This is a genomic window from Pseudalkalibacillus salsuginis (genome assembly GCF_021646685.1).
GTDB lineage: Bacteria > Bacillota > Bacilli > Bacillales > Fictibacillaceae > Pseudalkalibacillus > Pseudalkalibacillus salsuginis.
In genome coordinates this window covers 346,029-461,371 of sequence record NZ_JAKJHW010000003.1, presented here as the reverse complement: position 1 = coordinate 461,371, position 115,343 = coordinate 346,029, and the positions used below count along the sequence as shown (strand labels likewise).

At 42.1% G+C, this 115,343-nt stretch carries 92 protein-coding genes, 1 tRNA gene, 1 other RNA gene, 2 pseudogenes and 3 riboswitches (1 of these 99 only partly in view); of the genes and pseudogenes, 26 read left to right on the top strand and 70 right to left on the bottom strand.

All coding sequences use genetic code 11. From position 1 onward, the window contains the following. Positions 1-836: the 3' portion of a SulP family inorganic anion transporter gene (locus tag L1611_RS11450; protein WP_236313209.1), read on the top strand. Its footprint begins 637 nt before the window's first position; the window shows 836 of its 1,473 coding nt (coding positions 638-1,473); its start codon lies beyond the left edge, outside the window; its stop codon occupies positions 834-836. 44 nt (positions 837-880) lie between these two features. Here L1611_RS11450 and L1611_RS11445 read toward each other — a convergent pair whose 3' ends face one another. Continuing rightward, positions 881-1,555, bottom strand: a complete 675-nt coding sequence (locus L1611_RS11445; protein WP_236313208.1) for a class I SAM-dependent methyltransferase — start codon at positions 1,553-1,555, stop codon at positions 881-883. 204 nt (positions 1,556-1,759) lie between these two features. Here L1611_RS11445 and L1611_RS11440 point away from each other — a divergent pair, with 204 nt between their 5' ends. After that, entirely contained in the window at positions 1,760-2,065 is a 306-nt protein-coding gene (locus tag L1611_RS11440) for a PadR family transcriptional regulator (RefSeq protein ID WP_236313207.1), read from the top strand. A gap of 19 nt (positions 2,066-2,084) precedes the next feature. After that, positions 2,085-3,251, top strand: coding sequence for a chromate transporter (locus tag L1611_RS11435; RefSeq protein ID WP_236313206.1), 1,167 nt, complete (start codon positions 2,085-2,087; stop codon positions 3,249-3,251). 166 nt (positions 3,252-3,417) lie between these two features. On the opposite strand, the gene L1611_RS11430 is transcribed toward L1611_RS11435, so the two are convergent. From L1611_RS11430 to L1611_RS11360, 15 genes and pseudogenes are all read right to left on the bottom strand, one after another. Beyond that, entirely contained in the window at positions 3,418-4,191 is a 774-nt protein-coding gene (locus L1611_RS11430; RefSeq protein WP_236313205.1) for a CAP domain-containing protein, read from the bottom strand. A gap of 176 nt (positions 4,192-4,367) precedes the next feature. Beyond that, positions 4,368-7,420 (bottom strand): annotated as a pseudogene (locus L1611_RS11425) (efflux RND transporter permease subunit). A 179-nt stretch (positions 7,421-7,599) separates the two neighbouring features. Next, positions 7,600-8,586 carry a nuclease-related domain-containing protein gene (locus L1611_RS11420; RefSeq protein WP_236313204.1) on the bottom strand — a complete coding sequence of 329 codons (987 nt, stop codon included), beginning with the start codon at positions 8,584-8,586 and terminating at the stop codon, positions 7,600-7,602. Positions 8,587-9,106: 520 nt separating this feature from the next. Beyond that, positions 9,107-10,003 (bottom strand): N-acetylmuramic acid 6-phosphate etherase, encoded by an 897-nt coding sequence (gene murQ, locus L1611_RS11415; protein WP_236313300.1) that lies wholly within the window; start codon positions 10,001-10,003, stop codon positions 9,107-9,109. 106 nt (positions 10,004-10,109) lie between these two features. Beyond that, entirely contained in the window at positions 10,110-10,934 is an 825-nt protein-coding gene (locus L1611_RS11410) for a carbohydrate ABC transporter permease (protein WP_236313203.1), read from the bottom strand. Between the two features lie 89 nt (positions 10,935-11,023). Next, positions 11,024-11,914, bottom strand: a complete 891-nt coding sequence (locus tag L1611_RS11405; RefSeq protein WP_236313299.1) for a carbohydrate ABC transporter permease — start codon at positions 11,912-11,914, stop codon at positions 11,024-11,026. 95 nt (positions 11,915-12,009) lie between these two features. After that, the gene (locus L1611_RS11400; protein ID WP_236313202.1) at positions 12,010-13,281 is read right to left on the bottom strand and encodes an ABC transporter substrate-binding protein; all 1,272 of its coding nucleotides are present in this window, start codon (positions 13,279-13,281) and stop codon (positions 12,010-12,012) included. A 64-nt stretch (positions 13,282-13,345) separates the two neighbouring features. After that, a complete protein-coding gene (locus tag L1611_RS11395; RefSeq protein ID WP_407681725.1) occupies positions 13,346-14,203 on the bottom strand; it encodes a MurR/RpiR family transcriptional regulator in 858 nt (285 codons plus the stop codon). 178 nt (positions 14,204-14,381) lie between these two features. Continuing rightward, positions 14,382-15,632, bottom strand: a complete 1,251-nt coding sequence (locus L1611_RS11390; RefSeq protein ID WP_236313200.1) for an exo-beta-N-acetylmuramidase NamZ family protein — start codon at positions 15,630-15,632, stop codon at positions 14,382-14,384. 265 nt (positions 15,633-15,897) lie between these two features. Next, positions 15,898-17,604 carry a serine hydrolase domain-containing protein gene (locus L1611_RS11385; RefSeq protein ID WP_236313199.1) on the bottom strand — a complete coding sequence of 569 codons (1,707 nt, stop codon included), beginning with the start codon at positions 17,602-17,604 and terminating at the stop codon, positions 15,898-15,900. Positions 17,605-18,160: 556 nt separating this feature from the next. Beyond that, positions 18,161-20,062 (bottom strand): N-acetylglucosamine-specific PTS transporter subunit IIBC, encoded by a 1,902-nt coding sequence (gene nagE, locus L1611_RS11380; RefSeq protein WP_236313198.1) that lies wholly within the window; start codon positions 20,060-20,062, stop codon positions 18,161-18,163. A 437-nt stretch (positions 20,063-20,499) separates the two neighbouring features. Further along, the gene (locus tag L1611_RS11375; protein WP_236313197.1) at positions 20,500-21,612 is read right to left on the bottom strand and encodes a DEAD/DEAH box helicase; all 1,113 of its coding nucleotides are present in this window, start codon (positions 21,610-21,612) and stop codon (positions 20,500-20,502) included. Between the two features lie 327 nt (positions 21,613-21,939). Continuing rightward, positions 21,940-22,878, bottom strand: a complete 939-nt coding sequence (locus L1611_RS11370; RefSeq protein WP_236313196.1) for a DNA-3-methyladenine glycosylase family protein — start codon at positions 22,876-22,878, stop codon at positions 21,940-21,942. Continuing rightward, positions 22,838-23,386, bottom strand: coding sequence for a methylated-DNA--[protein]-cysteine S-methyltransferase (locus tag L1611_RS11365; protein WP_322972544.1), 549 nt, complete (start codon positions 23,384-23,386; stop codon positions 22,838-22,840). The genes L1611_RS11370 and L1611_RS11365 overlap by 41 nt, the downstream gene beginning before the upstream one ends. Beyond that, on the bottom strand, positions 23,386-23,967 hold the full coding sequence (locus tag L1611_RS11360) for a bifunctional transcriptional activator/DNA repair enzyme AdaA (RefSeq protein WP_236313194.1): 582 nt from the start codon (positions 23,965-23,967) through the stop codon (positions 23,386-23,388). The genes L1611_RS11365 and L1611_RS11360 overlap by 1 nt, the downstream gene beginning before the upstream one ends. A 161-nt stretch (positions 23,968-24,128) precedes the next feature. On the opposite strand from L1611_RS11360, the gene L1611_RS11355 reads away from it, so the two are divergent. The 4 genes from L1611_RS11355 (at position 24,129) to metH (ending at position 31,605) form a co-directional block, all read left to right on the top strand. Next, positions 24,129-24,638, top strand: coding sequence for a GNAT family N-acetyltransferase (locus tag L1611_RS11355; protein ID WP_236313193.1), 510 nt, complete (start codon positions 24,129-24,131; stop codon positions 24,636-24,638). A gap of 556 nt (positions 24,639-25,194) precedes the next feature. Then, complete coding sequence (locus L1611_RS11350) at positions 25,195-25,941, top strand: MerR family transcriptional regulator (RefSeq protein ID WP_236313192.1); 747 nt, start codon at positions 25,195-25,197, stop codon at positions 25,939-25,941. A 140-nt stretch (positions 25,942-26,081) separates the two neighbouring features. Beyond that, positions 26,082-26,196: riboswitch (SAM riboswitch) on the top strand. 101 nt (positions 26,197-26,297) lie between these two features. After that, positions 26,298-28,154 carry a bifunctional homocysteine S-methyltransferase/methylenetetrahydrofolate reductase gene (locus tag L1611_RS11345; protein WP_236313191.1) on the top strand — a complete coding sequence of 619 codons (1,857 nt, stop codon included), beginning with the start codon at positions 26,298-26,300 and terminating at the stop codon, positions 28,152-28,154. Continuing rightward, positions 28,147-31,605, top strand: a complete 3,459-nt coding sequence (gene metH / locus L1611_RS11340; RefSeq protein WP_236313190.1) for a methionine synthase — start codon at positions 28,147-28,149, stop codon at positions 31,603-31,605. The genes L1611_RS11345 and metH overlap by 8 nt, the downstream gene beginning before the upstream one ends. A gap of 129 nt (positions 31,606-31,734) precedes the next feature. Here metH and L1611_RS11335 read toward each other — a convergent pair whose 3' ends face one another. The 5 genes from L1611_RS11335 to L1611_RS11315 form a co-directional block, all read right to left on the bottom strand. Beyond that, entirely contained in the window at positions 31,735-32,484 is a 750-nt protein-coding gene (locus tag L1611_RS11335; protein WP_236313189.1) for an SDR family NAD(P)-dependent oxidoreductase, read from the bottom strand. Between the two features lie 244 nt (positions 32,485-32,728). Further along, positions 32,729-33,652 (bottom strand): thermonuclease family protein, encoded by a 924-nt coding sequence (locus L1611_RS11330; protein WP_236313188.1) that lies wholly within the window; start codon positions 33,650-33,652, stop codon positions 32,729-32,731. A gap of 191 nt (positions 33,653-33,843) precedes the next feature. Continuing rightward, positions 33,844-34,944: a GerAB/ArcD/ProY family transporter gene (locus L1611_RS11325; protein WP_236313187.1), complete on the bottom strand. Its 1,101-nt coding sequence runs from the start codon at positions 34,942-34,944 to the stop codon at positions 33,844-33,846. Positions 34,945-34,963: 19 nt separating this feature from the next. Next, entirely contained in the window at positions 34,964-36,175 is a 1,212-nt protein-coding gene (locus L1611_RS11320; protein ID WP_236313186.1) for a Ger(x)C family spore germination protein, read from the bottom strand. Positions 36,176-36,190: 15 nt separating this feature from the next. After that, the gene (locus L1611_RS11315) at positions 36,191-37,798 is read right to left on the bottom strand and encodes a spore germination protein (RefSeq protein WP_236313185.1); all 1,608 of its coding nucleotides are present in this window, start codon (positions 37,796-37,798) and stop codon (positions 36,191-36,193) included. Between the two features lie 113 nt (positions 37,799-37,911). On the opposite strand from L1611_RS11315, the gene L1611_RS11310 reads away from it, so the two are divergent. Next, a complete protein-coding gene (locus tag L1611_RS11310) occupies positions 37,912-38,148 on the top strand; it encodes a YczF family membrane protein (protein ID WP_236313184.1) in 237 nt (78 codons plus the stop codon). A 111-nt stretch (positions 38,149-38,259) separates the two neighbouring features. Here the strand turns inward: L1611_RS11310 and L1611_RS11305 are convergent, their stop codons facing one another. The 6 genes from L1611_RS11305 to L1611_RS11280 all read right to left on the bottom strand — a co-directional run bounded on the left by L1611_RS11305 (position 38,260) and on the right by L1611_RS11280 (position 44,643). Beyond that, a complete protein-coding gene (locus L1611_RS11305) occupies positions 38,260-38,436 on the bottom strand; it encodes a hypothetical protein (protein WP_225067788.1) in 177 nt (58 codons plus the stop codon). Between the two features lie 32 nt (positions 38,437-38,468). Next, positions 38,469-40,415, bottom strand: coding sequence for an aconitate hydratase (locus tag L1611_RS11300; protein ID WP_236313183.1), 1,947 nt, complete (start codon positions 40,413-40,415; stop codon positions 38,469-38,471). Between the two features lie 208 nt (positions 40,416-40,623). Then, the gene (locus tag L1611_RS11295; RefSeq protein ID WP_236313182.1) at positions 40,624-41,418 is read right to left on the bottom strand and encodes a DUF2935 domain-containing protein; all 795 of its coding nucleotides are present in this window, start codon (positions 41,416-41,418) and stop codon (positions 40,624-40,626) included. A gap of 378 nt (positions 41,419-41,796) precedes the next feature. Beyond that, entirely contained in the window at positions 41,797-42,021 is a 225-nt protein-coding gene (locus tag L1611_RS11290) for a group-specific protein (RefSeq protein ID WP_236313181.1), read from the bottom strand. 299 nt (positions 42,022-42,320) lie between these two features. Beyond that, positions 42,321-43,742, bottom strand: coding sequence for a peptide MFS transporter (locus L1611_RS11285; protein WP_236313180.1), 1,422 nt, complete (start codon positions 43,740-43,742; stop codon positions 42,321-42,323). Between the two features lie 166 nt (positions 43,743-43,908). Continuing rightward, entirely contained in the window at positions 43,909-44,643 is a 735-nt protein-coding gene (locus L1611_RS11280) for an endonuclease/exonuclease/phosphatase family protein (protein WP_236313179.1), read from the bottom strand. A gap of 81 nt (positions 44,644-44,724) precedes the next feature. Between L1611_RS11280 and L1611_RS11275 the strand changes: the two genes are divergently transcribed. The 3 genes from L1611_RS11275 to L1611_RS11265 all read left to right on the top strand — a co-directional run bounded on the left by L1611_RS11275 (position 44,725) and on the right by L1611_RS11265 (position 47,401). Further along, positions 44,725-46,221: an alkaline phosphatase family protein gene (locus tag L1611_RS11275; RefSeq protein WP_265738428.1), complete on the top strand. Its 1,497-nt coding sequence runs from the start codon at positions 44,725-44,727 to the stop codon at positions 46,219-46,221. A 68-nt stretch (positions 46,222-46,289) separates the two neighbouring features. Next, positions 46,290-46,469, top strand: a complete 180-nt coding sequence (locus L1611_RS11270; protein ID WP_236313177.1) for an H-type small acid-soluble spore protein — start codon at positions 46,290-46,292, stop codon at positions 46,467-46,469. A 470-nt stretch (positions 46,470-46,939) separates the two neighbouring features. Continuing rightward, on the top strand, positions 46,940-47,401 hold the full coding sequence (locus L1611_RS11265; RefSeq protein ID WP_236313176.1) for a universal stress protein: 462 nt from the start codon (positions 46,940-46,942) through the stop codon (positions 47,399-47,401). 148 nt (positions 47,402-47,549) lie between these two features. Here the strand turns inward: L1611_RS11265 and L1611_RS11260 are convergent, their stop codons facing one another. From L1611_RS11260 to L1611_RS11245, 3 genes are all read right to left on the bottom strand, one after another. Then, complete coding sequence (locus L1611_RS11260; RefSeq protein ID WP_236313175.1) at positions 47,550-48,833, bottom strand: SGNH/GDSL hydrolase family protein; 1,284 nt, start codon at positions 48,831-48,833, stop codon at positions 47,550-47,552. A gap of 886 nt (positions 48,834-49,719) precedes the next feature. Continuing rightward, positions 49,720-50,886, bottom strand: coding sequence for an MFS transporter (locus L1611_RS11250; RefSeq protein ID WP_236313174.1), 1,167 nt, complete (start codon positions 50,884-50,886; stop codon positions 49,720-49,722). Positions 50,887-50,995: 109 nt separating this feature from the next. Next, positions 50,996-52,117 (bottom strand): NADH-dependent flavin oxidoreductase, encoded by a 1,122-nt coding sequence (locus tag L1611_RS11245; protein WP_236313298.1) that lies wholly within the window; start codon positions 52,115-52,117, stop codon positions 50,996-50,998. A gap of 129 nt (positions 52,118-52,246) precedes the next feature. Between L1611_RS11245 and L1611_RS11240 the strand changes: the two genes are divergently transcribed. Both L1611_RS11240 and L1611_RS11235 read left to right on the top strand, forming a co-directional pair. Further along, entirely contained in the window at positions 52,247-53,125 is an 879-nt protein-coding gene (locus L1611_RS11240) for a LysR family transcriptional regulator (protein WP_236313173.1), read from the top strand. A 290-nt stretch (positions 53,126-53,415) separates the two neighbouring features. Continuing rightward, entirely contained in the window at positions 53,416-54,081 is a 666-nt protein-coding gene (locus L1611_RS11235; RefSeq protein ID WP_236313172.1) for a cyclase family protein, read from the top strand. Positions 54,082-54,488: 407 nt separating this feature from the next. Here L1611_RS11235 and L1611_RS11230 read toward each other — a convergent pair whose 3' ends face one another. Then, the gene (locus L1611_RS11230) at positions 54,489-55,079 is read right to left on the bottom strand and encodes an NAD(P)H oxidoreductase (protein WP_236313171.1); all 591 of its coding nucleotides are present in this window, start codon (positions 55,077-55,079) and stop codon (positions 54,489-54,491) included. Between the two features lie 139 nt (positions 55,080-55,218). Between L1611_RS11230 and L1611_RS11225 the strand changes: the two genes are divergently transcribed. Next, positions 55,219-56,079 (top strand): LysR family transcriptional regulator, encoded by an 861-nt coding sequence (locus L1611_RS11225; RefSeq protein WP_236313170.1) that lies wholly within the window; start codon positions 55,219-55,221, stop codon positions 56,077-56,079. Between the two features lie 146 nt (positions 56,080-56,225). Here L1611_RS11225 and L1611_RS11220 read toward each other — a convergent pair whose 3' ends face one another. After that, on the bottom strand, positions 56,226-56,603 hold the full coding sequence (locus L1611_RS11220; RefSeq protein WP_236313169.1) for a hypothetical protein: 378 nt from the start codon (positions 56,601-56,603) through the stop codon (positions 56,226-56,228). Between the two features lie 21 nt (positions 56,604-56,624). After that, positions 56,625-56,888 carry a DUF1292 domain-containing protein gene (locus L1611_RS11215; RefSeq protein ID WP_236313168.1) on the bottom strand — a complete coding sequence of 88 codons (264 nt, stop codon included), beginning with the start codon at positions 56,886-56,888 and terminating at the stop codon, positions 56,625-56,627. Positions 56,889-57,019: 131 nt separating this feature from the next. Between L1611_RS11215 and L1611_RS11210 the strand changes: the two genes are divergently transcribed. Continuing rightward, positions 57,020-57,472, top strand: coding sequence for a hypothetical protein (locus L1611_RS11210; protein WP_236313167.1), 453 nt, complete (start codon positions 57,020-57,022; stop codon positions 57,470-57,472). A 21-nt stretch (positions 57,473-57,493) separates the two neighbouring features. Here L1611_RS11210 and L1611_RS11205 read toward each other — a convergent pair whose 3' ends face one another. From L1611_RS11205 to L1611_RS11195, 3 genes are all read right to left on the bottom strand, one after another. After that, positions 57,494-57,658: a hypothetical protein gene (locus L1611_RS11205; RefSeq protein ID WP_236313166.1), complete on the bottom strand. Its 165-nt coding sequence runs from the start codon at positions 57,656-57,658 to the stop codon at positions 57,494-57,496. A gap of 139 nt (positions 57,659-57,797) precedes the next feature. Beyond that, a complete protein-coding gene (locus L1611_RS11200) occupies positions 57,798-60,110 on the bottom strand; it encodes a thiamine pyrophosphate-dependent enzyme (RefSeq protein ID WP_236313165.1) in 2,313 nt (770 codons plus the stop codon). Between the two features lie 17 nt (positions 60,111-60,127). Further along, on the bottom strand, positions 60,128-61,138 hold the full coding sequence (locus L1611_RS11195; protein ID WP_236313164.1) for a 2-oxoacid:acceptor oxidoreductase family protein: 1,011 nt from the start codon (positions 61,136-61,138) through the stop codon (positions 60,128-60,130). A gap of 551 nt (positions 61,139-61,689) precedes the next feature. Between L1611_RS11195 and L1611_RS11190 the strand changes: the two genes are divergently transcribed. The 4 genes from L1611_RS11190 to L1611_RS11175 all read left to right on the top strand — a co-directional run bounded on the left by L1611_RS11190 (position 61,690) and on the right by L1611_RS11175 (position 65,874). Continuing rightward, positions 61,690-63,186, top strand: coding sequence for a spore germination protein (locus L1611_RS11190; protein ID WP_236313163.1), 1,497 nt, complete (start codon positions 61,690-61,692; stop codon positions 63,184-63,186). 32 nt (positions 63,187-63,218) lie between these two features. After that, complete coding sequence (locus L1611_RS11185) at positions 63,219-64,283, top strand: Ger(x)C family spore germination protein (RefSeq protein ID WP_236313162.1); 1,065 nt, start codon at positions 63,219-63,221, stop codon at positions 64,281-64,283. Beyond that, the gene (locus tag L1611_RS11180; RefSeq protein ID WP_236313161.1) at positions 64,283-65,380 is read left to right on the top strand and encodes a GerAB/ArcD/ProY family transporter; all 1,098 of its coding nucleotides are present in this window, start codon (positions 64,283-64,285) and stop codon (positions 65,378-65,380) included. Before L1611_RS11185 ends, L1611_RS11180 begins: the two co-directional genes overlap by 1 nt. Positions 65,381-65,631: 251 nt before the next feature. Further along, complete coding sequence (locus L1611_RS11175; protein ID WP_236313297.1) at positions 65,632-65,874, top strand: 2-hydroxymuconate tautomerase family protein; 243 nt, start codon at positions 65,632-65,634, stop codon at positions 65,872-65,874. Positions 65,875-65,879: 5 nt separating this feature from the next. On the opposite strand, the pseudogene L1611_RS11170 reads toward L1611_RS11175, so the two are convergent. From L1611_RS11170 to L1611_RS11135, 8 genes and pseudogenes are all read right to left on the bottom strand, one after another. Then, positions 65,880-66,367, bottom strand: a pseudogene (locus L1611_RS11170) (GrpB family protein). 298 nt (positions 66,368-66,665) lie between these two features. Further along, entirely contained in the window at positions 66,666-69,281 is a 2,616-nt protein-coding gene (gene ppsA, locus L1611_RS11165; RefSeq protein WP_236313160.1) for a phosphoenolpyruvate synthase, read from the bottom strand. A 247-nt stretch (positions 69,282-69,528) separates the two neighbouring features. Continuing rightward, positions 69,529-71,853 (bottom strand): RNA polymerase recycling motor HelD, encoded by a 2,325-nt coding sequence (gene helD, locus L1611_RS11160; protein WP_236313159.1) that lies wholly within the window; start codon positions 71,851-71,853, stop codon positions 69,529-69,531. A gap of 497 nt (positions 71,854-72,350) precedes the next feature. Then, positions 72,351-72,950, bottom strand: coding sequence for a DMT family transporter (locus L1611_RS11155; protein ID WP_236313158.1), 600 nt, complete (start codon positions 72,948-72,950; stop codon positions 72,351-72,353). Positions 72,951-73,072: 122 nt separating this feature from the next. Next, complete coding sequence (locus L1611_RS20810; protein ID WP_322972549.1) at positions 73,073-74,050, bottom strand: DUF3231 family protein; 978 nt, start codon at positions 74,048-74,050, stop codon at positions 73,073-73,075. Positions 74,051-74,584: 534 nt separating this feature from the next. After that, complete coding sequence (locus tag L1611_RS11145; RefSeq protein ID WP_236313156.1) at positions 74,585-75,046, bottom strand: DUF2269 family protein; 462 nt, start codon at positions 75,044-75,046, stop codon at positions 74,585-74,587. Further along, positions 75,030-75,788, bottom strand: a complete 759-nt coding sequence (locus L1611_RS11140; RefSeq protein ID WP_236313155.1) for an NAD(P)-dependent oxidoreductase — start codon at positions 75,786-75,788, stop codon at positions 75,030-75,032. Before L1611_RS11140 ends, L1611_RS11145 begins: the two co-directional genes overlap by 17 nt. A gap of 269 nt (positions 75,789-76,057) precedes the next feature. After that, positions 76,058-76,390: a winged helix-turn-helix transcriptional regulator gene (locus tag L1611_RS11135; RefSeq protein WP_236313154.1), complete on the bottom strand. Its 333-nt coding sequence runs from the start codon at positions 76,388-76,390 to the stop codon at positions 76,058-76,060. Positions 76,391-76,767: 377 nt separating this feature from the next. Between L1611_RS11135 and L1611_RS11130 the strand changes: the two genes are divergently transcribed. Next, the gene (locus L1611_RS11130) at positions 76,768-76,941 is read left to right on the top strand and encodes a hypothetical protein (RefSeq protein ID WP_236313153.1); all 174 of its coding nucleotides are present in this window, start codon (positions 76,768-76,770) and stop codon (positions 76,939-76,941) included. Between the two features lie 204 nt (positions 76,942-77,145). Here the strand turns inward: L1611_RS11130 and ssrA are convergent. The 7 genes from ssrA to uvsE form a co-directional block, all read right to left on the bottom strand. Next, positions 77,146-77,505: a transfer-messenger RNA gene (gene ssrA, locus L1611_RS11125) on the bottom strand. Positions 77,506-77,646: 141 nt separating this feature from the next. Continuing rightward, complete coding sequence (gene smpB / locus L1611_RS11120; protein WP_236313152.1) at positions 77,647-78,114, bottom strand: SsrA-binding protein SmpB; 468 nt, start codon at positions 78,112-78,114, stop codon at positions 77,647-77,649. Positions 78,115-78,235: 121 nt separating this feature from the next. Further along, positions 78,236-80,545: a ribonuclease R gene (gene rnr, locus L1611_RS11115; protein WP_236313151.1), complete on the bottom strand. Its 2,310-nt coding sequence runs from the start codon at positions 80,543-80,545 to the stop codon at positions 78,236-78,238. Between the two features lie 104 nt (positions 80,546-80,649). After that, positions 80,650-81,393 carry an alpha/beta hydrolase gene (locus L1611_RS11110; protein WP_236313150.1) on the bottom strand — a complete coding sequence of 248 codons (744 nt, stop codon included), beginning with the start codon at positions 81,391-81,393 and terminating at the stop codon, positions 80,650-80,652. Then, positions 81,390-82,115, bottom strand: coding sequence for an alpha/beta hydrolase (locus L1611_RS11105; RefSeq protein ID WP_236313149.1), 726 nt, complete (start codon positions 82,113-82,115; stop codon positions 81,390-81,392). The genes L1611_RS11110 and L1611_RS11105 overlap by 4 nt, the downstream gene beginning before the upstream one ends. 347 nt (positions 82,116-82,462) lie before the next feature. Continuing rightward, the gene (secG, locus tag L1611_RS11100) at positions 82,463-82,693 is read right to left on the bottom strand and encodes a preprotein translocase subunit SecG (protein WP_225067752.1); all 231 of its coding nucleotides are present in this window, start codon (positions 82,691-82,693) and stop codon (positions 82,463-82,465) included. 211 nt (positions 82,694-82,904) lie between these two features. Continuing rightward, positions 82,905-83,870: a UV DNA damage repair endonuclease UvsE gene (gene uvsE / locus L1611_RS11095; protein ID WP_236313148.1), complete on the bottom strand. Its 966-nt coding sequence runs from the start codon at positions 83,868-83,870 to the stop codon at positions 82,905-82,907. 115 nt (positions 83,871-83,985) lie between these two features. Between uvsE and L1611_RS11090 the strand changes: the two genes are divergently transcribed. After that, positions 83,986-84,159 carry a hypothetical protein gene (locus L1611_RS11090; RefSeq protein ID WP_236313147.1) on the top strand — a complete coding sequence of 58 codons (174 nt, stop codon included), beginning with the start codon at positions 83,986-83,988 and terminating at the stop codon, positions 84,157-84,159. Between the two features lie 423 nt (positions 84,160-84,582). On the opposite strand, the gene eno is transcribed toward L1611_RS11090, so the two are convergent. The 12 genes from eno to dcuS all read right to left on the bottom strand — a co-directional run bounded on the left by eno (position 84,583) and on the right by dcuS (position 99,340). Next, complete coding sequence (gene eno, locus L1611_RS11085; protein ID WP_236313146.1) at positions 84,583-85,872, bottom strand: phosphopyruvate hydratase; 1,290 nt, start codon at positions 85,870-85,872, stop codon at positions 84,583-84,585. A 157-nt stretch (positions 85,873-86,029) separates the two neighbouring features. Further along, positions 86,030-87,568, bottom strand: coding sequence for a 2,3-bisphosphoglycerate-independent phosphoglycerate mutase (gene gpmI / locus L1611_RS11080; protein ID WP_236313145.1), 1,539 nt, complete (start codon positions 87,566-87,568; stop codon positions 86,030-86,032). Further along, positions 87,561-88,322, bottom strand: a complete 762-nt coding sequence (gene tpiA, locus L1611_RS11075; protein WP_236313144.1) for a triose-phosphate isomerase — start codon at positions 88,320-88,322, stop codon at positions 87,561-87,563. The genes gpmI and tpiA overlap by 8 nt, the downstream gene beginning before the upstream one ends. A 322-nt stretch (positions 88,323-88,644) precedes the next feature. Continuing rightward, on the bottom strand, positions 88,645-89,829 hold the full coding sequence (locus L1611_RS11070; protein ID WP_236313143.1) for a phosphoglycerate kinase: 1,185 nt from the start codon (positions 89,827-89,829) through the stop codon (positions 88,645-88,647). A gap of 573 nt (positions 89,830-90,402) precedes the next feature. Further along, positions 90,403-91,410 carry a type I glyceraldehyde-3-phosphate dehydrogenase gene (gap, locus tag L1611_RS11065; protein WP_236313142.1) on the bottom strand — a complete coding sequence of 336 codons (1,008 nt, stop codon included), beginning with the start codon at positions 91,408-91,410 and terminating at the stop codon, positions 90,403-90,405. Between the two features lie 119 nt (positions 91,411-91,529). Continuing rightward, positions 91,530-92,546, bottom strand: a complete 1,017-nt coding sequence (locus L1611_RS11060) for a sugar-binding transcriptional regulator (protein WP_236313141.1) — start codon at positions 92,544-92,546, stop codon at positions 91,530-91,532. A 140-nt stretch (positions 92,547-92,686) separates the two neighbouring features. Beyond that, positions 92,687-92,932 carry a glutaredoxin family protein gene (locus L1611_RS11055; protein WP_407681724.1) on the bottom strand — a complete coding sequence of 82 codons (246 nt, stop codon included), beginning with the start codon at positions 92,930-92,932 and terminating at the stop codon, positions 92,687-92,689. A 116-nt stretch (positions 92,933-93,048) separates the two neighbouring features. Further along, entirely contained in the window at positions 93,049-94,383 is a 1,335-nt protein-coding gene (gene rpoN, locus L1611_RS11050) for an RNA polymerase factor sigma-54 (RefSeq protein ID WP_236313140.1), read from the bottom strand. 77 nt (positions 94,384-94,460) lie between these two features. Then, positions 94,461-95,366, bottom strand: a complete 906-nt coding sequence (locus L1611_RS11045) for an AEC family transporter (protein ID WP_236313139.1) — start codon at positions 95,364-95,366, stop codon at positions 94,461-94,463. 76 nt (positions 95,367-95,442) lie between these two features. Continuing rightward, positions 95,443-96,765, bottom strand: a complete 1,323-nt coding sequence (locus L1611_RS11040; protein WP_236313138.1) for a 2-hydroxycarboxylate transporter family protein — start codon at positions 96,763-96,765, stop codon at positions 95,443-95,445. A gap of 252 nt (positions 96,766-97,017) precedes the next feature. Further along, positions 97,018-97,728 carry a response regulator gene (locus L1611_RS11035; protein WP_236313137.1) on the bottom strand — a complete coding sequence of 237 codons (711 nt, stop codon included), beginning with the start codon at positions 97,726-97,728 and terminating at the stop codon, positions 97,018-97,020. Then, positions 97,721-99,340, bottom strand: coding sequence for a DcuS/MalK family sensor histidine kinase (gene dcuS, locus L1611_RS11030; protein WP_407681723.1), 1,620 nt, complete (start codon positions 99,338-99,340; stop codon positions 97,721-97,723). Before dcuS ends, L1611_RS11035 begins: the two co-directional genes overlap by 8 nt. A gap of 123 nt (positions 99,341-99,463) precedes the next feature. Between dcuS and L1611_RS11025 the strand changes: the two genes are divergently transcribed. Next, a tRNA-Arg gene (locus L1611_RS11025) sits at positions 99,464-99,537 on the top strand. A 914-nt stretch (positions 99,538-100,451) separates the two neighbouring features. On the opposite strand, the gene L1611_RS11020 is transcribed toward L1611_RS11025, so the two are convergent. Further along, positions 100,452-100,817 carry a winged helix-turn-helix transcriptional regulator gene (locus tag L1611_RS11020; RefSeq protein ID WP_225067765.1) on the bottom strand — a complete coding sequence of 122 codons (366 nt, stop codon included), beginning with the start codon at positions 100,815-100,817 and terminating at the stop codon, positions 100,452-100,454. 253 nt (positions 100,818-101,070) lie between these two features. On the opposite strand from L1611_RS11020, the gene L1611_RS11015 reads away from it, so the two are divergent. Next, positions 101,071-101,610 carry an NAD(P)H-dependent oxidoreductase gene (locus L1611_RS11015; protein ID WP_236313136.1) on the top strand — a complete coding sequence of 180 codons (540 nt, stop codon included), beginning with the start codon at positions 101,071-101,073 and terminating at the stop codon, positions 101,608-101,610. A 273-nt stretch (positions 101,611-101,883) separates the two neighbouring features. Here L1611_RS11015 and L1611_RS11010 read toward each other — a convergent pair whose 3' ends face one another. Both L1611_RS11010 and L1611_RS11005 read right to left on the bottom strand, forming a co-directional pair. Next, positions 101,884-103,026 (bottom strand): M14 family zinc carboxypeptidase, encoded by a 1,143-nt coding sequence (locus L1611_RS11010; protein WP_236313135.1) that lies wholly within the window; start codon positions 103,024-103,026, stop codon positions 101,884-101,886. Between the two features lie 54 nt (positions 103,027-103,080). After that, a complete protein-coding gene (locus tag L1611_RS11005; protein ID WP_236313294.1) occupies positions 103,081-104,121 on the bottom strand; it encodes a M14 family metallopeptidase in 1,041 nt (346 codons plus the stop codon). Between the two features lie 393 nt (positions 104,122-104,514). On the opposite strand from L1611_RS11005, the gene L1611_RS11000 reads away from it, so the two are divergent. Beyond that, on the top strand, positions 104,515-105,507 hold the full coding sequence (locus L1611_RS11000; protein ID WP_236313134.1) for an LCP family protein: 993 nt from the start codon (positions 104,515-104,517) through the stop codon (positions 105,505-105,507). Positions 105,508-105,745: 238 nt separating this feature from the next. On the opposite strand, the gene L1611_RS10995 is transcribed toward L1611_RS11000, so the two are convergent. Together L1611_RS10995 and fdhF are read right to left on the bottom strand one after the other, a co-directional pair. After that, positions 105,746-106,219: a helical membrane plugin domain-containing protein gene (locus L1611_RS10995; RefSeq protein WP_236313133.1), complete on the bottom strand. Its 474-nt coding sequence runs from the start codon at positions 106,217-106,219 to the stop codon at positions 105,746-105,748. Then, complete coding sequence (fdhF, locus tag L1611_RS10990; protein WP_407681722.1) at positions 106,219-109,176, bottom strand: formate dehydrogenase subunit alpha; 2,958 nt, start codon at positions 109,174-109,176, stop codon at positions 106,219-106,221. The genes L1611_RS10995 and fdhF overlap by 1 nt, the downstream gene beginning before the upstream one ends. Positions 109,177-109,721: 545 nt before the next feature. Between fdhF and clpP the strand changes: the two genes are divergently transcribed. Further along, the gene (gene clpP, locus L1611_RS10985; RefSeq protein ID WP_236313132.1) at positions 109,722-110,321 is read left to right on the top strand and encodes an ATP-dependent Clp endopeptidase proteolytic subunit ClpP; all 600 of its coding nucleotides are present in this window, start codon (positions 109,722-109,724) and stop codon (positions 110,319-110,321) included. 680 nt (positions 110,322-111,001) lie between these two features. Beyond that, positions 111,002-111,108, top strand: a riboswitch (SAM riboswitch). A gap of 53 nt (positions 111,109-111,161) precedes the next feature. Continuing rightward, positions 111,162-111,351: riboswitch (cobalamin riboswitch) on the top strand. 146 nt (positions 111,352-111,497) lie between these two features. Beyond that, positions 111,498-113,801: a 5-methyltetrahydropteroyltriglutamate--homocysteine S-methyltransferase gene (gene metE, locus L1611_RS10980; protein WP_322972543.1), complete on the top strand. Its 2,304-nt coding sequence runs from the start codon at positions 111,498-111,500 to the stop codon at positions 113,799-113,801. Positions 113,802-113,901: 100 nt separating this feature from the next. Here the strand turns inward: metE and L1611_RS10975 are convergent, their stop codons facing one another. Beyond that, the gene (locus L1611_RS10975) at positions 113,902-114,069 is read right to left on the bottom strand and encodes a hypothetical protein (RefSeq protein ID WP_236313131.1); all 168 of its coding nucleotides are present in this window, start codon (positions 114,067-114,069) and stop codon (positions 113,902-113,904) included. 111 nt (positions 114,070-114,180) lie between these two features. After that, positions 114,181-115,047: a VOC family protein gene (locus tag L1611_RS10970; RefSeq protein ID WP_236313130.1), complete on the bottom strand. Its 867-nt coding sequence runs from the start codon at positions 115,045-115,047 to the stop codon at positions 114,181-114,183. Positions 115,048-115,343 lie beyond the last annotated feature (296 nt).

Below are 115,343 nucleotides of genomic sequence, written 5' to 3'. Positions count from 1 at the left end.
ACTTGGAAACGCTGAAAATCATTTTCCCATACTCATTCGCATTAGCGATCGTAGGGTTGCTTGAATCTCTTTTAACCGCTCAAATCGTAGATGATATGACTGATACGGAAAGTGATAAGAATAAAGAAGCGAAGGGTCAAGGAGCGGCAAACATTGTAGCCGGATTTTTCGGTGGTATGGCAGGATGTGCAATGATTGGACAATCCGTCATCAATGTTAAATCGGGTGGTAGAGGAAGATTATCGACACTTGTGGCAGGTATTGTCCTCATGTTATTGATCCTCGTATTCAATAACGTATTGATACAAATCCCTATGGCTGCATTGGTTGGTGTCATGATCATGGTTTCGATCGGAACATTTAATTGGTCATCACTTACAAAACTGCATGTTATGCCGAAAACAGATGCAGCAGTCATGATCGTGACCGTTGTGACAGTCGTAGTGACTCACGATCTATCCAAAGGAGTCCTTGCCGGGGTCGTCCTGAGCTCAATCTTTTTTGCTGCTAAAATTTCGAAGGTGCATGTAGATACGAAGATCGAACAACAATCGAATACGAAAACGTACGAAGTAAGAGGACAACTATTCTTTGCCTCCGTTACAGATTTCGTGTCCAAGTTTAACTTTAAAGAAGAAGTGGACACTGTAATCGTCGACTTTTCACATGCTCACTGCTGGGATGATTCAGCTGTCGGAGCTGTCGATAAAATCGTATTGAAATATAAGCAAAACGGTACAAATGTGAAAATCATCGGACTGAATGCAGACAGCCATAAATTGGTCGATAAATTAGCTGTCTACAATAAATCAGGTGCAAAAATCGCAAACCACTAAGAAAAAGGTGCTGGGCTAAATGTCCAATACCTTTTTTATATGTATTATGTAGTAACCGCAGCGAAAGCCCATAAGAACGACAACGCTGACTTGGCTATCCAATTATCATCCAACAAATCAATGATATTCGAATTCGGCATGTGCTTTCCAGCATACGCTCCACGCATTTCATTTACGGAGAATCCATGCTCCTCTAACAAGTGGCGTAATTCCCAGGGCATCATCATGTTATGGATCACTTTTTCACCGTATAACCTTCCATATGCGCTTTGGCGAGGTCGAGCATATGGGCCAAGCGTAACAGCAACAAAAGTTCCGCCAGGTTTGAGGATCCTTTCTATCTCTTTTATAAGCTGATGAGGCTCATCTGTCCATTCCAGCGAAGTACATGCGAAGACACCATCGAAATGATTGTCTTTAAAAGGAATCACATTATCAGTCATCACATATGCCTCAACATCACGTTCTTTTGCATACCGTACCATACCTTCCGACTGGTCAATTCCTAGTGCCTGATATCCTTGCAAGTTCATCAAACTAGTACTGACCCCTGGCCCACATCCCATATCGAGTACCTTTGGATGTAAAGTTCCATCTATTGTTTCAAAGAAAAAATCCAACATTTCCGCTCTTGGTCCTTTTTCCCAAATATGTTCTTGCTTATTCCAACGATCTGCTTGATCGCCCCATAATTCTGTACTCTTGCTATTCCAATCCAATTTTTTCATTCTCCTTTCAAGAAACTACAACCACCACTTTTCTTGGGGAAACAAACGAGTATGAACCTTAAAGTATAGCATAACTATCCTGGACAGAAATGAAGTTACATGGTTTACAAATGGAAATAAGATTGTTATTATGATATCGGTTTACGATTTCGAATTTCGATATTGATATTCGATTTTTGGAGGTGTTCATCCGAAATGACCGATAAAGTGTTACGGAAACTGTTCTTGGGTTTCATTCAGATCCATATTTTATACCATGCGAAAGAGCATCCGGTATATGGAGCCTGGATGGTCGAAGAGTTGCGGGAGCATGGATACGATATCAGCGCAGGGACCCTGTATCCTATACTCCACTCGATGGATAAAGATGGCTTGTTAGTCAAGGAAGATCGCAATGTGGAGGGTAAAATCAGAAAGTACTATACCACAACTGATAAGGGTAAAACTGTCCTGAATGAAGCAAGAAATCGTGCTTATGAATTGTTCAAAGAAATCAATTGAGTAGAAAGGAGCCAGAAATATGAAAACATCATTAGAGATTTTCCTCATATCTTTGCGATTAGGTATTTCCTCATTCGGCGGCCCTATCGCGCACTTAGGCTATTTTCACGAAGAATATGTACGCAGGCGAAAATGGATTGACGAACGCACTTATGCTGACCTTGTTGCCTTGTGTCAATTCCTTCCTGGCCCTGCCAGCAGCCAGGTCGGGATCGGAATCGGTGTCGCCCGTGGAGGCTCTCTAGGTGGATTTATTGCATTTTTAGGATTCACCATGCCTTCTGTCATTGCCCTGATTTTGTTCGCACTCCTTTTAAAAGAACTGGATATGGCAGACGCAGGGTGGATTCATGGATTGAAGTTAGTGGCTGTTGCAGTAGTTGCTCATGCGATTATCGGAATGGCATCGAAACTTACACCTGATATCAGCCGAAAAACCCTTGCCTTGTTTGCAGTCATCATCACACTCATTTGGCAAACCGCCTTTACGCAAGTCGGCATTATTATAGTTGCTGCTGTCATCGGTTTGTTCTTATTCAATAAAAAAGCAGAAGAGGACACCGAACATTTTGGACTGCCGCTATCAAAACGATTTGGGACTATATGTATCACCCTCTTCTTTGGACTCTTAGCGCTGCTTCCATTTTTAAGGGAAATCACCGGAGCTCATTGGATTGCGATGTTTGACAGTTTTTATCGGTCAGGTGCTCTCGTGTTTGGAGGCGGGCATGTCGTTTTGCCGTTATTGGAACGCGAATTCGTACCGACTGGATGGTTAAGTGAACAAGAATTCCTTGCGGGTTATGGTGCAGCCCAGGCAGTTCCTGGTCCACTCTTTACTTTCGCAGCCTATTTAGGAGCTGTGATCAATGGTTGGAAAGGCGGTTTACTTGCCACTGTCGCAATCTTCCTGCCAGCATTCCTGTTGATTTTCGGAGCACTTCCATTCTGGGATAGCCTAAGGAAAAATCGGAAAATGAAAGGTGCATTGCTCGGTGTTAATGCTGCAGTGGTGGGGATTCTGATTGCTGCCTTTTATCAACCGATCTGGACGAGTTCAGTAACCTCATCAATCGATTTTGCCTTTGCAGCTGTTTTGTTCAGCATGCTTGTTTACTACAAACTCCCTCCTTGGGTAGTGGTAATCACAGGCGCATTAGGCGGTATACTATTAGGATATATGTAGATTGGAGGGTTGACGCAAATGGTCAGCCTTTTTGAATATAAAGAAAACTTGGCAAAGTCAAGCCTTGGCGAAGGCTAGTGCACTTATACTTCGTTCGTAAACTTTTCTGCTCTGAAAAGTAAAAAAGTGCCAAGCACTCCTTTAAGAGATACTTGACACTACAACTTTATTCTTGGGTGAACATTTGAGTCCAATACTCACCCTGTTGTCCGCCTTCTGTATGTCCCACTCCGATGTTTGTCAGCTTGGGATCCATAATGTTTTGTCGGTGACTAGGACTGTTCATCCATTGTCGGACAACTTCTTCAGGTGATTGTTGCCCTGCTGCAATGTTTTCAGCTGCAGCTTGATAATCGACTCCATTTTGTTGCATCATCTGGAAAGGTGATCCATAGGTCGGTGAGTTGTGGGAAAAATAGCCTTTGTTGGTCATATCATTAGACTTTTTCTGAGCGACTTGGGCAAGTTCCCTATCGCCTTTTAATGCGGGTAGACCATTCTTCGCCCTTTCTTGATTGGTCAATTCAATGACTTTCCTTTCTTCTGCACTAATTCGGCCAGCACCAGTCTGTTGGCCTGTATCGCCAGGTTGTTGAGCAGTATCACCAGGCTGCTGTGTACCTGGTTGCTGAGTACCTGGTTGCTGGGCACCTGGTTGCTGAGTACCTGGTCGAGCACTTTGGAATCCGCCACCGTATTGCTGACCATAAGGACCTTGAGCATTTGGTGTATAGTATTGGAAACCTCGATCGTTCCCCCAAATCGGTGTGAATCGATTATTTTGACGGACTCCCGCCCTGTCATTTGTACGATCATACCTTACTGTATTGTATTGCATACCTTCTTCGTTTTCTCGGCCTGTATCGGCCATGTTACATCCAGCTAGCATACCAGCTGAAAGAAATGCTGTCAGACTCAGGGTTAGGATACGTTTTTTCATGCATCTATCTCCTTTAATGAAGGTTTTATGCCTTCTTAATGTTTGCCTATACGCATCATTTAACCCTGAGTAACACTTGGTGCAGAGGGAAAATTCCGGAAAAATGATTTTCCTTTTAGAAAGTATTTATACTTTTTTATAGTGTAAAATAAGATTGTTCAGAAATTAATCCAGTTTTAAACTGAAAGCCCGCGCGTTTCTGTCCGTTCTTTTTTACTTTGTCTGAAAAAGAACACCTCATATAGCACTGGGATTAAAATCAATGTCAGAAGAGTAGATGAAGTCAGACCCCCAATAACTGTCAATGCCAACCCTTTCGAAATGAACGTGCCGGTTGATGTTGTAAAAGCTAGCGGAGTCAAAGCTGCAATCGTTGCCAAAGCGGTCATCATTATCGGCCTTAGACGGGTTTTTCCAGCTTCGATCAACGCTTCACGGACATGCATGCCTTTTTCATCACGATTTCTTGTTATTCTGTCCGTCAAAACAATTGCATTGGTTACGACGATTCCAATCAACATCAAGAATCCGATCATGACACTGATCGATAAGGGTTCTTGCGCTAAATACAAGGCAGTGAATGAACCGATCGGTACAAAAACTAAAGAGGATAAAATGATAAGTGGAATGCGTGCTTTTCCGAATGTGATGAGCATCGTCAAATAAACAAGACCCATTGCTGCTATCATTGCAATCCCCATTTGCTGGAACTCACCTGTGGTCTCTTCACTTCCGCCACCGCTTTCAAATGAAACGCCTTCCGGAAGTTCAATCTCCATTTTGACGCCATTGACGACTTCATTCGTTACTGCCTGGATGTCGTTCCCTATTACATGTCCAGTCACACGTGCAAAAACTTTTCCGTCCAGCTTTTGAATCGCTGTGTAACTGTCCGTTTCCTTAATGTCGGCAATCTCTTTCAATTGCAGCGGACCTTGAGGACTGTATATTTCCAATTTCTCGAGGGCTTCAGCAGTCAAGGTATCCTCATATGTCAATTGAACTGTTTTGTTTTCATCATTCAGGTTCAATTCCCCAACCTGGACTGGTCTGGTCTGATCTGTAATCATTTCTAGTATCTGCATGCCTGCAATTCCTTTTTCGCTAGCTTGTTCGGAATCGATCTCGACAAGGTATTGCTTTTGTTTTTCAGAGAAATTGTTGGTGATGTCTTTCAAGTCGTCGTTCTTGTTCATGTAGGACTCAACTTCTTGCGCTGCCATTTGTAATTGATCTAGATCTGTGGAATAGAGATCGATCGACACAGAATTGTTTGTTGGCGGTCCGCTTGCTGTGAATTCCATTACATTGAATTCACCTTCTTCCGCTTCAGCATCCATGATCCCTTGCATATCTGTGCGAACCTCTTCAAGGAATTCAGTAACATCAGTATTTTCATTCAATGTCAAATAGTAGGTTGCTTTGTTTTCCTTTTTCACCCCTGTGAAGAAATCTTTGCTTCCAACAGCTGCGGTCACATTTTCAATTTCTTTTTTATCGACGAACATCTCTTCCATTTGAAGCGACACTTCATTCGTCCGTTCCATTGATGTGGTTGCCGGCAGTTCGATCGTCGCATTCAAGATCTTCTGTTCTTCATTCGGGATGAACGTAAATCCAAGAGATGGCACAAGAGCAAATGACCCGCCCAAAAATAGAATTGAAACCAGGATTGCGGTCACCTTATGGTTAAGGGAATGTTCGATCATCCTTCCATATATCCTCTGCAACATTCCTTCCTTTTCTTCCTTCGGTGCTTTTTTAAACGAATACTTCGCCAGTATGGGCACAAGCGTGATCGAGATCAAAAGCGATGCGATGAGCGCAAATGTTATTGCCAGGGCAAACGGCAAGAAAAATCCTCCTGTATCCCCTTCAACCAATCCTAGCGGTAAAAACACGACGATGGTCGTAAGTGTCGACGAGACGATCGCCTTAAAAATTTCTTTCGTCGAATCCGTGATGATTTCATCGGTTATTTTTTTGTCAGGGGATTTTCGAACACGCCTGAAGATGTTTTCGATGACGACAATACTATCATCGACAACCCTTCCGACTGCTACAGCCATACCTCCTAACGTCATCATGTTCAACGATATTCCAAGTTGCAATAAGAAGATAGATGAAAACAGCAACGAAAACGGGATCGATATGATGGCGATGATCGTCGCCCTGATGTTCCTTAAGAAAAGTAATACGGCTAGCGACGCAAATAATGCACCCAGTAAGCCTTCCCGTACAAGGGTGTGTACAGAATCTTTTACGCCTTTGGCAGTATCAAAACCTACATAATAATCGATTTTCTTTTCATGTTCTTTTAACACTTCGGTCACTTGATCCGCTACTTCTACAGTGTTCGCGTCCTGTTTTTTCGTAATCATTATAGATAGCGAATCCTTCAGATTATACCTCGTCATCTCAGCCTGATCTGTCACTTCCTCGATTGTGGCGATATCTTTTAACAAAATCGGGTTGGCGTTGGCTTGTTGCTGATCGAGTTGATTGGACAGCTGCATATTTTCAAGTGCTTCAATCGTTCCAATATCCTGCTCGACACGTACTGGGATTTGGAATTCATCGGCCTTTACCTGACCAGCAGGATAGGAAAAGTATTTTTCATTAATTTGCTTTTTGATACTTACAAGCGTTAATCCGTTTTGTATCGCTTTTTCCTGATCAACTGTAATCTGGACAAGCTGATCCTTTTGCCCAGAAACTTGTACGTCATTGACACCTGAAATCTTTTTGATATCAGGAATGACTTCATTTGCGAGATAAGCATCCAGGTCTGTTTCACCTTTTGCAAAACAGAGATATCATAAATCGGAATCATATCCATCGTAAAGCGTTTGACATCCGTTTGGACGGAGTCTTCCAGGTTCGCTTCCTCAATCAATTTGTTCACTTGCTGTTCTTTTTTATCAAGATCTGTCTTGTGCGGAAAATCCAATGACAGCAAGGCGAAACTTTCATAAGATGAACTTTCCACCTTCCTCAGGCCATCGAGTGAATTGAACTTTTCCTCCAATTTTGTGGTGACATTTTTGTTCACATCGTCGGGTGATGCTCCTGGATAAACGGCTTCTACCGTCAACGTCGGATCTTCGATGTCCGGGAACATTTCGATCCGAAGGTTGGTAATGGCATAAAGACCTCCGACAATGATTAAAAAAGTAATGATGAAAATTGCTGCAACGTTTTTCAGACTGAATCGAATTAACGAATTCATGTCCTCTCCCCTTTCTTATTACATTTAGCTCCACCGTTTATTGTAACGACACGAAACGGAAACAGTAACTGGCTCAAGAAGGGGATTTCAATACGGCCAGAGGCTTAGTCGATGGGAAGGCTGGGGGCTTATTGGAGATTTGGTGTTTAAATGTAAATCAGATATATTTAACGTACTATTCATTTATAGTTCTTAGGCCAAAGGGAATTGAGGTGGTAGATCCGATTTTTAGTGGTTCCTTCATGGTTAAGGTTTAAAGAAGATAACAACCGTTGGGATGTCGTCCTGGATTTTAAATGTAAGTAATCTTTCAATTCCATGGTTGTAATAGAAGGATTGATCAGGAGGAAGTAATCACGAAGAGCAGTAAGATAAGCATCTTTTGAAGTGGAATAACAGTCCGGACAAACCCATTTTCCGTGCTTTCTTTTTATTGGAAGTTTCAAACATCGTGGGCACTGAACACCAGTATATAATTCTTCCTTTTTGATTTGAAGTTTGTTTAAAAGGTCGGGGTTGCTAGGGGTATGCTGTTTAATCAGCAATTTTCTTATTTTTTGCAGGTCTTTACTTGAGAGGATTTCATTTTTGTGTCTAGTGAAGAGATTATTTACAGTTTCTCTTATTTTTGTAGCACGGATAACATCCTTTGCAAGGAATCCATTATTATTTTTGCGTATAATCTTGGCTTTATCATTAGCGATGACAACATAAGAGTAGATGGGGATATCCTTTAACAGTCTATTTTCTTCCAGCCATTGCTTGAACTTGTAATGTTGTAGGTTGACCTGCTGGATTGGGTCTCTATGTATGACTTCTCTGTCTTCAAATTGTTGGATAAGCTGGTTATGATCCGTATCAAAAATCAAGGTACCTGCCAAATTTTTCACTTCTAAAATGAGGATAAAATTTGAATGGACTACCAAAGCATCAATTTGAAAGTAATACTTACCGCTTGATAAGCGGGTACCTTCAAATAGAAGATGCTTTTCGTTGACAAGGAAGTCCATATGAAAATCCAAAGAACGCTCTCCCCTCTCACCCGCTTTACTAGTATCAAACCAACTTTCCGCTTTTGCCCTTAAAGGATGGTTTTGGTTCAATCTTCTTAATATCGCCTCCAGTTTTTCAATCTTAAGTGATGTAAATTGGATTTTTTTGTTCAAAAAATCTCTCCTTTCTATCTATACAGTATTAGTTCATTCTATAGTAGTGTAAATAACTCCTCTCTAATTGGTGAAAGTTAGTTTATACTGTTCACTTTTCCAATTATTTTGTTTACTTCCACGAGTAATCTGTTCACTTCCGCAAATAATCTGTTCACTTCCACGAGTAATCTGTTCACTTCTGTGAAATCTGTTCACTTCTGCGATTAATCTGTTCACTTCCGCGAATAATCTGTTCACTTCGAAAAAACCTATCGCCTACTGGCGATAGGTTTCATTTCTCTAGCGTCTGCAGGTCATTCTGCGCGATCAGTATTTTCGTCGACAGATAGCCGCTCTCCCTGGTGAATTTTCAAGAGACTTTCCATTTTGGTAAATACGGCAGACCATGCTGGCTCCCTCATATACACGGAATCTCAGTGAATTATCATACGAAACTGACGGTTTGTTTTGCAAGACTGTACGATCATCTTGCAAAATCGTGAACATGTTTACAAAAATCACCTTTCTTCTTACATTCTTACTTTTTCAAACTTTCCATCGCTTTTGGAAAATGCTCCTTATGGGTTTGCAGTGTTTCTTTAGCTTTCTCATACGTAATTTGAAACATGATCATTAAAATTGCCGCACGTGCATCTCCATTAGCGGAATCACTATATTTCAATGCTGTTGTTTCGTCAACTCCAGTCACTTCTTGGATGATATGGACGACGCGGTGCCTCAGTTTTTCATTCGTCGATTGTACATTCACCATCAGATTGCCATACACTTTTCCAAGCTTGATCATGACGGTTGTAGAAATCATATTCAAAACCATCTTCTGAGCAGTTCCAGCCTTCAATCTTGTCGAGCCTGTCACCACTTCAGGACCGACAAGGATCTCAATCGGAAACTGGACATACTCGCTCAAATCTGCACTTGGATTACAAGATACACCTACGGTCAAAGCTCCGACCTTAGATGCCTTCCTGATTCCCCCGATAACATAAGGTGTCCTGCCGCTGGACGTAATTCCGACTACGGCATCTTGGTCGGTAACAACAGACATGACATCTTTCTCCCCAGCCTCTATGTCATCTTCAGCATTTTCGATTGCCGTCCTTATCGCCTGGTCTCCGCCCGCAATGATCCCGTTCACCAAGTCATAATCAACACCGAATGTAGGCGGGCATTCAGATGCATCGAGTATACCTAGACGGCCGCTCGTACCAGCCCCGATATAAAATAATCTACCTCCTCTTTCCAGCACTTTTACGATCGCTTCAATCGCTCTTGTTATTTGAGGTATACTTTTCTCAACAGAATAAGCAACCGTTTTATCCTCCCCATTCATGACCTGGATGATTTGTTGGACTGAGAATGTATCCAACTTTTCTGATTCCTTATTCCGTTGTTCTGTCACCATGTTTTTGTTGATCATAAATACCCTCCTGGTCATCCTATCCAATTTTTTCATTCCAGGATTCTGTCTCTACACCTGGATAGAAAAACGGCTGAAGTAATCCCCTCTCCCCTACTGACCTTTATTTGACCGCCCCGGCCGTCAAGCCCTCCATGAACTGTTTCGATGCAATGAAAAACAAGACGATCATTGGTAATGAAGATAACGTCAAGCCAGCAAAGAGCGCTCCCCAATCCGCCGAATATTCTCCGAACAAAGAAAGCATACCCACTGGAATCGTCTTCTTCATTTCATTTGTGATGAATACTAACGGGAAAAAGAAATCATTCCAGGATTGTATGAAATTAATGATCATGACAGTCCCTAAAGCGGGTCTCATGATCGGCAGCAGCACATGCCAGAATACCTTGATATCCGTCGCCCCATCAATTCTAGCTGCTTCTTCGAGTTCTTTTGGCATCGTCCTGAAAAATCCAGTCAAAATCAGGATGGATAACGGAATCCCAGTGGCAGTATAGATGAACACAAGAGACCAAAGGGAATTGATGAGACTCAAATCTTTCATCAGCATGAACAATGGGACGATTCCTAATTTGATCGGAATCATCATCCCGATCAAAAAGAAGAAGAACAAATAGTTGTTCCACCAGAACGTATATCTGGCGATGTAAAATGCGGCGAGCGAACCGAATAATAAAATGAAAATGACTGATACCGCGCTGACAAACACACTGTTCCAGAAAAAAGTGAAGAACGGTATTTGATCCAGAAGTTTTTGATAAGGCTCAAGACTGAAGGATTTAGGGATTGATAATGGATCTTTGAAAATTTCCGCATTGGTCTTGAAGGAAGAATAGATCATCAAAAGGATCGGGTATATGCTGATGACAGCAAATATGAAGGCGATTAAATAATAGATGGACCTGGATGTGATATGATTTATCATATTCTTCCCTCCCTACATAATAAATTGGTAAATGACATTGAGGGTGAACACAGCTGACAACGAAGCTCGACGGTTATCCCAAATCTGCCTTATAGCTGGACCTCACGCCTACGCAACACAAATAAGAAAAGCGCTGATATGGTTGCAATGATCATGAACAGGACGACTGCCAAGGCTGACCCTAAACCGATGGCTGCTGAGTTTGCGCCGCCGGAACCGAATGCGAGCCTGTAAAAATAGACCGCCAATGTATCGGTAGAATAATAAGGTTCCCCCATTGATCCCTGCATGGCGTAAATAAGTTCAAAAGCCTCAAATGCATGAATGAAGGTCAGTACAGTCATGATGGTGATCGACGGAATCATCAAGGGGAGGATGATTTTCCAAATCAGCTTGAATCCGTTTGCCCCATCCAAACGCGCTGCTTCTATCAGATCATGGGGAATCCCTTGTAAGCCAGCCAGGAAAATCAATACCGCAAAACCGAGACCGAACCAGGAATTGACGAGGATGATCGCGATTAAAGCAGTATCCGGGTCACCAAGCCATGCCTTCGCCCAGCTTCCGAGCCCCACCTTTTCGAGAAGAACATTCAAGGCACCGAAATTAGGATTGAGAATCAGCTTCCATAAAAACCCGACGATAATAACAGAAAGTAACCGGGGCAAAAAATAAGCCGCCTTGAAAAATTCTGCAAATCTGATTTTTTTATAGATGATATAGGCAAGCATGAATGCAATCCCGTTTTGAACGACCATTTCCAACAGGAAGTAGACAATATTGTTTTCAAATGCATTCCAGAACATGCTGTTAAAGGGTTCTCTCGTAAAAAGTGCTATGAAGTTTTCGATTCCGATGAAAGCCCCTCTTCGGATGCCTTGCCAATCAAAGAGACTGTAAGAAAAAGCGGCAAAAAGCGGATAGATGATGAACGTGACATATATGACGAGGGCAGGAATCGGAAAAAGATGGATCGCCATCTTCCTCCAATTCCTCTTGTTCTTCTGCTTTACGGGTGTATGGGTTTTTGTTTCTAGCTCCATCTTTTCCTCGCCACCTTATATACAATCAATGATTATTGAAACGGTTCAAAGTATGTTTCCGCATTCCCTTGCAGTTTTTCAGCAACTTCTTCCGGTGTTTGCTTACCGAGATACATCCCTTGGAGTTCTGTTTCAAGCGTCGCCTTCGTTGTCGGGTTCCCTTTATTGAAATGGACGAGCATCATATAAGAGGTTGAATATTCGTTGGTGGCCTCAGCTATCGCTGTGACGAGTTCATCGTCTGTCGTGACCCCTGGTACTGCTGGAATCCGAGCCAGTTCATCCGAAAACAATTTCGCGAATTTTTCAGTCGTCATGAATTCAAGAAATTTCTTTGCATCCTCTTTATTTTTCGAATTGGCGTTTATCCCATATGAACCATCCACCCATGTCGTCATCGTCGGATCCTTTCCTTCAGCAGACGGCATTGGAAAGAATCCGATTTCTAAGTCAGGGTTCATTTCACGGAGTACTTCGATCTCCCAGCTTCCTAATGGGAACATAGCAGCCTCCCCAGTGAAGAAGAGGGTACGGATATCTTCCATTCCGAGTCCTTCATAATTTTTTGGGAAGTATTGTTTCAGTTCATCCATTGCTTGAAGGGAAGAAACGAATTCGGCGTCCTTGAATGTTTTATCCCCTGAAGTAATCTGATCCACGAATTCATTCGCGCCATAATGCGCGGGACCGAAAATCGAATGTGCCAACGATAGCAACCAGCCTTCTTTCGTTCCGAGCGCGATTGGGGTGACACCTTCTTCTTTCAGTTTCTCGTTCAACTCGATGAATTCATCCCACGTCTCAGGCTCTTCCAGGCCATGGTCCTTGAACATTTTCTTGTTATAGAACATCTGTGCAGAGTTCAGTGATAGAGGGACACCGTAGACTTTTCCATCCTCAGAAGTTGCGGCAGACCGTGTTTCCTCTGTAAATACATCGATTCCGTCCAGATCATCAAGGGGCTCGAGATAACCCGCCTTCGCAAGCTCCATTCCAGGAGCATAAGGCCGGAGCTGGATGATGTCAGGGCCTTCACCACTTTGTAAGGCGGTGTTGAGGATCGTATCGTATTCTGTATTCTTTGAAGGCTTGAACTCGACTTTGATATCTGGGTGCTCTTCATTGAAAGCTTCGATGATTTTATCGTAAGCAGCTTTATCCTCAGTTCTCCAGCTTCCGATCGTCAATACTTCACCATTGCCTTCTCCATTATCCTCAGTATCATTGCCTGAACTGCTGCATCCTGCAAGAGCCATCGACAGGACCATCAATACCCCTAGAAACAAACTCAACATCCGTTTCATAACATTGGACCCCTCCTGTTTTTCATATGTTTTATATCTCCTCATTGACGAGGGACACCCCATATCAGTCTTTTTCTTTTGACACCTGCACGGCTTTTCTTGTCCGTTCAAGAGCATCAATACTTTCATCATAATGTCGGCTTGTTATCCCGATATACAAAATATCGATCACATTCAACTGGGAGATTCGCGAGCTCATCGCCCCGCTCCGGATGCTCTTTTCTAAAGAGCTTGTGAAAAGATTGACATCAGCCAGATCTGCAACTGGATTACTTCCGAATTTAGTTAGTGAAATGGTCTCAGCTCCATTTTCCTTGGCAATCTTCAGTGACTCGATGATATCCTTTGTCCGCCCCGAATAAGAAATGCCGAAAGCAACATCTTTTCTTGTCAGATTCGCACTGATCGTCCCTTGTGTATCAAAGTCATAAGCTGCCTCACACCACCGATTGACCCTTGTCAGTTTTTGTTTGAAATCTTGAGCGATGACTGCTGAAGCTCCGATTCCGAAGACGGCGATTTTCCTTGCATTACTTATGACCGAGACAGCCTTCTCCAATTGTTCTGGTGAAAGGACGGACAGGGTATCGTTGATCGATTGAATATTGTTATGGGATATCGATGTAATGATGGACGATATCGAACCATCTGTCGGTATTTCTTGATACGAATGATTGTTGTAATTGAACTGCGCCAGATCACCAGCAATCCGAAGCTTCAACTCCTGAAATCCTTTGTAGCTGAGTGTCCTCGAAAGCCTGATGATCGTCGCTTCACTTACTTTCGTCTTTTTTGCCAGCCTCTGGACCGACAGATCGATGACCTCGGCAGGATTCATCAAGATGTACTCCGCCACTTTACGTTCTGAAGGCTTGAGTGAAGGCATAGACTCCTGGATCCTGATCAAACCACCATTTAACATAGTCATATCTCCTAATCTATCCTTACTATTGATATTAAGTGTAAAAAATAATATTCCGTAAATCAACTCAATTTATGAAATATTATTACTAAACTGAATTTTCGGAACAAAGGAGTCGATCCCTTGCTGATATAATGCATAACAGATAAAAAGTCGAGGGCGTCCCACAATATGGATTCTAGTAGATCAAGTATTGTTCACGTGTTTCTTTGAATTGATCGAGTTCATCCTCCCACTGGGCTTCTATCTCTTCAACAGATTGGCCATTTTCAATTGCATCCCGGACCCATCCATTCCCGATCAACAGATCAAAGAAAGAAACACCTGAACTGTTTTCGGCACGGAATGCGAAGTCATCAGGATACAAATCATGGATCGTTTTCACAAGGTGCAGCCCCGTTTCTACAGGTGAGAACGCCTTTTTATCTGTGACATGGATTTGGACGCCATGACTTAATTTACCGCTATGTTTAGAGAAGGTTGGCGTAAATGACGCTGCCCTGAAGGTAACCCCGCGTAGGTTTAACTCATTCAGTTCCGCAGCCAGCTCTGTACTGTTGATAAACGGGGCTCCAACCAATTCGAACGGTTTCGTCGTCCCTCTTCCTTCCGACACATTCGTTCCTTCAATCAAGGCTGCCCCCGGATAGACGAGTGCTGTTTCCAGTGTCGGCATGTTCGGTGAAGGAAGGACGAATTCGAGTGGTGTTTCATCGTAATACATGTTACGCTTCCACCCTTCCATCTCAACGACGGTCAAATCTGCACCGATTTCGAATTCTTCATTGAACAATTTGGCCAGTTCACCTACGGTCATACCATGACGGAGAGGAATAGGATACATGCCGACAAATGAACTGTAATCCGTGTCAAGAACTGGTCCTTCCACTTTCGTCCCACTGATTGGATTTGGACGGTCCAATACGATGAAAGGAATATCATTTTCAGCGGCGGCTTCCATAGCGTAAGCCATCGTATAGATATACGTGTAGAAACGGGTTCCGACATCCTGTATATCAAACAGAAGCACCTCAATGTTTTCAAGCATCTCTGGCGTCGGTTTCCTAGTAGGCCCATAAAGGCTATAAACCGGAAGCCCTGTTTCTTCGTCTATATAAAACTCGACATATTCACCTGCCTGCGCACTTCCACGAACACCGTGCTCAGGTCCATAAAGGGCAGTAAGATTCACATCCGGGTCATTATGGAGCAAATCTACGACACTGCTAAGCTCCTGATCGACCCCCGTTGGATTCGTAATCAGCCCTACTTTCTTTCCTTCGATCAGGTTTTTCTGATCGTCCATCAACCTTTCTACACCAAGTTTGAACTTATCCTTCCCTTTACTTTTGCCACCATTAGCAAGTGCGCCTGTGAGTGAAGATAGGGCAAGAACGGCAGTAAGCACCATGACCAACCATTTTTTCACGTCAATCCCTCCAATTTTTCAGATTCCAAGGCAAACTTTCTTTGTACTTTTAATGTTTGGGCTCTGTTAAGTTCATTGGTGTCATATCCAAAATTCATACCCGTTCCCAGGTCCGCAAGCCTCACTTGCACAGGATGTGCTGGCTTCGACGTTCACCCCAGAGGTGGTTTGATCCTAAATTGTAAGTCGCTGCGGGGCCACGCTGGCTTGCTTATTTCTGCTGGAGTGTAACGAATTCGCTTTACGGAATTCCCAAAGCCGATGGTTAGAAACGACGTTGGCTCCATCCTTCGCCTGACCACTCGGGAGTTAATACCGTTTCATCTTGAAGTGTCAACCTTAAGTTATCCAGATACCAACCTCGCCCATTCGTATAAGAATCCGTTTTATAGGTGAACCTGATATGTTTTGCTCCCGCAGGAATCCGGACTGCTATCTCGCTCCAATCTTTGCTCCCGGTCAACGGTTCATGGATTTGGGTCCAATTTTCACCATCTTCTGAAACTTCGATATTGCCAAAATCATAATCCGGTTCAATCCTGTACCAAGAGTCAAAGGTCAATGTGGCAGGTTCCTCCAAATCCACTTGTGCAGAAAGTGACCGTCCAAGGCGGTCTCCATAATCAGAAAACCATGCAGGGCTTTTGTCATTCATCGAAACCGGTATGGAATCAGCAAATTTTCTAGCGAACGCGCGCCTCGCTATATTGGTAGAAACCGTATTCCTTGTTGGATGCACACGGTTTGTGAGCAGGATCGCGATCGTAGCATTATTCAGGTCCACGACAACAGAGGTCCCTGTATACCCAGTGTGGCCGACAGTCGATTCCGACGATAGGGCGTCCATAAACCATCCTTGCTGGATCTCCCAGCCTAACCCATGATCATTTCCAGGAAACGATGGGATCTGATTTTCAACGAGTAATTTTACAGTCTCCGGCTGGAGAATCTGTTCATCTCCATACCGGCCTTCATTCACATACATATGGGCAAGTTTAGCGAGGTCTTGCGCGGTCGAGAATACACCGGCATGACCTGCTACTCCATCCAATGACCAGGCATTTTCATCATGGACTTTCCCCCATACAAGTCCTCGGTCTGTCCATGGCTGATATTCCGTTGCAGCAATCCTCCCTTTTAAAGAGGAAGGCGGGTCATACATCGTATCCTCCATTCCTAATGGATCAGTGATATTCTCTTTTACATATTGATCCAATCTTTTCCCTGAAAGACGTTCAACGAGTGCACCGAGCGTTATCATGTTCAGGTCGCTGTATGTATAAGTCGTGCCCGGCTCATTCTTTAGTGGATGGGCGAATACGATCTGTAATCGATCCTCCCTGTCATTCCCTTGTGTATAGAGTGGAATCCATGCCGTGAATCCTGAGGTGTGGGTCATCAGTTGCCTGATCGTCACTTCATCTTTTCCTTTTTGGGCGAATTCCGGAATATAGTTTGCAACCGGGTCGTCCAGTTCAAACGCACCTTCTTCATATAGCTTCATTGCAGCTGTAGTCGTGAAGATCTTACTGATAGAGGCAAGGTCGAAAATGGTATCTTCCTGCATCGTGACCGGGGCTTCCATTTCATTTTTGTTGTCATCGGTATAACGGGCCGCATAACCATAAGCTTCTTCTTTAACGATATGGCCTCTTCGGGCAACGAAAGCGACAGCCCCAGGCATGACTTCCTCTTCAATCATTGTCTCTATGATTGCATCAATCTCATGTAAAGGGGCTTCTCTCATTCCTGCTCCTTTCGCTGAACCTGGATGGAGGACTGGCGAGATCGGCCCAGGTTCTCCCCACGAAAAAACAGGGTGTGCTTGATTCGTCGATGTTTTGTTTTCGTGATTTTCAATCGACTGGTTGATGGGGTGTTGTCCCTCTGCATTTGAAACATGACCACTCACAAATAGGCTTGTCCCTCCTAACAATACGGCCAAAGCAAACGGTAAGGATTTCTTTTCCATAGCTCCTCCTTGTCAAGATTGTGATCGAACAGTCCGTCACCATCCCTCCTTGAATTTGTAAAATGTAGTTTAAGCGTACCTAAGCTCGAAACTGGTTGTCTATACCACTTAAGTCCCTGACAAGCAATAATTGACCGTTAATCGTGACCTTGGAATTAGGTAAATGTCATTATTTTTGAAATATTATGACATATCTTAATCCAGAGGCAGAAGTATTGTTTCATAATGTCCCTTAGAATGGATGAAGCATGGTTACATTAGAAGAATGGAGAATAACGAATCATTTTAGGTTAAAAGCGACCCTTATGGATTTCCTTCAAGATTGGGCTGAAAATACTTGAGAGTAGACTTAAAGAAAGGCCGTTATAACTGTATTGCACCGCTTTTGAAAAGTATTGCACCGTTTTACAGAGTAATTGCATCACTTTTAAAATGAATTGCCCAGTATTATGAATTTATAGATTATTACAAGTTTTATTGCATCGATAACTAGTTAATTGTACCGACAATAGACAGAGGAGACTGACTTTACATGTCAGCCTCCTACTCTTCTATGCTACGAATCAATGTTGATGACGCCGCCTTCTCCTTGATGGACTTTGCCCGTCTTCTTCAAGACGACCTTTTCGTTTTCTTCTAAGTTGGTGAATACGATCGGTGTTACTACCGAGCGAGCATGCTTAACCAGATAATCGAGATCAAGCTCGATCAGATTCTGCCCTTGTTTCACTTCATCGCCAGCTTTCACATACGTTTCGAAGCCTTGACCATCCAGTTCGACTGTATCAAGTCCGATATGGATGAGAATCTCATAACCTTGTTTAGATTCGATTCCGATTGCATGTTTGGTAGGGAATATATTGACGACCTTCCCATCAACAGGAGAAATGATCATATTGCCAGTTGGCTCAATTGCGAAGCCATCTCCCATCATTTTTTCCGAAAAGGCAGGGTCATCCACCTCGGTTATCGGGATTATGTTTCCGTCGATCGGAATCGTAAAATCATCATCTCCTACACCTGTCTTCTCATTTGGATACTTCTCGCCGCGTGATGGACTGGCAGCTTCATCGTATGCTCCCCCGGCCATTTGCCTCTGCATCGATGTGGCGACGAATTCGACATTCGTACCGACGATAACCTGGAGATTGTTCCGATCGATTTTCATGACACCCCTTGCCCCATGTTTTTTCAATCCTTTTTCATCGACCGAATCCATATCTGCAACCTTCAAACGCAAGCGTGTCGCACAACTGTCAAGTGCTTGTATGTTTTGTCCACCCCCAAGTGCCTGAAGGAAATGGTGAGCCATCACGTCATGTTTATTGCCAGTCAGAGTTCCGGTTTCTAGTTCTTCATCTTCCTCTTCTGTATCATCTTCACGCCCAGGTGTCTTTAAATCCAACGCTTTGATAAGAAAATAGAAGACGACAAAATAGATTACAGCATATACCAGGCCGACACCGAACAGCAGCCACTCCCCTTTGGCGATGCCCAGGTTCAGGAAAAAGTCGATTGCGCCAGCTGAGAAACCGAACCCATGATGGATATCGAGGACATAGGCTACCACCATCGCGCTTCCAGTCAAAAATGCATGTACACCATATAAAATAGGTGATAAGAACATGAATGAGAACTCGATCGGCTCTGTGATCCCTGTCAAGAATGAAGTGAAAGCCAATCCGATCAACATCCCTGTAACAGCTTTCTTCTTCTCCTTCTTAGCTGCCGCAATCATCGCAAAACATGCAGCAGGAAGACCGAACATCATGATCGGGAAGAACCCAGCCATAAAGATACCGGCTTCAGGGTCACCTGCGAAGAAACGATGGAGATCTCCTGTAGCGCCGTTATATTCACCGAAAACGAACCAGACGAGACTATTGAGCACATGATGCAGACCGATTGGGATGAGGAGACGGTTCATGAAACCATAGATTCCTACTCCAGCTGCACCCGCATCGATGATCCATTGACCGACTGCATTGATACCGTCTTGGATCGGCGGCCAAACAAAACCGAAAATCGCCGCAAGTAAAACCATAGCCCCAGCTGTTACGATCGGAACGAAACGTCTACCGCCAAAAAAACCAAGATAATCAGGGAGCTCAATGTCATAGAAACGGTTATAAAGCAATCCTGCCACCACTCCAGACAATATCCCGCCAAGGAAGGCCATATTGATGTCTTCATTTATCGCCTGTGTCCCCTGAGTCAAAATGAAAAAACCTACCGCTCCAGCTAACCCTGCCGCTCCATTCGAATCTTTTGCCAAACCGATGGCCACCCCGATTGCAAAAAGCAATGGAAGATGGTCAAAGATAGCCGCGCCTGCAGCTGCAATGAATGGAATCCCCAACAAATCATCTTGTCCTAGCCTTAAGAGCAATGCGGCTGCAGGCATGATCGCTATTGGCAGCATCAATGCCCTCCCAATACGTTGCAAAAATCCTAACATAATCAATCCTCCTTTTACTATTAGAAATATTCAGAAAACAACACCTAACATACACATATATATCAAAAAAATCTGTAAAATAGTTCTAAAATTTCATAAATAGGCTAAAAGTATGAAATAAAATTCCCTGATTTTTATTCCAGGTAAAAATGTGCGCTCCTTCGAGAAAGGTAATCCAGGCGAAATCCTGAATCGGAAAATAAGCGAGTTGACACGAGGATCGCCCTCGGAAAGAGTGAATTCGCTGAACAATGAAGAATATCAGAGCCATACTTAAAAAAATGAAAAAAAGGTTGACCCATTCACTTCCATTGCTAGAAGCATTGCATCAACCACTTTGTCTTAATGAGTTTATTGAGATAGTTGCTTTTTCAAAGTTACATCGACAGACTTGACTTCATTTGTGGCCTCTCTTATCTTGACTATCTATTTCTGGATTAAATGTCTATTTCCATCCTGTCTATCCTTATATCAATAGCCGCTTCAATCATCTTCAAGGTATTGTGATCCTTGGAAGCAATGAAGGTGATTGCCATTCCCTTTTCCCCGGCTCGCCCAGTCCTGCCGATCCTGTGGATATAACTCTCTGCCTCCTGTGGTACATCATAATTGAAAATGTGAGAAACGCCTGCGATGTCAAGGCCTCTGGAAGCTACGTCGGTTGCAACCAACATATGGATCTCACCATTGCGGAAACGATTCATAACCTCTTCACGCTTCGCCTGGGACAACCCGCCATGCAGTTCATCTGTCAAATAACCTTTCGCTGATAATGCGTTGTGGAGTTTACTCACCCTTCGTTGCGTCCGGCAAAAAATAATCGCTAGAAACGGCTGCGTCTTCTTGACCACTTTCAAAAATGCATTCTGCTTTTGGCGGTCTGTCGTTTCCACTACATACTGTTTGATCTCTGGAAGAGTTGTTGTTGTCGGTATCACGTTTATTTGTTTAGGAGATTGCATATAACGGTTTGCGAGCTGGCGGATGTCATCCGGCATCGTGGCAGAAAAAAGCGCAGTCTGTCTTGATTCATGCGTCTGATTGATGATTGCTTCGACATCCTGTAAAAATCCGATATGAAGCATCTGATCTGCTTCATCCAGAACAAGCACCGACACATTCGAAAAGTCGATTGTCCTTCTTCGGATATGATCCAAAATCCGGCCTGGTGTCCCGATTACGATATGTACACAACTTTCAAGCTTTCGGACTTGTTGAAGCACATCCTGACCTCCATAAACCGCTAAAACATTGATATTCTCATCCTCTGTCAACTTGTGCAGTTCATTTGTTACCTGTAACGCCAGTTCTCTTGTCGGCATAATGATCAGTCCTTGGATAAACCCTTGATCGGGACGGATCTTTTCAAGCATGGGCAGAAGAAAAGCGAATGTCTTACCCGAACCTGTCTGAGCCTGCGCGACGGTATCTTCCCCCTTTATGATAAGAGGAATCGTTTGTTCTTGTATTTTAGTAGGATGGTCGATACCCAGATCTTCCAGCTTTTGTATGTACTTTTGTGAGATTCCTAATGCTTTGAATCCTGTCAAGTTTACCACCGTGCTTTCTATCAGAACGAAGCCTTCTTCTGCCTCTTCTTTTCTTTTTTAGGAAATATAAAATAAGACAGTGTAATGATGATATCGATCATGACAACCAGTGTCCAGATTCCTGTCAATTGGCCTGTAACAGGATGTTCGAACAATCCATTGCTTACCAGGCTTTCGATCGTACCACTTTATCGTCAGTTTCTAGTATCATACTTATATCCCTGAACTCTATATCAAAAAAATCCACAAATACCCCTCTTTTTTCCTTTTCTTTACTCATATCTATGCTACTTCGGTTAGAAAGTTTTGGCAACATTCGATCCAATTTCATTCGGATAAACTTCTCCATAGGTAAAATACAGCGTAAGCTTCCCAATTCTCCCAACGTGAAAAAAGCTTCCGGATTTCTTCAGGAGCTGGTTTCTTTTCCCTTCCAAGGAGTTTTTTCAACGCGTTCTGCAATCCTGCATCCCCGATCGGAAAAGCAGAATGATCCCTTAAGCACCGCATCATTACATAATGTGCGGACCAGGGACCTATTCCACGTATGGATAGAAGCAGTTGTTCTGCATATTGTTGATCTTCTAAAAGCGATTCCTTCGTTAACGATCCATTGGCCATCATCTCTGCAAGGCCGAGGATATATTCCGCTTTCCTGCTTGTAAACTTGAGCTGTTTCAAATCTTCAACCTTTAAAGAGATGATGTCTTGAGGTTTCGGAAAAAGCCAAAATGTATGTCCATCCCACTCAACACTTCTTCCATATGCTTCAACAAACCTTCTCTTAACCGTATAAGCAAATGGCAAATTCACCTGTTGGCCGATTACGGACCAGCAAAGGGCTTCGAACAAATCGGGTACACCAATCACCCGGAGTCCATGGAAGGACTTTGTTAAACCGTCCAAGAACTTATCCTTTTCAGCCATTTCATAGAATGGCCGCAAGTCTGTCTCAAGATCGAACCATTCTACGATGTATTTTGCAACTTTCCTATAGGCGGATTCCGTACCGGGGGAATCCATCTCAAAATCCACCTGGATCATGCCTTCTTCATTTTCATGGATTTTTACGATTGTCTGACGTCCTTCGATCATCAGAAGTTTATAGACCCTCTCCTCCTCCACCACATGCATGCATTCCAAAGGTGATCTTTTCAGGTAATGAAGTGTTTCAGCAAAACTGAATGCTTGTGGCGTTCTGATTTTTATCTGTTTCAAACCTTGATCAGAATTGAAAGCGAGCGTGGCCTTGTTTTGTGTAATCATGATACCCCTCCAGTTGAAGCAATTTTTCTTTTATACGCAATCCCCCTGCGAATCCCGTCAGTGCTGCGTTTTTTCCGATTACACGGTGGCAAGGAGCGATGATCGGGACCGGATTTGCCCCGTTAGCTGTCCCGACTGCCCTGACTGCTTTCGGATTCCCTAAGGATTCAGCAATTTGTGAATAGCTGCGGGTCTCACCGTAAGGTATTTTGGTCAATTGCTCCCATACAGACGTTTGAAAGGTTGTGCCTCTGAAATCGAGTGGAATATCGAATTCCTTCCGTTCCCCATCCAAGTATTCCTTAAGCTGAAGAATATAAGGTGAAACGAATTCCTCGTCTTCTGTAAGGGGCGTCTCTGGAATCTGTTTCTCCACCCATATTTTCAATATTTCGAACGTTTCAGACGGCCAGGTGATCCGGCATAAGCCTTCCTTAGTCGCTGCAATAAAGAGTAAATCATTTCGGAAAGTCGGATGTGTAAACGTGCTCCAATAGACCGTTGTCATCATTTTTCCCTCCTGATACAGGATTGATTATTCATTCGATATTCGACCGGGGTATAACCCGTCGTCTTTTTAAAGGCTGATGAGAAGTGGGAAACGCTTCTGAATCCTATAAGTGCTGAAATTTCCGCAATCGGCATCTCCTCTTTTAAAAGGAGTCCTTCTGCTGTTTCCATTCGTTTCTGCAAAAGCTTTTTCGAAGGTGTTGTGCCTGTCGTACGCTTGAAAACACGCTGCAGGTGGTATAGACTCATGTTCAGCTCTTTAGCCATGTAGGCGAGCGTCAGATTGTCCGGGTATTTATGTTGAATCATCTTATTTACTGTCTCTACAATTTCAGCATCGGGTCCATGTTTACTCGGATTTTCCGGACGGCATCGCTTGCATGGACGGAAACCTGCCTCCTGCGCTTCTTCAATACTTTTGAAAACCTTGACATTTTCTGGTTTCGGGGTCCTGGAACGACAGGACGGTCTGCAAAAAATCCCTGTAGTGACAATTCCAACATAATACTGTCCATCATAACGGGTATCACGAGATAGAATCGTTTCGTACACCGATTTGAAAACTTGTTCTGAATCCATACCCTTCCCCTCCTTATTTACCCTATTATAAACCACCAACCCGGCCGTGATAACAATTCACCAATAGGACAGCAAAATATCGACAGTAGAGCAACTTATCGTCTTTTCAAAGAGATTGATATATAATTTTAACGAAGTAAATTAACGAGAGGAATGATGGGATGATTGTACAGAAAGCAACTTTGGAGCATGTTGAAGGAATTTCGAGAGTTTGCTCAGAGGGCTATCGGAATACATATAAAGAAACACACTCAGCGAAATACATTGAAAGAATCATAAAAGAGTTTTATAACCATGAGCGGGTTGCTGGCGATGTCAATTATGAAGGTGACGGCTGGGATGGTTATTTCGTCGCTTTAGATGATGCCGAAGTGGTCGGAGCGATCGGCGGTGGCATGATCGAAAAGGGTAAGAGTGAAGTGTTTGTTCTATATTTGGATCCGAGTCGCCGTGGAGAAGGAATCGGCACCCTTCTTTTAAAAGCGTTGTCCGATATACAAGTCGGAAAGGGAGCTACTGAACAATGGGTATCTGTCGCGAAGGGAAATCAAAAAGGAATCCCTTTTTATGAGGCTCGCGGATTTGAATTTGTTGAGGAAACAGTAAGTTATGCAAATGAGGCCACTGAAGAATATGTTTCTTATCGATACCGTCGGAAACTGGATGTTTAGGCTACTGGAGAAAACGGTATGAGTACCTTTACCTTCTTTTTTTATGCTGAAAGGTATCATATCGCCTTTTTGGGTACCTTCTCCTCTCTTTATTAAGGTGAAACGACCTCATACCACCTTTATAGGTACCTTTCTCTCCTTTTTTACTGCGAAATGGCCTCTATGCTTCAGCTTCTTTCCTTTGATTCTCCCTCTATACTACCATTCTCCTGAAATACCTTTAATCATCGATGAACCCTTAGCTGATTCGACACAATTCCTTCATTCAACGATTCTACAAACAGATTTATTTCCCCCGCAATACCCAATTAACTACAAATTGTTCAGTGTTTTGGTGTGATTATCGCGGTGAACCGCGCGATCATGGAAATTTTGGCGCGATGATATCCAAAAACATCGTGACTTTCTAAATCCTCCTTTGTCACTCCTCCAACATTAAATTCACTTTTCGCATAGGTTTTTGACCTTTTTAAAAAATAAATAAAGTTACATATTCTTGTTGACTCTAACGCAACGTGATACCTTAAAGTAATTATTAAGGGGAGGTTATAAAGCCATGAAAGTGAAAGAAGTAGCAGACCTGGTCGGTATCAGTGTGCGCACACTGCATCATTATGATGAAATCGGATTATTGACTCCGGATGAGACGACAGAAGCCGGGTATCGCCTCTATTCGGATGATAATCTTGAAACCTTGCAACAGATTCTATTTTTTAAAGAGCTTGGCTTCCCTTTAAAGAAGATAAAGGAAATCATCAACAGTCCATCCTTCGATCGGAGGGAGGCATTGAAACTCCACCGGAAGATGCTAGTAGAAAAACGTACCCGGCTCGACAAGATGATATCCACCATCGATAAAACGATTGAACACAAGAAAGGAGCAATTCAAATGACGAATAAAGAGAAATTTGAAGGATTCGATTTCAGTCAAAATCCTTATGAAAAAGAAGCCCGCGAACGCTGGGGTGATGAAGCTGTTGATCGATCAAACGCAAAGCTGAAAAGTATGACGGAAGAGGAACGGAAAGCATTGGGTGATAGGATGAATGAAATCTATCGCAACCTCGCTGATCTTCGGGACACCTCACCCGAATCTGAGGAAGCACAAGCTGCCATCAAAGAATGGTACGACTTCTTGAACAGCGACTCCGGCAATCATTACTCACTTGAAGCATTCAAAGGGTTAGGGCAAATGTATGTAGATGACGAACGGTTCACCAAGAACATCGATCAATTTGGTGAAGGGCTCTCGAGATTCATGCGGGATGCAATGGCCGTTTACGCAGACAAAAACAAAGAGTAATTTTGTGCGATGTAGGGCTTGCGTGAAAGTTTTTTTATGAGAAACACCCTCAGAGAAAATGAAGCTTTTCAGCTTTTTTGAAAAAAGGGGTTGAACTTCCCTATTATTTGTTGTACGTTTAATAAAATTTAAAATTCTGTTTCTTATCCAGAGAGGTGGAGGGAATGGCCCTATGAAACCTCAGCAACCTTCAGTGTATCCGAACATTGAAAAGGTGCTAATTCCAACAAGTGGTTTGCACTTGTGAGATAAGAAGAATGACATTTGTTCTTAAAGTCTTCTTCTTATAGAAGGCTTTTTCTTTTTTTAGAATCTGCCAGACTACGGAAAAACAAATATATCAAGGAGGGATCTAGATGGGAATAGTAGACGAATTGAAACAAAATAAAATATTGATCGGTGATGGAGCGATGGGAACACTGCTTCATTCATACGGTTCAGACCGATGTTTTGAAGAATTGAGCCTTTCCCAATCTGAACAAATCTTCAATATCCACCGGGCTTATATCGATGCTGGTGCGGACATTATCCAAACGAATACATACGCTGCCAATTACCTAAAACTTGAGCGTTATGGCTTGCAGGATCAAGTGAAAGAAATCAACACTGCCGCCGTCCATTTAGCAAAGAAAGCTTCAGGTAACGACGCCTATGTCGTCGGAACGATCGGAGGGATCAGGGGGATCAAGCCCCACATGATCACCATGGATGAAATCAAGCGAACTTTCCGTGAGCAATTGTATTGCCTCCTCTCTGAAAACATCGATGGCATTTTACTGGAAACCTTTTATGATTTAGAGGAGTTGGCAACCGTATTGCAGATTGCACGGAAAGAAACTTCATTACCGATCATCGCTCAGGTTTCTTTAGAAGAAACCAGCTATATGCAAAACCGGACACACATTACAGAAGCTTTCGACAGACTTGAAAATCATGGAGCCGATATCATCGGGATCAACTGCCGGCTTGGCCCTTACCATATGCTTTCTACATTGGAAGAAGTGCCGCTTCCGAAACATGGTTATCTTTCAGCGTATCCAAACGCCAGTCTTCCATCCTATGTGGACGGAAAACTTCAATATGAAAGCGATGCGGATTACTTTAAAGAATGTGCCCTTTCCTTCCGGGATCAAGGTATCCGATTATTAGGCGGGTGTTGCGGGACAACTCCAGCACATATCCAGGCAATTTCCAAAGAGCTGAAATCATTAGCTCCTGTAAAGGAAAAAATCATCAAACCTCGGCAAACGGCTAAGGTGACGGTGTCATCCACTGCAAAACCTGGTCCTGCACCACTCCATGAACAAGTGAAAAAAAGGCAATCGATCATTGTCGAATTGGATCCGCCAAGAAAACTGGATACGACACGTTTTATGAAAGGGGCAAAGGCACTGCAGGAAATAGGAATCGATGCGATTACACTTGCAGATAATTCCCTGGCTTCCCCGCGGATCTGCAACACTGCCGTCGGATCCATCGTCAAGGAAAAGTTCGGTCTTCGCCCCCTTATCCATATTGCATGCAGGGATCGGAATTTAATCGGGCTGCAATCCCATATCATGGGGCTGCACACCCTCGGAATACGTGATATCCTTGCGGTGACCGGTGATCCGACGAAGGTAGGGGATTTTCCTGGTGCTTCTTCTGTCTATGACGCAACCTCCTTTGAACTGATTAAAATCATCAAACAGTTCAATAACGGAATCTCCTTATCTGGTAAGGAGCTGGGGCAAAAAACAGATTTTTCCATAGGTGCTGCATTCAATCCCAATGTCCGCCACATCGATAAAGCAGTCCAGCGTTTAGAAAAGAAAATCGAATGTGGAGCAGATTATTTCATCAGCCAACCAGTCTTTTCCGAAGAAAAACTGATTGAAATCCATGATGCTGTCAAACATTTGGACGTTCCGATCTATATCGGGATCATGCCGTTAACAAGCAGTAAGAATGCTGATTTTCTACACCATGAAGTGCCTGGAATCAAATTATCGCCAGATGTCCGAGAAGCGATGGCAAGATACAAGGATGATCCTGGACGTGCAAGTGAAGAAGGTGTCCGGATAGCGAAATCGCTTTTGGATACCGCGATCGGATTATTTAACGGGATCTACCTGGTCACACCGTTCATGCGCTACCCGATGACAGTCGAACTTGTTAAATACGCCCGTACACATCATCCTAAACATTCATCCTGGAGGTTACAAAATGTCTAATCAACAATTCGAACACCATTTACGAGAAAGAATCCTGATCATGGATGGCGCGATGGGAACGATGCTTCAGGAAGCACAATTGACCCCTGATGATTTTGGCGGTGAATTTTATGATGGGTGCAATGAGTATTTGAATATAACAGCACCGGAACTGATTGAATCCATCCATACGACCTATCTCGAAGCAGGAGCGGATATCATCGAAACGAATACGTTCGGCGGTACAAGGCTTGTTTTGGATGAATACGAACTTGGATACAGAGCTTATGAAATTAATAGAATTGGTGCCGAAATCGCAAGAAAAGCTGCAAATAAGCTTTCAACCGTTGAAAAGCCTAGATTTGTCGCTGGGGCACTCGGTCCTACGACAAAAACGCTGAGTGTGACAGGTGGAACAACCTTTGATGAACTGACCGATTCTTACGCTGAACAAGCAAAAGGGCTTTTAGCCGGAGGCGTTGACCTGCTACTCCTTGAAACGAGCCAGGATATGCTCAATGTAAAGGCAGGTTTTTCAGGAATCCAGAAAGCGTTTGAAGATACGGGTCGGAGGGTCCCCTTAATCATTTCCGGGACGGTCGAGCCTATGGGAACGACTCTAGCGGGCCAGACGATCGAATCGTTCTATATCTCCGTAAAACACATGAATCCGATCGCCGTCGGTTTGAATTGTGCAACTGGACCCGAATTCATGCAGGATCATATAAGGGCTCTTTCAGATTTATCGACCTCTGCAATCAGCTGCTACCCTAATGCAGGACTGCCGGACGAAGAAGGGCAATATCACGAAACACCTGAATCCCTTGCTATAAAGCTAGCCGGTTTTGCAGAAAAAGGGTGGCTCAATATTGTTGGCGGATGCTGCGGCACTACACCTGAACATATCAAGATGATTGCTACGAAGCTTGCCGACTATGAACCGCGGCTTCTGCCTGAAAAAAAAGTTCATATGGTATCCGGCATCGAGCCATTCTTATATGATAGTCCCGATTTACGTCCGATTATGGTTGGCGAAAGGACGAACGTGATTGGATCAAGGAAATTCAAACGATTGATTGCTGAAAAGAAATTTGAAGAAGCAGCGGAAATTGCTAGATCCCAGGTAAAAAGAGGTGCACATGTCATCGATATCTGCCTGGCAGATCCAGACAGTGATGAACAGAAAGATATGGAGGCCTTCATCCAGGAGGTTGTCAAAAAGGTCAAAGTCCCGCTCGTCATCGATTCGACAGACGAAGATGTAATCGAAACCGCGTTGAAACATTCCCAGGGTAAATCCATCATCAATTCGATCAACCTTGAGGACGGTGAAGAACGATTCGAGAGTGTCATTCCTCTCGTTCATAAATACGGAGGCGCAGTTGTCGTCGGTACGATTGATGAGAAAGGCATGGGTGTAACGGTAGAACGGAAGCTTGAAATCGCAAAGCGTTCCTATGACCTTCTGGTAAATGAATATGGGCTCTCACCGACCGACATCATTTTCGATCCATTGGTTTTCCCAGTCGGTACCGGAGATGAGCAGTATATAGGGGCAGCCAACGAAACCGTCAAGGGAATCCGGCTTATCAAGGAACATTTCCCTGACTCTCTGACGATCTTAGGGGTAAGTAATGTTTCATTCGGGCTCCCTCCTGTAGGGAGAGAGGTGTTGAATGCTGTATATCTTTATCACTGTACACAGGCTGGACTTGATTATGCGATTGTCAATACAGAAAAGCTCGAACGCTTCGCCTCGATCCCACAGGAAGAAATCCAGATGGCAGAAGATCTGCTTTTCAGAACGACGGATGAGGTACTTGCCAAATTCACTGAATTTTATAGAGGGAAAAAGAAAGAAGTTCAATCACTGCTTCCAAAAATGACACTGGAAGAGAGGATTTCGTATTATGTCGTCGAGGGAACGAAAGAAGGTCTAATCCCGGATCTTACGAAAGCGTTGGACAAATATGAAAAGCCATTGGACATCATCAATGGGCCATTGATGGACGGCATGAAGGAAGTAGGCCGTCTGTTCAACGACAATCAACTCATCGTCGCCGAGGTGCTCCAGAGTGCTGAAGTGATGAAAGCATCCGTCGGCTTTCTTGAGCCCTATATGGAAAAGAACGATCATTCTTCATCGAAAGGGAAGATCATTTTAGCGACGGTCAAAGGTGATGTTCATGATATCGGTAAAAACCTGGTGGACATCATCCTTAGTAACAACGGCTTTGACGTAGTCGACCTAGGGATCAAAGTAGGCCCTGCAGATTTGATTGAATCTGTCAGAAGGGAAAAACCGGACATCATCGGCCTCTCAGGTCTGTTAGTCAAATCCGCGCAGCAAATGGTGATTACAGCAAGTGACATGAAGCAAGCCGACATTTCAACACCGATACTGGTCGGAGGTGCTGCGTTATCAAGAAAATTCACGGATACGAAAATTTCAAACGGGTATGATGGACTCGTTTTGTATGCAAAAGATGCGATGACAGGACTATCCCTCGCAAACCAAATTCGAACACCAGATGGGTTCGAAATGCTTATCGGTGACCATGAGGCAAAAAAAAGGAACAATGCCGAGCAAGTCCTCCAGTCAGATCCAGGAGGCGGTACGGGGGTAGCGGTGAAAGTAAGATCCGAGGTTTCGCAAGATGTCCAAGTGTTCACTCCGAGGGATACGAAAAAACATGTTCTGAAGAATCACTCCATCTCATACATCGAGCCGTACATCAATTGGCAAATGCTATTAGGACATCATCTCGGGGTCAAAGGCAAGATTTCAAGGCTGCTGGAAGAAAAAGATGAGAAGACGCTCAACGTCAAGGCAGTCGTTGATCGACTCCTTTTCAAAGCAAAAAAGGAAGGACTGATCAAGCCAGCTGCCGTCTATCAATTTTTTCCGGCTCAGGCGGATGAAGAAAACGTCTTGATTTATGATCCAAAAGACCATACGAAAGTCATCGAGCAATTCAAGTTTCCAAGGCAACCGAAAGAACCGCATTTATGCCTCGCTGACTATTTGAAAACAAAGGACAGCGGGATCATGGACTATGTATGCTTCTTTTCTGTCACGGCTGGAAAAGGCATCCGACAGCTTGCCACTCAGATGAAAAAAGAAGGCCGATATCTAGAAAGCCATGCTCTCCAAGCCCTTGCACTCGAAACCGCTGAAGGGTTTGCAGAACTCACCCATCAACAGATACGTGACCAGTGGGGCTTTCCGGACTCAGTCGATTTCACGATGAGAGAGCGGTTTTCGGCCCGATATCAGGGTCAACGTTTCTCATTCGGCTATCCTGCCTGTCCGGAATTGGAGGATCAGAAAAAGTTGTTCAATCTCATCCGTCCTGAAGAAATTGGAATAGAGTTGACGGACGGCTTTATGATGGAACCGGAAGCCTCAGTTTCAGCCATCGTATTCGCGCATCCGGAAGCACGCTATTTCAACGTAATGAATGGTGACTGATTGAAAGAAAAGCGAAAACGCCCTGGTTAACCACGAAGGTCACTGGAAGACCGCCTTTTATGGCTAAGCCTAAGTTATTCTTAACGTGTAAGAAAAGATGATCCTTTTTCGGGATCATCTTTTTACTTTTCAATGTTCATAGATCATTTTTCTTGTCATGCCGCCGTCAATGACGAGATTAGCCCCGGTGATGAAATCATTCATGTTATCAGTCAGATATAAGCAAGCACGTGCAATATCTTTCGGTTTTCCGACCCGTTTGGATAGATGCTGTTCATGGTCGATCTCCCTGAGTTCCTCATAATTTTCGGTTTGGATCCAGCCTGGAGAGATTGCATTAACGGTAATTTTATCTACTGTGAAAGATGCAGCAAGCGCATGGGTGATGGAAACGATCCCTCCCTTGGATGCCGCGTAAGCTTCAGAGTTAGGCTCCGACATACTGGCTCGTGTAGAGGCTATATTGACGATCGCCCCGCCTTCTTCATTCTCTCGCATATGTTTTGCAGCTTCACGCGAACAGAGGAACACACTTCTTAAATTGGTATTGATGACACGATCCCATTCCTCAACTGTCATTTTATAAGGTGATTTGAATTCTGAAACCCCTGCGTTATTGATCAGGATATCGATTGTTCCTGCTTCACTCTTCGCCTGATTGATGAAGCTGATGACATCGGTTTCCTTCCCCACATCTGTCTTGAGGAAGAAAGCTTCTCCCTCTTGTCTGGCAATCTCTTCAACCAGGTGTTTTCCGTTCAATTCATCAAGATCAGCAACGACAACCTTTGCTCCATTTGCGGCATATTCCTTGGCAATCGCCTTTCCGATCCCATTAGCAGCACCTGTTACAATGACCACCTTGTTTTTGAATGACACGATTCATACTCCTTTCTTTCAATCTACCTATAATTGTATCCTTTTTCTGATTGGATTTAACCTGTAGACTCCTATACTAACTCAGGATTCAGGGAGAATTTGTTCACTTCTGAGGGTAATCTGTTCATTTCACATGATATTTTGTTCACTTCCTATGATAATCTGTTCACTTCCTATGATAATCTGTTCAAATTCTTATTAAGGGAAAAATCCCGCCATTGACGGCGGGATTCATCAATTCTATTCAACAACCAGGTGATTCCTTCTTGTATCCTGCGTCAATTGCATCCTTTTCCTTTAAAAAGAAGACGCGGTGCTCAATCGGGATACTTTCCCATTTTTCAGGTTTTACATATTGTTTCGTTTCATAATGCCCGACATATTTGTTTGGCCCGCCACGCTTATTGAAGCGGAATTCATAAGGAAGTTCATCAATCGGCCGTTCAGGATTCCATAGACCTTTCCCCGATTCTTTTGCTCTTACGACAGACCCCCCATATTCTTCGAAGTTTTCCAAATTCGGGTAGATGAAATACGGTACAGCCATACCGATTTCGATCATCTCCTTATTGATGTTCTGTTCACCTTTCCAAACGATCGCGAGCAAGCGTCCATATTGATCGAATGCTTCATCACCAACTCGGATCGAGACGTCTTCCCCAACCGGCAAAAGACTTTGAAGCTGCCTCGTAGCTTCTTCTGCATAATAACCTTGGGAATCACCTTGATAGTTTGTTTCAGGGGTGTCTATAGATACAAAACGAACCTTCGTCGTACCTAATACAGGAGTTTCAAGGTGAATCGTGTCTCCATCTACAACCTTTTTTACCGAGGATGAAAATTGTCGTGAGTAAGTAGGAGATGCCAACTGAACTTCAAATTCACTAACATCTGCATCAGAAGCGACATGCAGCTCTTGCTGGTGAGTATGATCCAGTGTCCCGCTTACTTGGAACCAATGACCAGGCTTAAGATTTTCAAGTTTCTTTCTCGATTTTACAAGGATTCCATTCATGCCCTGATCAATGAAAGGATAGTTATACCCATCATCAAGCGGCTCATCGGGCTTTCCAGCAAGGTAACCTTTCACAGTGACTTCTTTTCCTTTCAAGTTTGCCTTTTCATGATCAACCAAATCCGCCAATCTCACTTCTAGATTGTTTGTCAATCATCTCACCCTCTTTCACTGGATTAACCCCAGTTTAAATCATAAATAGCGAATTAACTTTAATCATTCAAAAAACGAGTCTAAAAACTTATTTTTAGCTTTCCAGAAATCATGACAAAAGACCCTCCGATCAACCATCGGAAGCCATGCTTTTCTGACTCTAGATTATGGGTTCCATCCACGTTAGGTATTCACGCTTTGTTTTTTTTTCGTTTCTTCAAATAAACGATGAGAAGCAGAAAAAGCGGAAACAGAATTTGGAACGGAAAATGTAAAATAAACGGTATAATTACCAGTCCTTCTTGAATATGCTCAGTGATATTACTCGCAATCGAATTCGATAATAGAAGAACGACGAGTCCCAGAGGGTAGATTAATTGTTTAACATTAGTTACCTTGAAAAGATCCCCCAATCCAATTACTGCAGCATAGAAGAATATCGTTATTTTAATGAATATACCGATAATAAGGGCGAGCATGAAGAAGACATCCAACCGCTCTAAAAAATCCGCTATTTGTATACTTTGTATTGTTGTAAGCAAAGGAAATTGGGAACGTTTTGTGAGATTGACACCCAAAACGGCTATATTCACAGCCATAACAATCATAAGATTGATTCCACTTAGGCATAAAGCTAAGATTCCGACCTTTTTAGCCTTTTTCGGATTGTTCAGGTAAGGAAGAATCACAGAAAAAACGATCGCTTCCCCAAAAGGCACAAAAATCGTTTGTGTAATCGCTACATTCAAAATAGGAACGATCCCATCCTCCAAGACTGGCTTCAAGTTGCTTAAATCGATCAGTCCAGAACTTACTATTAAGATGAATCCGGAAATGGCAAGTACATACAATATGACGAATAGTAATTCACCTGTCCTGGCCATCACTTCAATACCTTGATAAACAGTATAAATAATGAGTAAAATTAACAACAGATTCACGATAAACAGCGGGGTCTCATGATAAGCTATGGTCAAAAGCATTGACCCGAAATCCCGTAATACCCTGGCAGACAGATATAAAAAATACAGGCAGTAAGCAAACCCCAGCACCCATCCTAAATAGTTCCCGATTATGTTTCGCATATATTGAGTCGGTAATGAATCTGGATAGGTTTGATACAAAGCATGAAAGATTAAAAATATAAGGATGCCGACTGCCAGCCCAAAAAAGATGGCAAGCCATGCATCCTCCTCTGCTTCAATGGCTAGAGGAACAAGCAAAGCACTTCCCAATTCAAAAAGAAAGATCAAAATGAACAGCTGGATGGCATCTATCTTCGCTTTCTCCACTCAATATCAACACTTTCCATCAATTAGTATCTTTCAGATAAGGCTTATTCCTTAGACCTGTCCGGCGGATAAACGATTCCACTTTGATATTTGCTTTCAGCTCAGAGAAATAGGTATCGTTCCACTCTTTTTCAAACCTTTTCCAATGTTCAGGGTAGGTGCTATGAAAGGATTCTCCAAATCCAAATATATCTGTCTTGTTTTCCTTTGCTTTCTCTATTGCTTTTGACAGTTCCCCTTGGATTTCTTTATTAACTTCTTGCTCAATACGTTTCAATGTATCAGGATTGCTTAAATCAATTGCAACCTGAACCTCGCCTATTATCCCCTCCGCTTTGACATGAACATCGATCTCGGGTTTGCCGTTTTTAATTACCGGCTTTACAGTAGTGTGTTGCCTGATCATATTGTAAACGACCGCCTCCTCATTTCCCTTCCAATCAATGCTGATGTCAGTTTCCTTCACTTTATTTAAGAGAAAAACGATACCTCGGGCAGTCTTTTCCCTTGCCCAATCGACCAGCCTATCGTTTCTGAATAAAGCGATTCCTCCCACCTGAATAATAGACTCTGGTTCCGTTTGCTGTATGCTTTCTAATTTTCCCCCCTCAGCTTCCCTCGTTAATTCCACTCCCGTTATAACGGGATCTCTCTCTTTCGTTGAAAGCGCATCTATAACCTGCCTAGTCTTTGTGTTAATATTCTCTCCAGACATTGTTTCATTTGTCTTCAACATTTTGATCACGTTCTCCGCAGGAATTTGATCAATAGGGGTCAGGATTTTAATCAAATCCCTGGCTCTGGCATTTTTGGCGATAATGATGGCAGTCGTCGTACGGAATTCCGGGTCACGATCCAGAGCATCTAACAGGTTTTTGATCCCCTCTTCTCTTGCCAGTTCCTCTGCAATCACTACAACACTCGTATGGGCAAAGTAAAGTCTTCTAGAAGCTTTTGCCGAGATATTGCGACTAAGCCCTACAAGATTCTTGGCTGTCGAAGTATAGACAGTTACAGGCGGACTAGCAGTTCCTTGGCCGGTGCTTTTACTTCCAGCCACGCTTCCAGGGTTGATGATCTGAAATGAACCTACATATTCTCCCTCTTCGTTCTTATCGATTCCGATCGCAGAAACCAGCGCCAGTTCATTCAATTCTGTTGTGCTCCAGCATCCCGTTAACAAAGTAATGGAAATGGCCGGTATAAGAAATAATCCGAATACACGAATCATAGTTGATCACCCTGGTCATTTTTTGGTTTTCAGCGATCGGCTTGCAGGAGGTCCTGGTTTCTGATTCTCTCCTTGCCTTTTATTGTTTTGATTTCCGATCAAATGGGGTCGCTGTTTAAAAGCCCAGAACGGAGAACGGACGATAGTATCCCCCAGGTTTGACAGAGATAATGGGGCCATCGGTGACATATACGGAACCCCAAATGACCTCAAACTACATAAATGGACGAGCATGAAAATGAACAATAATGCTATTCCATAAAACCCGAATGTAGCTGCCGACAACATAAATAGAAAGCGGATCAATCTTGCAGAAATCGCAATCGCATAAGATGGAGTAGAAAAGCTGGCAATAGCCGTAATCGACACGATGATGACCATTGCCGGTGAAACGATGCCTGCTTCCACTGCAGCTTGTCCGATGACAAGGGCCCCTACGATGGATACGGTCGATCCAATTGCCTTCGGAAGACGTATCCCTGCCTCTCTGAGAATTTCGAAGGTAACTTCCATCAGCATCGCTTCCACAACGGCCGGAAATGGTACAGCCTCTCTCTGGGCAGCCAACGCAATGATGAGCCGTGTCGGAACCATTTCCTGATGGAAAGTAGTCACCGCGATATATAACGCCGGTGCAATAAGGGATATCATAAAAGTTAATACTCTTAAAAAGCGGATGGAAGTCGATATATCAAATCGAGAGTAATAGTCCTCAACCGCTTGGAAAAATTGGATGAAGACAACAGGAGCCAGTAAAACGAAGGGTGTTCCATCTACAAGGATCGCTATTCTTCCCTCGAGGACATTACCAGCAACAGTATCTGGCCTTTCTGTATGATATAGTGTCGGAAAAGTCGTCAATGTCTGATCTTCTATCAACTGTTCGATGTAACCCGATTCCAGTATGCTGTCTACGTCTATTTTTTTTAATCGGGTTCTCACCTCATTGACGATTTTTTCATTCGCGATACCATTCAAGTACAAAATCGAGACACTCGTTTGGGTTATGTTGCCTATTTTCATTGTTTCGACCCATAGATTTGGATTTTGGATTCTGCGTCTTATCAAGGATATATTGGTTTGAATCGATTCGGTAAAACCATCTCTCGGTCCTCGAATGGATACTTCAGTAGGTGGCTCTTCAACATTTCTTTTTTTTCCTCCTCTTGTATCGATGACCATAACCTTGGGAACATCATCTATAAACAAGAGTGTATTACCAGCCATCAAGAGCAGAAAAACATCCTTCCAATTGGAAAGCTGCTTCACTTCTCCTATGGAGACGACCTCCGCAAAAATTTTTTCAAATAATCCTTGCTTATCCTTTTTACCTTCTGGCTGAGGATCAATATTCTGAAAAACGGAATCGACGACAAACTTATTTACCGTAGGACTGTCAACTAGACCATCAATATAAACGGCAGTCATGTTGACAATATCATTCCCTTTCAAGGGACGTATGATAAGGTCGGAACTGTTGCCTGTAATTTTTCGTATCCGCTCAATATTTTCTTTCAGATTCTCACTGATTTCATCGTCTGGAAGATTGAACGTACGAATTTCCTTTTCAACTTGTGACTTTTTTTGGTTGCGTTTTTTTTTCTGGCGTATTTTGATCGGCATGATGGAAAACCTCGTTGTTTTTAGTCATTCATTATTTTTAAGCAACAGGTAAACGAATCTTCTCGAAGTAATTCAAAAGGATTTGGAAATCCTATAAAGAGGAGTGATGCGAAATGAAACCAACCTGGATTGCAGTCATCATAATAGGAATATTGCTGGGCTTTTCAATATGTATGGATATTTTAATGGGAATAGCAGTTAAAGATGCGCTAGATAATGCGTTCAATCCTTTCAGAGTCATGGAATTTGTTGAATTTTCCATACTGACCCTGCTGGTAGCTGTGCTTTTCTTAAAACCACTCGTACAATGGATTTTTAAAAAATACAAACCTTTCTTTACAAATAAGTAACACAGGGCTCTTTAGAATATTACAAATTTCCATGTGTCTACATACCCTATCTCCTAGGCTTGTAAAAAAGCCCATCCTTTTTCAAAAGGAAGAATGGGCTGCCCTGTCGTTCTATTCCAATGTCCGGTTGTTTTCATCAACTTGAAAAAGGTGATCTGGTTCCGGTTTTTCACCAGAAGTGAAAATGCCGTCACCACCACATACTGTACAGCTGTATTGCCAGTTTTCATCATCTGCCAGTAGTCCGCTGCCGTCACAAGCTTTACATAATTGGTTTCGATCAACCATGGATTTCCTTCCCTTCTTTCATGCATTCTTTCTTACTTTTGTCGGTCTCTCTCCCAGTTAATCAGTCCGCCCTTTAGCATGATTTCGACTTGACGATCTGATAAGGCATGGACAGCTGTTATATCCTTTTCTTTCTCTTTTATCCTCACTGTAAGATCTTTTCCTTGCTTAATTTGTTCTCTCACATTTTTCAATTGGAGAATATCGTCTTCCTCTAACAGATCAAAATCTGCTTCATTTTTAAACGTAAGGGGCAAGACACCGAAGTTCACGAGGTTTTGCCAGTGAATCCGCGCAAAGTCTTTAACTAAGGCGACTCGTAATCCTAAGAACCTTGGTGCAAGGGCTGCGTGTTCCCGGCTCGATCCTTGTCCATAGTTGAAGCCGCCTACAATCGCATGACCACCAAGCTTCTGTATTTCCATAGCGCGATTGTAGTAGGTTTCGTCAATGATCTCAAAAGTGAACTTGCTGATTTCGGGCAGGTTGCTTCGGTAAGGTAGCACCCGGGCGCCACCCGCTAAGATTTCATCCGTTGAGATGTTATCCTTCATTTTCAGCAAAATCGGAAGCTCCATCTCATCAGGCAATTCATCCATTTCAGGGATTGATGCAATATTCGGGCCTTTTACAAGCTCAACTTTCTTTGCTTCTTCCGGTGGAAGCGGTCTGTTCAATAATGCGTCATCCACTGTCGGATGGTCAGGGTCTTTTACTTTCGGATACTTCATATCCAACGTTCTCGGATCAGTGATCTCCCCAGTTAAAGCCGAAGCGGCAGCTGTTTCGGGACTGCAGAGGAACACACTGTCTTCCCTCGTACCAGAACGACCAGGGAAATTACGCGGCGTCGTCCGTAAACTATTCCTTCCTGTTGCAGGGGCCTGACCCATACCGATACAACCATTACATCCCGCCTGGTGCAATCGTCCCCCAGCTGTTAGAAGACTTCCGATATGGCCGTCTGCAACAAGGTCAGTCAGCATTTGACGTGAAGTCGGATTGATATCGAAGGAAACGCTATCAGCAACTTTTTTGCCCTTCATGATTTCAGCCGCAATCGCAAAATCACGATACCCGGGATTAGCGGATGAACCAATATACGATTGGTAGATCGGCTCTCCTGCTACTTCCCGGACAGGAACGACATTCCCTGGACTAGACGGTTTAGCAATCAATGGTTCCAGCTCTGAAATATTAATTTCCTCATGAATATCATACTCAGCATCCTGATCGGCTAATATCTCCACCCAATCATTATCCCTGTTCTGGCTCTTTAAAAACCGCTTCACTTCCTCATCAGATGGAAAAACCGTCGTCGTCGCCCCAAGCTCAGCACCCATGTTCGCAATGACGTGCCGGTCCATCGCATTTAGATTATCAAGCCCAGGACCATAGAACTCGATGATTTTGCCAACTCCGCCTTTCACATCATGACGGCGCAGCAATTCAAGAATGACATCTTTAGCGCTCACCCAATCCGGGAGTTCTCCAGTCAATTTGATTCCCCAGATTTGGGGCATTTTGATATAGATGGGCTCTCCTGCAATCGCCATCGCTACATCAATCCCACCGGCTCCCATAGCAAGCATGCCCATACAGCCGTTTGCACACGTATGGCTGTCTGATCCTAATAAGGTTTTGCCGGGGATTGCCAGCCGTTGCATATGCACAGGATGACTGACCCCGTTTCCAGGTCGACTGTAATACAACCCGAACCGCTTCGTCGCACTTTGTAAGAACAAATGATCATCCGGATTTTTGCTATCCTCCTGGATGATATTGTGATCGACATATTGTGCGGAAACTTCCGTTTTGGCACGATCAAGTTTCATAGCTTCAAGCTCAAGCATGACCATTGTACCGGTAGCATCCTGTGTAAGGGTTTGATCGATTTTCAATCCGATCTCATGTCCCGGTTTCATTTCACCGGAAATCAAATGCTCTTTAATCAATTTTTGGGAAACGTTTAAAGTCAATTTTCTCCCCCCGTTCAATTTTTTTGAGGTGACTGGGCTTATGTACCTAAAGGTTAAAGTCTGTCGTTTTTTATAAAAATATACATTCAAAGACCAGTCAACCATCCTACAGGTAAAGTACCCCATTAAATTCCATTTCAACCGTTCATTCTCGTATACCCAAAAGAAAAAGCCCTCCTCTTCTATATGTGAGGTTGGCTTTGTATCATCAAGCTTCCAAGCGTGGTTTCGTCGGATCGCAATCTGGTTGGGAGAGCTGTGTCACTTCAGCTAATTTCGTTAAATAATAACACTCCTCCCTCATCATATGATCTGCCATCAACGGGGCAAAAGTACCCAACGCTTCCTTGCTCAACTCCATTTCTTCGATTTCTTTCAGGAAATTCATGAACAGTTTAATCTCAAGTGATATGTCATTATTGAACTTTTCCAATGCAGGGAAGGTGGATAGTTTTGTCCTTAGGAATCCGGCCATTTCGACCGCCTTCAGATAGAACGCCTCAAAGTCTTTCGTAAACGTGTCGCTTTTCTCTCTGATTTTCTTTTCGATCTGGTCCATGTTGTCGGAAATCGCACCGGCATGACCTGCCGCGTCCAACAGCCAGACCAAATGGTGGTGTAGTTCATGCAGTGTAGGTGGAACTTCTCCTTTTTTCAAATAAGGTAAAATCCGTAAATACTCATCCAGCTCATTGACCATATGATTCAAGAAGGTAGGACCTAAGCTTATCTTTATTTTTCCTACTAGATGCCGCTTGATCAGATCCAGTTTGAACTGCCTTAATTTCTTCACTTCTTCTTCAGCTTGTTCACTTAATTCGATCATATCCGCACTTTTGACTCTTCCAAGCAATTGGTCGAATGTTTTTATGAAATAATTCGCTCGGGAAATCTCTTTCGTCTGGTCTGAAGCTAGAGAGTCATGGATGAAGCGCGCGTGATCACCAAGGATCTGCAACCAGAAACGATGTTCAAATTCCGCTGTTTTCGTAAAATCAGCCATGCAACGTCCTCCCTTTCGATTCTCATAAAATCATATCTGAGAGTAATGGATTTTATGACTCGATAAGGAAAGAAACCGGATGGGTCCATAAAAAAAACTTGGCAAATCCAAGCCTGAGCAACGGCTGAGCCATGGTGGTCCATGCTTAGCCTTGTCCTTAACCGTTAACAATCGTCCTTGTCTGAACAGAACAATCTTCATATAATTCATCAAGACGTATTACGCGGGAAAAATACGATAATATTGATTTGTTATGGGTTACGACTACAATTGTTTTCCCTAGTATTGTCATTTAAAACTATATTTTGATATGGGCCTATTTCTTATTTATTACGAATAAAAAAGACCTCAGCTGTAAGCCGAAGTCCTCGTTACTTATTAACTAGTTAGAGCTGTTATCTTTCTATTTCTTTCCGCTCTTTCTTCTTCAGGTGCTAAATCATATTTTTTAAGCAAATGGAACAGCTCATTCAATTCTTCTTGAGTTGGGTTTCCTTTTAAAAAGTTATCGCTGCTTTTATATAATCCTTCAGGCAAAAAAGCAGATTGGGATTCCAATTTCTTTTCTACATCATCCATTGAATGGTCAATGCTACAAGCCATGATTCATCTCTCCTCTCTATTCTTGCTCCCACAATAGCAATCTTTTTTTGAGAATACAACAAAAGCGCAGACGCCCTGATCAGCCACGAAGGTCACTGGAAGTCCGACGAGAAGGCTCGAACCAAACAAAGTTAGGTTCTGCGTGGGTTCCCCCATTAGATGTACTTCAAGGTGTCAACCGCCGCAAGAGGGCTGAAGTGATCCAAGTGGTTGGGCGTTGGAGCTGGACATTCCTTCATCGAATCAAATTCTTATCCTTTCGAAAAAGACACCAGTTGAATGGTGCCTTTGACGTGGGTTTAATATGGTTTTGTGGAATTCTCGATTTCATCAAGATGCATAAGCTTTTGTAGCGGCTTGGAAATCAGGAGTAAGACTAGACCAAGTAAGATGGCCGCAAATCCGAGATACATAAAGATTTCAAGGTAACCGAATTCAGTCGTCAAAGAAGCGATGAACCCAGCCATATAGTTCGCTGCTGCATTACTTAAGAACCATACACCCATCAATAATGAAGCGATTTTGATTGGTGCCATCTTGCTTACCAATGACAAGCCGATCGGGGATAATGCTAATTCACCCAACGTGTGAAGCAAGTAGGTCACAATCATGAACATCATTGATACTTTGATCGGGTCTGCTTCATTGCTTCCAGACATCATGACTGCAGGCATCATCACCATGAAACCAGCTCCCAGTAGAATCAAACCAAAAGCCATTTTTGTCGGGATCGCAAAATCTCCCCGCTTTGTTCTGGATAATTTAAGCCAGAAAGCTGAAACGACTGGTGCCAATAATAAAATGAATAAAGGGTTCAGTGACTGGAAGAATGAAACAGGCACCTCATATCCGAAAATTGTGCGGTCCACAAAGTCTCGTGTATATAACGTGAACGATGCACCTGCCTGTTCAAATCCAGCCCAGAACATGACCGTGAAACATGCAAGGATTAAAATGACAGCTGTACGATGCTTCTCTTGTCGAGACAAAGGCTTTGGTTTTGCCGTTCCGTCGAGCGAAGGTTTCGCTTTTGCCGTCGCAGGTTTCGTTCCGATCTCACCCAAGTATTTCTTCGATAAGGCATTGAATGTCACCTGACCGATGATCATGCCGATTGAAGAAGCCAAGAACGCATATTTGAATCCAAATACTTCGACTCCGCCTGTACTTGAGTAGAACCAGTTTGCATAGATCAATCCAGCTACAAGCGGCGAGATAAAGGCCCCAAGGTTGATCCCCATATAGAAAATGGTGAATGCTGAATCTTTCCGTGGATCGTTTTTAGAATACAGTTCTCCAACCAGGGTGGAAATGTTCGGTTTGAAGAAACCGTTTCCAATGATCAATAATAAGAGTCCCACATATAAGCCCCATTGATCTTGTACGGCGAATAATGTGAAATCTCCAAGTGCCATGGTGATACCGCCGATGGTAATGGCCGTCCTGAGCCCCATCATCTTATCCGTCAGATAGCCCCCGATAAGAGGTGTAAAATATACTAACCCGGTATAAAGTCCATATAAGTGCAGGGCAGAACTCTTGTCCATCCCTAAGCCGCCGCTGAATAATTCAGCCGTCAAGTAAAGTACGAGAATCGAACGCATTCCATAGAAACTGTAGCGTTCCCACATCTCGGTAATGAATAATAAGAATAAGCCCTTCGGATGTTTTTGCTTCTTTTTCGTTGCTACATCCGAATTTCCGTTGATTGTTCTCTCCATGATGCTCCTCCTAGCTGTAAAAACTTCTCTTTTCGTTAATCCTTCCAATTAACGACAGATGATCCCCTTTAAGAGTTTCGACAAAAACTGGTTGAAAGTGGAAGTAAGAAAAAAAGTAAAAATTTAGAGAAAAGTTCGCCATTTTGGCGGTCCATATCAATTCATGTCAACGGATTATTTTTAAAGTCGTGGATAAAGGTAAATGGTCTGAAGCTATTCGATTCGTTTTCACAACATTCGCGTCTACTACCTCAAAAAAATCATTCGTGAAAATATAGTCCAACTTCATTCTGGGACGTTTTGAAGGATAGGTGTAGCCTGGACTACCATTCCCATGTTCTTCCCATGTATCCTTCAATTGCTCCGTAACTAATCGCCAACTGCTTGAATAAGGTTTCATGTTCCAATCTCCCATTATGATGGATGGTTTTAAATCTTGTGTAACTTGTTTCAGGATAAATTCTGTTTGTTTTGTATGTAAAAATGGAGCGAAGCTTAAATGAGTGATATAAATGGCTACCTCATGGTTTTCAATCTCTGCGATTACTTTGAGTAACGCTCGGTCTTCAACAATTCGAGGTAAAAAATCAAATGGATAGTTATCAGACTTTTTGATCGGAAACCGGGTAAGAATCGCACTGCCATATTGACGGATGCCACCTTCTTCATTCCCCTCCATCGTTATGGATGGACCAAATACGTACCCCATATTGAGATCTTTTGCAATCCATTCCGCTTGATCTACAAACTCACTTCTCTTCGAAAATTCTTTATCCACTTCGTTAAGTCCGATAATATCTGCATTGGAATGCTTCAATACATGACTGATCCGTTTTAAGTCATGCTTTTTATCCATTCCTTTTCCGTGTCTGATATTAAAAGTCATTATTTTCAGTTCCAATAAAATCACCCGTTTACTTATGAAATCCATTTATTTTGAAACAATAAGAACAATGTACCTAAACAAAAAGGATGGTAACCCATGTCAAGATCCGCAAACGAAAATTCTCATAGAAAACCTGTCATCCTACTTATGGTGGATACTTTAATGGATGTAACTTTACAGAAAGCGCTTGAAAATGAGCAAGCACCTGCTTTCCAATTCTTGATCGAGAAAGGACAATACTTTCCTGATATCGTAACCGCTTTCCCAACAATGTCGGTAAACGTAGATACATGTTTGCTGACTGGAACATATCCGGATCAGCATAATCTACCTGGATTAGTTTGGTTCGACAAGGAGGAGAATCGGCTCATTAATTATGGAAGTTCTTTTCCAGAATGTCGTAAACTCGGTATTCATCAGACCTTGGAAGACGCATTTTTCAATTTGAATAACAAACATATCAACCACGATGTCGAGACCATTCATGAAACACTGTGGGAGCAAGAACTGGAGTCAACCTCGATCAATGCACTTGTTTTCAGAGGAAATAACAATCGTTATTACCATTTCCCCCTATGGATGAAATGGTTTGGGCGCATGAACGATAATCTTGCTGTAAAAGGTCCAGAAGGTTTCACCTATGGAAGGTTTTCGAAGTACATATCTTCTAGACAATATCAGCGTTTCTGGCAACGATTCGGCTTCAACAATACGTTTTCTACCCAAGAGTTGATCCATCTTATTCAAAAGAATAAGGTTTCTCCTTTTACAATTGTATATTTGCCCGATTTGGATAAATGGATTCATAAACATGGACGTATGTTTACAAAAGGGATTGAAAAAGTGGATCACCAATTACAGAAGGTTTTGAATTCCTTTGATTCGTGGGAAGAAGCATTAGAAAAATATACATGGATCATCCTAGGTGATAATGGCCAAGCTTGGGTCGATCCAGACAAACAAAAAGCATTAGTTGATTTGAGAAACATATTCAACGACTTTAAGATCATGAAACTGAACAAGGGAGTCATGCCAGACGACCAAATTATATTGGGAGTAAATGAGAGGATGACGTTCCTTTATACGTTGGATTCCGAGAACCTGCCTGTATCGGATTTCGTACCGTATTTGGAAAAAGACGAGCGAATCGATATGATCGCGTGGAAAAATGATGGATGGATCGAAGTCAGGTCTGGTGTTCAAAAAGGCAAGTTGAAATTCCGTCCGGATGGGAATTATAAGGATGATTATGACCAGGAATGGTCAATCGAAGGGGATACTGGATTATTGGATATGCATTTGGATAATCAGCATCTCACATATGGTGAGTATCCCGATACACTAGCCCGTATTAGCAGCTCCTTGAATTCCCATGAGGGGGACTATCTTATTGCAAGTGTCAAACCAGGATATGAATTCATCGGAGAAAGCTCACCGACCCATGTAGGAGGAGCCAGCCATGGGGGATTACATGCACAAGACTCCTTGATTCCTATGATTGTGACAGGGACAGATACCAGTCCACAACATCTACGAATGATTGATCTGAAAGAATGGATGTTATCGATGATATTACATGATCAACCTTCATAAGGTGCGTATAGGCCTTGGATGCAAAACAAATATTATGACTAGTGGAAATCCAAAAGGAGGTGGTACAAATGGACGCACACCGTGCTCAAGAAATCGCTTCATCACCAGAGATGGTCAATGTAACCTATAATGGACAAAATGTGTACATCGAACATGTGGATCAATCAAACGGAATCGCTACGATCCATCTCATTGATAAGCCGGACAAAAAAGAAAGCATTTCTGTAGACACCTTGATAGAACAATAAAGAAAAGCGTAAACGCCCTGTTCAGCCAAGAAGGTCACTAGAAGTCGGCGAGGAGGCTCGAACCAAACAAAGTTCGGTTCTGCGTGAGTAAACACTTTGACCTATATCAATGTGTCGACCGCCACAGGAGGTCTGAAGTGATCCAAGTGGTTGGGCGGTGGAGCTTGACATCACTTCACCGCAACCAAAATTTTTATACTTTCTTATCCTTTAAAATTCGAAGAATCCTCCGCCAATCATATTCATTAGGAGGATTCTTATTTGTTTTGGCTCTTCTGTTAAAGTTTGAAAAATGCTCTAAAGGGTAAAACACTACTAAAGGAGGAGAATCATTATGGAATGATGTTCGAATCCAATGGCAGGATGGCAATAGTAAAGACCTCATGTTTGTAACCGAAAGGCCTGTCCCCCTCAATCCAATATGGATTTTTTCCAAGTCAAACCTTGAGAGGTAGGAAAGGAGAATGAACATGAAGTACCATAATATCCTAATTCCCATTGATGGCTCTGATGGCAGTAAGAAGGCATTGGAAACCGGTGCTGAAATTGCCAAAATGAGCAACGGTGAATTGACTTTGGTCTATGTAGACGAAGATCTCGCACTTGCTCCGTATGGTGTTGGCCATACGCTAAGTGGTGATAATACGGCCATCCTGCGCGACAACCTGAGAGATGTCGATACAAGTGTAGAACGAAACGAACAGAAACTGAAAGAAGCGAAAGAATACGTTGAACCACTTTACAACAATGTGAAAATCGAATTGCTTGCAGGGGAACCGGCAAAATCGATTTGTGAATATGCTGATGAGCAAAAAACTGATCTCATCGTAATTGGAAATCGTGGTCTAAGCGGACTGAAGAAATTAATGTTAGGAAGCGTCAGCCAAAAGGTAGTCTCTGAAGCTGATTGCCATGTACTGGTTGCGAAGTGACAATCTTAATTGGGAGAAAGGGGCTGTCCCATAAGAGTCTGACTCTCACCGTTCTATCAACATTTTTAAAAAATAAAGCTTTGATATAAAATGTTGTGATTGGTGGTGCCTGACACTATTGTTTTAAGACAGTCCCTTTGAATTGCTCTTAAGGACGGAATAAAGCAAGATCGATCGCTTCAGCCATCGCCTGGTAGCCTGCATCATTTGGATGTAAATGATCTCCAGCATCATATTCCGCTCGAAGTTTTTGTGGATTTTCTGGATCCTGCATCACTTTATCAAAGTCTATGACACCATCAAATACTCCACTTGTACGGATCCATTCATTCACTTCTTGTCTTACGACCTCTCCCTCTTCAGTAAAATACCCTTGAAATATTGTATCTCTAAATGGCAAAAGTGTCCCTGCATAAATCCGTAATCCTCTTGCATGGGCTTGTGCCGCTACCTGTTCCATACCATCGATAATTTTTTTTGAATCGAGAGTATGAGGTACATGGCCGATATCGTTGATTCCTTCAAGAAGAATCACATCGGTTGCACCAGTTTGGGACAACACATCACGGTTAAGACGTGCCAAAGCATTCACACCATATACCGGTGAATCTCTTAAAACTTTATTCCCTGAAATGCCTGCATTCAGGACAGAGAAGTTCTTGTTAGGATATTTTTCATCAAGGCGATCATCGAGAAGATCCGGCCAGCGTAAGTTTTCATCGATAGTCGAACTATGTCCATCTGTAATGGAATCCCCCAATGTCACAATAACCCGTCCATCATTCTTTTTTGTCAGAACCTCTACTCCTGAAAGCCAAAACCAGGATACATCCGTATCTTTAAAAGCTGTTCCGTCTACTGATCCTGTATGATCGCCGTTATCCGAAATATAGGAAGTTTGTCTAGAAAGATTATGCCAGGTTGTCGGACCGCTCGCATCTGGTATATAGACACTGATTGCCAGATTTTGGTCATCTGTGACGTTGAATTCCAGCGGGTCACTTATGACTTCTGCCCCAGGCGGAATTGTAATACTTTCCTCTCCCGAAAAAGTCACATGTCGATTTGAGCCTTGTATCGTTTCCGCTCCACTGTTTGAAAGCGCAATACTTACCTTTCCAAACGTTAAAGGCTGTGAGCTGAACGTATTGGAAAAACGAAGGCGAACCTTTTCTCCGGATGCATGTGGGTGGACGATCATCCTGACAGTCTGATCTTCAAATCCCTCGTAGGAAATACCATTTTTGTAAGGTGGCTGTGGGCTTGTTGACCATGCCCCGATCCAATTCAGGTGATTTTCACTTTCGTTCTTGACGTTAGTTGCATTTTCGTGCTTGTTCTCTGTAGAAGTAGTAGGATTTGCAAATACCGCCGTCACACCAAGGAGTAAGCTTGCTACAACAATCAAAACGAACATTTTCAAGCGTAACATGATAATATCCTCCTTTAATTTCCATTATTTTTATAGACAAGTAAACTTTACCATAAAAAAGAATGATAATAGGGGCTTTTCCAATAATCAGGATGATAGATGGAATTCATTCCATACAATAGCACTACTCTTTTAAATTTAAGCTTTGTTCTTATTAATTTTTTGTGAAATTCAACTCCCTTCCGTGTACGACCCATAAGATGCACGTTCCTCCCTGATTGTCTTTTTCAGCTGGAACAAGAATTTTGTTAAAGCTTAACTAAGCCTGGGTCAAACACCAAGGGTCCGTTTGAGGTGCTTATCGCTAAAGTGACACAAGCAGCGGTTTATCTAATGTTTTCTATGCTGTTTTAAGTGTCATTCAGCTGATTTTTTCTCCCGAGGTTCAGTCAATGTAGTAATATAAAAGGATACTAATCGAAGCTAATTGTTCTGTTAAAGAGGTTGTAGAAGACTTGATTTCAAAGCAAGTGAAGGATTGTTGAATAAAAGTAAATATTAATAGGGTGAATACTATGAGAAATAGAAGTTCGGTTGTTTTGACGCAATATAAAAAGGTCGGGCTTATTAAAAGAATTCGAGAAGGTTCAGTTTATTATGTATTTCCTGGAGGAGGAAAGAGCTATTCAATAAGCCCTGCCCTTCCAAAAACAAGATAAGATGTTAGTACTGTAGAACACCCGATCTGGAAATAAAAGTAACAAACATTCAGGTATGAGCTATTTGACAAAGAAAAAGCCATCCAACACTGATTTCGGCATTATTTCCCGCAATGAAAATCTCCGATATTGGCTGATTTGGCCGAATATTATGGGATTTTTTCAGGAGATTCTCTTAAGAGGGGATTATGAAAGTTCTGACACAAAAACCAAAGTTTTCAGGGTCTTCAGGATTTCTCAAATACTTGTTTCACTTTTATGGAAAAAGTAATCCAAGCCGTTATCAAAGCGAAAATGACGATTATACTACTCAGCCAAGGATTGTAATAGACCGAGCCTGTCGAATTTACCATAATTCCACCCATACCCGCTCCTAATGCCAATCCTAGTTGTGCAACTGAGGAGCTTACACTGATTGCCAAATCAGAGGATTTCGGTGCTTGTTGAATGAAATAAGTTTGCAATGCTGGAAAAGTCAAATTTGTAGCACCCACCCAAATCGCCATCACAAGCAAAGCAATAGTTACACTGGTAGCTAGTGAAGGTAGGAGCAGCAAAGCCAAAATATGAACCAACAATCCAAAGATAATTATTTTGATTGCCCCCCATTTATCCGCACCATACCCACTTAAATGAGTACCAATCATCGCAAATATACCGAGAATAAACAATGTCATGCTTACTATCGCAGTATCAATGTGCACTGTTTCTTTTAAAAAAGGAGTTACGTACGTATAGGAACTTCCATATCCACTGATTAGAAAAAAGAAGATGAACAATCCACCTACAATTTTCGGATTTTTTAATACGGAAAGTTGTTGTTTAATCGTTATTGGCTCATCTCCAGGCAGAGAAGGAATCATACGTGCAAGGACAATCAGGAGCAATATAGTAAGTGCCGCTAAAAGACTAAAGACCGTTTTCCAGCCAAACCATTCACTAACAACTACACCGAAAGGTACTCCGATTACGAGTGAAGTACTGACTCCCATTGCAATTGTACTTACGGCACTACCCATTTTTTCGGGTAACACTAACTTGGAAGCTACACTGAATGAAATCACACAGAATACACCGAAGCTTACACCATGTAATATACGTGCAAACATGAGTATAGTAAAGTTAGGGCTTAATACAGCAATCACGTTTGCAACCACGAACACAGCAAGCGCCCCCAACAAAACTTTCTTTCGTTCTAAACGGGACGTCATCGTGACCACAACTGGTGTTCCAATCGCAAATGCCAATGAAAATGCGGTTACAAGCTGTCCTGCAAGTGCAATCGTTATCTGAAGATCCCGAGCAATCATATCCACAATACCAGCAACGATCAACTCGGAAGTACCTGTGATAAATGTCCCTATAGCCAAAAGATAAATACTTGCATTATGCATTTTTGATATTGTTCCTTTCTCCTCAAAATATATTTCTTAATATTCAGTAATTTATCCTGACAACAGCTCTTGCATATTTTCAGAAATAGAAGGATAGATAGTCAGCATTTCATTGTTTAGTTTCAACTGGAAACCAACCTGGAACACTCAAAATTAAATTCCACTGTGCATCAGGTATCACTAATCTATCTTGGTCAACCTCTGCTAACGTTGTTTTAATGTATTCTTCATTTCCTTGAACAACCTTTTGAATCCAGTCAGGTTCCATAATGAGTTCGCGCCCCAGTGCAATGAGCGGAATACCTGATTGTAATGCTTTTATGGCATCCTGTGGAGTACGAATACTTCCTACCCCAATGATCGGAACCTGATCGCCCACACGTTCCTGAATAATTTCTAAACGAGGACGAGCATCGTCGATACCCCGTCGTGGACCAGTCCAATAGTGATTCAGCGAAACATGTAGATAATCCAATCCTATCGAAGCAAGAGCGTCTATAAACGGCAAAGTATGTGCCATTGTAATTCCTGGCGATGTTTGCTCTTCTGGAGAAACTCGATAGCCCACAATAAACGGCCGCTTTGCGTATTGCTTTACAACTCGTTTCACTTCATCAACTAGTTCCAAAGGAAACTTCATACGTTTCTCAAGGGTGCCTCCCCACCGATCACTCCGACGGTTGGAATGGGGAGAGAAGAACTGCTGAATAAGTCCACCATTCGCTCCATGTATTTCAACTCCATCAAATCCGGCTTCGATCGCACGCCGGGTCGCTTCGCCAAATGCTTGAATGATCTCGATAATCTCTGATTCTTTCAACTTACGTGGTAATGTGGCCCCTTCTTTTTCCTCAGGTATTGCGCTAGCACTCACGATTTTATCGTTTCTGGAAAAAGAAGATTGTCGACCTCCATGGAAAATCTGTAAGATTGCTTTTGCGCCTTTTTCCTTGATAACAGATGCAAGTTTCCTTAAACCGGGAATCATCTCATCACGATTAACGGCGGGTGCTCCTGCAAGCCCACCATTTTCCATTACCCATGTTCCAGCGGTTATGACCATGCTTACACCATTTGCACGACGGGCATAGTATTTTAATTCTTTATCTGAAATGGAACCATCTGCATTGGATGACATGTGAGTCATGGGAGCCATAATGATCCTATTTTTCAGCTGAATATTGTTTGGCAGAGTTAGCGATTCAAACATAGGTTGGTATCGATTATTCATATAAACCAGCTCCTTTGAAAAATAATATTTTGTTTTAGTAATTACATCATACTGTTGATTTATGATAAATAAAAATATATATTTAACCATATAAACATGCCTTATAGTATATGAATGTAGGTGAAACATATGGAATTATTGCAACTTAAATACTTTCAAACAGTGGCTCGACTGGAGCATCTGACCAAAGCAGCGCAAGAACTTCATATTGCGCAACCCGCTCTCAGTAAAACAATTTCTCGTTTAGAAAAGGATTTAGGTGTCCCTCTCTTTGATCGTCAAAAGCGCCAAATTCAACTTAATACGTTTGGACATATCTTTCTCAAGCAAGTTGATATCGCTCTTTCTGCGCTCGAAGAAGGGCGGCGCCAAATTGCTGATCAGGCGGAACTGGAACGCGGACGTGTTGTCATTGCCTCAACCAATCACCAATGTGATGCGGAACTAGTAGGTTCTTTTTTATCCCAATATCCTGAAAACAATCTTTTTATAAAACAAACCTCTTCAGAAAAACAAAATGTTAAACTTCTCCAGGACGGAGAAATTGATTTTTTTATCACTTCTCTTACACTGGAGAATAAAGATATTGATCGATTCGCTTTTGTTACGGAAGAAATATTTCTTGCTGTACCATCTAATCACCAACTCGCTGACCGACAAAGCATCAATCTAACCGAAGTAACCAACGAATCTTTCATCAGTTTAAAAGTAGGGGATCATTTTCGTGAACTGACAAGTGGATTTTGCAAAGAAGCCGGTTTTGTACCTAATATTTCATGTGAGGTTGATGAGATAGCTGCCATTAGTAGCTTTGTACAAACAGGAATTGGAGTTGCCTTTTTGACCAAAGATGCTTTGCAGAAAAATTCCTCATTGATTTTATTGCCTATTGAACAACCCATTTGTCAACGTACTTTTCAAATAGCGTGGTTAAGAAAGCGCTATTTATCAAGGGCAGCTCGAATGTTTCGCGATTTCCTGATGAATTACTATTTTAGAGGAGCCTGATATAATTTGATTTAAATTGACGAATGAATATGGATGGGAATTTAGACGATATTCGGCTCGTCAACCAGCTTTAATAGGGTAGAATCATCGAAATGAGAACCAAGAATCAGATATTGTAAAACAAATCATCCCATTGAAAACGCCGAAGAAGTTGAACATCATAACCAATATTTTAAATGAATTCATTCTTCAACAATCGGGTGTGTTTATTTAAGAACGCCTCTTATTTGTGTAAAGAGCCTTATGAACAATGTTTAAAATCTACTGTAAAGGGAGAGTGAATATGCAATATGAAGAATAAAGCTTATATTGATTTAAGCCATACTATTGAAAATGGTCTTATAACTTACAAAGGACTTCCTGCTCCAATAATTTGTGATTATCTAAGTCGCGAAGAATCTCGAAAACATTATGAAAAAGGAACAGAATTTCAAATTGGAAAAATAGAAATGGTCTCTAATACGGGAACTTATGTTGATGTTCCATTCCATAGATACCCAGATGGAAAAGACCTTTCAGAAACGACCATTGATAAAATGGCTGGCTTAGAAGGGGTTATAGTCCATGTTGATGAAAATAACAAAGAAATTGATGAAGAATTATTTTATGACCTTGATATAGAAGGAAAAGCAGTTTTAATTCATACAGGTTGGGACAAACATTGGAATACAGATCAGTATTTTGAAAACCATCCCTATTTAACCGAGAAAGCAGCAAAATATTTAGCAAGTAAGCAAGTTGCATTAGTTGGGATTGATTCTGTAAATATAGATGACACGTCAAGAAAAGTTCGCCCCGTACATACCATTCTACTGGGGCAAGAAATACTAATTGTTGAACACTTGTGCAATTTAAATGAACTCTTAAGTAAAGACTTCTTGTTTCATGCCGTATCGCCCAAAATAAAAGGATTTGGAACTTTTCCTGTTCGGGCTTTTGCGGAAATATTAAACTAGGGTAATGTTAAGTATGTAATAGTGTTGTAGAAAATAAGAAAAGCGCAAACTCCCTGTCCAGCCACGAAGGTCACTGGAAGTCCGACGAGGAGGCCAAACAAAGTTCGGTTCTGCGTGGCAAGCACTTCGACCTAAATCAATGTGTCAACCGCCGCAAGAGGTCTGAAGTGATCCAAGTGGTTGGGCGTTGGAGCTAGACATCAAGCTTATTCTACAACAGGGCACGTTTATACAATAACGTGTCTTTTCTATGTGGAAACTAAAAGGAGTTTATGTCGTATTGATTGATAGAAGTGATTGTAAAAAGAGAGATTAAAACTGTGAATCCAAAGGGTTTAATTTATCCAGTAACATAATAAATGCATTGGCTAAAGGATTTCCGCTTGGCTTTTTATTCTCTATATGATTCATGTAATGATGGGGCGATGTGTATAATGGAAACCTATTTCATAAGCTTGATTTAACCATTTCTCAATATTTTTTGAAGTGGGGTTTCCGACAGTGTCATATAAAAGCTTGACTTTTGAATTTGGAATTCCGCAATAACTGGCTAAACCTACATTAAAGTAATGATCGATCATTGTGTCATATTGTCTTTTTTCAAATCGTTCTTTTGGAGCACCTGCTAAACTTAACCATAATACTTGCTGGTGTTTAAGTTTATTCGGTCCATAGGCAAAGCCATAGTTCCATACACGGTCAATGTAACCTTTTAACATAGCTGGCATACTCCACCACCAAAGTGGAAAAATAAAAGCCAGGCTATCATATTCCATTAGTCTGTTCATTTCTTTCTCAACCTCTTGTGAATAGATTTGTTGATCTGAATGCCAATCTGGTTCATCTGACTCCCATAACACCGGATTAAAACTACTGCGGTATAAGTCTAATATTTCTGTTTCATTGCCTGAGTCCCTAACACCTTTCACAAAGTGCTTGGCGACCTGAAATGTAAGAGAGTTAATCCTCGGGTGGGTTACTACGGTAAGTATTTTCAACTACATTTCCTCCTTTTGATAGGTTAATACATGAACACAAATAAGTGTATCTATAGTATACAGCCGGTAATGAGTTCAGTAAAATAGATAAATATGATATTATAGTTCATTAATAATGATAATACTGAGAGGGATGCTAATGGAACTACGTCACCTAGTTACATTTCGTACTATTGTAGATGAAGGAGGTTTTAAAAAAGCTGCCGATGAATTGGGATATGCACAATCGTCCATCACAGCTCATATAAAGGAACTGGAAAAGGAGCTTGGTTACCCGCTTTTTGACCGTCTGGGAAAAACAATAACGTTGACTGAACCAGGGAAACGCTTTGTTCCTTATGCATTGGAAATTATTGAACTTTATTCAAAATCCAAAGAAGTTATAAAGGAAGAAAATGAACCAACTGGCCAATTGACGATAGGTGCTAGCGAATCAATTATGATCTATTGGTTACCTTCAATGATAATGGAATTCATGGATAAATATCCTAAAGTGGAATTAATCTTAAAATCCATTGATTACAAACATTTATCAAACCAATTGAAAAAAGGGGAAATAGATGTCGCTATCCTGGTTGAAAATAGTAATTGGGACCCCAAAGATCTAGTTTCTGAAAAAATACAAGAAGAAAAACTAATAATGGTGGAAAGCTCCAAAGATCCAAAGAAAGATACAATGCTCTTTACGGAATACTCATGTAGTTGGCGTCCAATTTTTGAAGATTATCTTTATGAACAAGGTAAAGCAAATTCGCTTAGATTGGAATTGCCTAGTGTAGAAGCTATTAAAAAATGTGTGTTATGTGGATTAGGAAAATCTATGCTCCCTCACTTTACAGTAAAGAATGAAGTTGAAAATGGAAAGCTCAAAGTAACCAATCTGGATGTCCCAAAGAATCCTATAGCTATTTATTCAGCCATACATAAAAATAAATGGCGCTCGATAAATGTGATAACTTTTTTAGAACATTTAAATCATTTAACTAATCCAATAGACTAAAACAAATGTGCAGCTCGGTAAAGACAAACGACTCGCATTGACGAGTCGTTTTTAGCTACATTCATTTTTATTGTCAAAAGCAAAGCATTGTCCAGAACGGTACCCTTTCGTCCAAACACCATTGTTTTTTGCAATAAATCTTTAGTTCACTGTTTATACTCGGCATTATAGGAATTCTCACCTGAATGGACTGATAAAAGGGTGTCTGCATATCCGACAAGACGATTGACGATTTCATCTGATACTGCATAAACAAGGTTGTGTAGTCCTGCCTTATGCAATGCCGGATCATCAAAAATGATCGTCGTATTGATAAAGAAATGTTTGGTATCGTAAAGGTTATAATGGATGATCGCCTTCCCTGCCGCTCCCCCTGTGACGATGTCTTTATAACTTGGCAAGAACACAAACCATTCTTTTGCAGTAGGGGATCTGAAATTTTTGGTGAATGTAAGCCTGCTGATTTCCTCATCAATTTGTTTTTTCATATCTTCATTCATCATGTCGATCAGTTTATCCACCATAGTTCCTTCTTTCCGGCCATATCAATCTGCTGGGTTTGCATCCACAGCGATTTCGTAGGCATCAAGAATCATTTCTTTTTTATCAGGATCATCAATGCTTATAAGATATTGCCCATCTTCTTCATTTTTCACCTGCATCACGATCGTATCATTATCATCCTCTTCCGGTTTCAATAATGCGTAACTTGAATCCTCCATATCAAATAAAGCCTCGACGGCAAATTGTTTTTGTACACCATTTTCATCTTCTACGGTTATATGATCTCTTTCTCGGCCATCAGCCATATCCAAAACCTCCTTTTCTAATTGGTCCCCATAAAACTTGTGCCATCTTTTTTGTAACGAACAAAGGTAATCGTCATACAATATTGCAGGTGAAACGCCCAAATTTTCTAAAACTAAGTAGGTGTTGTTCTTTGAGACAAAATGATATGTGGCAACCTGTCGTACTAGAGCTGCGACGCAGTTTGTTCAGTGAAGAAATGGTTTGCTCCATGAGTTCACAACTGTTCCATATTCCCGAAACGAAAGATTTAAAAGGGAATGCAGAAATGCATGAAAGTCTTGTTCCTGCTTCCTATCATCGCGTTACGGCAAGTGGCTCTGCACATAGGCTGGTAAACGGTGAACAACAGATGTCAATCGTCCAAACCTTAATCTCTTGCATACAAAACGCTCAAGAAAAGGATCGGGATGTTCGTAATGGATTGAATATTATGAGGGATGCAGCACCCGCCTCATACAAGCCATTTATCGAAAACATCATTCGCTGGCAGGACAATGCGGAAAGACACCTTCAAAACGCGAAACAATATACGATGCAGATTACTGGAACTAATGCTTGGCAGAATTCCCAACCAACCTATTAGGGATCAAAGAGCAATTAACTTTTAGTGATCGGAATCTTCTTGAAAATGTTCATTCAAATAAGGATTTTCAGTTGTAGCAAAGTTGACTGACTGGAGGCTGGACGCCGACTCAACTCCATAAAGTTCATCTTCTGGATTCTTCTTAGCGTTTTTGTTTTGTTTTTTCACATCGGTTTTCTTGTCCATTTTCTTCTCCTTTCAAGTGATGATTGGCAACTGTCCTATTATCATTTCCAGACATCCGCCTAAAGCTTCATCAATGTGTCTATTGTTATAAATTTCAAATTAAAATCCCTCTGGTGAATGACACTAGAGGGATCCTTTCTTACAAATATGGACTTTCATGTTTAGCTTTCAGCTGTTTCCATCGGCGTTCAACTTCGTCATCAAACATTTTCAACGTTTCATGGCTGTCTTCTTTCAGTAAATGTTTCGATTTTCCCATCAGTTTAAGCCACTCTGTTACATTGATCCGTTTATTTTTATCCTCTGGGTCATAGGTGATCTTCGTTTTTCCTCGTTCGACTTCATAAAGTGGGAAGAAACAGGAGTTGACTGCGGCTCCCACGATCGTCTGGCCTAGCTCATCCTTTGATTTCCAGTTGAGCGGACATGTGATCAGGATCTTTCCATATACCAATCCTTCATTATTGGCATACCATTGGGCTTTTGCAGCCTTCTTCAGCAAATCACGATCAAAGGCTTCTGTCCCAGTGAACACGTAAGGGATATGCGTTGCGGCCATGATCTGTGGTGTATCTTTGTGATGGAACGGTTTTCCGTTTTGAAAGCTGCCGACATTCGAAGTACTTGTCATATGTCCCATCGGTGTCGAATAGGATAGCTGGCTACCTGTGTTCATATAGCCTTCATTATCATACTCAAGGATGATCATTTTATGGTTACGGAGTGCTGTCCCGATTGCAGGACCCATCCCGATATCCATTCCGCCGTCACCTGTCACCATCACAAATGTAAAGTCATCACTCAAGCCCAGTTCTTCCAGTTCCCCGCGCCGTTTTCGTTCGTAAAACATTTCAACCAGGCCAGATAGCGTCGCGGATCCATTTTGGAAGAGGTTATGAATATAAGTCGCCTTATGGGAGCTGTATGGGTAACCAGTCGTAACGACCATTGCACAACCGGTATGGAACAAGGCGACAATATCACCTTCGATGCCTTTGAAGAAAAGCTCAAGTCCCGAAAAGATTCCGCAACCCGGACATGCGCCGTGGCCGGATGCCAGCCGTTTAGGCTTTTTTGTCAAGTTACGCAGCGGTGGGATCTTCACCTTCAGTTCTCCTGTTTTTTCATCGGGTGTGACGGTGACCAAGCCGGTATTCAGGTCTTCCTTTTTCATCGGATTCAAGACTCGCTCCGGTACATTTTCCGCCTTTCCAGGTGTATGTCCGAAGTAATCAAACGGTTTTTCGACATGACCTTTGTCGACAGCCTCCTGTGCCAATTGGTAGAAATGCTCCGCTTCATCCGCATAAAAATCCTTCCCACCTAATCCGTAAATCCGATTGATGACTTTTATGTTTACATTGCCATAGCGGTGAAGCGCCGCTCTTAATTCAAGCGCCATGTTCCCCCCGTGGCCCCCGTAAGAGTCTGCCCGATCCCCGACTGTTACAGCCTTGACATTCTTTAATACATCCGCCAGCTTCTTTTGTGGAAATGGACGGATCATATTCGGAGAAATCACTCCTGCTTTTATTCCTTTTGAACGGAGTTTATCAGCCACATCTTTACAAACTTCTGCTGCAGAATTCAGCATGAACACTGCTACTTCCGCATCATCCATACGGTATAGATCGATCACAGGATATTCCCTTCCTGTCAATTCCGCATACTCTTTCGAAATCCGCTCGAACACACTTTCCGCGTTATACATCGCTTCAGACTGCTGGTAACAGTTGTTGATGTAGTCCGGTTCATTCATATAAGGTCCAATGGTGACCGGATTTTCACGGTCCAGAGCGTGCGGGAAATCCGTCGGAGGCGATCCAATGAATTTATGGACGTCCTCTTTGGACTTGATGACCTGCACGCGCCGCTTTTGGTGGGAGGTGAAGTAGCCATCAAAAGACACAATCACAGGAAGCCGGACTTCAGGATCCTCCGCCAGTTTGATTGCCATAACGTTCATGTCATAGACAATCTGGGGATCACGGGCCATCAGAATCGGCCATCCCGTATTCAATGCAAAGTATAAATCCGAATGATCGCCATGTATGTTCAATGGACCTGAAACAGAACGGTTCACCAGATTCATCACCATAGGGAAACGGGTTCCGGATTGGACCGGAAGTTGTTCCAGCATATACAGGAAACCATTGGCGCTGGTTGCGTTGAAGACACGTCCGCCACCGGTCGCTGCTCCGTAACAAATACCGGCTGATCCATGTTCACCGTCAGCTGGGATCAAAACGATATCATGCTCCCCTTTTGCTTTCATGCCATCAAGGAACTGGGCAACTTCCGTTGAAGGGGAAATCGGGTAATACCCCATGACATGATAATTGATTTGATGTGCTGCATAGGCTGCCATTTCGTTGCCCGATTCAAAAACGACACTTTGTTCGATTGTACCTTGTGGACTTATCATATTTTCCTGTTTTAAATCGATGGTCATTCATTTCCCGCCTTTCATCAATTTTGGCTCATCAGATCAAATAAATGGGGCACCCGGTTTTTGTCAGCATAGCCATCATTATATTCTCTTTCATCTGTAAGCGCCTCCACAGGGCACGCTTGGACACATTTGAGGCATCCCTTGCAATATTGGTAGTCGATCCCTTTCAGGAACATTTGCGGTCGGCCCCTTTTGTCTTCTTTTTCTTCCCAAACAAAGCAAAAATCAGGACAAACCGTATCACATGCTGCGCAATTGATGCATTTATCATCATGGAAATGCGGTAGCATCCCGGCCCGTGAAATGCTCAAATCTTTGAGGATGCTGTTCCCTGGATTGGTGATCGTACCGCCAATCGGCTGTGTCTGATAGCCAAGGGCAGGCTCAAATCTTTTGAAGGGTCTCGGTGCCGTTCCTTCTACAGGTTCGAATGTCATGAATTCGATTTCATCAAATCCCCTGTCAAAAGTTCTGATATTCGGCTCTACAAAATGCGGGTATTTCTTTTCGAACGTTCGACGGATCGTATCTTTCATTGAATCCGGATCAAGGAAGTCGAGGATTCGATAAAGCGCACCCAGCATAGTGGTATTTACTTTCGTCTGTTCCTCAAGAGCAATCTCGGTAGCGTTGACGACGGCTATTGTCCCGCTATCTATTTTCATTAATTGTCTCAGTTCGTCAGGTGATCTTTGTGAGTTGACTAGGATGGTACTGTCAGGATAAATTCCACTTGCACAATCGGTTGTTTTAAGTAAGGCTTCATGGAAAATTCCTACGACATGAGGGCGTTCGATAGGTGTGGTGTCGCGAATGTGTGTGACTGGATCGCAGAAACGGATATAAGCTTTTACAGGGGAGCCTTTTTTTTCAGAACCGTATGAAGAGAATCCGACTCCATTCAATCCATTCCCAACGACTCCATCTTCCGAGAGCATTTTTCCAGCCAGGTTAGCTCCAAGGCCGCCAATGGATTCTAGGCGTATCTCAAAGAAACCTAACTCATTGACTTTCGGTAATTTTGCCAAAAGTATTCCTCCAATCTGAGTTTAAAAGGTTTTTAACACGGGAGTATGAATATTAACAATTTTCTAATAATTATTCAAAAATTATTGTAACAAGATGTTAAAAAGAATACAACACATATTTTTAATAATCCTAAAATATTGAAAACAGAAGATCCGATTGTTGATATTAAAGGGTTGCAGGGGAATGAATAAAAAATTTTTTGATATATAACAGATATTATTTTGTATTATAACAGCAGCGAATGTGGATAACAGACTTCTACTTTTGCTATAAGTGGTTGAATAACCTACTATTTGTTTTCTGTTTTTAATAGTCAACAGGTTGAGGTTTTTGTTATTAAGGGGAAATTAGAATATTCTGCTACTTATCAAACCACCTAGGTTAGGTGCAGAATTTTTCTATTGTGACGTTTTTCACTCTGTTTCTTATCCTTTTTTTCTCTAAATTAGCGTGAGGATTCATCGAAGACAAATAAATAATAACAACAGAAATTACGCAAACTAGTTAAGAATAATACTTGATTGTTTTCATATGGGGAGGTGATGGTTCCTTGTGGAATTTCATAAAACAGAAAAACAATTCAATACATGATTTGTTTGAAGAGCTGTCTAAATCTGATGATTTTTACCAGTTTTCCACTAGAAGCGTCCATGGGTCACCCATATATTTTTCCTATTATAAGAGCCTTATTGATGAAAAGAAAATGCATCATCATCTCCTTCCATATATTCAATCTGCAGAGAAGGAATTTGAAGAGCTTTCGGATTTGATGAATGTCATACCTATAGATGAACGAGAAATCACTTCCGATGCTAAGGTATTCATAAATAAACTGACAAAAGGCTACATATTCATTCATTTAACGAAAACTCCTGAGAAAGGTATTTTAGTTAATCTTTCGAATGGAACGAAAGGTTATAGAGATTTTAATGATGCTGAAAATGAATATAGTGTAATCGGGCCAAAGGTAGGCTTTGTTGAAGATCTTGATACAAACCTCAGCCTATTAAGAAGGCAAATTACATCTGACGATCTTATCTTTGAAGAATTTACTAAAGGATCTTATTCAAACACTCGGATTATGATTGGATATATTGATGGAATTGCAAATCCACAGCACATTCAAACAATGAGACAACGTCTTGAGGATTTAGATATGGATGTTATATTCGATAGTTCAATACTAGATCAGATTATTTCTGATAACTCAAATACACCTTTTCCGCTATTCATGTCTACAGAACGTTTGGATCGTACCACCTATATGCTTTTACTTGGACAAGTAATCGTTATTACTGACGGTTCACCTTATGTTATCGCAGGACCTACCAGTATATTTCAATTTTTTGTATCCCCAGAGGATTATTACTCACCGTGGTCAATAGGGTCTTTCTTTCGATTAATACGATTTATAGGTGTCCTCTTTTCAATTTTGGCAACACCAATATATGTCGCAGTATTAACACATCATTATGCAATCATTCCGCAAGATCTGTTAACTCCTTTAATCATGTCAAGGGCAAATGTCCCGTTTCCTCCTTTACTGGAAGCTTTATTTTTAGAAATTACGATAGAACTCTTGAGAGAGGCAGGAGCCAGACTGCCGACAAAAGTTGGCCAAACTTTGGGGATTGTTGGAGGTATTGTAATTGGGCAAGCCGCTGTCCAAGCTGCACTTACAAGTAATATTTTATTAATCATCGTAGCTCTTTCAGCACTTGCTTCTTTTACAACTCCTATTTTCAAGATGTCTAATACGATTCGGACATTAAGATTTCCACTTATTTTCTTAGCTGCTATTTGGGGAGGTTTTGGGGTAACCCTGGGTCTAACTTTTATCCTGTGCCATCTATTAAGGTTAAAATCTCTTGGCACACCCTATTTGGCACCTGTATACCCATTCAGGTACAAAGATTTAAACGATAGTTTTATTCGATCTTCTTTAAGCGTCACGACAAAACGGTATACCTTCATTAGACCTCTAAAGTTGCATAGGTACAATGTCAAAAAGCATAAAGACATCGAGGATGACTATAATAACGAATAACTTATTTCTCTATTAAAAGGTTGTGGGACCTGATGAAATTTTTAAAAATCCTATGTGTCCTGTTCTTAATAGCAGGATGCTCTAGAAATAAAATAGTCGAGGATTTAAAAATAATTGAGTCATTAGGCTATGATCTTGAAGATAACAAAATAAAAGGGAGCGCCGCTTTCTCTGTTTATTATGATATACCAGCAGAGGCACCAGTAAAACTTCTTACAGCAGAATCTGAAACTACAAATGGAATATTTACGATGTTTACGCAACAAGTACCACACCCTATTGAAATTGGAAAAACAAGAACAATAGTAATGGGTGAACCTTATGCAAAAGAAGGTATTAAAGATTTAATGGATACGCTTGTCAGAGACCCAATCATGGGAAACAATGCAACAGTGGTAATATCAAAGCAGGATGCTGCTGAAGTTCTTAGTCTTGCTATGAGATATCCACCCTATCATCTCTCTGATGTAATTGAACAAAATATAAAATACGGGAATACGCCGCGAACGAACATTCATACAGTTTTAAATCAATACTTTGGTGCAGGACAAGATGTTTACTTGCCTGTCTTGTCCATTTATGAATCTGAGAAGATAATGGTTGATGGTTTAGGAATTTTTAAGGGTAACAAATTGGTGATGCACCTTCAGGATAGAGAAGCGTTCCTCATTAAAATCATTGATGACAAAAATATTAGGGGTACTTATGAATTCATCAGCGAACAGAATGAGAAAGTCTTTCTAAAAGTTATGCATGGAAAACGAAAAGTCTCCATTACAAATACTCATCAAAAACCAACGGTGAACATTAAACTTGATTTGTTTGCTTTTATGAAAGATTACCCAAAGTCTTTTGATCTTTCTAAAAAGAAAGATGTAGATAAATTATCTACAAAAATCGAAAAAGAACTAAACACAAAAATTGAAAAGTTATTGGAAGAGTTTAAAAAGGAACAAGTAGATCCTTTGGGATTTGGAGATTTAGTTAGAAGTGAAAAACGGGATTGGACACAAGATAGCTTTAATGATCAATACCCTAATCTGGAATTTGAAATTGAAACGAAGATACACTTTCTAATGACGGGAGTGGAGGGATAGTGGAGCAAAAAAATCAAGATAAATATTTAGTTTCTACTTTTTTTGTTTTCTTTTTGATTCACTCGTCTCAAACAGGGATTGGTCTTCTAAGCTTTCAGAATACGATTATTGAAAATGCTGGACATGATTCATGGATCTCAGTAATTATCGCTGGTCTAAGCCTTCATATTATATTATGGATGATACTAAAAATGGTAAGTAACCCTACCAAAGACTTGTTAAAAATCCATCAAATTTGTTTTGGCGAAAAAATAGGGGATTTTTTATCGGTTATTGTTATTGGATACTTTTTACTTTTGGCTCTTACCGTTTTTCGTACTTATATAGATGTTATACAGATATGGGTATTCCCAATGATTAAAACTTGGGAGCTTAGCCTAGGGTTAGCATGTATAATCATTTATATCATTACCGGAGGATTCCGAACATTAACAGGAATAAGCTTCCTAGGAGTGGTTCTACCTTCTATTCTTCTGGTAACGTTATATTTTCCTTTACAATATGCTAATTTTAGAAACCTAATGCCGGTTTTAGACCATTCAATTCTAGAAATAGCTCAATCCTCTAAAGCATCTTCACTAATATATATTGGTTTTGAGACCTTGTTGATTTACTTCCCATTTATTAAGTACCCTTCTAAATCTGCAAAGTGGGCACATGGAGCATTAGCCTATACAACTTTCATTTATCTCTTGGTTACATTGATAACCTTCGTTTATTTTAGCCAAGGTCAACTTAAGCATACATTATGGCCGACATTGGTTATTACTAAGATTGTTGAATTTCCTTTTATCGAGCGATTTGAATTTATTTTTATCTTTACTTGGCTTTTGGTTATACTTCCAACCGTCTGTATTCCTATCTGGTGTTGCACTAGGATCCTAAAGAAAATAACGAAAATTAAACCAAGAAAATCTTTATATACGATTATGTCATTAATATTGCTTATCAGCATCTTTATTGATGACCGTCTGAAAGTAGATGCACTAGGGAAATTCACCTCAGAGGTAGGTTTCTATTATATATATAGCTACATACCCCTATTATTTATCATTTTTTCCATACGTAAAAGCAAATTAAAAAGCTCTGAGTATTAGGTCAATGAAAACCTAAAAAATAGCTACTTTAAAGGATTTGGTGTTTAAGTAATTAAAATTTTTTCTGTGATTACTTTTTGACTTTGGTTATCTCACTGCTATTTATGCAGTTGGCCAAATGCTAACAATAGACTGAATCCTGCCACCTTATACGCAAATTTATAATTCTGCTTTGATAAGTGCTGCTAGCGTAATACTAATTTGAGCAATGTGTCTTGTAAGCGGAAATCGATATGATCCCAGTACCAAACATGAAAAGTTCTCCATTAAAATTGAAAGAAGGAATATTCAGGCCATACGTAAATATTAAAATTACAAAAGAAGATATTACTCCAGAAAAAAAAGCTCAGCTTATAAAAGGCGCAACACAATTACTTGTTGATGTCTTAGGGAAAAATCCAAACACAACTGTTGTAGTGATTGATGAAGTTGATACTGATAATTGGGGCATTGCAGGTGAAACAATAACTGTTCGTAGAAAAAAGGGTCAATAATTAAATCAATTATTTTTTTCTAATATATTATTTATAAACGCTGTTTTACCTGACGTATAGGAAGTTCGGTCTTTCATAGTCTTTGCTAAAGTCCTTTTAATATTTTCATACTCAGTTACCGCTTTTGGGTTATTACGAAGGTAATCTCCAAATGCTAAATGCCTTGCAAGTTCTTTACTATCTTTGTTACAAACATAAAGGTGATGTTCCATCCATTTTGTATCTTTTTCACCCCATGGAGTAGATGTATCTCTTCTACCAAACTGCTTCTCTACCTTTAAAGCTCCATTCTTCTTGGTGAAAATACCCTATCTTTTCAAGTGCATTAATAACTTTAGGAAAGACATCGTAATCTTCTATTACAATATCTATATCCAAAATTGGTTTTGCTCCAAGCCCTTGGACAGAAGTGCTTCCAACGTGTTTCAATATCAATAATTAAATCATTTAAAGACTTACTTATTACTTGTTTTATTAATCTGAATTCCTTTATCCATCGCTCATCGAAATTAATTATTTTTATACCAGAATGAGTTAATCATTGCTCCCCTTATTTTTTTGTTTCATTAGTTACTATAGAATATGGTTGATACATGAAAAGACACGTTTTTAAATAAACGTGCCCTTTAATGAATAACTAAAATATGGTCTCAATCCTAAAATCACTTAATTCCTCTTCAACTAAAACACCCTTTAGTTAAACAAAAAACCTTAAACATAAAAAGGATAATTCTATAACAAAAGATAAGAATTTCAATATAACATCTTCCATACTGTAAGGTATTCAGCAATCACAATATTTCGATATATCCTTCTGTTCCATGCACACGAATTCGTTGCCCGTCCCTTATCAATTCGGTAGCATTTTCCACCCCGACCACTGCTGGTAAGCCATATTCACGTGCGATAACTGCTCCATGGGTCATCAGTCCACCAACTTCGGTGACTAGGCCTTTTATGGATACAAACAATGGTGTCCAGCTAGGGTCTGTAAAAGAGGTGACTAATATATCTTCATCTTCTAGATCAGCATCTTCCATGTTTAAGATAACACGAGCTCGTCCCTCTATAACTCCAGAAGAAACAGGTAGACCTACAATAGCTTCGGCTGGGAGATTTTCTCGTTTGTACTCACCTACAATGATTTCACCATCAGACGTTATAACACGTGGTAGAGTTAGTTTTTCATATAATTTGTACTCGTCTTTTCGTTTGTTGATGATCTGATAATCCAGTTTGTTTGTACGTACCACTTCGTGAAGTTCTTCAAAAGTGAGATAGTATATATCTTCTTTTTCATGAATAACGCTGGCTTGTACGAGTTGTTCGGCTTCTTTCAGTAAAGCCTGCTTATAAACGAAGTAGCGATTAATCATGCCGTATTTTGGATATTCACGGTAACCGATGAAATTCCGGATTAGGTTAATCATTCGTTTTGTTTCTTTGGCTTTTTGTTCACCATCTGGTAATTGCTTCAATCGATCTAATAACTCTTGTTCTTTTTTCAAAGCTTCCTGTCGCCCTTGCTCAAATTTCCGATTGCTAGCATTAGGCTCAAAGTTATTGATATTACTAAGAATCATGGGGACAAGTGTAGTTGGTTTTTCGCTCCAACGAGTTTTAGTAATATCGATTTCCCCGGTACATCGCATTCCGTATTTGCTGAGATAATCATAGATAGCGTCTTGGGTTTCCTGTCCACCATCAAACTTAACCAGTTCATCTAAAAAGTTATCATCTTTTACTTGTTGTAAATAATTAATTACTTCTCGATAAGGACGAATCACATCTGCGACATCCAATAGCGCCAGACCCATTTCCGAAGTAATATTGTTTGATACAGATTGTGAAAGCGTATCTGCTACGTTTTTTTCACCTAACCACTTGTTCATTTTTTCATTGATCCATGATGAAGCATCCATAGCAGCCATAATCACACCCGAGCTTTGTGGATCGAATAAAATCTTCTTTAATTGCTGGATATCTTCTAGAATAAAAACAAATAAATCCGGTCCTGATTTCGTTTGGATGTTATGCTTTAACTCTTCTATCGATGTTTGACTACGCTTAATCAAATCAGAAACGATTGTCGGATCGTTTTCGATTTGTGCTTGTAAATCCGCAGACGACATACCTTTATTGCTTTTACCGGGACTCTGTTCTTTTTTATCATTTGGTAACGATATTATAAAATCTCTTCGCTCTATTATGGTCATAAGTGCGTCTTTTATGAGCGGATCGGAATGTCCCAGGGTATCTAATAAAATTTCTTTGCTAACAGGTGAGGCCAGATTATGTGTGATATCAACAAACAACCTTCCACCAGCTTTACGCATGGGTGCAGGAGTCGTTAACAGGAAAAAAGACAATCCCAATGGTTTCATGGGGTCGGTCATCATTTGTTGGTGACCAACAGATACATAAACGTGATTTTCCTGATCATTTGCTTCAGGGATGGGGTATAAAGTAGTGATTGGCCGACTCTGGACAATATAAAATGTATCATCAACCAAACACCATTCGATATCTTGTGGGTAACCAAAATAAGCTTCGATCTGTCTTCCGATGCATGCCAGTTGTAAAATTTGGTGTTCAGTAAGTGTTTGAGTCTTTTGCTGATCAGGATCGATCTGCTTTGTCTCTGTTCCGCCTTCTTTTCGTGCATATATAGCCAACTTTTTGGTAGAAATCGTCTTCTCCACAATACTACCTTCCCGCACTTTATAGTTGTCCGCAGACACTAAGCCAGAGACAAGCGCCTCACCCAGTCCAAAGCTAGCATCGATCGACAGCACCTTTCGGTTTGAGGTAACTGGATCAGCTGTAAATAGTATTCCGGACGCTTGTGGGAAAATCATCCTTTGAATGACAACAGACAGATAAACCTTTCGATGGTCAAATCCATTTTGCATGCGATAAATCACTGCACGATCAGTAAATAGTGAAGCCCAACACTTACTAACATGTTGTAAAATTGCATCTTTTCCTTTGATGTTTAGATAGGTATCCTGTTGACCAGCAAAGGAGGCATGGGGTAAATCTTCAGCAGTTGCACTGGAACGAACTGCATAAGCATGTTCATTGCCAAACTGGGAGAGATAGTGAGCAACAGCTTTCACAACATCGGAAGGAATTTCTACTTCCAAAATGATTTTCCGGATCTCCCTGCTGATTTCACCAATCTGATCTCGATCCTCTACTTTTAGCAGTGCTAGTTGATCCAACAATGCGTGGAAGGCTTCATTTTTTTCGAGGGATTTTATATTAGCTTTCGTCGTAACACAAAATCCTTCTGGCGCTTGTATTCCATGAATCTTCGATAGTTCCCCTAAATTAACCCCTTTTCCTCCGACCACCATTTGTCTCGTATTATCAATCTCCCGAAACTCTAGAACATATGGTTTCATTTTTTTACCTCCCATTTATCGCTCAATACCAAGGCGAATCGTATGACAAAAATTGTTCACGTTTAAATGTATCATCGAAGAAGCACCTTCACTTGATTAATACTAAAATGGTTAGTTAGTAATGGTATAATTAAATTATGGAAAAGGACAGTTACCGATTATTTATCATAACTGTCCTATTTTTGTAACAAATCGTTCTTGAACGATCCTGCCCGTTACTTTAAAACTAAATCCCTCTTCCATTTTTCTAACTAAGCCTCTCTGGAGCTACATTGAGTAAAAAAGGGCTTGGTTCGCCTACAGTATAAATCTGCAAGTAATGCATGGCCCGTGTGCAAGCAGTGTAAAACAATCTGCGCAGGCTTTCATCTCCATACATATGTTCTGATGCGTCATAAATGATGACGGCATCGAATTCGATACCTTTGGCTAAATACGCAGGGATGACGACTACTCCTTGCTCGTATTCAATCAATCCATTTTTGATGAGTTTGATCCCTTCGATACTGCTCAGGGCATCATAGGCAGCAGTGCATTCTGAAGCGGATTTGCAAATAATCGCGATCGTATTATACCGACGATTTTGTAAGTCTGCTATTTTAGAAGTAATGGAGCTATGCAGTTCGACGTGATTGGACAATCTGGTCAGCCTAGGCTTTTCTCCGTCCCGTTCAAAAGCATGAATACGTTCACCATTTGGCACGAGTTCTCTTGTAAATTCTACGATCGGTTTTGTGGATCGATAGCTGCGTGTCAGGTTGATCACGTCTGTTTCTTCATACCCGTATAAACCGGTAAGCGTATTGAAATCAACCCTTTCACTGGCATGTGCAAATATCGCTTGGTTAAAGTCACCGAGAACTGTCATCCTCGCAAAAGGAAACAATCGTTTCAAAAATTCAAATTGAAATGGAGAATAATCTTGTGCTTCATCTACAAGTACATGCTTAATCGAACTGTTCGTCTGAAAGCCTTGAATCAGCTCCTTCAAAAGTAAAAATGGTGTTGCATCCTCATGTAACAATTTTCGTTCATCCAGCATGTTCACAGTCAATGAGCAAATATCCGCCCACCCATCAGGTATCTTTCCTTCCATCCAATCTTTTTCCCGTGTAGTGAAAAGCTGCTTATAAATTTCAGTTATATTGATAAAACGTAGCGTCCTGATCCGTTTCCGCAGAGGTTTGAATTTCTTTCGAACAATCAACTTGCCTAGCGCATTTCTTTCCATCTCATATTCGTCAAACGACCCTTCCTTAAAACCACGTTTTTTCCGTAAGTAGGCATGGGCTTTTTGGTATTCGTCATTGCTAAGCAACTCGATTGCTTCCTCTACCCATGGCTTTTTCCGTTCGAGCTTTTCAGCTTCACCGAGTCTGTTGTTCAGCCATTCTGTCAACTTTTCAAGTCTATTGTGAAAGCGGAGCGAGGTGTCGACTTTGTAAAACCTTTCAGTCATTTCTTTGGCTGAGATGATCGGTTTTCCTCTGAAGTTGATTCCTTTGAAGACCATGCCGGATGATTCAAGTGATTGCCTATAGTTCTTGATCATCTCGAAAAAACGTGTCGATGCCTTGAATCGGATACTTTCTGTCCTAGTCCGATAAGAAGGGGAATCAGCTTTTGTCAATACATATTCCAATTGCTCGTAAGGGTCCTCGACTTGAAATGTATGGCCTAACCTATGGTCCAGGTATTCCTGGAAAGTGACCTGCTGCATATTTTCCTCGCCAAGTTCGGGCAGAACTGTGGATACATAGCTGTTAAACATAGTATTAGGCGAGAATAGGATGATTTGATCAGCTTTCAGCCACTCACGATATTTATAAAGCAAGTAAGCGATACGCTGTAGAGCGGCTGATGTCTTGCCACTTCCAGCAGCACCTTGAACGATGAGAAGCCGTCCACGGTCGTGCCGGATGATCCTGTTTTGTTCTTGTTGTATGGTGGCTACTATGCTGTGCATATGTTTGTCTGTACCTTTACCAAGTACCTGCTGTAAAATCTCGTCCCCAATGGTGATACTGGTATCAAACATCGACTCAATGGCCCCATCACGAATGATATATTGCCACTTTCCTTCCAGCAAACCCTTGATAGTGCCTTCTGGTGTATCGTATTCAGCCTGACCAGGTGGGTAATCATAGTAAACGCTTGAAATCGGTGCCCTCCAATCGTAAATCAGGAAGTCTTCACCATTTGCATCCGTCAGGGTTGAGACACCGATGTAGATATGTTCTACGGTCGGTTCTCCATCTTCTTTAAAGTCGATCCGGCCGAAGTATGGTTTCTTCTTCATACGTCGTAACGCGGACAAGCGCTTGACGGATTGTTTATGAGTACTTTGCCTAATAGACAGGTTTTGGGACTGCTGCCTCAAACTGATGATAGTCTCAAGATAATCATCGAACGTATCGGTGTTGACCTTGACATCTTCCCAAAAGTGCTTCCGAATATCGATCACTTCTTCCTGACGCAGGTCTTTTTCATCTTCCAGCTTACCGATCTGCTCCGTGATCGTTTCCATTACACTGTCCAATCTTTCTTGTTCCATCTGAAGTCCTTTTTTCATATAAGCACTCCTTTTCAAAATAGCTGTTATTCTTTATTATCGTATTGGGAAAATCCTCTCGCCTTTCTACGAGCAGACCACAAGCCTCCTCTCTTTGGAATCTCGACGATTTAAATAAAAATTTTAATAGGGGGTTGACTAGAGGTTGGTTATAGTGTAAAATTAAAATAGGGATAATATGTTTATTTTTATATAATTTACATATATCTATATTAACGTATCACAATTTTTCATGATTATCAAGATACAATTCCCCTACTTGTATTCCCATACCAAAAAAACAGCAAGGTATATCGTTCTCCTCTACTGTCTGCCTATGTTTTTTCGGCGAAAGGGAATGGATATATAGTATATCGTATTAAATAAAGAAGAAGCCCTCTCACTTAGAGTGACTTCTATTACTACTTACTTATTACCGCTTATTGACAGGAACCGACAAATGACATTAACTGTCTATGAACCATTAGAAACATCCCCCATGCTACTACATCAAAATACTATTTTGCTTTTTTCTTCCCTAAGCTCATTTTTTTCGACCGAAACAATTCTCCAAATGCTGAACCTCCTAAAATCAACAACGCCCCGGCTATTTGCACATGACTTAACTTTTCTCCTAAAATGACAGCTGAAAAAATCAATGCCGACAGCGGCTCCAAATATCCGAGGATTGACACTGACTGAACGGGCAAACCACCAATGGAAGAAAAATAAAAATAGCAACCGATTCCAGTACATACAACGCCTAATAGCAGTATGGGGATCAGATTTCCTTGTATAATGTTGACCGAAAACCCTTGCTTTAAACCTATAAAAATTGCAACCGTTATAAAGCTAGTAAATAACTGGCACATGGCGTTTTCAAGTCCTTTTATACTTTTTACCTTTTTATTGAAAACCACCATAATGGCATATGTTATTGCCGATAATATTCCACAAATCAATCCCCAAGAAGTTCCGTCCTGTGACAAAGCTTGCCCGTTTACACAAAGCATTCCAATTATTACAGCAAGAAACCCAAGTAGTTTGGCACTTGTCATCTTTTCCCTAAATGAATGATTTCTTACGCTGCTAATGTTTAACTTTTTCCAAACATCCATCTTTGAACTTGGCTGGACGTCTGCTCATTTGGGGGCATGAGACGGTGGGTTTCGCTTATGGAATTCGTGTTCGACCTATTTACTGAGAAGTTTCCATTTCTTGAATAGTACCTGCCACGTTTCTATTTATGTGACCAATTAGATACAGGTGGTTCATTAAACCAATTTTTCCTTATTAATAACTTCAGCCCTTTCTCTGAGTAGTTTTCAATCATCTTGATTAGTTCCTTTAAAGAATCTATATGATCCATTTTATAACTGGATACCACTGCATTTTGTAGGCTGGTTATACTTACTGGATTAAGGAACATTATTAAGTTTGCAATTAATTTATCTGAAAAAGGTGATTCCTTTACTTTATTAACGTGAGCCTCTAGTCCAGTTGTAGTTGGAATTCCATTTTCTCTATAGATATCGGATAAAGAGGCTGATTGATAAAATGCTAATTTTTTCCCTTCTAGTATAAATTTCTTTGTGTCCATATCCTCTACGACTTCAGAAAAACCGGTACAAAGAGCAATTCCAACATTGTTACATTGAAGGGCACTGAACATATTTGCCAATTCTACCGCATTAAGTGGCCGTTGCTGAGTTGATGCCACTTTGAATAGTTTCCCATCCCTTTCATCTGCTTTTTTATAAGAGAACGAATTATTTTGTAACAAATCTTTATCATTAAGCAATTTTAATAAAGATAAATCTAATTGAATTACATCAATAAGTAATTTTTTATAAAAATTTTTTACTTTATAATCTGTTAATTCAACATATTGAACAGCAAGTGCTCGCAATCCATTACCCGTTATATGCTTTAAAATCTCTAGAATTAATTGATCTGAAAATAGTTTTGTTGATGAACTATATATATCATCTTCCCTGAAGAACGGTGTATCTTTATAACCTTCCTCAGACAATAATTGAGTAGCCTCTTGTTCTTGATATGTAGAGATTTCATATATTTCATTTAAAATATTCCTTAAATCAGTATCCTCAGAAGTTTCACTAAGATATTTTAATAATAAATTGATCATGTTTGAACTTGATTGTAAGTACCAAAGGAAACCTAATTCATTTACGTTCATTTTATCCCACCTAAAGATCCAATTTCTTTTTTTAGTTTGTCAAAAAAATTCTTGATTATTCATGAATCAGTAATTCTTCCTTTCGAATAGGAACAACATTTTATATATCCGACCAAACTGATGTTGGTAATATAATGATTCAAAAATATTGAGGTGAATATCTAAAGCTAACTTCCTTTAATGGGGGAAAGTGAGTTATTTTGTAGAGGGCGAACAGTTTTATGGCGGGATCAAGTCCCCACTGGCGGAGACGTTCCACCCTGGCATTCGAACGCATAAATTCCATTTCATCTTCAAACATTCGATTTAATATTTCCGTTGCCTTAGTGCTATTGTCGCTTAATGATTCATAAAACCCACCCTTCATTTTGACCGCTACGTTTTAATAATAGAACATGGGAACTTCGATTTGTTGCTATTACATTCGCAACGGCATTGATGCGGAAGTTTATATACGGAACAAAAGGCTGCCACACGGCAGCCTTTTCGATATTGATTCTTCCCTTCCTGGGGCTACCCAGGGGCCGATTGTTAAAAGGGTTGACGGCTTCTTTAGAATGGTTTAAGGATCATAAGTATGGTTATGGCAATCATAAGCAGCTGTGACGCCGTTTCGATTGGTACGATCTTTTTCATCAATCGACCGAGCTCGGAGGGTACTTCATCCCCTTTGCTTTGACTTATAGATACAATCTCCATGATCTTTTTCATGCGCGGCTCGATCAATCCCTCGATCGTGGCGACCATGAGCAGCGATAAAAGGATCGATATATTTAGCCACATTTGGGACAACCCCATCTTCGTTATGATCATAAGCCAACCCCCGGTAATAATAAGTACGGCTCCGCCAATTTTAGGCAGGATGGCAAGCTTGTTTGTTACATCAAAAGCAAAGCGCAACTGGCCGACGGTTCTAGCGGACCTTCGAATGACGGGTACCACTAAAGCGGGACCGATTACCGCGATAGAAGCCAATATGTGCAAAACGAGGATCCATTCAAACAAACTCACCATCTCCCTTTTTGCTCCTTAGCACACCGGAATCGCTTGGATAGGCGAGTCCGACCCTTTTCCTCTTAAAAGGCCCTCCGAACTCGATATGGTCCAGCATGCATTTCACGACATCATCATAAGCAACATCCAGCTCTTGAAGCCGACTGAACAAGTAACCGGCTATATCGGCCTCGGATAATTCCTTGATCGTCTTCGGAATTGATATGGGCAAGGTTTCCGTTGTTACATGCAGATTAACCGACGCCGGAGGTTCTATCGAATCAATCATAGTTCCCGGACACATAATTGACCAATCAAGCTCAGACTGCAGCAGTCGTTCAAAATTCCGGTTGTGATTTTTATACGCAGGCGGGAATCCGGGCAGATTGTTGCCAATGAGATCAGTATATGGAATATCCAGCAGGCCGGCACCTCCCATTACCCATACCCTCCCGGAAAAACTAGGGTGGATTTCACATTGGCTTATAATGTTATCAACGAGACGAACGAACTCATCTCCTTGACCTGCATGGCCGGCAGCAATAATAGCGGCGTCTTGATGCGAAAGCGCCTCGCCGACGCTTACTGGGTTTATGATATCGTCCACGACCACCTTCACATGTTTGGCAGAACGCTCTCCTTGCTGTCCAAAAAACTTCTCGGAGTTTCGCACGAATGCGGTCATTTCATGTCCCATTTTACACCCTTGCTCCAGCGCTCTTCTCCCCGTATTTCCCGTTGCTCCGAAAACAATAATTTTCATCGTTTTTTCCTCCTTTTATAATTGACTCCCGATATTTCATCTCTGGATTGACTCAAGCTTAGCATCGTTTAAAAATCTTGATAAGAACCCACTTTAATGTAAGGTCCTTACTTAAAAGTAAGCATTAAGCAGAAAGGGTTATCCATGTTGGTCCACGGCGAAAATCTTAAAGGAAGATTGACTGTAAATAGCAAAAGCTGCCAGGGAAAATCCCGTGGCAGCTTTTGTTATGAGTCCTTGAATTAGTGTGCAAATGAATTGAACCGGCTTTAAGAAGCAGATTCTTCATATTTCCGCTTATTATGGTTTTCTCCCCAAGCACACATGACTTCTGCTACAGGAATCATTGTTTTACCATATTCACTAAGGGAATATTCTACTTTTGGAGGGACGGTGGGGTAGACCGTTCTATCGATTATGCCCTCTCGTTCCAAGTCCCGTAGATGTTGTGAAAGCATTTTTTGAGAAACATCAGGTATAAGCTTTTCCAGATCGTTGAATCGCTTATTGGATTGTATCAAATGCCATAAAATCATTGGTTTCCATTTGCCGCCTAGAACATGAATGATTGTCTCCACTGGACATTCAAGCTGATGAATCATTGATAAATCATCCCCTTACCTTTAAGTAAGCTCATTACCCTAAAGTATACACTTAACAAAATTTTACAGGATGTTTGCAATCCGGTCAACCAAATAAAATTAATTCGTTTTCGGATCCAAAATCGGTTGCGAAGATTAAACGAGGCTAATGAAATGGGGTTATTCTCCTCTATAACTGCCCTTTTCTGGAATAATTTATAAATTCAATCAAAATAATTGAAATCCTTTTTTAAATCTGATTCTATTTTATATACAAAGATTACGCAAAATTACTAACGATCTAATTTTAGACATTATACTTATGTATAGGATGAATTAGATAAGAATAAAAATTAGTGGTTAAAGTGTGATGTAAATATAAATTAGAGGTGGATAAAGTGGCAAAACAAAAACGTTTTGAAAATGGTAAAGTGATTCACGTACAATCTGGCACATTAGAACAAAGTAAAAATTACATAGATAAACTCGATAAAAAATTTAAAAGGAATACAAAAATAATAAACGATACGATGAAAAAAATAGATAAATTTAGAAATAATCAAATACAGTAGCTTTCTATAAGATTTTTTAAAAAACGAAATACTGTTTTAAACTCTAATTAAAAGACTACTGTGAACGCCTTTTTTATAAGTTGCTGAAGCTCCAAATTTTTATATTGAAGTATAAAATTGCCGAAAGTTATTGAAGCATAAGCTTACCAATTCGGCAAACTTATGCTTCAAGACACAACATAAAAAAACCACCATGTTTATGTATGGTGGAGACGGTGGGAGTCGAACCCACGTCCAGAAATATCGGCACTTAAGCTTCTACGAGCGTAGTCGATATATTGGCATTTCGCCATCACTTCAGCCTATCGACAGGCATCCGTGTGACTAGCCTGGTTGTTCTCTTCCTTCATCCTCAGGCGGTGGAATCCGGCGTAGCCCACTTAAGTTGAGTCCCTTACCCTAGCACATGGGCGATGCAGGGAGGAACCGCAAAGCTACTGTTACGCAGCTACTGCGAAGTTGTTGTTTTCTTTGCCAGTTATAGGCGTTGGCGTTTTTACGAGGCCGACCCCCTCGGCTCGCAACTTAAGCTCGACCTATCCCTGTCGAATCCGTAACGTCCCCATTTGAAATGAGCGTTACTGAAAGTTGCTTAATTACTATGTTCGGAAATTTTCATTCGTCATTTTGATGATTTTTCGAACATCCTTACTGGCGACAACTTCTATTATAACACATCGAACGTATGTTGTTAATAGCATTATCTTACATCTTCTGGCGTTCTCGGAAAGCCTTTTCGATTTCACGTTTTGCCGTCTTACGTTTCAAGTCCTCACGCTTATCATATTTCTTCTTCCCTTTTCCAACTCCGAGTAGGACCTTCGCAAACCCGTTCTTAATATAAAGCTTCAATGGAACGAGCGCGTATCCGGATTCTTTAGAAACGCCAATCAATTTACTGATTTCTTTTTTGTGCAACAGCAGTTTACGTGTGCGTAAAGGGTCGTGGTTATAGCGGTTTCCTTGTTCGTAATGGCTGATATGCATATTATGAAGGAAAACTTCACCGTTTTGGACACGTGCGAAAGAATCCTTTAAATTGACTCTTCTTGCACGGATCGCTTTGATTTCAGTCCCTTGCAGGACGACTCCGGCTTCGAACGTATCTTCGATGGTGTAATCATGTCCAGCCTTTTTATTTTGTGCAATCAATAATCCTTCATGACGTGCCATAACTTCGTTCCCCTTTCAAACTGCATGTTACATTTTAACAACATAGGTCAAGGAAAGTCAAGAATATCTACCCGTTATATAAGCAGAACCTCATCCAGCTTTTGAATGAGGTTCAACCTGATTATCGACGCTTTTTCTTTTTCCCTTTATTCTTTTTCTGAGCATCTTTATAAAATGGTTTGTTCCCTTTCTTTTTACGGGAGGAGGATCCTTCTTTCCCTTTTTCTTTTTGTCTCTTTTCTTTCGTAGGGCTCTTGCCTCCACTCGAGATTACACGAGCACGGTCTCGGCTCCTGCGTTGAGCAGGTGCTTTCATACCTACGATTTCAAAGTCGATTGCACGTTCATCGACGTTGACAGCCAATACCCGAATCTGGAGCTCGTCACCGATCCGGAATACCTTACCAGTACGTTCACCGATCATTGCGTATTGCTGCTCATTGAAATGATAGTAATCATCGGTCAAGTAGCTGACATGGACAAGGCCTTCAATCGTATTCGGAAGCTCGATGAACAATCCGAAGTTCGTAACACCGCTGATGACTCCCTCAAATTCTTCCCCAATTTTATCTTGCATGAATTCGGCTTTTTTCAGATCATCTGTTTCACGTTCCGCATCGACCGCACGACGTTCCCGTTCAGACGCATGCTGGGCGATTTCCGGCAATTCCTCCTTCCAGTGGCTGACTGTTTTTTCATCTGTTTTCCCTTCAATCAAATATTTCCGGATCAGACGGTGGACAATCAAGTCAGGATAACGGCGGATCGGTGACGTGAAGTGTGTATAAAATTCAGTGGATAATCCATAATGCCCGTGATTTTCCGGCTCATAGCGCGCTTGTTTCATCGAACGCAGCATGACCTTGCTGATGACCGCTTCCTCAGGTTCACCTTGTACTTCTTCTAAGATCTGTTGAAGGGCTCGCGGATGGATTGAATTTGCTGAACCGCGGACCACGTATCCGAAATTCGTGATGAACTCCAGGAAGTTCGTCAGTTTTTCCTCATCTGGGTCTTCGTGGATCCGGTACATGAAAGGTACCTTCATCCAGTGGAAATGTTCTGCTACCGTTTCGTTTGCCGCCAACATGAATTCCTCGATCAATTTTTCTGCAACCGTTCTATCACGTAATACGACATCGACAGGCTTTGATTCTTCATCGACAAGAACTCTTGCTTCACTGAAGTCAAAGTCGATCGCTCCACGTTCGAAACGTCTTCTACGTAAAATGTCGGCTAGCTCACCCATCAAGTCAAAAAATGGGACAAGCTCCTTATACCGCTCAAGCACCTCTTCGTCTTCACGCAATAAGATTTTTCGGACATCTGTATAGGTCATCCGTTCATTCGTACGTATCACACTTTGGAAAATATCGTGGTTGACCACTTCTCCATCGGGTGTAATTTCCATTTCACAAGATAGCGTCAAACGGTCGACTCTCGGATTCAAACTGCAGATCCCGTTCGATAGACGATGCGGGATCATTGGTATGACACGGTCGACAAGATATACAGAGGTACCACGCTCAACGGCTTCCTTATCAATTGGAGAGCCTTCCGTGACATAATGGCTGACATCAGCGATATGGACACCGAGCTTGTAGTTCCCGTTGTCTAGCTTTACCACATTGACTGCATCATCCAAGTCCTTCGCGTCAGCCCCATCAATCGTCACGATCGTTTCATCCCGTAAGTCGCGACGGTCAGTAAGATCAGCAACATCGATTTCATCTGGAACAGAGTTTGCGTGATCCAGTGCCTCTTTAGGGAATTCCCTCGGGAGTCCGTGTTTATAGATGATCGACAGGATATCGACTCCAGGATCATTCTTGTGTCCTAAAATCTCGATGACTTCTCCTGTTGCGCTTGATCTTCCCTCGGGGTAGTTCGTTATTTTTACAAGTACCTTATGTCCATCGACTGCATTGTTGATCGCTTCCTTCGGGATGAAGATGTCATTCGGGATCCGTTTGTCATCTGCTTCGACAAACCCGAAACTTTTACTATCGATGAATGTACCGACTACCTGTGTCACACCCCGTTCAAGAATCCGGATAACCGTTCCTTCTGGCTTTCCATCACCAGGTCGAGAAGAGATCCTCACGAGGACTGTATCCCCGCTCATCGCTCCATTCAAGTCTGATGGTGAGATGAATACATCCTTTTCATCTTTTTTTTCTGGCAACAGGAATGCGAATCCTTTCGCATGTCCTTGAAGTTTCCCTTTAATCAGGTTCATGCGCTCCGGTACACCATATCGGTTGCTTCGGGTCCGGACGATGTCCCCTTTTTCCTCCATGTCGTTCAAGGTAATCACGAGTTCTTTGAATTCCTCCGCGTGATCCAGGTTGAGCTCCTGCTCGAGTTCCTGGACAGTCAGCGGTTTATAGGCTTCTTCTTTCATAAATGATAATATTCTTTCTTGATCCATTCTGCTTGTTTCCCTCCTCCGTAGTTAACTGGAATTTTGTATAGGTTTTAATTAGAAAGTTATGTGTCGGAAGATCGTTCATTTTATTGATTTTTGAACTTCCGTTACGACCAATCAAGACTGTTGAGAAATGCAAGAACATCCTCGTGAAGCTGTTCTTTTTCCTTATCCAATGTAATGACATGACCAGATTCCTCATACCATTTCAAATCTTTCTGATCGGATTCAATGGAATCGTAAATGATATGCGCACTGTCCGTATTGATCATTTCATCATGCCTAGCTTGTACGACAAAAGTCGGCGTATAGATCATATCGATGTTATCGCGGACATCTGCGATCAAGTTTTGCAGAGCCTTCAATGTTTCCATTGGTGTTTTCTTGAATTCTTCCATCTCTTTTTCAATTTGTGCTTCTGATTTGCCCTCATATTTCTTATATTCTCTTGCGTATTCCAGTACACCTTCATACATGGTTTCTTCACTTTTGATATACATAGGCGCACACATCGGTACGATCCCTTTGACAGTTGATGTATACCCTAGTTTCAAGGAAAAAACGCCACCGAGGGAAAGACCGGCTACGGCAATTTCCTCATAGCCTTTTTCTTTCAGCTCGTTATAACCTTTCGTGACATCCTGCCACCAATCAACAGGACCAGTATGTACTAGTTCCTCTGGTGGTACGCCATGTCCTTTATACTGTGGTGCTAAACAGGAATAGCCCTCTTTTTGCAGGAATCGTCCTAGCATACGAACATCTGCTGAATTCCCCGTAAAACCGTGCAGTAATAAGACTCCCCGGTCTCCGCCTTCAAAGAAAAATGGTTTTGGTGAAACGATTTTCATGATGTTACCTCTCCTTTAACTTCATCTGTTTCTGTGTCTGTCAAAAATCTGTACACATGCCGGATAACGTCTTCCTGTTCGACATCGTGGCATACAATATGTTTTGACTTAGGTAGTAGGATGATTTCTTTGTTCTTAGAGCGAATAGTGTTGTAAATATATTGCGCACTTTTTTTCGGTACCACACCATCACATTCCCCCTGAATGATGAGTGTCGGGGTAGTGATTTTCTTCAAATATGGACGCAAAGATCGGATGAGGCTTCGAAACTGAAAAGTCATCGACAATGGGGTATCTTTGAATTTTTGTAAGTACCGCTGAAACATTCCGTTTTCCTTTAAGTTACCTTTGAAAAGATCTTGTACCATGGATTTGATATCCTGTACTAATCGGGATACGCTTACATAATGAGCTGCTGCACTCAAGAGCACCAGTCGATCGATTTTATTGGAAGCCGCAAGATAACCTGCAATGATGCCGCCCATAGAAAAACCGACTACATAGATTTTGTCACATTTGCGTTGTAAAGCCCTGAGCTCCATTTCAGCCGTCTGGATCCACTCTTGATACGTGACACGCTCCATTCTGCCATTGCCTATATCATGACCCGGAAAAGTCGGTGAAACAACAAGCCAATCTGTATTTGCTTTTAAAAAAGTGACCAGCGGTTCGACCTCATAAGGGCTTCCGGTAAAACCGTGCAGACATAGACAACCAATCATGCTAGTGCTCCTTCATTTCTTTCTAATAGTTTGCCCCTTGTAAGAATCATTAAAACGTATGTACCTGAATCCGTTAAGGAAAATAGAAAAAGATTTTAGTGCTTCATTTTTTGTTTTAGGGTTTTCATGGTCTGAAGCGTTTATGAGTACCTCAAATTCATGTTTTCGCGATTTCATGGTCTCATGAAGCGTTTATGATTACCTCAAATTCGGGTTCTCGCGATTTCATGGTCTCATGAAGCCCTTTTGAGCTAGGCTCACCATCCAAGACCTTGGTCATTTCGGTACCCTTTGAAATAAAATAAATAAAACAGCAAGCTTTTACACTTGCTGTTTGCGAATACAAATTAATATACGTATGCTAACAAAATGGTAAGGATAAAGAATAATACCGCTAATACGATCGTCAACTTTTGGAACACAGCATCGATACCACGAGCTTTTTGCTTACCGAAAAGCTGCTCTGCTCCACCTGTAATCGCACCGGATAATCCAGCACTCTTACCAGATTGAAGTAATACGACTGTTATGATTGCAAGCGCATCAATAATCAATAACACCATCAAGAATGTTTCCAACTCATCCACCTCCAACAAAACACAATCCAGTACTTTAAATGTATCACAATGAAGATAGCAAATTCAACAAAAATCGTAAATGATGGGTACCTGGCACCATTTCAGATCCCATGGGACACAAAGCTTTTGTTTTGGTGCCTGGTACCGTTTGAAACCTCTTGCAGCGCAAGGACTTTGTTTCGGTGCCTGGTACATCCCGCTGGTTTTACAGCTATTTGATGTAAAAGCTGGCCCCGTCGTTTATTTCGATATGATCGTATTGTTTAAGATCTTTCATGAGTTTGAATAACGCTTCGTCTTTTCGTTTCGCTTCGATCATACAGTCGATTTGATCCACACTTCCTTTTATTTCATTCAAGAAATCCATGAACATTTCAACATCCACAAAATCACTATGCGCTCTGAATTGTTTTTCGTTTTTCGGGCTGGAAATATGCATTTTGACAGGAAGAGGTGAAGGCGACCATGTGTTTACAATCCGATCCCATTGAGCTTCCCAATGCTTATTTTCATGATGTGCAAGATGGTGGTGATAATCGAAAACGAGTGGTATCCCCAACTTTTCGCACAAATAGAGCGTATCCTCGAAATGGAACGACTTATCGTCATTCTCCAAGATGATCATATTTTGAATGCTTGTTGGAATGAGCATCCAGTTTTGAATGAACCGTTCTAATGCAAGTACTCGATCTCCATAAACACCTCCGATATGGAGGACACATCGATGTTTCGGGTCGATATTCATTCCCTCCAGAAGCCGTTTATGCAAAATCAACGTTTTCACCGTCATTTTTAGTACTTCATTTTTCGGTGAATTGATTAATACAAAATGGTCAGGGTGAAAGTCGACTCTCATTTCTTTTTCCGCCACAAACTTTCCAATTTCCTCTAAACTGTCCACGATTGCCGCCATGTAGTCCCAATCTGGCAGCCCTTCAAATGTAGCTAAAGGAACCAACCTGGATGTCATTCGATAGAATTGGATATCATGTGCTGCATTATGACGTAAAATCCTTAAAGTGTTATGGAGATTTGATCGTGTAATCCTTTCGAGTTTCAATATCGCCGCATTTTCGTTTTCGATTTTTGAAAAATTTTTGATCGTCATTGTTTGAGAAGGTGATGAGTTCGGAACCTTTAGGCTCATTGCTACATAACCAAGGCGTACAAATGTCATTAGATGCACCTCCGTTCAACCTGTTACGAGTAGTATGTCAAAAGGCATGGAAAATGATGATCAACATATTTTCACTTGACGTCACCCATATTAAAATCATGGAGGTGTTTACGCGATGAGAAGAAAAGAACGAGAACGCGAAAAAGAACTTCCAACCGCAACCAACATGAATCCAGCATTTACGGTTCAAAGCGATGCCTTCCAACCACTCGATCAACTCATTACCCAAGCTGATAATGGGCTTGAGCAAGAACGAAGCGACATTCACACCGATAACGAAGACATGTAGCTTGGCGTGTGCCAGGCACCAGATCCAATCCCTAGTAACCCACGGATTTTAAAATGGTGCCTGGTACCTTTCAGCAATGCTTGGGGGAGTAAGGCTGAGATATCGTGCCTGGCACATTCCAGCAATCCTTGGGAGAGTAGGGCTGAGATATCGTGGTACCTTTCAGCAACGCTTGGGGGAGTAAGGCTGAGATATCGTGCCTGGCACTTCCCAGCAACGCTTGGGAGAGTAAGGCGGAATTATCGTGCCTGGTACAAAAAAGCAATGCACAGCCATGCCTTGGCTGCACTTATACTTGGTCCGTAAACTTTTCTGCTACTTCGGTTAGCTGCATCGCTGAAAAGTTATACTTTCTTAACGTATAAAAAAAAGAACCCTGAAGGCCGTAGTTAACGGCTTTCGGGGTTCTTCCCTCATTCTAGCTTATTTCTTTACGTTATAGAATGCGTCTTTGCCTGCATAGATCGAGGTGTAATCGAGTTCATCTTCGATGCGGAGCAGCTGGTTGTACTTCGCTACTCGGTCTGTACGGGATGGCGCACCTGTCTTGATTTGTCCAGCATTTGTAGCAACAGCGATGTCTGCAATCGTGCTATCTTCCGTTTCACCAGAACGGTGGGAGATGACTGCAGTGTAGCCTGCACGCTTCGCCATTTCAATCGCATCAAACGTTTCAGTCAATGTACCGATCTGGTTGACTTTGATCAAGATGGAGTTACCGACTTTGCGCTGGATCCCCTCAGAAAGCTTCGATGTATTCGTTACGAACAAGTCATCACCTACCAGCTGTACGCGGTCTCCGATAGCAGCCGTAAGCTTCTCCCATCCTTCCCAGTCGTTTTCGTCTAGTCCGTCTTCGATTGAGATGATCGGATATTTGGAAGTCAACTCTTCATACCAGGCAACCATTTCTTCTGAAGTCTTCGTCACACCTTCGCCAGAGAGGTGATACTTGCCATCTTTATAAAGCTCAGAAGAAGCCACATCCAATGCAAGCTTCACTTCTGCGTCAGGCTTATATCCTGCTTTTTCGATCGCTTCGATGATCGTCGAGATCGCTTCTTCGTTCGAAGATAGATTAGGTGCGAATCCACCCTCATCTCCAACCGCCGTATTCAAGCCCTTGTCTTGTAATACTTTTCTCAACGTATGGAAAATTTCTGCTCCTACACGGAGTGCTTCACGGAATGATTCAACCCCGACTGGCATGATCATGAACTCCTGGATGTCCACGTTGTTGTCAGCGTGCTCCCCACCGTTCAGGATGTTCATCATCGGTGTTGGAAGAGTTTTTGCGTTGAATCCACCAAGGTAGTTGTAAAGAGAAACATCAAGGTGATCTGCAGCAGCATGAGCAACAGCCATGGAGATACCTAGAATCGCGTTAGCGCCAAGCTTTCCTTTGTTTTCTGTTCCATCTAACTCCAACAATTGCTTATCGATGGCAACCTGGTCAAGCGCATCAAAAAATACGAGTTCAGGTGCGATCACTTCGTTGACATTGTTGACTGCATTCAAAACACCTTTTCCTAAGTAACGGTCTTTGTCGCCATCACGAAGTTCAACAGCTTCGTATTCACCTGTCGAAGCTCCACTCGGTACAAGAGCACGTCCACGAGCACCTGACTCTAACCAGACTTCAACCTCTACAGTCGGGTTACCACGAGAGTCTAAAACTTCACGCGCAAAAATATTAACGATATTCGATGTCATAACTTTTCATCTCCTTGGTTTTAGTAAAATATTTGTTTAAATATTGTTTAAAGGACCTGTATGGTTACCAGCTAAAAACGTTAAGCCCCAAGACAACACAGACTATTCATCGTGTACGTCAACGGACCTGAAATTCGCCGTTAATAATTGGGTAATCTTAAACTTCCTTAATCAGGGTTTTCCCTGTCATTTCTTTCGGCTGCTTCCCGCCAAGCAAGTCCAGCACTGTCGGCGATAAGTCTGCTAAAATTCCGTCATCTCGGAGGTTCACACCTTTTTCCGTCACGATCACTGGTACAGGGTTCGTGGTATGGGCCGTCATCGGCTTATCATCCATCGTGATAACCTCATCTGAATTTCCGTGGTCAGCTGTGATGATCGCGGCCCCACCTTTTTCTACTATCAAGTCGACGATTTTTCCGAGACATTCATCTACTGCCTCAATCGCTTTGATTGTAGGCTCGAGCATTCCAGAGTGTCCGACCATATCCGGATTCGCGAAATTCAAGATGATCACATCATGCTTGTCCGCATGAAGTTCATCAATCAACGCATCAGTCACTTCATAAGCACTCATTTCCGGCTTCAGATCATATGTTGCCACTTTCGGTGAATCGATGAGTATCCGTTCCTCACCGGGGAATTCGTTTTCCCTGCCACCACTGAAAAAGAAGGTGACATGAGGATATTTCTCTGTTTCAGCAATCCGCAGCTGCTTATAATTCTGCTGGGATAAAACTTCACCAAGAGTGTTATCCAGGTTCGTCGGTTTGAATGCTACCTCCCCATCCACAGATTCACTGAAATGGGTCAGACAGACGAAGTGTAGATCCTTCGGCAGTTTATCACCTCGATCGAACCCACGGAAATCTTCATTCGTAAAGACTTGTGAAATCTGAATAGCGCGGTCTGGACGGAAATTGAAGAAAATGATCGCATCATCGTCCTCAATCGTCGCAACCGGAGAACCGTCTTCTTTCGTAAGGATGGACGGCAGGACGAACTCATCATGAATTCCATTTTCATACGAATCATCGACAAGTTCAATTGGATCTTTATATGAAGGACCTTCACCATAAGTCATCGCACGGTAAGAGCGTTCTACACGATCCCAGCGTTTATCCCGGTCCATTGAATAATAACGCCCTGATAGTGTTGCGATTTCTCCAACCCCATATTCATCCATTTTTTCCTGGAGTGCTTTGATATAGGTCTTTGCTGTTGTCGGCCCGACATCACGCCCATCAAGAAACCCATGGATATACACCTTTTCAACATTCTCTTTCGCTGCCAGTTTCAATAGCGCGTACAGGTGGTCGATATGACTGTGGATCCCTCCATCTGAAAGCAGTCCAAAAATATGGAGCGCAGAGCCTTTCTTTTTTACATGATCCATGGCATCCAAGAAGGTTTGCTTTTCATAAAACTCGCCTTCTTTTATCGATAGATTGACACGCGTCAAACTTTGATACACGATTCGGCCAGCTCCGATATTTAAATGACCAACCTCAGAGTTTCCCATCTGACCTTCAGGAAGACCGACCGCTTCCCCGGAAGCCTTTAGCTGGGAATGGGGGAACTCGTTCCAATAACGGTCGAAGTTCGGTTTTTTCGCCTGAGCGACAGCATTTCCTTTCTTCTCATCCCGTAACGCGAACCCATCAAGAATGATGAGTGCGACTGGTTTTTTAGCCATTATTTACAACCTCCAACAACTGTAGGAAGGACTGAGGCTCCAAACTTGCCCCGCCGACAAGTGCACCGTCGATATCCGATTGGCTCATCAATTCATCGATTGTTTCCGGTTTCACACTGCCGCCGTATTGGATTCGCACTTGTTCAGCGATATCTTTCGAAAACTTCTCGACGATCACACTCCGGATGTATGCACAAACTTCATTCGCATCTTCAGCAGTCGCTGATTTACCTGTCCCAATCGCCCAAATCGGCTCGTAAGCAATGACAGTCTTTGCAACTTGTTCTTCAGAAAGTCCGCTTAGCGCTTGCTCGACTTGCGTTTTGACATGGGACTTCGTTTCATTGTTTTCACGTTGTTCGAGGGATTCACCGACACAAACGATCGGCACAATGTCATGCATAAAGGCAGCGTGCACTTTCTTGTTGACAGAGCTGTTCGTTTCATTAAACATTTCGCGCCGCTCCGAATGGCCGATAATGACATAATCAACCTTCAGATCTTTCAATGCTGCCGGGCTGATTTCGCCTGTAAATGCTCCGCTTTCTTCGAAATGCATGTTCTGTGCACCTATATGGAGCTTCGTATCAGCTGTTTCGTTCACCAAAGCGTTCAAAAAGAGGGCGGGGGCACAAATGACCGAATCGATTTTATTTTCATCCGGTACCAGACCTGATATCTCTTTTACAAAGCTCTTGGCTTCCTCCAATTTTTTATGCATTTTCCAATTTCCTGCGATGATCGGTTTACGCATCCTTTAAGGTCCACCTTTCATTTAGTTTGGCTCAGTTATTCTTTATTGTTGATTTTTGCGGTAGATCTACAAACCTTCCTCATGCGCACAGGATGTGCTGGCTTCGACGTTCCCACAGGAAGTGGTGGTTTTTGGTCGAAGATCCTTTCGCTGGAAGACTCGCCGATTCACTTTCCCCACAGAGTGTCGAGGATTTCTTTGATTTAACAAAGCCTTTCGTATTCATTGTCTAAAAGCTTCAAAGGTAAATTAGCATCAATACAGGTTAAAAAGCGACACGTCCTATGAAGTACTAGCACGTCCTGTGCGATTGAACATCCTTTTATTTGTCTTTTAACGCTGCGACACCTGGCAAAACCTTACCCTCCATAAATTCAAGAGAAGCACCTCCGCCAGTAGAGATGTGATCCATCGATTCCGCTAGTCCGAAATTTTCGACTGCAGCCGCTGAATCTCCACCCCCGATGACACTATACGTATCTTTCGCGTCTGCCAAAGCTTTAGCGATTGTCATCGTACCGTTTGAAAAAGCATCAAATTCAAAGACACCCATCGGTCCATTCCATATTACAAGCTTCGATCCTTCAATGACAGTTCTGTACTCATCACGAGTACCTGGCCCAATATCTAGTGCTTCCCAATCGGACGGGATTTCATCAATCGTAACTACTTTAATATTCGCATCTTGTGAAAAATCATCTGCAACGACGACATCTTTAGGCAGATACATTTTAACGCCTTTTAGCTCTGCTTTTTCCATAAAGGACTTCGCCAGGTCGATTTTATCCTCTTCCAAAAGCGATTTCCCGACATCATAGCCGAGAGCTTTTATAAAGGTATAGGCAAGACCTCCACCGATGATCAGATTGTCCACTTTATCTAAAAGATTATCAATGACACCGATCTTATCTTTTACTTTCGCACCGCCGATGACAGCCGTAAAAGGACGCTCAGGGGTTGAAAGTGCTTTACCAAGCACCTCAAGCTCTTTTTCCATTAAAAGGCCTGCAACACCAGGGAGATGGTGTGCGATTCCTTCTGTTGAAGCGTGGGCACGGTGGGCCGCTCCGAATGCATCGTTCACATACAAGTCAGCAAGACCAGCAAACGCTTTTGCCAGGTCAGGATCGTTCTTTTCCTCACCAGGTTCAAAGCGAACGTTTTCAATCAGTAGGACTTCTCCATTGTTCAAGTGTGAGATCGCTTTATCGACTTCTTCACCGTAAACTTGATCGGTTTTTGTGACAGTCTGGTTCAAGAGTTCACTTAGACGCTTTGCGACTGGATCAAGGCGTAAATCCTCAACGACTTGTCCCTTCGGACGTCCCAAGTGGCTTGCCAGGATAACTTTCGCACCATTCTCTACTAAATACTGGATGGTCGGTAACGCCGCACGGATTCGAGTTTCATCATTCACTTCGCCATCCTTCATCGGCACATTGAAGTCCACGCGACAGAAAACTCTCTTCCCTTCAACATTCACATCACGCAAAGACTGTTTTTGCATATGCGGAAAAGCCTCCTTCGTTTTAATAAACATTAATTTAATTGTTGAACTTCTGCTTAATTGTTAAAAAAGGAGACGAATAAGAAACAAGAAGTTCAAGGCACGACGGTTTTGAGGACCGGAATGTATCATGATAATACCTGAGGACCGGAAAAACCGAGTAACGATGAAATTCGACGTTTATCATTCGGATACTTTTTTAACTTCCCCTAAGTACATGTGAAAAGAGGAGTAAAATTACCCCTCCCCCACATTCTATATAAACTTATGAAAATGGTACAGTTTTTTCATACTGAGAAACTGTTAGATATAGGATGATTGTTCAAAATCTTGACGGATTAGAAACGAAAAGTTCAAGGCCCGTAGGTTTTGAGAACCAGATAATGAAATCGGATAAACACCGTCACGTCCTGTGACGCGCCGGACCTAGTACATCCTGTGCGCCGGAGGATCGGTAAAACCGAGTAACCATCACTGCCTAAAATCGTCACGTCTTGTGACAACGGCAGCACTAGCACGTCCTGTGCGCCAAAATTTCGACGTTTATCATCCCGTCATATTTTGAACTAACCTTTAAAGCCCTTTAGAAGCGATGAACGCCGCAAGGTCCACGACACGGTGAGAATATCCGCTCTCATTGTCATACCAGGAAATTGCTTTTACCATGTTGCCTTCCATGACCATCGTGGAAAGCGCATCAATTGTAGAAGAGTCTGGGTTTCCATTATAGTCTCGGGATACTAGTGGTTCTTCACTGTAACCAAGTATTCCTTTCAAGTTTGTTTCAGAAGCTTCTTTCAATGCAGCATTCACTTCCTCAACCGTTACATCTTTATCAAGCTCAGCGACAAGGTCGACCAGTGACACGTTTGGTGTAGGTACACGCATTGCCATACCGTTCAGCTTGCCTTCAAGCTCTGGAAGGACAAGTGATACAGCTTTTGCCGCCCCTGTTGTTGTCGGAATGATGTTTTCACTTGCTGCACGCGCACGACGGTAGTCTTTGTGTGGCAGATCGAGGATTTGCTGATCATTTGTATAAGAGTGGACAGTTGTCATCATTCCACGCTTGATGCCGAACTTATCGTTCAATACTTTTGCAAGCGGCGCAAGGCAGTTTGTCGTACAAGATGCGTTTGAGATGACATTGTGGCTTGCCGCATCATACTTGTCTTCGTTAACACCTAGGACAACAGTGATATCTTCATTTTTCGCTGGAGCAGAAATGATGACTTTCTTCGCTCCTGCTTCAAGGTGTTTTGCTGCATCTTCACGTTGAGTGAAACGGCCAGTCGATTCAACAACGATTTCAACTCCAAGGTCACCCCAGCCTAGTTGAGCCGGGTCACGCTCAGAAAGAACTTTTATTTCTCTTCCATCTACCACAAGGTTTTCACCGTTCACTTCAACTTTCGCACCCAGTGTTCCATGAACAGTGTCATATTGTAATAGATGAGCAAGCATCTTAGCGTCTGTAAGGTCATTCACTGCGACGACCTCAACATCGCTGTTCTTCAATGCTGCACGGAAAACATTACGTCCAATACGTCCAAAACCATTGATCCCAATCTTTGTAGCCATTATAAAACTCCTCCTTGGATTTGATAAACACTTTTAATTTATTTTTTAATAAGTGCCAGGCACCGTTTTGGAACCCTTGCCAGTCCTGGTTTCTTGAACGGTGCCTGGCACCGAAGCACTTATTCCATCAGTTTTTTTGCGGCGCCTTCATCTGTGATGAGGATTTGATGCGGGCCGCGTTTCATGTATGCTGCGATTGCACTTGCTTTGCTGCTCCCGCCTGCAACCGCAAGGATTGTTTTATCATTTGTCAAATCATCCAGCTGTAAGCCTACTGTTTTCACTTTGTGGACAATTTTGCCATCCTTGTCGAAATAGTATCCGAAAGCTTCAGCTACTGCTTCCTGTTCTTCAATCTGCTGATAGACCTCAGGGGAAGATTTCCTTCGTTTAGCCATCGTTTTTGCTTCCCCAATACCATGGATGACGATTTCGGATGAACGGATCATTTCGAGAACATCCTTTACACCAGGTTCACCAATCAAGCTTTGATAGGCTTCATTGCTTAATTGGTCGGGAACATGAAGCAACCGATACTCACCGTTCGCTTTTTGAGCCATCATTGCACAGATGGTGTTCGCCTGATTTTCAACCTGTTCACCAAGCCCGCCTCGTGCAGGTACGATCAAAGGCTGCCGCTTCTTCGGTAAAGGTGTCATCATATCCGCCACTGCAGCCAGCGACGTTCCTCCAGTGACAGCGATTGTCTTCTGAGTCTTTAAAAGAGGTAAAAGCCTCTTGATTGCGGCTTTTCCCATTTCCTTTTTCACCCATGAATCTTGGTCGCTATCTCCTGGGACGATAATCACTTCCGCCAGGTTTAAGTTTTCCCGCAATAGTCCTTCTAAAACATGGAGGCCTGAAACTTGTTTCATAATATCTTCAAGCTCTAGAAGAATATGATTGCCCTCATCGCTCAAAGTCATACCTGATGATGTAACCTTCAGAAGGCCCTGTTCATGCAAGAATTCCACCTCTGCCCGGAGAACCCGTTCCGTTTGTTGCAGATTGGCAGCTAAACTTCTTCTACCGATTGGTTGCAAGTACCGGACATTTTGTAGGATCCGATAGCGATTCTGCATAACATCCAGCAAGTCTGGTAATAATTTTCGTTGTAAATCAATTAAGGGCTCCATCGCAACTCCCCTTGTTAAATGAGGGTTAGGGACCATTTCAGTCCCGCATAGTCATAATATGTCCCGATAAGGGTAAAAAAAATACGACTTACTTATATATTTATTATATTAGCAAGTCTGTAATAAGGTTTCAACAAAAATCACTTATAAAATGTAAGTAAGCGCTTTCTTAACGGAATCCGTTCGATGATACCATATTGAAGGTCTTCTCCGTCCACTTGTACGACAGGGATTATCACCCCGTACGCCTCTAACCATTCGTCATCCTGATAAATGTCCCGTTCTTCTATCGTAAAACCGAGTTCTTCCTGCAGCTCCTCAAGTACTAGAAGTGCTTTGTCGCACAATGGACAATTTGCTTTCGTATAAAAATGAACGGTCAACATGATTTTCGCTCCTTTTTTAAGGCTCTGTTATTCTAATTGGTTTACGAATATTACTCCTTTAAGTAACAAAGCCCTTTTTAGGTGAACGAAAACGATGGAACTGTGTGCGTCCATCGTTAAACGACGATGCTTTTTCTTTTTGAGGAAGCTGGAATCCGTAGTTCTTCTCGGTATTTCGCAACTGTCCTCCTTGAAATGTCAATGCCTTTCTCTTTTAGCGAGTTAGTAATCTTCTGATCAGAAAGCGGTTTGTGCTTCGGTTCCTCTTCTACCATTCGCTGTATCTGTATTTTCACTTGCGCAGAAGATGTATCTTCCGTCTGATTGGTTTTATCCAACTTGGAAGTAAACAAAGACTTCAACGCGACCGTCCCTTTCGGTGTTTGGACCGTCTTGTTTTTCACGGCTCTGCTGATCGTCGATTCATGGACATCGATATGCATTGCGACTTCCTTCAATGTCATTGGCCGCAATGCTTCATATCCCCGTTCGAAGAAAGCGCGTTGAGCCTCAAGCAAATAATCGCCGAGGTGCTGAAGCGTTTGCCTTCGTTGCTCTAAACTGCGTTTCAGCCACTCGAATTTATGAAGCTGGTTTTCCAAATAGCCCTTTGCATCACTATGCTGCTTCATAATCCGGAAATACCTTTCGTTCAATGACACTTCTGGCACCAAGTCATCATTCATTCTTATGGATAACTCGCCCTGTTTATCCTGTTCGATAAAGAACTCCGGTTCGATCCAATCCGCCCGGCTTTTTTCAAAACCTGAACAAGGTCTCGGATTAAGGGAACGAATAAAGTCATCCGCTTCCTTCAACTCTTTCATCGAAATTTTCAAAGTCTTGGATAGATAGGCAAACTTCTTATCTGCAAACGCATCGAGATGATGCTCGATAATCGATTTGACCACTGGGTTGTCACAATCCAACGCTTTTAACTGAAGTAACAGACATTCTGAAAGTGTTCTCGCACCAACACCGATCGGATCAAGCTGCTGGATTTCACTCAAAATCCGTTCAATTTTATCATTTGGGACTCCAAGCTCTTTCTGCAGACATTCCAGACTGCAATCCAAATACCCGTTCTCATCCAAACAATAAATCATATATTCTGCAATGGCTTTATCTTCTTCCGCCAGTTCAAGCCATGTCATTTGCTCAAGAAGATGGGCCTGTAAAGATTCATCTTCTGATTTTATGAAATTGACTGGGTTAAGATCATTTTCTTCATCGTAAAACCAGGAATCCCGATCGCTTTCCGTAGTCGAATTCTGCTCCCGCTTGGTATCGACCGGCTTTTCCTTCAGGTCGATCAATGGATTTTCGATCGCCTGCTGATGTAAAAATTGAGAAAGTTCGAGTGTAGGATATTGTAAAATCGTTATCGCTTGCCGTAACTCCTGGGTCATGACAAGTTTCATCGATTGCGTCTGATATAAGCCTAACTCCATAACAATCCCTCCTACCAACATCTTATCAAAAATGTATGCGCTTTAGCACCTTGAAATATTTTGAAAATAGTTGGCAGTCAAATCATGAATAACAAAAATGAGATTGTAGCAAGGCTTGCGACCGTACTGACAAACATCGCACTGGAGACATATTCTGACTTCAGCTCGAATTTTGTAGCCAGTAAAGTGGTTGTCGCCGCTGTCGGTGTGGCAGAAGAAAGGATGAGCACTTTCGCCCAAAGAGAATCCAATGGATAAAAGAATCCGATGATCAGAAAAGCAATCGCTGGATAAACGATCAGTTTGAAAGTCGTCGCCATAGTGATGAAGGACATCGCACTCTTCACGTTGATGTTTGATAGGTTGATTCCAAGCAACGTCAGTAAAGCAGGAATGGCTGCATTCCCCAATAGTTCAATCGGGTTCGACAGCGCGGATGGAACTTGGATAGCCGCTAATTTCAAAAAGATCGCCAACAGGATTGCGACGAATGCGGGCATTTTGAAAATGTTCGAAAAGGCTTGGCTAAATCCTGTCTCTTCGTTCCTGGATGCATAATAGATTCCTGCAGAGTTCATGAGCAGGGATTGGATGACGGCAAATATGATCCCGATCGTCACGCCTGTTTCCCCAAATGCAAACATGAGGATCGGAAGCCCATAGTTCCCTGCGTTCGGGAACGCGCTCGCAAGCATCATCGCATTTTTATAAGAAGGTCCCCATTTAAAAAAGAAACTGATCAAATTCATCAAAACGGCAAATAAAACAAACAACGATACCCCGAAAAGGGCAATTTTCCCTAGATCGGAAAAATTCAAGGATGAAGTAGTCACTGAATAAAAGAACAGGGCAGGACTGAAAACGTAGATGCATAAATCAGAGACTGGCTTTGGGTTCACACCTAGATACCTGCCCACGATAAAACCGATCAAAATGATAAAAAACACCGGGAATACAATATTGAGCAAATCAATTAAGAACATAACTTTCACCTGATTACTCTATTTATCTATATGAACAGGAAAAACAAATGAGGAGTCCCCTCCCCATTTGCTTCATTTAAAATAATATTGGGATTAATATACCGGCCAATAGAAGGATCAGCGCTCCACCCAGCCTGGATGAAATCTGTGCGAATGGCATAAGTTCCATTCTCTTTGAAGCTGACAGAACCGCAACGTCTCCGGTACCACCCATATTCGCCATACACAATCCAGCTGTGATCGCCGATTCAATCGGGTAGAAACCGACAAGACGACCAACCAGGGCTGAACCGATCGTAGCACCAAGTACGACAGCGAGGACAATTGCAATATATTGAAGGCTCAACGCATCAATTACCGCACCTAAATCCGTATAAGCGATCCCGATTCCAATCAGTAAAGCAAACGTCCAGTTCTTAGCGACGAATTGGTACCATTGGCTCGCTCCTTCTTCCACAATATTTGGAATGAGGTTGAAGATCTTACATACGGCAACGGCAATAATCATGAGAGCATAGGCATGCAATGGAATAAAACCTGCAAGGACTTGACCAAAAACGAAAAATGCTAAAGCGGCAAGTAGTCCTGCACCCATTTTACCAATATTCAAAGTCGTTTCTTCTTTTTCATATGTGAAGCCTTTCATCAGCTGTCCATTCCCGCTAAGTGACGGTTTCTTCTTACCGATCATATTGAGGACACTTGCGATGACGATCGCAAATACGTTCCCTAATGCCAGGGCAGGAACCAGAATTGAAATATAATAGCTTGGATCATTCCCCATTAGCTCAGAGTAGATTTGGGACATTGGGACTGCGCCAGCACCCATTCCACCACCCATGATCGGAAGGGTTATGACAAGTATAGCATCCATTACATCAAAACCTACAATATAGCCGACCAACCCTGCAAGGATGACCGCACCGATTACCGCTGAAAGAAGAGGTAACGCAAAACGTGCTCCAGCCTTGATCAGGATTTTCGAATTCATCCCTAGTATACTACCTGTAATCAGGGCTGCAATATAAAAGTTCAGGAACTCTCCATCTTTCATGAAGTCGGTGATCATGGTGACACTTTGTTCCGGCAGAATATTTCCGTATACGAGAAATGATGCCCCGAAAATGGCAACAATTGCTCCCCCGCCTAAATATGTCTTTACAATCGGAGTATGATCACCTAACCAGCCGAATAATTCACCTAGGATGATCATGACGATCAAGCTTCCGATCATCCCGCCTGGCAAGGTATCCGTGTAAAGCGCCGTCAGCATGACAGCCCCAAAAATGACAAACCATATAATTGGGGTGTTGAATAATGTCATTCTTTTCGGCGGTTCTTCTTGGATCTGTGGCTGTTTCTCGAATTTCTCTTCATCCTTATACGCAAGATTACTCATCTTCTCATCTCCTAACAATGATTTCTCAGGTTGCAAACGGTTTCAATTACCCGAGCACCTGATAAATGTCGAAATTAGTCTTAATTCGTATTGTAAGAGAAGATGAGTAAAACATTAAGGTTTTGTTATTATTGAAAAAGTTTTGTAAATAAAGAAATCGAGGTTCGGACAACCTACCGGGGTAGTCTGAACCCAATGCTGCCCTTAGACCAATCTTTGTTCGAGTAAAAGTAAGTAAACGGCTGAAATACTTTACAAATAGCTTTTGATGATATTGGTACTTTCTGGGACCCGACTGTATCTCGTCTGTGGTCTGCCGACGGATCCGTATACCGTCTGGGCTTCAAGGACACCGATATCTGTGAGGAATGATAGATATTTCCGTGTCGAGACGCGTGAAACGCCTACATTGAAGGTGAGGTCATCTGTGGAAAAATCATCATCCAAACCTATGATTTCATTCCACACCATCCTGAGGGTCTCCCTCGTCAATCCCTTCGGCAATTCAGCCATTTCAGCAACATCCTCTTCCCCTTTACGAAAAAGCAACTCATCTAACTCTTCTTGACTGGATTCCTTATGACGATCGAAGTAGACCTTCTTGCTTTTATATCTTCTCAACGCTGATTCAAACCTTTCAAATTCGAATGGTTTGATCAAGTAATCTACTGCTCCCAGCCTGATAGCTTTATTGATATTCACCTTATCGTTTGCCGCAGATATGATGATTATATCGACTGCTGCATCTTTTGCACGCACCTCTGATAAGAATTCAAGACCATTAAGCTTAGGCATGAAAATATCAAGCAAAATCAAATCGACCTGTTCCTGCTCGAGCACCTTGAATGCTTCCTTCCCATTATCAGAAACAGATACAAGATTGAATCCTTCCAATTGCTCTAAGTATCGTTTATTGAATTCTGCCACCATTGGATCGTCTTCTATGATCAATACGTTAATCATCATTTTCATCCTTGCTTTCATAAGGGATTCGAACTTCAAAAATCGTTCCTTTGCCTGGTTCAGAGGTGACCTGGACCTCCCCGTTCAATTTCTGGATGCTTTCATCGACGAGATGAAGTCCATACCCTCTTTCTGAATCTTTCGTCGAATATCCTTTGCGGAAGACTTGACTTAATTTTTCATCACTCATGCCAGTACCTTTATCCTTAACTTCAATTGTAAGGGTATCTTCCTCTTCATCAAAGACAAAACTGACCAATATCTTTTTATCCTTTGCATTTTTTACAGCTTCCAACGCATTGTCAATCAAATTTCCGACAATCGTGATGATTTCATGAATGATTCCCTCTTCACGCGGCATGGGAACGAATGTGTCACTTGATAAGGAAACATGCATGCTTTGTTCACGTGCATAACTCATTTTGGCAAGGACAAAACCAGCTAAAACCGGGTCCTTGATCCTTTTTGCGATAAAACCGATTTCTTCTTGATAATGGTTTGTAATCTGGCTGATGTAGGTTGGCAGCTGCTCATAAGATTTCATATGGACCATCCCTAAGATCACATGAAGTTTATTTTTGAATTCATGCGCTTGTGCCCTGAGTGCTTCTGCATACATCCGAACGCCTGTGAGCTCTTCCGCAAGTCGCTTGATTTCCGTTAGATCCCTGAATGTAGAGATTGCTCCGACTACTCTGCCTTCAACTTTTATCGGTACGATATTTGCTAACAAAGCGATGCCATTCAAGTTGGTCTCTTGATCAAGTTCCGGGCTTCCAGTTTGAATCACTTTCATGAGTTTGGAATCATCCAGATAAGTACCGATATTCTCCCCTAACAAGTCCCCCTGCAAACCTGCTTGCTTGAAGATTTTTTCAGCTGTATCATTCGCAAGCGTAATCGTACCTTTTTCATCAATGGTCAGGATCCCTTCTACTGTCGACTGCAGCATCTTGTTCCGTTCTTCAAACACTTTTGCGATCTGTGAGGGTTCAAGACCGAACAGGATTTTCCGGACTCTCCTGCCTAAGAGGATTGCCCCGATACCCCCGATTACTGCCCCGAAAAGGATCCCTATGTAAATGATGTATCTGCTTTTACTGACAGCCTCTTCAATACTGCTTAACGAAATCCCGACAGCAACAGCACCAATCTGTTTACTTTCATCCGAGTTATAGATCGGTGTGAAGGACCTCAATGACATCCCTAACGTCCCTTTAGCGATCGAGACATGCTCCTTCCCTTTTAGAACTTCAGCCTCATCCCCGCCGACAAAGCTCTTCCCGATTTTTTCTTCATCAGGATGGGATTTACGAATGCTATTCATATCAAAAACAACGACATAATCTACATCCGTCACCTCCCGGATGTCTTCAGCAAACGTTTGGATCTCCCGCTCAGGCAGATCACCTTCCATGCCATTGATCACAACTGGAGAATTAGCGACCATCCTTGATATATCCGTCGCTTTTTCCTCGAGATGCTGATACGTCCGCTCCGAGATCTCCTTACCTATAAGGAGGTATGTAACCAACAGGGCGATGATCACGACACTGCATACAAGTAATATGATTGTTGTCTGTAACCGTAAATTCGGCATTCTCAGTTTCACCAAAAGAGCCTCCAAAATAATCATTTCATTGGTTTTCGAAAAATTGTGATTGCATCGACATCCAGCTTCTACTATAATATTCTATGTCCTATTATAGAGTCATTTTTGATTATTTACCATCTTGCGCTCGTAGCTCAGTTGGATAGAGCAATGGTTTCCGGTGCCATGTGTCGGGGGTTCGAATCCCTCCGAGCGCGCTAACAATGAAGGACCGTCCTTCAGGGTAGGACACGGGAGTGTCCCATTAGTGTCTGACTCTCACCGCCCCTAGCAAACATTTTGAGAAAAAGTGTGTTTTTGAAACAAAATGTTGTGTGGTGGTGTCTGACACTATTGTTTTGGGACAGCCCCACCCTTACTCAACGTTCACCACCTGCCCCTTTGAAACCCAAATTCCATTTTTCTCATTTTCAGTCCCCCTAAAGGGTTGTATGAGGACCCCAAAATCGGTTTCCCACTTTTTCAGGGTCTCATAACGACTTCATAAGTACCTCAAAATCGGTCTTCTACTTTTTCAGGGTCTCATAACGCCTTCATAAATACCTCAAAATCAGTTTCCCATTTTTTCAGGGTCTCATAACACCTTCATGTGTACCTCAAAATGGCTCAATCTTCTAGTGACCTACGTGACTATACGGGTCGCTTTCGTTTTTCTTAAGCCCGCAGAAAGGGAGTGAATTTTGGTAAATATCTCAATTTTCTGCGGTTACAAGTAACTCAGAGCGTTCTTCTGAGACAACAAATGAATCTAGACATCTACCACCACCCAAAACCCTCCATTTTCCTACCGTAAAAAGGGACCTCAAAAGCTGGATTCCAGCCTTCAGGTCCCTCATCCACTTTATTGGATTGGTGTTAAGTAACAATAAAGTTGTTCATTTACAATAAAGTCGTTTTTAAAAAAAGCCAGTCATGCTATTCAATAATCGGGCCATTTAATTGAATTAGAGGTTGCATAAATCTTCGGAAGTTTACAACTTTATTTTAATCAACAGCTTTTAGGACGGAAGTTACGCCGCGTTCCGATAAAAAAGTACATGTATGTTCGAAATGGAATGGTATGTACAGGAACGAAAAAAGGCACCTTTGCCAGAGTCTTTTTTCATTGAGGTCAAAGGGTGTTCGCATTGTCTCCATTCGCATTCTTCATAAATTCGATATGCTTAAATCCCCACCCGCACATGTCGGTCAAAACCGAACTTAGCGTTCTTCCGTGATCGGACAAAAAATATTCAACTTTGGGCGGAATCTCTGGATATACTCGGCGTTCGATGAGTCCGTCCCGTTCCATTTCACGAAGCTGATTGGTAAGCATTCCTTGCGTGACATTCGGGAGCAGACGTCTCAATTCCCCGAACCGCTTTGTGCCTTGATTTAGTAAAATAAACAAAATGAGTGGCTTCCATTTTCCTCCGATCACCTGCAGAGTGGCCAATATCCCCTGTGTGTTATTAGAATCATGAATTTCCTCTCGCATCTTACCATCTCCCGATCACATGATCTTTACCTTGTTAGTTGTAATTTTAACAAAGTATCAAGAATGAAAACAGTACGATGATTTATCATACTTAGTACGGTTTACCGTACTACCTACCGACATCAGGCGCCGTCTACGGTACGTTTCACAGGACTTAGTCTGAAAAAAAAGCGTACTTTGCAAAAATGAATTTCCGCATAATAATAGGGGTGTAGATCGCGATACTACGAAAAATAAAGAAAGGATGATCGTTATGAACATTATGGTTATCGCTGCACATCCCAATCTAAATAATTCCCGGGCCAATAAGGCTTTGGCACGAGAGCTGAAAGATCACAATGACATCTATTTTCGCGACCTCTATCAGGAATACCCCAATTGGAGTATCAATGTGGAGAGGGAGCAACAATTGCTACTGCAATATGACCGGGTTGTGTTTCAGTTCCCCTTTTATTGGTATAGCTGCCCTCCTCTTTTAAAAAAGTGGTTCGATGATGTATTGACGTTCGGCTGGGCTTTTGGACCCGGAGGCGATCATTTGAAAGGTAAAGAGTTTATGGTCGTAACGACGACAGGCGGTACGGAAAGGCAATACCGTTCGGGGGCTTACAACTGGTTCACGATCAGCGAATTATTAAGACCGATACAAAGTACCCTCACCAGATGCAACGGCACCTATCTTCCCGCATTTATCACCTATAATGCAAACGAAGGCACGGGTGAATATCTTGAGCAAGAGGCTAAAAAGTATGCGGAACACATCCAAACTTCCATGAGTGTGCTTGTCCATTAATTTCATCGTGTTAAATAACGCGATGACCAGTTGTCACCTAAAAAAGGAACAAGTGTTTCGTATGAAAAGTTCTTTACTGGAATAAGCTATTGTTCTTCAACTAACGTGGCAGTATTATGGAGTAACATATAAATTTTAACGACTTGATTGTTATATTTTTAAGTATAGTAAAGTTTCTTACATCAAAAATTAAATAACTATATTTTAACCCCGTCCTAAATTTAGAACGGGGTTATGTGTGTCAGAGGTTTTGAAAATTCAATAACTTTATTGTCAATTTACAACTGGTACTATCCCTGCATAATCTGTCAAGTATCCGTCCACAGGATAAGCAGGAATATCATTCCAATGATCCGGATCGACTTCATGGATCTCGTTCGAAGCGATGCCTTTCAACAATTCATTTAACGCCAAGTAGTTTTGCTTAGTCAAATATCCGTTTGATTTCTGACCTAGGTTCCCTTCTCGTGTATTCCCTTTCGTTTCAAAAAAGATCGCAGGGTTGCTATGGCCATCAGGATTCAAATTATTGTAATTCAGACCAAGCATCATGGCCGAAACAACTCCGCCTTTGATGTCTATATAATATTTTGCATCGTCACCACCGACCTGATATTGATCGATGTGCGTGTATCCATAGCGGGTAAGCCTGTCATACACATAGGCTTGCATCTGTTTTGTGACCTTGTTATAGTAACCGTCTTGCAACCCAGGGAGCGTCGGTCCATCTGGTGCTAGAGAAATACCAAGTGAAAAACTGGTTGATTCATTTGTTCCAAAAACAGTCTTAAAGCCTTGATGGTGTAGATCAATCGCGAAATCCGGCTTAACATCTGTCCAATAGGAATAAACGACTTCAGACTCCTTTGCTTCAAAGCCATCCAGCTTCCAATCCCGGTTGAGATCGACGTAAGCCGAATCACTAACGGGGTCACCGTTCTCATCCATCAGTTGTGTTCCTCTCGTATTCATGATACTTCCATCAGGATTATACATCGGGATCACGTAAAGAGTAAGTTCATCCAGTAACGTCTTTACGTCCGGATTCCCTGAACTTCCTAACGTTTTTAAAAGTTGCATGACAGCCTCTGTCGTCAATTTCTCATCGCCATGGATCTGTGCTTGGATCCAGACTTTCGTGTCCCCTTCACCGACTTTTGCAACGTAAATGCTTCGGTCCTGCTCTGATTTCCCGTATTCATCCAGTGCAGATACGTCGATTTTTCCGTTGCTTTTCTTTTCGAGATGGAAAAGCTGATCAACCATCTCCTGATATGTCATGATGCTGCTAATATTATCGTTTCCGTTTGTCGATGGACCGCCAGGCTTCGTGTTCCCCGCTGCATAAACACTGCTAGCCCCTAGTACAACCCCGGCAATGGACAGGAATGTAATGAATTTCATCAATTTTTGCACGTAATAAAAACCTCCTACTTCAAACTGGAATCATTCTTATCTGGAAAGCAGTGTTCATTCGCCTTTCCAACCGCTTTCCGGCAACGTATCCCAGAAGGATGTATCCGCTGTTTCAATCGAACCATCGGCAATTGCCTTCAAAGATGCTTCCATAGCCACTACAGCTTGCTGGATTAAGTATCCGTTACTCTTTTGACCTAACACGTACGGCTCGTAGTAATGATCGGCCATCCCTCTCATTTCCATTAACAGTGTGGAAATCCCGTATTCCATGGCAATTCCGTTTCTGCCGATCGTTGGAGCTGTACCACCAACATACTTAGACAATGTTCCGTAACCCTTCGCTTCGACTGCTTCATAGATTACTGAGCCGAGTTTTTTAGAATTCTCGACCACTTCAGGTGAAACACTCTCATTCGTAGGGTAAAGGATCGATCCAGATACAAGTTCATCACTATCTCCCAATGTCGTTTGTGTCCCCTGATGATGGAGATCAATCATGTAATCAGGTTGATATTTTTTCAGGACATTTTCATGGAACGCCTGAGTTTCCGGCTGTTCTTTTGCAACATGATCACGGTTCAGGTCCACTTCATTCGCGTTATAACGCGTGTGGGTCCCTGATACATAATCTTCAAGTGAAAAATTGACGTCTCCTTCTGCGCCATCAACATTCAGGCGAGGAGCAACAAGCACATTCACGTTCTCAAGTATGTGCTGTACATCCTTCCCGTTCGATGTCAGGTGCTGGATCAATTTCAATGCACCTTCTGTGATCAAGGTTTCATTTCCATGCTGTTGGGTTAAAAATAAAATAGTTGGATTATCAGGATTGCTGATGAATTTCGCCAGGTACAGGTCTCTGTTTTTAACTGACTTACCATACGATTCGACAGTCAACGCTTCAGATTTCGTATCCTGCTTCTCTAAGAAATCAACCATTTCCTCATAATTGTGGAGTCTTTCATTTTTGATTGTTTCATTTCCGTTGTAATTAGGACCCTCTCCAACTGCATACGCATCACCGACAGGAAAGCTGAAAAGCATCCCAGCACTAAGCGCCACACTCGACAAAACTTTCATCGTTTTTTTCATCATTATTTTTCCCTTCCTTTCGAAAATCGAAATATATATACATCCTTCTATTAAAACTGACAAATTACCTTCAATATGAAAATAAACAGGAAGGAACAGCTAGGAATCCGACAAATCTAAACGCGCTTTGACAATAAGAGGGTCTACAGAACTAGGTATTTATGTACAATTATTTTATGAAGGTCAGGAATACCAACTGTTCAAGCCATTCGACATTTTCACGGGCTATGATTTCTTGATCTTTTGAAACTCTCATGCTTTTAAATCGTCTATATATGAGAGGTATTATAAGGTAATCCTGTCATTACGGTGTAGGGTTTGACAAAATGTGATATAATTTTGCAGAATATAAAACTTCATAATTACCGACTTATGATGGTGGTGAATATAGATATGGCTTCTCGGATGGAGCAAAAAAAGAAAAAAAGCAAGAAGGGAAGTTTTCTGAAAAGGACTTTGTTGGTATTGGTACTCCTTTTTTTCGCAGTGGCTGGATATGCAGCGATCCAATACTATCAAGGCCTGCAACAAGCAGATCCTTCTGCAGAAATGGAAAGTGATTATGAATTCAATGCCCCAGAGGAAAAAATCGAGGGGAAATATAATGTGCTTTTATTAGGTGTCGACGCTCGAGGAGAAGAGGACTCGAGAACGGATACGATCATGATTGCACAGTACGATACAAAAACGGAAGAGACAAAACTTGTTTCTTTGATGCGGGACTCTTATGTCGAGATACCGGGTTATAGTAAAAATAAGATCAATACTGCCTTTTTCCATGGTGGTCCTGAGCTTTTACGAAAAACGATCAAGCATAATTTCGGCATAGATATCCATTACTACGCTTTGGTCGATTTCAAAGGGTTTGAGGATGTAGTAGATACAATCGCACCAGATGGGATTGAAATGGATGTCGAAAAACGGATGTCGCAGAATATCGGTGTTACACTTGACCCTGGTGTCCAAAATCTGAATGGGAAGAAATTACTCGGGTATGCAAGGTTCCGGCATGATGCAGAAGGAGACTTTGGCCGGGTAAGACGTCAGCAAAAAGTGATTTCAGCGGTGAAAGATGAGTTCACAAGCCTTTATGGGATCTCCAAGCTTCCAAAGGTCATGGGGACGATCCAACCTTACATTGATACGAATATGAAGATGTTGACCGCAATCGGCCTTGCAAAAGATGTCATGTTGAATAAGAGTGAGATCGAGACGATGAAAATCCCGGTCGATAACACGTGGAATGATCCAACTTATCAGGGTATCGGTCAAGTGCTTGAAATGGATATAGAAGCCAACAAACAAGCCTTGCAAGAATTCCTGGGATTAGACCCTAATTCCTCGAACATGACAACTCAATCCGATGATGAAGAACCCGAATCATAAGAAAAGCGCAAACGCCCTGATCAACAGATGCTGAGCCAGAGTTTCGGTTATAAAGAAGAAAGCTGCCTTAATCATCTTAAGAAGATGTTTACCGGGCAGCTTTTTTTAAGTGTTTTTATTTGTTTAGGTGCCAGGCACCATTTGAAAACCCTTGGTACGCATGTGTTTGGAATCGGTGTCAGGCACCACCTGAAAACCCTTTCGCCCCAACACTTCTGAAATGGTGCCTGGCACCGATTTATTCTTCTTTGCCCATGCCTCTGAGGAAGGCGAGGATGGAGCGGATGGAGCGGTTCACCTCGGGGTCTTTCAACGATTTGATCAGTTGAAGCATGCTGATCATGTCATCTTTTTCTTCCTCGATATCTGCTTCTAATATACCTCTGTTGATTTTTTCCATGAATGGCTGCATCTTTTCGAATTCGATCGTTCCCAAAAATCCGATGAAATCGACGACATTCCGAGCGAACTTCGCATTATGAGGCCGGTTGATTTCCCGGAAGAATGCAGACCTCGCCTGGTCCCTATGGTTCACCAATGCACTTATGAATGGCAGCAGGTCACTTTCATGCAGCCTGTCGACTAGATCAATCAGCTCAAGGATCGCGTCCTTCCGTTCAGCCAATGCTTGTTCGATCTCCTCAATCCCTTTTTCGCGGGCTTCGTCCTTGGAAGGAACGAGAGGTTCAACTTTCCGGGTAGCCTTAGCCATTATCTTTTCACATCCTTCTCTCGTACGACATCCCCTGGGAACACATAATCATCACGCTTCCATTTTCCCCCGATTCTAATACCGATCTGCGGCTGCCGGTTACCAAAACGATGGTTGTTATGCGGAAGCGGACTCTGACCTTCGAAATTCAGCAAATCCATTTTCACCGCTGTATCTTTATATGCAGGGGTATCGGTATCTTTATCCACTTCACTCGACGTCAACTTGTTTACAGCTAGATCCCCATTATCATTCAAGGGAATGTACAGCTCTTTCCCCTTCACTCTTTCTGTAACCACGACCCTGCCTTTGACCGAGCCTGTCCGTGATGTCAGTCTTACTGTAGAACCGTCTTTCAGACCACGGTCTTTTGCCAGCTCAGGAGATACCTCAATAAAACAGAAAGGGGTTTTCCGGGTGATCCCTTCTGACTTGTAGGTCATATTCCCCTCATGGAAATGCTCCAGCAACCGTCCGCTGTTGACATGAAGGTCGTACTCTTCATTAGTACCTGTCGGCTCTGTCCAATCGACATAAAACAATCTGGCTTTTCCGTCATTAAAATGAAATTCCTCTTCATAAAGCATCGGCATGTCAACTCCTTCTTCATCAACAGGCCAGAGAAGGCTTTTATAACCTTCCAAACGTTCGTAGGATACACCTGCAAACAATGGTGTCAGCTTAGCGATTTCATCCATGATTTGAGCGGGGCCTTGATAATTCCATCCCGCTTCAAGTTCATTCGCGACCATTTGCGTAATTTCCCAGTCAGGCTTTGCATCACCAAGTGTAGGAAGAGCCGGATAGATCCGCTGGATACGCCGTTCCGTATTCACGAATGTCCCTTCTTTCTCAAGACTCGGTACTGCCGGTAAAATCACATCCGCAAACTCTGAAGTCCTTGATAAAAACAAATCCTGTACGACAAAGAAATCAAGCTGTTCAAAACCGCGCTGGACGTAATTGGCATTCGCATCCACGATTCCCATATCCTCGCCCTGAAGGTAAAGGGCACGTAAGGATCCATCATGAATGGCATCGACCATCCCATGGTTGGTCAGACCAGGCTCACCTGGCAAATCAACTTTCCATGCCTCTTCAAACTTTTTGCGGATCTCATCATTCTGGACATCCTGGTATCCAGGGAATGTGTTTGGCATGCTGCCGAAGTCACTGCACCCTTGTACATTGTTGTGCCCCCTAAGCGGATAAGCCCCTGTCCCATGACGACCGTAGTTGCCTGTTACGATCAGCAGGTTCGAAATCGCAGTGCTCGTATCGCTTCCGCCTTTTTGCTGCGTAACACCCATCGCCCAGCAAATCACCGTCGATCCAGATCTATGGATTTCCTCTGCAATATTGACCATCGTCTCTTTCGAAAGGCCTGTTACTTCTTCAGCATAATCAAGCGTAAACTTCTTGATCTTTTCAAAGTATTCTTCAACATTAATTACTCGGTTCTTTAAAAATTTCTCGTCATGCCAGCCTTGTTTGATGATATAGTTCGTTACTGCTGACAGCCAGACAAGGTCTGAACCTGGTCTCGGACTTATGAACAGATCCGCACGTTCAGCCATCTCATGTTCACGGATATCAGCAACGATTACCCTCTGTCCGAACAGCTTTTGTGCTTTTTTGATCCTTGAAGCCAAAACAGGATGCGATTCCGCAGTATTCGAACCGATTGTAATGACAAGGTCTGCTGTCGCAATATCGTCGATCGAGCCCGAATCCCCGCCATAACCGACTGTCCGGAACAGACCTTTCGTTGCCGGAGACTGACAGTATCTTGAACAGTTATCGACATTGTTCGTTCCAAAAACCTGCCGGGCTAGCTTCTGAACCAAGTAGGACTCTTCATTCGTAGCTTTGGAGGAGGCGATGAATCCGAGAGCATCCGGTCCGCTTTCCGCATGGATTTCTTTCAATCTTTTTCCGACATATGAAATCGCCTCATCCCATTCCGCTTCCTTGAATGTATCCCCATGTCGAATAAGAGGTTTTGTCAACCGCTCTTCACTATTCACATAGTCCCAGCCGAACTTCCCCTTTACACAAGTCGAAATCCCGTTGGCTGGTGCTTCAGGCTGAGGCTGGACTTTCAAAATATGGCGGCCCTTCGTCCATACATCGAAACTGCAGCCTACCCCACAATACGTACAAACCGTTTTCGTTTTCTCAATACGATCTTCACGCATTTCCGCTTCAGTGTCTGAAATCGCAAACAACGGCCCGAATCCAGACTCAACGTTTTTTGTGAAATCAATCATCGACCTCAAAGTCCCCTGTTCAACATCTGTCAGATACCCTGCTTCCTTGATCATGGACTTTTCCATAAGCGCGTTACACGGACAAACGGTTACACACTGACCGCAATTGACACAAGAAGACTCATCAATCGGTACATCGTTATCCCAGAGGACACGCGGCTGTTTCCTTTCCCAATCGATTGTCAGCGTCTCATTGACCTCGACATCCTGGCAAACCTCGACACAACGACCGCATAAAATGCATTGGTTCGGATCATATCGGTAAAACGAACCTGAATCATCGATGTTGTACCCCTTTTCTTTAAAAGCAATCTGTTGGTGTTCCTTCTGCATCTCAGCCACCGTGTTATGGATAGCGCATCGACCATTATTGTAATCACAAACCGTACAATACAATTCATGCTTGTGCAATATCTGATCCATCGCTAGATCCTGTGCTTTATGTACATCTTCATGCTGTGTGTTGATCTCCATATCTGCTTCAAGCTCCATCCCACAAGCCCGTTGCAGTTCTCCATCCACTTCTACAATGCACGTATCACAACTCTCGATCGGTCCAAGGCTTTCATGGAAACAGATGGCCGGTACATTTACATCTTCCGCATTTAAGAATTGTAGTATATTCTGCCCTTCTGACGCCTGATACTCAGTCCCATTTACAATTACTCGAACCATTTCCCCAGACAAGGTTGAGCCCTCCTTATTTTACAATCAACAAACAGAGCAAGCGATCATCATGTTGAAAATTAACCGCTTACTTTAAGCCCGTCTCTAGTATTCTGTTTCCCTTTCAATCCTGCTATAAACCATTTATCAATATTCAGCGAATTCATCGATAGTTGGTGCTCCGTGCATTTTATCATTCCTCCAAAGAATTGAATGTTTAAAACCGATAAGAACGGGAAAAATGATATGATGTATACATAGATTCTTACATAAGGGTCATAGGTTTTTTTAAAAAGCTTTCTTAATTTCAAATGTTGATTTTTCCAGATTGATTGCTTAAAGCGAAATTTGCAACACTCCTACGGGAAAAGCTTTCGGATCGCCCGCGGAAAGAGAGTTGATTTCGTGAAAAGCAACAAGTAAAAATAACAGAGCTTTTGAAAAAGGTGAAATACGTCGAACGAAAAATCCGATGATAGGAGCCTAAAAGTTTGACCTATATTGACCTATTGAGTAAGATGAAGTAAAGCCATAAAGATACTTATGGAAAGAGGAGGATTTCTGAAATGAACTTAATCCCAACAGTTATTGAACAAACGAACCGCGGGGAACGTGCCTATGACATATACTCCCGCCTTCTTAAAGATCGTATCATCATGTTAGGAAGCGCGATTGACGACAATGTCGCAAACTCGATTGTTGCGCAACTCCTATTCTTGGCTGCCGAAGATCCTGATAAAGACATTTCACTTTATATCAATAGTCCTGGAGGATCCATCACATCAGGTATGGCGATTTATGATACGATGCAATTCATCAAGCCGAAAGTCAGCACAATCTGTATCGGTATGGCAGCATCAATGGGGGCATTCTTACTTACAGCTGGAGAACCTGGAAAACGTTTCGCCCTTCCGAACAGTGAAGTGATGATTCACCAGCCACTAGGCGGAACACAAGGTCAAGCGGCTGATATTGAAATCCATGCTCGTCGTATCATTGAGATGCGTGAGAAACTAAATAAGATCATCGCAGAACGTTCAGGTCAACCACTAGAGATTGTTGAACGTGACACAGATCGAGATAAATTCATGAGTGCTGAAGCAGCGAAAGAATACGGTCTGATAGATGAGGTCATCGAAAAACCAGTAACCCAAGATAGTAAATAATCGTTGGAGAGGCAGCTGGACCAGCAGCCCTATTAAGAAAAGCGTAAACGCCCTGTTTAGCCACGAACGTCACTGGAAGTCCGACGAGGAGGCTGTAAAGATCGGTTTTTCGGGTTGTAAGTGCCTCATAAAGGTCTTATGAGTAACTTAAGATCGGGTTTTCGCGTTGTAAGTGCTCCATAAAGGTCTTATGAGTACCTTAAGATCGGTTTTTCGCGTTGTAAGTGCCTCATACAAGTCTTATGAGTACCTTAAAATCGATTTTTCGCGTTGTAAGTGCCTCATTAAGGTCTTATGAACCAAAAAAGTTCGGTTCTGCGTGGGTAAACCCTTCGACCTAAATCAATGTGTTGCCACCATAGGAGGACTGAGGGGATCCGAGTGGTTGGGCGTTGAAGCTGGACATCAAAACAAAATTTTTTATACCTTCTTATCTTTGAGAAAGAGCCACTGAGAAAAATGAAAATTCTCAGTGGCTTTTGCCTTTATGAGTCTTCTTTTCTAATCAATTCTTTCTTTTTTCATAGATGCAAACACAATAAGCTAATTTCGGATATACTCCCGATTGTTCAATATAAAAGTGTCCCAACTGCCTTAGTTGGAAGCATAATTTTCAAGAAACAGTGTTTGACACTTTTTGATGGCCATGCTAGTATTCTTTTAACAATCCAATTATGAATCTCTTATTCAGAGTGGTGGAGGGACTGGCCCGATGAAACCCGGCAACCGATCAAACGATGGATCTTGGTGCCAATTCCAGCAAAGCGAATGCTTTGAGAAATAAGAGAGGTCTTTCCAGCCGAAACCTCTCCTCTGAGAGGTTTTTTTATGATTCAATATCAATATCGAGATTCCATAGGTGCTGGACCTCAAGGCAGGTCTAGCTTAAAAGGGAAGTCCGGTGAGATTCCGGCACGGTCCCGCCACTGTATATGGGAGCAGCCTGCACGCATGTCACTATCTTTGGATGGGAAGGCGCAGGTATGTGATGAGCATAAGTCAGGAGACCTGCCTATGGAGCCCTACACTACGACCTACGAGGAATAGGCAGGTGTTGGCATTTTACGGGATTCGTCTGTCTTCTTTCTACAGCTTTTTCCCTGTGCCGCTCCGCCGTCTCTCTTCTGGAAAGAGGGATTTTTTATTGGATTGAAAACGGAACATGGAGGAATGGCAATGCAAAATGCAAAGAGTTCAACCATCGGATACCCGAGAATCGGTGAAAAACGCGAATGGAAGAAAGCACTCGAACAGTTTTGGAAAGGACAGCAGACCGAAGAGGAGCTGCTTGCAAAAATGGAACAGCTCCGCTTGCAAGATTTAAAGAAGCAAAAGGATTTCGGTGTCGACTGGATCCCAACCGGGGACTTTAGCTATTATGACCATGTGCTTGATACAGCAGTCATGTTCGGATTCATCCCGGAGCGTTTCCAATCATCAGGGGAAAAATCGCTGCTTCAAACGTATTTTGATATCGCCCGTGGAACCAATGAAGCCGTCGCATCGGAAATGACCAAATGGTTCAATACCAATTATCATTATATCGTTCCTGAAATTGAGAACGATGCAAAACCATTCCTGACAGAAAATCGCCCGCTTTCCTATTTCCTTGAAGCGAAAGAAAAGCTAGGCATCATAAGCAAGCCTATTATTCTCGGCCCAATCACCTTTTTGAAACTTGCGAAAGGGTTTGAAAAGGAAGCGTTCGAAAATCTTCTGGAAGCACTCGTACCGCTATACATACAAGTGCTCCAGGAGCTGGAAAAGGAAGGCGCAGAATGGGTACAGATCGACGAACCGATTTTGTGCACAACCTTGGACAAAGAAGAGCTTGCCTATTTCAAAAAAGTATACGGGAACATTCAAGGCGAACTTCCTAACTTGAAAGTTCTTCTGCAAACGTATTTCGAATCGGTTGATCATTATGAAGAAGTCCTGACTTTCCCTGTCGACGGCCTCGGAATCGATTTCGTCCATGATGCCGGGGAAAATCTTGCCGCCCTGAAAAAACATGGCTTTCCTGCTGACAAAACTCTTGCCGCAGGGCTCATCGATGGCAGGAACGTATGGCGCAGTGATTTGGCGAAAACGTGGCAGCAACTCGAAGTGATCCGCGAGCATGTCAATGTTGAACAATTGATCATCCAACCATCATGTAGCCTGCTGCACGTACCGGTTACGACTATATCGGAAGAACATTTAGAAGATGAACTGAAGCATGCGTTAGCCTTTGCTGATCAGAAATTACAAGAGACCGTGCTTTTGACCAAAGGTATGAACGATGGAAAAGACAGTATCGCTGCTGAGATAGAGAAGCAAATGAGCCGTCTTGACCAGTTTTGGAATTCAACGGGACGCAATAACCCTAGTGTTCAGGAGGAAGTGCAAAAATGGGAAGGAAAAGAGCCAGCACGTGCCCTACCTTTCACTGAACGCCAGGCATTGCAGCAGAAGGTTTTCCAGCTTCCATTACTACCGACTACAACCATCGGAAGCCTTCCGCAAACGTCAGAAATCCGGCTAGCGCGCTCCCGTTTCCGTAAAGGGAAATGGTCAAAAGAAGCTTACGAAACGTTCGTTAAAGAAAAAACATCCGAATGGATTGATCACCAAGAAGAAATTGGGCTCGACGTTCTCGTTCATGGAGAATTCGAACGGAACGATATGGTCGAATACTTTGGTGAAAAGCTCAAAGGATTCGCCTTTACCGATTATGCGTGGGTTCAATCTTACGGTTCCCGTTGTGTGAAGCCGCCGATCATTTTTGGTGATGTATCCTTACCAGAACCGATGACCGTCAAGGAAATCACCTATGCCCAGTCACTTACGAAAAAACCGGTCAAAGGAATGCTTACAGGGCCAGTCACGATTCTGAATTGGTCCTTCGTCAGAGATGACATCAAACCTTCCGAGGTCACAAAACAAATCGCCTTGGCATTGGAAAAGGAAATTAAACATTTGGAAAACAATGGCATCAGCATGATTCAGGTTGATGAACCAGCACTCCGTGAAGGCTTACCGTTAAAAAAAGGTAAACAGCAAGCGTATCTTGATGAAGCAGTCTATGCTTTCAGGCTCGCCACTTCATCTGTTAAAAATGATACACAAATCCATACTCATATGTGTTACTCCGAATTCGGGGAAATCATTGATACGATCGACCAACTGGATGCAGACGTCATTTCGATTGAGGCTGCCCGTAGTCATGGAGAATTAATTGAAGACTTTGAGAAAATCGGTTACGACAAAGAAATCGGACTTGGCGTGTACGATATTCACAGTCCTCGTGTCCCAAGCATCGAAGAAATGGAGAGAAGCATTCTCCGCGCCTTGCAGGTCCTTGACCCCCGCCAATTCTGGGTTAACCCTGACTGCGGTCTGAAAACCCGCGGCATCGAAGAAAGCATCGCCGCTCTGAAAAACATGCAGGAAGCAGCCCTTCGTGTACGTGAAAACCAGACAGCTTCAGTAATAGGGTAATCGAAAAGCTATTGCGATCAATCATTTTTTGACTAAGCTCTCCGCTTGCTGTCTGTCAAAAGCTAGAATGCCTGTCCCCATCGATGGGACAGGCACTTTTTCATTGCTCTTTTTTGTCTTGATAGGATTTCGCCAATAACTCTTTTACCTGATTATACGACAAACCGGATTGTGCGTTCTTTCTTTTCACTTCATCGATATTCGTTCCTGAACTGGCAATCGTATCATTACTTGTCTTATGTTGTTCAGGTTGGTTAAAGCTCTTCATGTTGCAGCACCTCCTAAACATACCTTTCACACTTTTAGCCATTCCATACATCGCATTTTTATACTAAGTCCCACTCTGTACATAAAAATAGCAACCCCAGATACTAGTGGATCAGCCATGTCTTTTAAAATTGACAAGGTTGATGCGATTTCCTGAAGGATCCACTGTCCAATAGTCTTCATTTTCTTTTTCAACAGTAAAGCCCATCGAAATTAACCGTCCAATAGTCTCTTGGAGTACTTGATTACCTGGAAAGTTGATCGTATACCACTTCATCCCAACTTCATCTGCATGCGGCCGCTGTGATCCAGTTCCATTCCAGGTGTTCAATCCGATATGATGATGATAGCCGCCTGATGCCACAAATAAAGCCTGGTGACGAAATGGAACAGTTATTTCGAAACCTAGCCCATCAGCATAAAACCGCTTCGCTTCTCGAAGGTCATTAACGTGAAGGTGGATATGGCCCATCACCGTTTCAGCAGGAAGCCCACCCCATCCTTTTCCGTCAGCTTCCTTCAGTAAACCCTCCATATCAAGCGGATCACTTACAAACGGCAGCTCCCCATCCACCCAAGTCCATTGCTCTGCAGGGCGATCCGTGTAGATTTCAATGCCATTCCCATCTGGATCAGCTAAGTATAACGCTTCACTGAACAAATGATCTGATCCGCCTTGGAGTCGATATTCCTTTTCTAAAAGCCTTTTTAACGATGCACCGAGATTTTCCCTTGTGGGCACCAGGATTGCAAAATGGTACAGTCCTGTCGTTCTGGTTCGTTTCGGTATAGCATCCTTCTTCTCTTCTAAGGTGATGAGGACATTTTTACCATCAGCTGTCAGCGATGCCACTCCCTCTTTTTTCTCTAAAACTGAAAAGCCTAAGAGATCCGTATAAAAATCAAGTGAATGATCAAGATTAGAAACGAATAAATGTACAAGACCCACATATATGTTTGGTTGACTGTGAAATGCCATTTGAAACTCCTCCCACTAATACTTACTTTAAATAAGTTAATGACTTTAGTATACCATGATTCCCAACACTTACAATAAGTAAGTTTTAGTTTTCTTTCTGAATTAGTTTGGTAGCATCAATAAATCCAATTCCAAGAAAAGCGTAAACGCTCTGAGCAGCCACGAAGGTCACTGGAAGTCCGACGAGGAGGTTGTCGCCGCCGCAGGAGGACTGAAGTGAGCCAAGGGGTTGGGCGTTGGAGCTGGACATTCCATCTTCGAAAACATAATTTTTATCCTTTCCTATCTTCCAAAAA

Excerpts from the sequence above, each read along its gene's own strand:
- L1611_RS11440 (WP_236313207.1), top strand. The coding sequence starts at position 1,760 with ATGACCGATAAAGTGTTACGGAAACTGTTCTTGGGTTTCATTCAGATC.
- L1611_RS11435 (WP_236313206.1), top strand. The coding sequence starts at position 2,085 with ATGAAAACATCATTAGAGATTTTCCTCATATCTTTGCGATTAGGTATT.
- L1611_RS11430 (WP_236313205.1), bottom strand. The coding sequence starts at position 4,191 with ATGAAAAAACGTATCCTAACCCTGAGTCTGACAGCATTTCTTTCAGCT.
- L1611_RS11410 (WP_236313203.1), bottom strand. The coding sequence starts at position 10,934 with ATGATAAATCATATCACATCCAGGTCCATCTATTATTTAATCGCCTTC.
- L1611_RS11405 (WP_236313299.1), bottom strand. The coding sequence starts at position 11,914 with ATGGCGATCCATCTTTTTCCGATTCCTGCCCTCGTCATATATGTCACG.
- L1611_RS11400 (WP_236313202.1), bottom strand. The coding sequence starts at position 13,281 with ATGAAACGGATGTTGAGTTTGTTTCTAGGGGTATTGATGGTCCTGTCG.
- L1611_RS11395 (WP_407681725.1), bottom strand. The coding sequence starts at position 14,203 with ATGTTAAATGGTGGTTTGATCAGGATCCAGGAGTCTATGCCTTCACTC.
- L1611_RS11385 (WP_236313199.1), bottom strand. The coding sequence starts at position 17,604 with ATGGAAAAGAAATCCTTACCGTTTGCTTTGGCCGTATTGTTAGGAGGG.
- nagE (WP_236313198.1), bottom strand. The coding sequence starts at position 20,062 with ATGTTAGGATTTTTGCAACGTATTGGGAGGGCATTGATGCTGCCAATA.
- L1611_RS11370 (WP_236313196.1), bottom strand. The coding sequence starts at position 22,878 with ATGATTACACAAAACAAGGCCACGCTCGCTTTCAATTCTGATCAAGGT.
- L1611_RS11365 (WP_322972544.1), bottom strand. The coding sequence starts at position 23,386 with ATGACAACGGTCTATTGGAGCACGTTTACACATCCGACTTTCCGAAAT.
- L1611_RS11360 (WP_236313194.1), bottom strand. The coding sequence starts at position 23,967 with ATGGATTCAGAACAAGTTTTCAAATCGGTGTACGAAACGATTCTATCT.
- L1611_RS11355 (WP_236313193.1), top strand. The coding sequence starts at position 24,129 with ATGATTGTACAGAAAGCAACTTTGGAGCATGTTGAAGGAATTTCGAGA.
- L1611_RS11350 (WP_236313192.1), top strand. The coding sequence starts at position 25,195 with ATGAAAGTGAAAGAAGTAGCAGACCTGGTCGGTATCAGTGTGCGCACA.
- L1611_RS11345 (WP_236313191.1), top strand. The coding sequence starts at position 26,298 with ATGGGAATAGTAGACGAATTGAAACAAAATAAAATATTGATCGGTGAT.
- metH (WP_236313190.1), top strand. The coding sequence starts at position 28,147 with ATGTCTAATCAACAATTCGAACACCATTTACGAGAAAGAATCCTGATC.
- L1611_RS11320 (WP_236313186.1), bottom strand. The coding sequence starts at position 36,175 with ATGATTCGTGTATTCGGATTATTTCTTATACCGGCCATTTCCATTACT.
- L1611_RS11315 (WP_236313185.1), bottom strand. The coding sequence starts at position 37,798 with ATGCCGATCAAAATACGCCAGAAAAAAAAACGCAACCAAAAAAAGTCA.
- L1611_RS11310 (WP_236313184.1), top strand. The coding sequence starts at position 37,912 with ATGAAACCAACCTGGATTGCAGTCATCATAATAGGAATATTGCTGGGC.
- L1611_RS11305 (WP_225067788.1), bottom strand. The coding sequence starts at position 38,436 with ATGGTTGATCGAAACCAATTATGTAAAGCTTGTGACGGCAGCGGACTA.
- L1611_RS11295 (WP_236313182.1), bottom strand. The coding sequence starts at position 41,418 with ATGGCTGATTTTACGAAAACAGCGGAATTTGAACATCGTTTCTGGTTG.
- L1611_RS11290 (WP_236313181.1), bottom strand. The coding sequence starts at position 42,021 with ATGGCTTGTAGCATTGACCATTCAATGGATGATGTAGAAAAGAAATTG.
- L1611_RS11285 (WP_236313180.1), bottom strand. The coding sequence starts at position 43,742 with ATGGAGAGAACAATCAACGGAAATTCGGATGTAGCAACGAAAAAGAAG.
- L1611_RS11275 (WP_265738428.1), top strand. The coding sequence starts at position 44,725 with ATGTCAAGATCCGCAAACGAAAATTCTCATAGAAAACCTGTCATCCTA.
- L1611_RS11270 (WP_236313177.1), top strand. The coding sequence starts at position 46,290 with ATGGACGCACACCGTGCTCAAGAAATCGCTTCATCACCAGAGATGGTC.
- L1611_RS11265 (WP_236313176.1), top strand. The coding sequence starts at position 46,940 with ATGAAGTACCATAATATCCTAATTCCCATTGATGGCTCTGATGGCAGT.
- L1611_RS11260 (WP_236313175.1), bottom strand. The coding sequence starts at position 48,833 with ATGTTACGCTTGAAAATGTTCGTTTTGATTGTTGTAGCAAGCTTACTC.
- L1611_RS11250 (WP_236313174.1), bottom strand. The coding sequence starts at position 50,886 with ATGCATAATGCAAGTATTTATCTTTTGGCTATAGGGACATTTATCACA.
- L1611_RS11245 (WP_236313298.1), bottom strand. The coding sequence starts at position 52,117 with ATGAATAATCGATACCAACCTATGTTTGAATCGCTAACTCTGCCAAAC.
- L1611_RS11240 (WP_236313173.1), top strand. The coding sequence starts at position 52,247 with ATGGAATTATTGCAACTTAAATACTTTCAAACAGTGGCTCGACTGGAG.
- L1611_RS11235 (WP_236313172.1), top strand. The coding sequence starts at position 53,416 with ATGAAGAATAAAGCTTATATTGATTTAAGCCATACTATTGAAAATGGT.
- L1611_RS11225 (WP_236313170.1), top strand. The coding sequence starts at position 55,219 with ATGGAACTACGTCACCTAGTTACATTTCGTACTATTGTAGATGAAGGA.
- L1611_RS11220 (WP_236313169.1), bottom strand. The coding sequence starts at position 56,603 with ATGGTGGATAAACTGATCGACATGATGAATGAAGATATGAAAAAACAA.
- L1611_RS11215 (WP_236313168.1), bottom strand. The coding sequence starts at position 56,888 with ATGGCTGATGGCCGAGAAAGAGATCATATAACCGTAGAAGATGAAAAT.
- L1611_RS11205 (WP_236313166.1), bottom strand. The coding sequence starts at position 57,658 with ATGGACAAGAAAACCGATGTGAAAAAACAAAACAAAAACGCTAAGAAG.
- L1611_RS11200 (WP_236313165.1), bottom strand. The coding sequence starts at position 60,110 with ATGACCATCGATTTAAAACAGGAAAATATGATAAGTCCACAAGGTACA.
- L1611_RS11185 (WP_236313162.1), top strand. The coding sequence starts at position 63,219 with ATGAAATTTTTAAAAATCCTATGTGTCCTGTTCTTAATAGCAGGATGC.
- L1611_RS11175 (WP_236313297.1), top strand. The coding sequence starts at position 65,632 with ATGAAAAGTTCTCCATTAAAATTGAAAGAAGGAATATTCAGGCCATAC.
- ppsA (WP_236313160.1), bottom strand. The coding sequence starts at position 69,281 with ATGAAACCATATGTTCTAGAGTTTCGGGAGATTGATAATACGAGACAA.
- helD (WP_236313159.1), bottom strand. The coding sequence starts at position 71,853 with ATGAAAAAAGGACTTCAGATGGAACAAGAAAGATTGGACAGTGTAATG.
- L1611_RS11155 (WP_236313158.1), bottom strand. The coding sequence starts at position 72,950 with ATGGATGTTTGGAAAAAGTTAAACATTAGCAGCGTAAGAAATCATTCA.
- L1611_RS11145 (WP_236313156.1), bottom strand. The coding sequence starts at position 75,046 with ATGGTGAGTTTGTTTGAATGGATCCTCGTTTTGCACATATTGGCTTCT.
- L1611_RS11140 (WP_236313155.1), bottom strand. The coding sequence starts at position 75,788 with ATGAAAATTATTGTTTTCGGAGCAACGGGAAATACGGGGAGAAGAGCG.
- L1611_RS11135 (WP_236313154.1), bottom strand. The coding sequence starts at position 76,390 with ATGATTCATCAGCTTGAATGTCCAGTGGAGACAATCATTCATGTTCTA.
- smpB (WP_236313152.1), bottom strand. The coding sequence starts at position 78,114 with ATGGCACGTCATGAAGGATTATTGATTGCACAAAATAAAAAGGCTGGA.
- rnr (WP_236313151.1), bottom strand. The coding sequence starts at position 80,545 with ATGGATCAAGAAAGAATATTATCATTTATGAAAGAAGAAGCCTATAAA.
- L1611_RS11110 (WP_236313150.1), bottom strand. The coding sequence starts at position 81,393 with ATGAAAATCGTTTCACCAAAACCATTTTTCTTTGAAGGCGGAGACCGG.
- L1611_RS11105 (WP_236313149.1), bottom strand. The coding sequence starts at position 82,115 with ATGATTGGTTGTCTATGTCTGCACGGTTTTACCGGAAGCCCTTATGAG.
- uvsE (WP_236313148.1), bottom strand. The coding sequence starts at position 83,870 with ATGACATTTGTACGCCTTGGTTATGTAGCAATGAGCCTAAAGGTTCCG.
- L1611_RS11090 (WP_236313147.1), top strand. The coding sequence starts at position 83,986 with ATGAGAAGAAAAGAACGAGAACGCGAAAAAGAACTTCCAACCGCAACC.
- eno (WP_236313146.1), bottom strand. The coding sequence starts at position 85,872 with ATGACATCGAATATCGTTAATATTTTTGCGCGTGAAGTTTTAGACTCT.
- gpmI (WP_236313145.1), bottom strand. The coding sequence starts at position 87,568 with ATGGCTAAAAAACCAGTCGCACTCATCATTCTTGATGGGTTCGCGTTA.
- tpiA (WP_236313144.1), bottom strand. The coding sequence starts at position 88,322 with ATGCGTAAACCGATCATCGCAGGAAATTGGAAAATGCATAAAAAATTG.
- L1611_RS11070 (WP_236313143.1), bottom strand. The coding sequence starts at position 89,829 with ATGCAAAAACAGTCTTTGCGTGATGTGAATGTTGAAGGGAAGAGAGTT.
- gap (WP_236313142.1), bottom strand. The coding sequence starts at position 91,410 with ATGGCTACAAAGATTGGGATCAATGGTTTTGGACGTATTGGACGTAAT.
- L1611_RS11060 (WP_236313141.1), bottom strand. The coding sequence starts at position 92,546 with ATGGAGCCCTTAATTGATTTACAACGAAAATTATTACCAGACTTGCTG.
- L1611_RS11055 (WP_407681724.1), bottom strand. The coding sequence starts at position 92,932 with ATGTTGACCGTTCATTTTTATACGAAAGCAAATTGTCCATTGTGCGAC.
- rpoN (WP_236313140.1), bottom strand. The coding sequence starts at position 94,383 with ATGGAGTTAGGCTTATATCAGACGCAATCGATGAAACTTGTCATGACC.
- L1611_RS11045 (WP_236313139.1), bottom strand. The coding sequence starts at position 95,366 with ATGTTCTTAATTGATTTGCTCAATATTGTATTCCCGGTGTTTTTTATC.
- L1611_RS11040 (WP_236313138.1), bottom strand. The coding sequence starts at position 96,765 with ATGAGTAATCTTGCGTATAAGGATGAAGAGAAATTCGAGAAACAGCCA.
- L1611_RS11035 (WP_236313137.1), bottom strand. The coding sequence starts at position 97,728 with ATGATTAACGTATTGATCATAGAAGACGATCCAATGGTGGCAGAATTC.
- L1611_RS11020 (WP_225067765.1), bottom strand. The coding sequence starts at position 100,817 with ATGCGAGAGGAAATTCATGATTCTAATAACACACAGGGGATATTGGCC.
- L1611_RS11015 (WP_236313136.1), top strand. The coding sequence starts at position 101,071 with ATGAACATTATGGTTATCGCTGCACATCCCAATCTAAATAATTCCCGG.
- L1611_RS11005 (WP_236313294.1), bottom strand. The coding sequence starts at position 104,121 with ATGAAAAAAACGATGAAAGTTTTGTCGAGTGTGGCGCTTAGTGCTGGG.
- L1611_RS11000 (WP_236313134.1), top strand. The coding sequence starts at position 104,515 with ATGGCTTCTCGGATGGAGCAAAAAAAGAAAAAAAGCAAGAAGGGAAGT.
- L1611_RS10995 (WP_236313133.1), bottom strand. The coding sequence starts at position 106,219 with ATGGCTAAGGCTACCCGGAAAGTTGAACCTCTCGTTCCTTCCAAGGAC.
- clpP (WP_236313132.1), top strand. The coding sequence starts at position 109,722 with ATGAACTTAATCCCAACAGTTATTGAACAAACGAACCGCGGGGAACGT.
- metE (WP_322972543.1), top strand. The coding sequence starts at position 111,498 with ATGCAAAATGCAAAGAGTTCAACCATCGGATACCCGAGAATCGGTGAA.
- L1611_RS10975 (WP_236313131.1), bottom strand. The coding sequence starts at position 114,069 with ATGAAGAGCTTTAACCAACCTGAACAACATAAGACAAGTAATGATACG.
- L1611_RS10970 (WP_236313130.1), bottom strand. The coding sequence starts at position 115,047 with ATGGCATTTCACAGTCAACCAAACATATATGTGGGTCTTGTACATTTA.